The sequence below is a fragment of the Flavobacterium artemisiae genome (assembly GCF_042678225.1).
Taxonomy (GTDB): domain Bacteria; phylum Bacteroidota; class Bacteroidia; order Flavobacteriales; family Flavobacteriaceae; genus Flavobacterium; species Flavobacterium artemisiae.
Map to the genome: position 1 here is coordinate 141,081 of NZ_JBHUDZ010000012.1, position 115,343 is coordinate 256,423.

99 protein-coding genes and 3 tRNA genes (1 of these 102 only partly in view) are annotated in these 115,343 nt (G+C 33.9%); 59 read left to right on the forward strand and 43 right to left on the reverse strand.

What is annotated here, in order from left to right; genetic code table 11:
* Both ACFSC2_RS11295 and ACFSC2_RS11300 read left to right on the forward strand, forming a co-directional pair.
* Positions 1 to 596, forward strand: a 596-nt coding sequence (locus tag ACFSC2_RS11295; protein ID WP_379818648.1) for a hypothetical protein, incomplete at its 5' end; no start/stop codon positions are given.
* Positions 597 to 607: 11 nt separating this feature from the next.
* Entirely contained in the window at positions 608 to 1,078 is a 471-nt protein-coding gene (locus ACFSC2_RS11300) for an OsmC family protein (protein WP_379815330.1), read from the forward strand.
* A gap of 126 nt (positions 1,079 to 1,204) precedes the next feature.
* On the opposite strand, the gene ACFSC2_RS11305 is transcribed toward ACFSC2_RS11300, so the two are convergent.
* A tRNA-Leu gene (locus ACFSC2_RS11305) sits at positions 1,205 to 1,284 on the reverse strand.
* 220 nt (positions 1,285 to 1,504) lie between these two features.
* On the opposite strand from ACFSC2_RS11305, the gene ACFSC2_RS11310 reads away from it, so the two are divergent.
* From ACFSC2_RS11310 to ACFSC2_RS11325, 4 genes are all read left to right on the forward strand, one after another.
* Positions 1,505 to 2,446: a ribose-phosphate pyrophosphokinase gene (locus ACFSC2_RS11310; RefSeq protein ID WP_379815329.1), complete on the forward strand. Its 942-nt coding sequence runs from the start codon at positions 1,505 to 1,507 to the stop codon at positions 2,444 to 2,446.
* A gap of 66 nt (positions 2,447 to 2,512) precedes the next feature.
* Entirely contained in the window at positions 2,513 to 3,124 is a 612-nt protein-coding gene (locus tag ACFSC2_RS11315) for a 50S ribosomal protein L25/general stress protein Ctc (protein WP_276171396.1), read from the forward strand.
* Between the two features lie 722 nt (positions 3,125 to 3,846).
* Positions 3,847 to 4,473, forward strand: a complete 627-nt coding sequence (gene pth / locus ACFSC2_RS11320; protein ID WP_379815328.1) for an aminoacyl-tRNA hydrolase — start codon at positions 3,847 to 3,849, stop codon at positions 4,471 to 4,473.
* 138 nt (positions 4,474 to 4,611) lie between these two features.
* Positions 4,612 to 5,223, forward strand: a complete 612-nt coding sequence (locus ACFSC2_RS11325; RefSeq protein ID WP_379815327.1) for a superoxide dismutase — start codon at positions 4,612 to 4,614, stop codon at positions 5,221 to 5,223.
* An 883-nt stretch (positions 5,224 to 6,106) separates the two neighbouring features.
* On the opposite strand, the gene ACFSC2_RS11330 is transcribed toward ACFSC2_RS11325, so the two are convergent.
* From ACFSC2_RS11330 to ACFSC2_RS11345, 4 genes are all read right to left on the reverse strand, one after another.
* Entirely contained in the window at positions 6,107 to 8,005 is a 1,899-nt protein-coding gene (locus tag ACFSC2_RS11330; RefSeq protein ID WP_379815326.1) for an amidophosphoribosyltransferase, read from the reverse strand.
* An 82-nt stretch (positions 8,006 to 8,087) separates the two neighbouring features.
* Positions 8,088 to 9,011 (reverse strand): PfkB family carbohydrate kinase, encoded by a 924-nt coding sequence (locus tag ACFSC2_RS11335; protein ID WP_132987703.1) that lies wholly within the window; start codon positions 9,009 to 9,011, stop codon positions 8,088 to 8,090.
* Between the two features lie 206 nt (positions 9,012 to 9,217).
* Positions 9,218 to 9,619, reverse strand: a complete 402-nt coding sequence (locus tag ACFSC2_RS11340) for a hypothetical protein (RefSeq protein WP_379815325.1) — start codon at positions 9,617 to 9,619, stop codon at positions 9,218 to 9,220.
* Positions 9,606 to 10,190 carry an RNA polymerase sigma factor gene (locus ACFSC2_RS11345; protein WP_379815324.1) on the reverse strand — a complete coding sequence of 195 codons (585 nt, stop codon included), beginning with the start codon at positions 10,188 to 10,190 and terminating at the stop codon, positions 9,606 to 9,608. The genes ACFSC2_RS11340 and ACFSC2_RS11345 overlap by 14 nt, the downstream gene beginning before the upstream one ends.
* A gap of 365 nt (positions 10,191 to 10,555) precedes the next feature.
* Here ACFSC2_RS11345 and ACFSC2_RS11350 point away from each other — a divergent pair, with 365 nt between their 5' ends.
* Positions 10,556 to 10,903 (forward strand): DUF6249 domain-containing protein, encoded by a 348-nt coding sequence (locus tag ACFSC2_RS11350; RefSeq protein ID WP_379815323.1) that lies wholly within the window; start codon positions 10,556 to 10,558, stop codon positions 10,901 to 10,903.
* Positions 10,904 to 10,964: 61 nt separating this feature from the next.
* On the opposite strand, the gene rnhA is transcribed toward ACFSC2_RS11350, so the two are convergent.
* Positions 10,965 to 11,438, reverse strand: coding sequence for a ribonuclease HI (gene rnhA / locus ACFSC2_RS11355; protein WP_379815322.1), 474 nt, complete (start codon positions 11,436 to 11,438; stop codon positions 10,965 to 10,967).
* Between the two features lie 189 nt (positions 11,439 to 11,627).
* A complete protein-coding gene (purN, locus tag ACFSC2_RS11360) occupies positions 11,628 to 12,191 on the reverse strand; it encodes a phosphoribosylglycinamide formyltransferase (protein WP_379815321.1) in 564 nt (187 codons plus the stop codon).
* Between the two features lie 175 nt (positions 12,192 to 12,366).
* Between purN and ACFSC2_RS11365 the strand changes: the two genes are divergently transcribed.
* The 15 genes from ACFSC2_RS11365 to ACFSC2_RS11435 all read left to right on the forward strand — a co-directional run bounded on the left by ACFSC2_RS11365 (position 12,367) and on the right by ACFSC2_RS11435 (position 29,924).
* A complete protein-coding gene (locus ACFSC2_RS11365) occupies positions 12,367 to 12,603 on the forward strand; it encodes an acyl carrier protein (RefSeq protein ID WP_007137004.1) in 237 nt (78 codons plus the stop codon).
* A 179-nt stretch (positions 12,604 to 12,782) separates the two neighbouring features.
* Positions 12,783 to 14,036, forward strand: a complete 1,254-nt coding sequence (gene fabF, locus ACFSC2_RS11370; protein WP_379815320.1) for a beta-ketoacyl-ACP synthase II — start codon at positions 12,783 to 12,785, stop codon at positions 14,034 to 14,036.
* A gap of 9 nt (positions 14,037 to 14,045) precedes the next feature.
* Positions 14,046 to 14,786: a ribonuclease III gene (rnc, locus tag ACFSC2_RS11375; RefSeq protein ID WP_379815319.1), complete on the forward strand. Its 741-nt coding sequence runs from the start codon at positions 14,046 to 14,048 to the stop codon at positions 14,784 to 14,786.
* A gap of 125 nt (positions 14,787 to 14,911) precedes the next feature.
* Positions 14,912 to 15,400 carry an IPExxxVDY family protein gene (locus ACFSC2_RS11380; protein ID WP_379815318.1) on the forward strand — a complete coding sequence of 163 codons (489 nt, stop codon included), beginning with the start codon at positions 14,912 to 14,914 and terminating at the stop codon, positions 15,398 to 15,400.
* 5 nt (positions 15,401 to 15,405) lie between these two features.
* Positions 15,406 to 16,839, forward strand: a complete 1,434-nt coding sequence (gene pyk / locus ACFSC2_RS11385; RefSeq protein ID WP_379815317.1) for a pyruvate kinase — start codon at positions 15,406 to 15,408, stop codon at positions 16,837 to 16,839.
* A 597-nt stretch (positions 16,840 to 17,436) separates the two neighbouring features.
* Positions 17,437 to 19,119 (forward strand): arylsulfatase, encoded by a 1,683-nt coding sequence (locus ACFSC2_RS11390; RefSeq protein ID WP_379815316.1) that lies wholly within the window; start codon positions 17,437 to 17,439, stop codon positions 19,117 to 19,119.
* A 61-nt stretch (positions 19,120 to 19,180) separates the two neighbouring features.
* A complete protein-coding gene (locus ACFSC2_RS11395; RefSeq protein ID WP_379815315.1) occupies positions 19,181 to 20,194 on the forward strand; it encodes an HAD family hydrolase in 1,014 nt (337 codons plus the stop codon).
* Positions 20,195 to 20,282: 88 nt separating this feature from the next.
* A complete protein-coding gene (locus ACFSC2_RS11400) occupies positions 20,283 to 21,101 on the forward strand; it encodes a hypothetical protein (RefSeq protein WP_379815314.1) in 819 nt (272 codons plus the stop codon).
* 53 nt (positions 21,102 to 21,154) lie between these two features.
* On the forward strand, positions 21,155 to 22,603 hold the full coding sequence (locus ACFSC2_RS11405) for a DUF1254 domain-containing protein (protein ID WP_379815313.1): 1,449 nt from the start codon (positions 21,155 to 21,157) through the stop codon (positions 22,601 to 22,603).
* A 30-nt stretch (positions 22,604 to 22,633) separates the two neighbouring features.
* On the forward strand, positions 22,634 to 24,103 hold the full coding sequence (locus ACFSC2_RS11410) for a DUF1254 domain-containing protein (protein WP_379815312.1): 1,470 nt from the start codon (positions 22,634 to 22,636) through the stop codon (positions 24,101 to 24,103).
* Positions 24,104 to 24,137: 34 nt separating this feature from the next.
* Positions 24,138 to 25,538, forward strand: coding sequence for a DUF2252 domain-containing protein (locus tag ACFSC2_RS11415; protein ID WP_379815311.1), 1,401 nt, complete (start codon positions 24,138 to 24,140; stop codon positions 25,536 to 25,538).
* Positions 25,539 to 25,823: 285 nt separating this feature from the next.
* Positions 25,824 to 26,402 (forward strand): DUF4136 domain-containing protein, encoded by a 579-nt coding sequence (locus tag ACFSC2_RS11420; protein WP_379815310.1) that lies wholly within the window; start codon positions 25,824 to 25,826, stop codon positions 26,400 to 26,402.
* A gap of 113 nt (positions 26,403 to 26,515) precedes the next feature.
* Positions 26,516 to 27,691, forward strand: a complete 1,176-nt coding sequence (locus ACFSC2_RS11425) for a helix-turn-helix domain-containing protein (RefSeq protein ID WP_379815309.1) — start codon at positions 26,516 to 26,518, stop codon at positions 27,689 to 27,691.
* Between the two features lie 41 nt (positions 27,692 to 27,732).
* The gene (locus ACFSC2_RS11430) at positions 27,733 to 28,704 is read left to right on the forward strand and encodes a SphA family protein (RefSeq protein ID WP_379815308.1); all 972 of its coding nucleotides are present in this window, start codon (positions 27,733 to 27,735) and stop codon (positions 28,702 to 28,704) included.
* 59 nt (positions 28,705 to 28,763) lie between these two features.
* Positions 28,764 to 29,924 carry a BamA/TamA family outer membrane protein gene (locus ACFSC2_RS11435; protein ID WP_379815307.1) on the forward strand — a complete coding sequence of 387 codons (1,161 nt, stop codon included), beginning with the start codon at positions 28,764 to 28,766 and terminating at the stop codon, positions 29,922 to 29,924.
* A 60-nt stretch (positions 29,925 to 29,984) separates the two neighbouring features.
* Here ACFSC2_RS11435 and ACFSC2_RS11440 read toward each other — a convergent pair whose 3' ends face one another.
* Together ACFSC2_RS11440 and ACFSC2_RS11445 are read right to left on the reverse strand one after the other, a co-directional pair.
* Positions 29,985 to 30,845, reverse strand: coding sequence for a CPBP family intramembrane glutamic endopeptidase (locus tag ACFSC2_RS11440; RefSeq protein ID WP_379815306.1), 861 nt, complete (start codon positions 30,843 to 30,845; stop codon positions 29,985 to 29,987).
* A gap of 78 nt (positions 30,846 to 30,923) precedes the next feature.
* The gene (locus ACFSC2_RS11445; RefSeq protein WP_379815305.1) at positions 30,924 to 31,721 is read right to left on the reverse strand and encodes an AraC family transcriptional regulator; all 798 of its coding nucleotides are present in this window, start codon (positions 31,719 to 31,721) and stop codon (positions 30,924 to 30,926) included.
* 239 nt (positions 31,722 to 31,960) lie between these two features.
* Between ACFSC2_RS11445 and ACFSC2_RS11450 the strand changes: the two genes are divergently transcribed.
* A complete protein-coding gene (locus tag ACFSC2_RS11450; protein WP_379815304.1) occupies positions 31,961 to 33,157 on the forward strand; it encodes a C1 family peptidase in 1,197 nt (398 codons plus the stop codon).
* Between the two features lie 85 nt (positions 33,158 to 33,242).
* On the opposite strand, the gene ACFSC2_RS11455 is transcribed toward ACFSC2_RS11450, so the two are convergent.
* The 5 genes from ACFSC2_RS11455 to ACFSC2_RS11475 all read right to left on the reverse strand — a co-directional run bounded on the left by ACFSC2_RS11455 (position 33,243) and on the right by ACFSC2_RS11475 (position 36,948).
* Positions 33,243 to 33,851 (reverse strand): Nmad2 family putative nucleotide modification protein, encoded by a 609-nt coding sequence (locus ACFSC2_RS11455; protein WP_379815303.1) that lies wholly within the window; start codon positions 33,849 to 33,851, stop codon positions 33,243 to 33,245.
* A 12-nt stretch (positions 33,852 to 33,863) separates the two neighbouring features.
* Positions 33,864 to 34,340 carry a TIR domain-containing protein gene (locus ACFSC2_RS11460; protein ID WP_379815302.1) on the reverse strand — a complete coding sequence of 159 codons (477 nt, stop codon included), beginning with the start codon at positions 34,338 to 34,340 and terminating at the stop codon, positions 33,864 to 33,866.
* Positions 34,341 to 34,342: 2 nt separating this feature from the next.
* On the reverse strand, positions 34,343 to 35,332 hold the full coding sequence (locus tag ACFSC2_RS11465) for a nucleotide kinase domain-containing protein (RefSeq protein ID WP_379815301.1): 990 nt from the start codon (positions 35,330 to 35,332) through the stop codon (positions 34,343 to 34,345).
* On the reverse strand, positions 35,332 to 36,216 hold the full coding sequence (locus ACFSC2_RS11470) for a nucleoside triphosphate pyrophosphohydrolase family protein (RefSeq protein ID WP_379815300.1): 885 nt from the start codon (positions 36,214 to 36,216) through the stop codon (positions 35,332 to 35,334). The genes ACFSC2_RS11465 and ACFSC2_RS11470 overlap by 1 nt, the downstream gene beginning before the upstream one ends.
* Positions 36,217 to 36,552: 336 nt before the next feature.
* Positions 36,553 to 36,948, reverse strand: coding sequence for a helix-turn-helix domain-containing protein (locus ACFSC2_RS11475; protein ID WP_379815299.1), 396 nt, complete (start codon positions 36,946 to 36,948; stop codon positions 36,553 to 36,555).
* A gap of 331 nt (positions 36,949 to 37,279) precedes the next feature.
* Here ACFSC2_RS11475 and ACFSC2_RS11480 point away from each other — a divergent pair, with 331 nt between their 5' ends.
* Positions 37,280 to 37,963: a hypothetical protein gene (locus ACFSC2_RS11480; RefSeq protein ID WP_379815298.1), complete on the forward strand. Its 684-nt coding sequence runs from the start codon at positions 37,280 to 37,282 to the stop codon at positions 37,961 to 37,963.
* Positions 37,964 to 38,224: 261 nt separating this feature from the next.
* Here the strand turns inward: ACFSC2_RS11480 and ACFSC2_RS11485 are convergent.
* From ACFSC2_RS11485 to rseP, 3 genes are all read right to left on the reverse strand, one after another.
* Positions 38,225 to 38,298 (reverse strand) — tRNA-Asn (locus ACFSC2_RS11485).
* Between the two features lie 36 nt (positions 38,299 to 38,334).
* Positions 38,335 to 38,408 (reverse strand) — tRNA-Asn (locus ACFSC2_RS11490).
* Positions 38,409 to 38,494: 86 nt separating this feature from the next.
* Positions 38,495 to 39,835: an RIP metalloprotease RseP gene (gene rseP, locus ACFSC2_RS11495; protein WP_379815297.1), complete on the reverse strand. Its 1,341-nt coding sequence runs from the start codon at positions 39,833 to 39,835 to the stop codon at positions 38,495 to 38,497.
* Positions 39,836 to 40,032: 197 nt separating this feature from the next.
* Between rseP and namA the strand changes: the two genes are divergently transcribed.
* The 7 genes from namA (at position 40,033) to hflX (ending at position 50,510) form a co-directional block, all read left to right on the forward strand.
* A complete protein-coding gene (gene namA / locus ACFSC2_RS11500) occupies positions 40,033 to 41,103 on the forward strand; it encodes an NADPH dehydrogenase NamA (RefSeq protein WP_379815295.1) in 1,071 nt (356 codons plus the stop codon).
* Between the two features lie 101 nt (positions 41,104 to 41,204).
* Positions 41,205 to 42,245 (forward strand): Gfo/Idh/MocA family oxidoreductase, encoded by a 1,041-nt coding sequence (locus ACFSC2_RS11505; protein WP_379815294.1) that lies wholly within the window; start codon positions 41,205 to 41,207, stop codon positions 42,243 to 42,245.
* Positions 42,246 to 42,515: 270 nt separating this feature from the next.
* Complete coding sequence (locus ACFSC2_RS11510) at positions 42,516 to 43,736, forward strand: MFS transporter (RefSeq protein ID WP_379815293.1); 1,221 nt, start codon at positions 42,516 to 42,518, stop codon at positions 43,734 to 43,736.
* A 211-nt stretch (positions 43,737 to 43,947) separates the two neighbouring features.
* Positions 43,948 to 46,767 carry a carboxypeptidase-like regulatory domain-containing protein gene (locus ACFSC2_RS11515; protein WP_379815292.1) on the forward strand — a complete coding sequence of 940 codons (2,820 nt, stop codon included), beginning with the start codon at positions 43,948 to 43,950 and terminating at the stop codon, positions 46,765 to 46,767.
* An 18-nt stretch (positions 46,768 to 46,785) separates the two neighbouring features.
* Complete coding sequence (locus tag ACFSC2_RS11520; protein ID WP_379815291.1) at positions 46,786 to 48,123, forward strand: DUF5689 domain-containing protein; 1,338 nt, start codon at positions 46,786 to 46,788, stop codon at positions 48,121 to 48,123.
* A 136-nt stretch (positions 48,124 to 48,259) separates the two neighbouring features.
* Positions 48,260 to 49,120 carry a hypothetical protein gene (locus ACFSC2_RS11525; RefSeq protein ID WP_379815290.1) on the forward strand — a complete coding sequence of 287 codons (861 nt, stop codon included), beginning with the start codon at positions 48,260 to 48,262 and terminating at the stop codon, positions 49,118 to 49,120.
* 160 nt (positions 49,121 to 49,280) lie between these two features.
* Positions 49,281 to 50,510, forward strand: coding sequence for a GTPase HflX (hflX, locus tag ACFSC2_RS11530; protein WP_379815289.1), 1,230 nt, complete (start codon positions 49,281 to 49,283; stop codon positions 50,508 to 50,510).
* Positions 50,511 to 50,923: 413 nt separating this feature from the next.
* On the opposite strand, the gene ACFSC2_RS11535 is transcribed toward hflX, so the two are convergent.
* From ACFSC2_RS11535 to ACFSC2_RS11565, 7 genes are all read right to left on the reverse strand, one after another.
* Complete coding sequence (locus ACFSC2_RS11535; RefSeq protein ID WP_379815288.1) at positions 50,924 to 51,874, reverse strand: DUF3078 domain-containing protein; 951 nt, start codon at positions 51,872 to 51,874, stop codon at positions 50,924 to 50,926.
* 78 nt (positions 51,875 to 51,952) lie between these two features.
* Positions 51,953 to 52,462, reverse strand: a complete 510-nt coding sequence (locus ACFSC2_RS11540; RefSeq protein WP_345143871.1) for a DUF2480 family protein — start codon at positions 52,460 to 52,462, stop codon at positions 51,953 to 51,955.
* 78 nt (positions 52,463 to 52,540) lie between these two features.
* Positions 52,541 to 52,864: an SUF system Fe-S cluster assembly protein gene (locus tag ACFSC2_RS11545; protein WP_012023258.1), complete on the reverse strand. Its 324-nt coding sequence runs from the start codon at positions 52,862 to 52,864 to the stop codon at positions 52,541 to 52,543.
* An 86-nt stretch (positions 52,865 to 52,950) separates the two neighbouring features.
* Positions 52,951 to 53,343 (reverse strand): GxxExxY protein, encoded by a 393-nt coding sequence (locus ACFSC2_RS11550; RefSeq protein WP_379815287.1) that lies wholly within the window; start codon positions 53,341 to 53,343, stop codon positions 52,951 to 52,953.
* 142 nt (positions 53,344 to 53,485) lie between these two features.
* Entirely contained in the window at positions 53,486 to 53,911 is a 426-nt protein-coding gene (locus tag ACFSC2_RS11555) for a SufE family protein (RefSeq protein WP_379815286.1), read from the reverse strand.
* A gap of 2 nt (positions 53,912 to 53,913) precedes the next feature.
* On the reverse strand, positions 53,914 to 54,339 hold the full coding sequence (locus tag ACFSC2_RS11560) for a hypothetical protein (protein WP_379815285.1): 426 nt from the start codon (positions 54,337 to 54,339) through the stop codon (positions 53,914 to 53,916).
* A 12-nt stretch (positions 54,340 to 54,351) separates the two neighbouring features.
* Positions 54,352 to 55,566, reverse strand: a complete 1,215-nt coding sequence (locus ACFSC2_RS11565) for an aminotransferase class V-fold PLP-dependent enzyme (RefSeq protein ID WP_379815284.1) — start codon at positions 55,564 to 55,566, stop codon at positions 54,352 to 54,354.
* Between the two features lie 220 nt (positions 55,567 to 55,786).
* Here ACFSC2_RS11565 and ACFSC2_RS11570 point away from each other — a divergent pair, with 220 nt between their 5' ends.
* Positions 55,787 to 57,139, forward strand: a complete 1,353-nt coding sequence (locus ACFSC2_RS11570; RefSeq protein ID WP_379815283.1) for a serine hydrolase domain-containing protein — start codon at positions 55,787 to 55,789, stop codon at positions 57,137 to 57,139.
* A 108-nt stretch (positions 57,140 to 57,247) separates the two neighbouring features.
* Here the strand turns inward: ACFSC2_RS11570 and sufD are convergent, their stop codons facing one another.
* The 5 genes from sufD to ACFSC2_RS11595 form a co-directional block, all read right to left on the reverse strand.
* Complete coding sequence (sufD, locus tag ACFSC2_RS11575; protein WP_379815282.1) at positions 57,248 to 58,564, reverse strand: Fe-S cluster assembly protein SufD; 1,317 nt, start codon at positions 58,562 to 58,564, stop codon at positions 57,248 to 57,250.
* Between the two features lie 65 nt (positions 58,565 to 58,629).
* Complete coding sequence (sufC, locus tag ACFSC2_RS11580) at positions 58,630 to 59,376, reverse strand: Fe-S cluster assembly ATPase SufC (RefSeq protein ID WP_008466070.1); 747 nt, start codon at positions 59,374 to 59,376, stop codon at positions 58,630 to 58,632.
* A gap of 11 nt (positions 59,377 to 59,387) precedes the next feature.
* Positions 59,388 to 59,876, reverse strand: coding sequence for a flavodoxin family protein (locus ACFSC2_RS11585; protein ID WP_379815280.1), 489 nt, complete (start codon positions 59,874 to 59,876; stop codon positions 59,388 to 59,390).
* A 7-nt stretch (positions 59,877 to 59,883) separates the two neighbouring features.
* Positions 59,884 to 61,332, reverse strand: coding sequence for a Fe-S cluster assembly protein SufB (sufB, locus tag ACFSC2_RS11590; protein ID WP_213258496.1), 1,449 nt, complete (start codon positions 61,330 to 61,332; stop codon positions 59,884 to 59,886).
* A 77-nt stretch (positions 61,333 to 61,409) separates the two neighbouring features.
* Complete coding sequence (locus tag ACFSC2_RS11595) at positions 61,410 to 61,739, reverse strand: HesB/IscA family protein (protein ID WP_071635886.1); 330 nt, start codon at positions 61,737 to 61,739, stop codon at positions 61,410 to 61,412.
* A gap of 333 nt (positions 61,740 to 62,072) precedes the next feature.
* On the opposite strand from ACFSC2_RS11595, the gene ACFSC2_RS11600 reads away from it, so the two are divergent.
* The gene (locus tag ACFSC2_RS11600; RefSeq protein WP_379815279.1) at positions 62,073 to 62,999 is read left to right on the forward strand and encodes a hypothetical protein; all 927 of its coding nucleotides are present in this window, start codon (positions 62,073 to 62,075) and stop codon (positions 62,997 to 62,999) included.
* 78 nt (positions 63,000 to 63,077) lie between these two features.
* Positions 63,078 to 63,935, forward strand: a complete 858-nt coding sequence (locus ACFSC2_RS11605; RefSeq protein WP_379815278.1) for an MBL fold metallo-hydrolase — start codon at positions 63,078 to 63,080, stop codon at positions 63,933 to 63,935.
* A gap of 71 nt (positions 63,936 to 64,006) precedes the next feature.
* On the opposite strand, the gene ACFSC2_RS11610 is transcribed toward ACFSC2_RS11605, so the two are convergent.
* Complete coding sequence (locus ACFSC2_RS11610) at positions 64,007 to 66,823, reverse strand: T9SS type A sorting domain-containing protein (RefSeq protein WP_379815277.1); 2,817 nt, start codon at positions 66,821 to 66,823, stop codon at positions 64,007 to 64,009.
* Between the two features lie 291 nt (positions 66,824 to 67,114).
* Between ACFSC2_RS11610 and ACFSC2_RS11615 the strand changes: the two genes are divergently transcribed.
* The 4 genes from ACFSC2_RS11615 (at position 67,115) to ACFSC2_RS11630 (ending at position 75,005) form a co-directional block, all read left to right on the forward strand.
* On the forward strand, positions 67,115 to 68,749 hold the full coding sequence (locus ACFSC2_RS11615) for a S8 family peptidase (protein WP_379815276.1): 1,635 nt from the start codon (positions 67,115 to 67,117) through the stop codon (positions 68,747 to 68,749).
* A gap of 63 nt (positions 68,750 to 68,812) precedes the next feature.
* The gene (locus ACFSC2_RS11620; RefSeq protein ID WP_379815274.1) at positions 68,813 to 70,693 is read left to right on the forward strand and encodes a M1 family metallopeptidase; all 1,881 of its coding nucleotides are present in this window, start codon (positions 68,813 to 68,815) and stop codon (positions 70,691 to 70,693) included.
* Positions 70,694 to 70,997: 304 nt separating this feature from the next.
* Positions 70,998 to 72,149 (forward strand): S1 family peptidase, encoded by a 1,152-nt coding sequence (locus ACFSC2_RS11625; protein ID WP_379815273.1) that lies wholly within the window; start codon positions 70,998 to 71,000, stop codon positions 72,147 to 72,149.
* A gap of 66 nt (positions 72,150 to 72,215) precedes the next feature.
* Positions 72,216 to 75,005 (forward strand): VIT domain-containing protein, encoded by a 2,790-nt coding sequence (locus ACFSC2_RS11630; protein WP_379815272.1) that lies wholly within the window; start codon positions 72,216 to 72,218, stop codon positions 75,003 to 75,005.
* 58 nt (positions 75,006 to 75,063) lie between these two features.
* Here the strand turns inward: ACFSC2_RS11630 and ACFSC2_RS11635 are convergent, their stop codons facing one another.
* The gene (locus ACFSC2_RS11635) at positions 75,064 to 76,002 is read right to left on the reverse strand and encodes an L-threonine 3-dehydrogenase (protein WP_379815271.1); all 939 of its coding nucleotides are present in this window, start codon (positions 76,000 to 76,002) and stop codon (positions 75,064 to 75,066) included.
* Positions 76,003 to 76,414: 412 nt separating this feature from the next.
* On the opposite strand from ACFSC2_RS11635, the gene ACFSC2_RS11640 reads away from it, so the two are divergent.
* From ACFSC2_RS11640 to ACFSC2_RS11700, 13 genes are all read left to right on the forward strand, one after another.
* The gene (locus ACFSC2_RS11640) at positions 76,415 to 77,020 is read left to right on the forward strand and encodes a hypothetical protein (RefSeq protein ID WP_379815270.1); all 606 of its coding nucleotides are present in this window, start codon (positions 76,415 to 76,417) and stop codon (positions 77,018 to 77,020) included.
* Complete coding sequence (gene mfd, locus ACFSC2_RS11645) at positions 77,013 to 80,378, forward strand: transcription-repair coupling factor (RefSeq protein WP_379815269.1); 3,366 nt, start codon at positions 77,013 to 77,015, stop codon at positions 80,376 to 80,378. The genes ACFSC2_RS11640 and mfd overlap by 8 nt, the downstream gene beginning before the upstream one ends.
* 191 nt (positions 80,379 to 80,569) lie before the next feature.
* A complete protein-coding gene (locus ACFSC2_RS11650; protein ID WP_379815268.1) occupies positions 80,570 to 81,121 on the forward strand; it encodes a DUF5683 domain-containing protein in 552 nt (183 codons plus the stop codon).
* Between the two features lie 170 nt (positions 81,122 to 81,291).
* Entirely contained in the window at positions 81,292 to 81,684 is a 393-nt protein-coding gene (gene tssD / locus ACFSC2_RS11655; RefSeq protein ID WP_379815267.1) for a type VI secretion system tube protein TssD, read from the forward strand.
* Between the two features lie 11 nt (positions 81,685 to 81,695).
* Positions 81,696 to 82,340: a hypothetical protein gene (locus ACFSC2_RS11660; protein WP_379815266.1), complete on the forward strand. Its 645-nt coding sequence runs from the start codon at positions 81,696 to 81,698 to the stop codon at positions 82,338 to 82,340.
* 38 nt (positions 82,341 to 82,378) lie between these two features.
* Positions 82,379 to 82,714: a hypothetical protein gene (locus ACFSC2_RS11665; protein ID WP_379815265.1), complete on the forward strand. Its 336-nt coding sequence runs from the start codon at positions 82,379 to 82,381 to the stop codon at positions 82,712 to 82,714.
* 50 nt (positions 82,715 to 82,764) lie between these two features.
* Complete coding sequence (locus ACFSC2_RS11670) at positions 82,765 to 84,588, forward strand: contractile injection system protein, VgrG/Pvc8 family (protein ID WP_379815264.1); 1,824 nt, start codon at positions 82,765 to 82,767, stop codon at positions 84,586 to 84,588.
* A 16-nt stretch (positions 84,589 to 84,604) separates the two neighbouring features.
* Complete coding sequence (locus tag ACFSC2_RS11675; protein WP_379815263.1) at positions 84,605 to 85,678, forward strand: hypothetical protein; 1,074 nt, start codon at positions 84,605 to 84,607, stop codon at positions 85,676 to 85,678.
* 2 nt (positions 85,679 to 85,680) lie between these two features.
* The gene (locus ACFSC2_RS11680) at positions 85,681 to 86,796 is read left to right on the forward strand and encodes a hypothetical protein (protein WP_379815262.1); all 1,116 of its coding nucleotides are present in this window, start codon (positions 85,681 to 85,683) and stop codon (positions 86,794 to 86,796) included.
* Positions 86,793 to 87,398 (forward strand): DUF8188 family protein, encoded by a 606-nt coding sequence (locus tag ACFSC2_RS11685; protein WP_379815261.1) that lies wholly within the window; start codon positions 86,793 to 86,795, stop codon positions 87,396 to 87,398. Before ACFSC2_RS11680 ends, ACFSC2_RS11685 begins: the two co-directional genes overlap by 4 nt.
* A 73-nt stretch (positions 87,399 to 87,471) precedes the next feature.
* Positions 87,472 to 87,645: a hypothetical protein gene (locus ACFSC2_RS11690; protein ID WP_379815260.1), complete on the forward strand. Its 174-nt coding sequence runs from the start codon at positions 87,472 to 87,474 to the stop codon at positions 87,643 to 87,645.
* A complete protein-coding gene (locus ACFSC2_RS11695; protein WP_379815259.1) occupies positions 87,642 to 88,238 on the forward strand; it encodes a DUF8188 family protein in 597 nt (198 codons plus the stop codon). Before ACFSC2_RS11690 ends, ACFSC2_RS11695 begins: the two co-directional genes overlap by 4 nt.
* Before the next feature lie 36 nt (positions 88,239 to 88,274).
* Positions 88,275 to 89,015, forward strand: coding sequence for a hypothetical protein (locus ACFSC2_RS11700; protein WP_379815258.1), 741 nt, complete (start codon positions 88,275 to 88,277; stop codon positions 89,013 to 89,015).
* Positions 89,016 to 89,112: 97 nt separating this feature from the next.
* Here ACFSC2_RS11700 and ACFSC2_RS11705 read toward each other — a convergent pair whose 3' ends face one another.
* The 11 genes from ACFSC2_RS11705 to ACFSC2_RS11755 all read right to left on the reverse strand — a co-directional run bounded on the left by ACFSC2_RS11705 (position 89,113) and on the right by ACFSC2_RS11755 (position 107,059).
* Entirely contained in the window at positions 89,113 to 92,229 is a 3,117-nt protein-coding gene (locus ACFSC2_RS11705) for an Ig-like domain-containing protein (RefSeq protein WP_379815257.1), read from the reverse strand.
* Positions 92,230 to 92,457: 228 nt separating this feature from the next.
* Positions 92,458 to 94,605: a glycoside hydrolase family 97 protein gene (locus ACFSC2_RS11710; RefSeq protein ID WP_379815450.1), complete on the reverse strand. Its 2,148-nt coding sequence runs from the start codon at positions 94,603 to 94,605 to the stop codon at positions 92,458 to 92,460.
* A gap of 81 nt (positions 94,606 to 94,686) precedes the next feature.
* Positions 94,687 to 96,069 (reverse strand): alpha-amylase family glycosyl hydrolase, encoded by a 1,383-nt coding sequence (locus tag ACFSC2_RS11715; protein ID WP_379815256.1) that lies wholly within the window; start codon positions 96,067 to 96,069, stop codon positions 94,687 to 94,689.
* Positions 96,070 to 96,159: 90 nt separating this feature from the next.
* On the reverse strand, positions 96,160 to 97,242 hold the full coding sequence (locus ACFSC2_RS11720; protein WP_379815255.1) for a SusE domain-containing protein: 1,083 nt from the start codon (positions 97,240 to 97,242) through the stop codon (positions 96,160 to 96,162).
* 13 nt (positions 97,243 to 97,255) lie between these two features.
* Complete coding sequence (locus ACFSC2_RS11725) at positions 97,256 to 98,764, reverse strand: RagB/SusD family nutrient uptake outer membrane protein (protein WP_379815254.1); 1,509 nt, start codon at positions 98,762 to 98,764, stop codon at positions 97,256 to 97,258.
* Positions 98,765 to 98,772: 8 nt separating this feature from the next.
* Entirely contained in the window at positions 98,773 to 101,985 is a 3,213-nt protein-coding gene (locus ACFSC2_RS11730; RefSeq protein WP_379815253.1) for a TonB-dependent receptor, read from the reverse strand.
* Positions 101,986 to 102,176: 191 nt separating this feature from the next.
* Positions 102,177 to 103,355, reverse strand: coding sequence for a FecR family protein (locus tag ACFSC2_RS11735; protein ID WP_379815252.1), 1,179 nt, complete (start codon positions 103,353 to 103,355; stop codon positions 102,177 to 102,179).
* Positions 103,356 to 103,890: 535 nt separating this feature from the next.
* Positions 103,891 to 104,454, reverse strand: coding sequence for an RNA polymerase sigma factor (locus tag ACFSC2_RS11740; protein WP_379815251.1), 564 nt, complete (start codon positions 104,452 to 104,454; stop codon positions 103,891 to 103,893).
* 381 nt (positions 104,455 to 104,835) lie between these two features.
* A complete protein-coding gene (locus tag ACFSC2_RS11745; protein WP_008466087.1) occupies positions 104,836 to 105,492 on the reverse strand; it encodes a hypothetical protein in 657 nt (218 codons plus the stop codon).
* Between the two features lie 120 nt (positions 105,493 to 105,612).
* The gene (locus ACFSC2_RS11750; RefSeq protein WP_379815249.1) at positions 105,613 to 105,984 is read right to left on the reverse strand and encodes a YraN family protein; all 372 of its coding nucleotides are present in this window, start codon (positions 105,982 to 105,984) and stop codon (positions 105,613 to 105,615) included.
* 175 nt (positions 105,985 to 106,159) lie between these two features.
* Positions 106,160 to 107,059, reverse strand: coding sequence for a S66 peptidase family protein (locus ACFSC2_RS11755; protein ID WP_379815248.1), 900 nt, complete (start codon positions 107,057 to 107,059; stop codon positions 106,160 to 106,162).
* Positions 107,060 to 107,284: 225 nt separating this feature from the next.
* On the opposite strand from ACFSC2_RS11755, the gene ACFSC2_RS11760 reads away from it, so the two are divergent.
* Both ACFSC2_RS11760 and ACFSC2_RS11765 read left to right on the forward strand, forming a co-directional pair.
* Complete coding sequence (locus ACFSC2_RS11760; protein WP_379815247.1) at positions 107,285 to 108,379, forward strand: endonuclease/exonuclease/phosphatase family protein; 1,095 nt, start codon at positions 107,285 to 107,287, stop codon at positions 108,377 to 108,379.
* Positions 108,380 to 108,496: 117 nt separating this feature from the next.
* Complete coding sequence (locus ACFSC2_RS11765) at positions 108,497 to 109,036, forward strand: 3-hydroxyanthranilate 3,4-dioxygenase (protein ID WP_379815246.1); 540 nt, start codon at positions 108,497 to 108,499, stop codon at positions 109,034 to 109,036.
* 73 nt (positions 109,037 to 109,109) lie between these two features.
* On the opposite strand, the gene ACFSC2_RS11770 is transcribed toward ACFSC2_RS11765, so the two are convergent.
* Positions 109,110 to 110,066, reverse strand: coding sequence for an MBL fold metallo-hydrolase (locus ACFSC2_RS11770; protein WP_379815244.1), 957 nt, complete (start codon positions 110,064 to 110,066; stop codon positions 109,110 to 109,112).
* 181 nt (positions 110,067 to 110,247) lie between these two features.
* Between ACFSC2_RS11770 and amaB the strand changes: the two genes are divergently transcribed.
* The 6 genes from amaB to ACFSC2_RS11800 all read left to right on the forward strand — a co-directional run.
* Positions 110,248 to 111,801: an L-piperidine-6-carboxylate dehydrogenase gene (gene amaB, locus ACFSC2_RS11775; RefSeq protein ID WP_379815243.1), complete on the forward strand. Its 1,554-nt coding sequence runs from the start codon at positions 110,248 to 110,250 to the stop codon at positions 111,799 to 111,801.
* A gap of 110 nt (positions 111,802 to 111,911) precedes the next feature.
* Positions 111,912 to 112,661: a hypothetical protein gene (locus ACFSC2_RS11780; RefSeq protein ID WP_379815242.1), complete on the forward strand. Its 750-nt coding sequence runs from the start codon at positions 111,912 to 111,914 to the stop codon at positions 112,659 to 112,661.
* Positions 112,662 to 112,671: 10 nt separating this feature from the next.
* Complete coding sequence (locus ACFSC2_RS11785) at positions 112,672 to 113,484, forward strand: hypothetical protein (RefSeq protein ID WP_379815241.1); 813 nt, start codon at positions 112,672 to 112,674, stop codon at positions 113,482 to 113,484.
* 18 nt (positions 113,485 to 113,502) lie between these two features.
* Positions 113,503 to 114,546 (forward strand): hypothetical protein, encoded by a 1,044-nt coding sequence (locus tag ACFSC2_RS11790; protein ID WP_379815240.1) that lies wholly within the window; start codon positions 113,503 to 113,505, stop codon positions 114,544 to 114,546.
* Between the two features lie 5 nt (positions 114,547 to 114,551).
* The gene (locus tag ACFSC2_RS11795) at positions 114,552 to 115,115 is read left to right on the forward strand and encodes a LemA family protein (RefSeq protein ID WP_379815239.1); all 564 of its coding nucleotides are present in this window, start codon (positions 114,552 to 114,554) and stop codon (positions 115,113 to 115,115) included.
* Positions 115,099 to 115,343, forward strand: partial view of a hypothetical protein gene (locus ACFSC2_RS11800; RefSeq protein WP_379815238.1) — the 5' portion only. It continues 163 nt past the right edge of the window; the window shows 245 of its 408 coding nt (coding positions 1-245); it begins with the start codon at positions 115,099 to 115,101; its stop codon lies off the right edge, out of view. Before ACFSC2_RS11795 ends, ACFSC2_RS11800 begins: the two co-directional genes overlap by 17 nt.

Consider the following 115,343-nt stretch of genomic DNA (forward strand, 5'->3'; position numbering starts at 1 on the left):
TTTTATTTTCCATTTTATTCCTTCAAAGCTGTCAAAATAAAAATCAATCAAAAAGCAGTCCTGTTGCTAAAGTAGATTCAGGTAAAAAACCAGAGATATCTAATGATAGCAATGAACAAATAACATTAGTTAAAGACTTTATGAAATGGTATATTAAAAACATGGATATGCTGAGTAAATTTGATGCTATTGGTGGAGGGCCAGCGGATGCGAAAGAGAATGAAGAGGCAGAAAACTATTATGTAGATTTTAAAGAAGCTGAAAAATATATTTCGGAATTGAAAAAAAGTGGTTTTTTAACTGATAATCTTCTTAAAAATGAAGAAAAATTGTTTTTAGAAGCAGATCAATATTACAAAGAAAACCCAGAAAATGACGGGCCTCCATATGGTTTTGATTATGATCATTTCTTTCTTACTCAAGAAGCATTTGAGGAAGATCTACTGAATATCGATAAAAGCAAATATGTTGTAAATCAAAAGGATGAGTTTAATTCAGAGGTGAAGTTTGTCCTGCCTATATCTGGAGGTTATAAGTATTCTTTAAAAAAGATAGGTAGCAAATGGTTTATTGAGAAAATAGAATCAGCAAAATAATCAAATAGTTTATGGGATTTAAACATTTATTCAAAGCAAAATTAAACTGGACTTTAAAACAAAACCAAGAAGAATCATCCAAAAGATTCTACAGCAAAACCCATCAAATTCAAATTGAAGGAAAACCAGTTTTAGATATTTCAGCAGCGAAAGCGTTCAAAGGCGATCCAGAATTATACAATCCAGAAGATTTGCTTTTAAGCAGTTTAGTTTCCTGCCACATGATGTCGTACCTATATGTCTGCTCTCAAAACGGAATTGAAGTTCTAAATTATACAGACAACGCCGAAGCAACATTAGAAGTAAATACAGACGGAAGCGGACGTTTTACAGAAGTTCGATTAAATCCAAAAGTTACAATTGTAAACTCAGACAAATTAGAATTGGCTTTAGAATTGCATCAAAAAGCAAATCAATTGTGTTTTATTGCCAACTCGTGCAATTTTCCAATTTTGCATAATGCGAGTTGCGAGGTTATTTAAACCATATAAGTGATATAAGTTCATTTAAAAAAGGTACTTAAACTCAAAGTTATATTTACTTATATAACTTATATGGTTCAAAAAAAGGCATAAAAAAAACCTCTTCGTTAAGAAGAGGTTTTTAAGTACCCGGAGCCGGAGTCGAACCGGCACGGTTTCCCACAGGTGTTTGAGACCAGCGCGTCTACCAATTCCGCCATCCGGGCTTAGCAGACGAAAAAATAAAATGAGAAATCAATTATTTTAACGCAATAGAATGAAGTCATAAATGGCGTCATTCCTTTAACACGGTGCAAATGTAAAAAATAAATTTAAATCAACTACTAAAAATACTTAAATTTTTGCTTTCAGTGTCCAATAAATTTTATAAATTTGCACCTCGTTAAAACGACGCACACACAACTAACTACAAAACAACAATTTATAATGTCGCACCTAGAACCAGAAGCTAAAATTTTTGCTTGTTCACAAAGTGTTTATCTTGCAGAAAAAATTGCTGCAGATTACGGAATTCCGTTAGGGAAAGTAACGATGTCAACGTATAGTGATGGAGAATTCCAGCCATCTTACGAAGAATCAATAAGAGGATTGCGAGTTTTCATCGTATGTTCGACTTTTCCAAGCGCAGATAATCTGATGGAATTGTTGTTAATGATTGATGCCGCAAAACGCGCATCAGCAAGACACATTACAGCTGTAATGCCTTATTTTGGTTGGGCAAGACAAGATAGAAAAGACAAACCAAGAGTTCCGATTGGGGCAAAATTAGTAGCAAACCTATTAACAGCTGCCGGAGCAACAAGAATTATGACTATGGATCTGCACGCAGATCAAATTCAAGGATTCTTTGAAAAACCAGTAGATCATTTATTTGCATCTACCATCTTTTTACCATACGTAGAAAGTTTAAAATTAGAAAATCTAACAATTGCATCTCCAGATATGGGAGGTTCAAAAAGAGCATATGCTTACTCTAAGTTTTTAGAATCAGATGTAGTAATCTGTTATAAACAAAGAAAAGCAGCCAACGTTATCGACACTATGGAACTGATTGGTGAAGTAAAAGGGCGTAACGTAATCTTAGTAGACGATATGATCGATACAGGAGGAACTTTAGCGAAAGCGGCAGACCTAATGATCGAAAAAGGAGCACTAAGCGTTAGAGCAATTTGTACACACGCTATTTTATCTGGCGGTGCTTACGAAAAAATCGAAAACTCAAAATTAACTGAGTTAATCGTAACCGATTCTATTCCGTTAAAGAAAGAATCAAAGAAAATAAAAGTGGTAAGCTGTGCGCCTCTATTTGCTGAGGTAATGCAGATGGTTCACCACAACAATTCCATCAGTGGAAAATTTATAATGTAATAACTGCTTAAGGCGTTAAGACATTTTTAAAGAAGAATATTTATTTAATAACTATATTTTTTTACAATGAAATCAATTACAATTAAAGGATCAGAAAGAGAAAGCGTGGGCAAAGTGTCAACTAAAGCCTTACGTAATGCTGGAGCGGTTCCTTGCGTGTTATACGGAGGAAATCAAGCAGTACACTTCTCAGCAGACGCTGCAGCGTTCAAAAACTTGGTTTACACTCCAAATGCACACACAGTTGTGATTGAGCTTGGAAAAGGAAAATCATTCAATGCAATTTTGCAAGATATCCAAGTTCACCCAGTATCTGACAAAATTTTACACATTGACTTCTTCCAATTATTTGATGATAAAGAAATCACAATGGAAGTTCCTGTGAAAATCGTTGGTACATCTAAAGGTGTTCTTGCGGGAGGTGTTTTACGTTTGAACCAACGTAAATTAAAAGTGAAAGCTTTACCAGCAAATCTTCCTGATTTTGTTGAAGCTGACATCACTCCACTTGAAATGGGTAACAAATTATATGTTACTAAAGTTGGAAAACCAGAGTACAAAATTATGCACCCAGACAACACAGTTGTTGCTCAAGTAAGAATCTCTCGTGCTGCTATGAAAGCTGCTCAAGAAGCTGCAAAAGCTGCAAAAGCTCCTGCAAAAGGAAAGAAAAAGTAATTTTTTCAACTCTATACAAAAAGCCTCAATCTTTACGATTGGGGCTTTTTTTTTGAGGTTCTAAGGTGCTGATATGCTAAGGTTCTAAGCTCAAAATCTCTGCGAACTTTGTGGCTAGGCCATAAGTTTTTTTAACGCAAAGCACGCCAAGATATTTTGTTTGGTGTGCAGGTAATATCTAAATATTAAGTTCGCAAAGCTGTCTAAATAAAGCTTTGCGAACTTTTAATTTAAAAGACTTCTCAAGTTAAAGATAAAAACTTTGCGTTCTCTGCGTAAAAATCTAAGCGCACTTTGCGGTTAAACAACGACCAGCAGGTAATTATCTAATTGACACATGCTCACATTATCTAATTGAAGAAGTAGTCACATTTTCAAATTATCTAATTATTTTTTTTAGAAGCAGAAAATCCCGTTTTCAAAAGACGTGACATTCCTGCCATCCGCTAAATCTTTTCATCCGCTAAAAAGCGGATAAAAAGGATACCGCTTCTGTCAGGGCTAGCAAGAAAAAATCTTTTTCATAAGCTTCTAAGCTCCTAAGAAAATAAATCTGCTTAATCAGCAAAATCTGCGAGAGAACTTCTTTGCGTTTTTTGCGAAAACCTTTGTGAACTTTGCGGTTAAATTAAGACAAGCAAAAGCAATTATCAAACCATCAAATTGCTAAATTATCTAATTATCCAATTGGCACATTCTCTAATTAATCTTACTTTTGCCAAATGATAAAATGGATAACAAAACTGTTTTCATCAACACCAAAAGAAGAGAACATAGATAATATGAAAAAATATTTAATCGTAGGTTTAGGAAATATTGGAGCTGAATACGTAAACACCAGACATAATATCGGATTTAAAGTACTGGACTTTTTAGCCAAAAAAGAAGGACTTTCATTTGAAACTGTAAAATTGGGATCAATGGCAGAGTATAAATTTAAGGGAAGAACCTTTTTTCTTTTAAAACCAAATACTTACATGAATTTAAGCGGTAAGGCTGTAAAATATTGGATGGATAAAGAAAATATTCCGTTGGAGAATATTTTGGTTATTACGGACGATTTAAATCTGTCTTTCGGGACTATTAGAATCAAACCAAAAGGAAGCGATGGAGGTCATAACGGACTTAAAAACATTAATCTAGTTTTAAATACGCAAAATTATACCCGTTTTAGATTCGGAATCAGTGATCAGTTTAAAAAAGGACAACAAGTAGATTATGTTTTAGGAGAATGGAATGCAGAAGAAGATGCTAAATTACCAGAAAGACTAGAAGTGTCTTCGGAAATTATTAGAACTTTTGGAACGGCCGGTTTAGAAAATACAATGACCACTTTTAACGGAAAATAAAGATTTACAATTATTTACATAAGAAAAAATCAAATTATCATTTAATTAAATTCAATTATAACGAAATAGTATTTTCTATTCCAAAGTTAAATGTCTAAATTTGGGATAAATTATTATAAACCATAAAAATTTAATACCATGGCTTTTGAATTACCACAGTTACCATATGCATATGATGCGTTAGAACCACATATTGATGCACGTACAATGGAAATCCACCATACAAAACATCATAATGCATACACTACAAATCTAAATGCTGCTATTGCAGGAACAGATTTAGAAGGGAAAACAATCGAAAATATCTTAATCAACTTAGATAAATCAAACGCAGCAGTTCGTAATAATGGTGGAGGTTTTTACAACCACAATTTGTTCTGGACAGTAATGTCTCCAAACGGAGGAGGATTGCCAACAGGTGATTTATTAGCTGCAATTGAGTCTTCTTTTGGTTCATTTGAAGAGTTTAAAGCAAAATTTGCTAAAGCTGGAGCTGGACAATTTGGTTCAGGATGGGCTTGGTTAGTTGTTCAAAAAGGTGGAAAACTAGAAGTTGTAGGAACTCCAAATCAAGACAATCCATTAATGCCAGAAGTTGCTGGTAACGGTGGAACTCCAATCTTAGGAATGGATGTTTGGGAGCATGCTTACTACTTAAACTACCAAAACAGAAGACCAGATTATATCGAAGCTTTCTTCAGTGTAATTAACTGGACAGAAGTTGCAAGAAGATTTGCTTTAGATAAATAAGAGTATAGAGCATAGAATATAGAAAAAAGACGGATAACTTAATAGTTGTCCGTCTTTTTCGTTTTATAATATTTTTCTTTTTTACTTCTTGATTACCAAAATTCAATTTGAGCATTGTAGTCTTTGTTCTATGTTCTTTTTTCTATTCTCTAAAAAAAAAGAAAATAAAAAAGGTGAAATTGCTTCCACCTTTTTTGCCCCAAATCTACCATAAACTTAACCTACTAATGTTATGGTTTAGTAAAAGTATGGCGGTTCTGTATATATTAAAAATTTTTTAGATAAAAGGCAAGTATATCCGATTAATGGAATACAATGTGCTGTATTGAAGGAATAAGAAGATGGAATGAAGGGAAGAGAAAATAAAGTAAAGAAAAAGGAGTAAAGAAAATAGAAAATAGAGAATAGAAAATAGAGAATAGAATATAGAATATAGAGAATAGAATATAGAGAAAGGATGGTGATTTTTAAGGTGTCTTTTTATTGTTATTAAATAAAGTCAAAAATCAACAACAATCTAAAAATTAAAAAAGGCGGAAATTCTTCCGCCTTTTTTGCCCCAAATCTACCATAAACTTAACCTACTAATGTTATGGTTTAGTAAAAGTATGGCAGTTGAATGTATATCAAAAATTTTTCAGACGAAAGGTAAGTATATCCGATAAACGGAATTTTAAGAAGCTGTTTTAGAAATACTTGAGTTTATTCCAATAAAAAAGGTGGAATTGCTTCCACCCTTTTTGCCCCAAATCTACCATAAACTTAACCTACTAATGTTATGGTTTCTCAAAAGTATTACAGCATTTCAATTTTACCAAACAAACAGGATGAACGGCAAAAAAAACCGATGAAATGCACAAATTAACCTTTTGTTAATACTTTTTTAATAAGCTCTAGCGTCTTTTCCTTCGTAAAAATTCATAAATGCTCGATTTACGACACGATTTCCGCCTGGAGTAGGGTAGTCTCCAGTGAAATACCAATCGCCTAAATTTTTAGGGCATGCTACGTGCAAATCTTCTACTGTTTGGAAGATGATTTTTACTTCGGCATTGATTTCTGGTGAGCTTAACATTTCTGCAATTTTATCTGAAATCTCTTCAGGTGTAAATTGATCATAAATTGCGGTTACATAATTTACAACATCTTTGTCTGCGAAATTTTCTTGAGCTTTACATTTTGCGTAAACTTCGTCTACAATATGATATAAGTTTCTCTCTTTCAATAAAGTTAGGGCCGCTCTAAAGGCAACAAGACCTTCTAATTTAGCCATGTCAATTCCGTAACAATCTGGATAACGGATTTGTGGAGCCGATGAAACGATCACAATACGTTTTGGATTCAAACGATCCATCATTTTGATGATACTCATTTTTAAAGTAGTACCACGAACAATACTGTCGTCAATAATAACTAAGTTGTCTTCTGGTTTGATCACGCCGTATGTAACGTCATAAACGTGAGCAACTAAATCATCACGACTACTGTCTTCAGTAATAAACGTCCTAAGTTTTGCGTCTTTTATGGCAACTTTCTCAGTACGTATTTTTACAGCTAATAACTCCTGAAGCGTTTCAGCAGTTAATGTGTTTCTATTTTCTAGAATATAATTGTTTTTTCTCTGATTCAAGAAATCCTGAGCAGCTTCAACTAAACCATAAAATGAAGTTTCGGCTGTATTTGGAATATAAGAGAAAACAGTATTATCTGTATCACTGTCAATTGCTTTAAGAACCGCAGGAAGAATTAATTTTCCTAAATCTTTACGCTCTTGATAGATTTCAGCATCACTTCCTCTTGAGAAATAAATTCTTTCGAATGAACAAGCTTTTTTAACAGTTGGTTCTAGGATTTGATCCATGCTTACTGTACCATTTTTCTTGATAATCAAAGCATTTCCTGGTTCAATTTCCTGAACTTTTTCAAAAGGCACATTGAATACAGTTTGAATAACTGGTCTTTCAGAAGCAACAACGACTACTTCATCATCTTGATAGAAATAAGCTGGACGAATTCCTGCTGGATCTCTAAATACAAAAGCATCACCGTGACCTAATAAACCAGCCATAGCATAACCTCCGTCTAAGTTTTTAGCCGAACGAGCTAATATTTTTGCAATATCCAAACGTTCTGCAATTACAGGCGAAGCTTCTCTTTTAGAATATCCTTCTGCTTTACAGTCTTGGTACAATTGCATAACCTCTTTATCTAAGAAGTGACCAATTTTTTCCATTACAGTAACAGTATCAGCCATTTCTTTTGGATGCTGTCCAAGTTCAACTAGATTTTCGAAAAGTTCTTTAACATTCGTCATATTAAAGTTTCCAGCCAAAATCAAGTTACGGTGCATCCAGTTACTTTGACGTAAAAATGGGTGAACACTTTCGATGCTGTTTTTTCCAAAAGTTCCGTAACGAACGTGTCCTAAAAACAATTCTCCAACATAAGGGATATTTGCTTTTAGTTCCTTCATATTGTCTCCAAGTTCAGGATGCGCTTTTAACTCTTCGCTAACTCGCTCATTAATTTGTTTGAAAACATCTTGTATTGGTTGCGAGTGATTCGAACGAACTCTGCTGATGTAGCGCTGTCCAGGTTCAACATCCAATTTAATGCTTGCAAAACCAGCCCCGTCTTGTCCGCGGTTGTGCTGTTTTTCCATCATTAAATACATCTTCTGAATTCCGTAAAAAGCAGTTCCGTATTTTTCTTTATAATATTCAAGCGGTTTTAGTAATCTTACTAAAGCTATACCACATTCGTGTTTTAACGCGTCGCTCATTGTTTTTGTTTTTTTTGTGTGTTGTAAGTTGTGTGTATTAACGTAATAAAAAAAGCCCCGTTTTATCCGAGGCTTTTGCGCATTATATTTCTATGTCAAACTGAGTTAACGACTTAAATTGCTGTAATCGAATCGCTACTTCGGCTTTACTTAAGTTTTCCATCCTTTCAGTTCCAAATTTCTCGACGCAGAACGATGCTAAATTTGAACCGTAAATAATTGCATTTTTCATGTTTCCGAAAGAGATGTTTTCGCTTTGCGCAATAAATCCAGAGAAACCACCTGCGAAAGTGTCTCCAGCTCCTGTTGGATCGAAAACTTCTTCTAATGGTAAAGCTGGTGCAAAGAATACTTCTCTGTTGTGGAATAAAAGTGCTCCGTGTTCTCCTTTTTTGATCACCACATATTTTGGTCCCATATCTTGGATTTTCGAAGCTGCTTTTACTAGTGAATATTCACCAGAAAGTTGTCTTGCTTCTTCGTCATTGATTGTAATAACATCTACACGTTTGATAACGTCTAGCAATTCTGGAAGAGCGCAGTCCATCCAAAAGTTCATAGTATCTAAAACTACTAATTTTGGTTTTTTCTCCATTTGGTCTAAAACACTGCTTTGTACTAATGGGTGTAAGTTTCCTAACATTACCACATCAGCATCTTTATAGTTTTGAGGAACTTTTGGCTGAAAATCAGCTAAAACGTTCAATTCAGTAACAAGAGTATCTCTAGAATTTAAATCGTTGTGGTATAAACCGCTCCAGAAAAAGGTTTTTCCTCCTTTTACAATTTCGATACCAGAAATATCGATATTTTTTGAAGTCAATAAATCTAAATGTTCTTGAGGAAAATCGTCGCCAACTACAGAAACAATGGCCGATTGCAAGTTAAAAAATGATGCCGATAATCCGATGTAGGTTGCAGCACCACCTAATATTTTATCTGTTTTTCCGAAAGGAGTTTCAATCGCGTCGAAAGCAACTGTTCCAACAATCAATAGTTTATTCATTTTATGAATTTCGAATTAGGGTGCAAAGATACTCTATAAGTTACAATCTTGCAACGGTTTAGAGTCTCAAAATTTTCTTAAAAAAATGACAACGATTTCGGAGTAAAACTCTTGTAAATGAATTGGTTAAAACTGATTTTTTTGAAAGCTTAAAATAGGTTTTTTGAATTTAGGATGCAACTTTTTTGAAAATAATTGCGATTATTTTACAACTGATACTTCTTATCAAAATAATTCTTCAAAACGCCAACCTGAATCAAAATCATGATTGGCAAAATCAAAATCGCGTATAAGGTATTTTTAGAAAAATGAATTCCAGAAAATGCGGTAGAGATTTTATCAGAATATAATTTCCCAATTTCATCAACTTTAAGATCATTTTCTGAAACTGAAAAAAGAGAAACATAAATAACCAATAAAGCCACAGCGATACCGATCGAAATCCAGATTGGTTTGGAAATTAAAGGTTTGTAAGCTTTCAATTTTTTATCTTCTAAAATCTGAACATTCGCCATAATTTTTGAAGTGAAATCTATTGATGGTGACTGCAGTTTTTCTTCAGCCATCATTTTATCAATAAGTTGTTCTATATCTTTATCGCTTTTCATAACATTCTATTATTTCAGGTTCTAACTGCTGTCTCAAAATTACGGCTAATTTTTGTCTGCTTCTAAATAATTTTACTTTGACATTGTTGGCCGAGATATTCATTACTTTTCCAATTTCCTCTAAACTCTGATCTTCAAAATAAAATAAAGTCAACAGAAAACTTTCATCACCGGGTAATAAATTTAAACATTTGTGAATAGTTTGCTTTCGTTCTTTATCTTCTAAAGCGCTCAAAGCATTGTCCATTGTTTTTATTAAATGAGAAGAAAATTCATCTATCGAAATATTCAGGTCTTCTTTTTTATTTTTCTTTAAACGATCAAGACAAGTATTGTATGCAATTTTATAAATCCAAGTCGAAAATTTCGAATCTCCTTTAAATTTGGTCAGCGAACTGTAAATCTTTATAAAGGTATCTTGTGCAACTTCTTCGGCTTCTTCTCTGTTCTTGACCATCTTGAGAGCCAGTGAAAAGATCATATCCTTATAACGATCAACCAGCACGGCAAACGCATTTGTCTCGCCTTGCAATATTTTATCGATATAATGTTGATCATTTATTGTGCTCATATTATATAGGACGACAGTTTGTTTCTTTAGGTTACAAGAAATTTGAAAAATAAATTAATAATTAGAAAATTAGAAAATTAGAAAATTAGAAAATGCTAGCTTTAAAATTCTGTTATGTTTCAAATCCAATTTCTCCCTTCGATCGAAATAAGAATATTGTAGAGTAATGGAAGCGATTCAGCTTTGACAAAGTTAGCGAGTTACGTAAAAAATAGTATTATCAAAATTAGTTGATTATCAGTCGTTTTATCATTGTCTAATTGGCAAATTTTCTAATTTTCTAATTTTTTTTCACAAAATGTGTAACCTCATTTCAAAACCTGTCGTCCTATGGGTATATCAATCAATTAAAAACATAAAAAATCATGGATGACAAAATCTTAATCCCAATTAGTTTCTTTCTAATGATCTTCGGAATCGTTTATTTAATTTATTCAACAAGAAACAGAGAGCGTTTGGCACTTATAGAAAAAGGTGTGGATGCGAGTATATTTATTCAAGGGAAAAATGGCAATGTTCCAGCGTGGAAAGTCTTTGTAGTAAATTTGGCTTTCTTATTAATAGGAAGCGGTGTTGGAATTTTTATTGCTTTATTAATTACAACTTATACATCATTAGATGATGGGGCTGTTTATCCTTCAATTATTTTTATAATGGCCGGAATTGGTCTTTTAACAGGATTTAAAACCGCAAAAGATTTAGATAAAGAATAAGCTGTTAAGTAAAAAATTTAAGTTAGTACAAAAAAACGCATCATATATATGATGCGTTTTTTTATTCTTTAGAACCAATGGTTTCGTAATAAACGTCTACTGAAAGTTTGGGCTGCAACGAGGCCATTACGGCCAATTGGTCACAGCGCTCATTTTGCGGATGATTATTATGACCTTTAATCCATTTAAAATTAACTTGATGCTTTCGGTATGCAATTAAAAAACGTTTCCATAAATCTGGATTTTTTTTACCTGTGTAACCTTTTTTCTCCCAGCCGAACACCCATTTTTTTTCAACGGAATCAACTACGTATTTAGAATCCGAAATGACCAAAACCTTCATATTCGGATTTTTTAGTTTTTCTAAACCAACAATTACCGCAAGAAGTTCCATTCTATTATTAGTAGTAAGACGAAAACCTTCGTAAAATTCTTTTTTATATGGAGTACCCACTAATTCCATTACAACGCCATAACCGCCATTGCCCGGATTGCCTTTTGCTGCGCCGTCTGTATATATATGTACTTCGTGCATTTTTTAATTTTAGATTTTAGATTTTAGATTGGCTGTGCTTTGTCTAAAATTTATTTTTGTTAACCATATTAGTTATATAAGATCATTTAAAATTTGAGACTTATATTTCTTAGTGGTAGTTTGGGATGTTTTAGTTTTTTCTATTTCCATAAAGTAAAATGAACTTATATTACTTATATGATTTAATTTTTATTCTTTAAGCAATTGTTCAATAATCTCAGGAAAATGTTTTTGTTCTAATTCGTGAATCTTCTCTGCAACGGTTTCTGGCGTATCTTCATCGGTCAATGCTACGTTTGCTTGAAAGATAATAGCGCCTTCATCATAATGTTCGTTTACATAATGTATAGAAATTCCGGTTTCTTTTTCTTTATTATTAATGATTGCTCTATGAATGTGCATTCCATACATTCCTTTACCTCCATAATTTGGTAAAAGTGCAGGATGAATATTGATTATTTTGTTTGGATATCTTTCAATTATGTTTTCTGGGAATTTCAACAAGAAGCCAGCCAAAATTATCAAATCCGGGTCGATTTCCGCTACTTTCTGTAGTACGTTTCTCTCTAAAAGATCATTTTTTGAGAAGATTTCGACAGGAATTTGATGATTTTTTGCTCTTTCGATCACTTTTGCTGAAGCATTATTTGTAAAAACAGAAACGACTTTTGCAATTTCGGTTTTTGAAAAATGTTTTATAATTTTTTCTGCATTAGTTCCTGATCCTGAAGCAAAAACGATAATTTTTTTCATAAAGTTGTGTATTTTGAGAGTGCAAAAAACGGAATAAAAATCGAAAATAAATAGCTTTGAAAGACCTTTCTTGAAATTAATTTTATAAATTAGTATCACATTTATAAACTAAATCATGGTTTTAAAATAAAGTTTTTTATTTTTGCCAACAAATTAAATTCTAAAATTAAAGATTATGTCAGACATTGCATCAAGAGTAAAAGCGATTATCGTAGACAAATTAGGTGTTGACGAAAACGAAGTTGTAACAGAAGCAAGCTTCACTAATGATTTGGGAGCTGACTCATTAGACACTGTTGAGCTTATTATGGAATTCGAAAAAGAATTTGATATTCAAATTCCAGATGATCAAGCAGAAAACATTGCTACTGTTGGTCAAGCTATTTCTTATATCGAGGAAGCTAAAAAATAATAATACCACACCCGATTTTCGTAGTAACGAAATCGGGTGTTATTATTTTTTTAAAATTTAAATTTCGATTGATTTTCAATCAAAAAGATATATTTATATTGTAATGCCCATGGCTCTTAAGTAACAATAAGTTAAGAAAGCGTGGGTTTTATTTGTTTAAAGATACAAAATACAAATTTATGGCATTAAGGCGAGTTGTGGTAACAGGATTAGGTGCACTTACTCCTATCGGGAATAATATCCAGGAATATTGGAATGCACTTGTGAATGGGGTTAGCGGAGCCGCTCCGATCACATATTACGATACAGAAAAGCATAAAACGAAATTTGCCTGCGAAGTAAAAAACTTCAATATTGAAGATTACATGGATCGCAAAGAATCTCGTAGATTAGATAAATTTGCACAATATGCAATTGCTGCTAGTGATGAAGCTATCAAAGATGCCGGAATCACAAATGATAACGTAAACAAACAAAGAGTTGGGGTTATCTGGGGAGCAGGAATTGGAGGTTTAGAAACTTTCCAAGAAGAAGTATTGTATTATGCAAAAGGAGACGGAACACCAAAATTCAATCCGTTTTTTATTCCTAAAATGATTGCCGACATTGCACCAGCACACATTTCGATGCGTAATGGTTATATGGGGCCAAATTATACTACTGTTTCTGCATGTGCATCTTCTGCAAATGCATTAATTGATGCTTTCAACTACATCCGTTTAGGAATGTGTGATGTGATTGTATCTGGTGGTTCTGAAGCAGCTGTAACAATTGCTGGTATGGGAGGTTTTAGCTCGATGCACGCTTTATCTACAAGAAACGAAAGTCCAGAAACAGCTTCTAGACCTTTTGATGCAACCAGAGATGGTTTTGTATTAGGAGAAGGAGCCGGAGCTTTGGTTCTTGAAGATTACGAACACGCTAAAGCAAGAGGTGCAAAAATTTATTGTGAAGTTGGAGGAGGCGGAATGTCTTCAGATGCTTATCACTTAACTGCGCCACATCCAGAAGGAATTGGTGTAATTGCTGTAATGGAAAATACATTAAGAGATGCTGGAATGAGTCCGGAAGATGTTGATCACATCAACACTCACGGAACTTCGACTCCTCTTGGAGATGTTGCAGAATTAAAAGCAATCAGTGCTGTTTTTGGAGAGCACGCTAAAAATTTGAACATCAACTCAACAAAATCAATGACAGGACACTTACTTGGTGCTGCTGGAGCTATTGAAGCAATTGCTTCTATTTTGGCAATGAAGCACGGTATTGTTCCTCCAACGATTAATCATACTGTGGTTGACGAAAACATTGATCCATCGCTTAATTTAACTTTGAATAAAGCACAAAAAAGAGAAGTAAATGTTGCAATGAGTAACACTTTTGGTTTTGGTGGACATAATGCGTGTGTATTATTTAAAAAATTAGCTGATTAATTCGTGCGTATGAATTTTATCAAAAAAATATTCTCTAAATCCCGTTCTCTAGAAGACGGGATTTTTTTTGGCACTATTCAGAAAATTCTTGGTTTTCCGCCAGCTAATGTGGATTTTTACAGGAAGGCGTTCACGCATAGATCTTCAAATAAAATTGATGAAGCAGGACATCCAATTAATTATGAACGTTTAGAATTTTTGGGAGATGCGATGTTAAGTGCCGTTATTGCTGCACATTTGTTTAACAAAGCTCCAAATGGCGACGAAGGTTATTTGACAAAAATGCGTTCTAAAATTGTGAGTCGCGAACATCTAAATGAATTAGGTAAAGATTTAAATCTGGTTCAGTTTGTAGAGAGTAAAGTGCCGATTCAGCACTTTGGAGAAAATATTCATGGTAATATTTTTGAATCATTAGTAGGCGCAATTTACCTAGATAAAGGATATGCTTTCTGCGAGAGATTTATTCAAAAAAGAGTAATAACACCTTATGTTGACATCGCGCGATTAGAAGGTAAAGTTATTAGTTATAAAAGTCTTGTTATCGAATGGTGTCAGAAGGAAAAAAGAGTTTTCCATTATGATATTTTTGAAGATAACGGGATAGACGGACAGCGCCTATTTGGTGTTAAATTAAGTATTGATGACAAAGTGGTTGCAAGAGCGAGAGCAACTTCAAAAAAGAAGGCCGAAGAAAAAGCTTCACAAAGAGCCTATTTTGCGTTTCAAGAAAAAATTGACAAGAAATAGCCGCAAAAATGTTGTAAGTATCACAAGGCTACATCGTTTTCGTTTATAATTTAACAAAAACAACACTGTCTTCACTATTTAAGCTCCGCTAGAAATAGTATATTTACAACTTGATTTTTCATGACATGGCTATTCATAGATTGGATTTAGACGAATTTGACGAAATTGATTATTATTTAATGGCGATTCATACTTCATTAGAAGATTATAGATTGGCCTATTTTATCAATAAACACCTTCCGATCAACTTAAGTAAGAGCAAACACGAGATCCATGCTCAAACTAAGGAAGGCGAAGCAAATTTTTCGAGGTTCTATTATTATGATTCTGAAAAAGCCGTTTCATGGAATTTAATTCAGAATAAAAATGAAATCATTTCTGTGAGTACAAATGATTTCCAGAATTTGTTTTCTAATGAAACAAGTGAGGTTTCTACAACAATTCATTTACTTCCTGAATTCAAAAAAGTCGATTTTTTCCTGAAAATAGACAATAGCGAAGAGGCGCTAAATTTTTCAGAAATTCAACAAAAATTAAATACCATAGAAAGTATTGCGGCTATTTATGCCGTTGATACAGACAATATAAAATCAAAAAACAATCTAATTTTTTAAAAAAAATGTTAACAAACAAGAAAACCAAAATTGTTGCTACACTTGGTCCCGCATGTAGTACAAGAGAGATCATCAAAGATATGATCGATGCAGGGGTTAATGTGTTTAGAATCAATTTTTCGCATGCAGATTACGAAGGTGTAAAAGAGAAGATTAATATCATTAGAGGATTAAACGAAGAGTTTGGTTACACTACGGCAATTCTTGGAGATTTGCAAGGACCTAAACTAAGAGTTGGTGTAATGGAAGAAGGAACAGTTGTAAACGATGGTGACGAAATCACTTTTACAACTGCTGAAGATATTGTTGGAAATGCAAAAAAAGCATTTATGAAATATCAAAATTTCCCAAATGATGTAAATGTTGGAGAGCGTATTTTGCTTGATGATGGTAAACTTATTTTCGAAATTGTTTCTACAGATAAAAAAACAGAGGTTGTTGCTAAAGTTATTCAAGGTGGAGAGTTAAAATCTAAAAAAGGAGTTAACTTACCTAATACAAAAATTTCTTTACCAGCTTTAACAGAAAAAGATATTGCTGATGCTATTTTTGCAATTGAGCAAAAAGTAGACTGGATCGCACTTTCATTCGTGAAAACTCCACGCGATTTACAAGATTTACAAGAATTAATCGCTAAGCATTCAGAAGTTAAAATTCCAATTATTGCTAAAATCGAAATGCCGGAAGCTCTTGAGAACATGGATAAAATTGTAGCATATTGCGATGGTTTAATGGTTGCTCGTGGAGATCTTGGTGTTGAGCTTCCTGCTCACGAAGTGCCATTGGTACAAAAAGATTTGATCCGCAGAGCTAAAACTGCTAGAATTCCAGTTATCGTTGCTACACAAATGATGGAAACAATGATTACAAGTTTAACTCCAACAAGAGCTGAAGTAAATGACGTTGCAAACTCTGTAATGGACGGAGCTGATGCTGTAATGTTGTCTGGAGAAACTGCTACAGGAAATTATCCGGTACAAGTAATTCAGAGAATGGCGCAAATTTGTGAGGCTGTTGAGAATTCACCATTAATTCAAGTTCCACAAAATACACCACAAATCAAAACAAAACGTTTTGTTACTAAAACAGTTTGCCACCAAGCAGCTTTATTGGCTAACGAAATTGAAGCTAAAGCAATTTGTACTTTAACAAACAGCGGTTATACAGCTTTTCAAATTTCGGCTTGGAGACCATCTTCAGCACATATTTTAGTATTTACTTCAAACAGAAGAATCTTAACACAATTGAATTTATTATGGGGAGTTAAATCTTTCTACTATGATAATGAAGAAAGTACAGATGATACTGTTACAGATGTAAACAAAATTGCAGTAGAAAAAGGATATGCTGGAAAAGGAGATTATTTAATCAATCTTGCGGCTATGCCAATTAAAGATAAAGGAATGGTAAACACTATGAGAGTTTCTGAAATCGAGTAGTCCATTTTATCATTTATAATTTTAAAAAAGCCATTTGCACATCTGTAAATGGCTTTTTTATTTTCAATCAAAAAAACGATAAAGCCTTTTGTAAGTATAATATGCTTTAAATTTTTGATTGATTTTTGTTTTCTTAAGGTTTTTACTTCAATATTTACACTTCTTTTAAGGTCAAAAAATCACTTTTTTGTTGCATTTAGCCTTTTTTTGCTAAATAGAGAGCAACAGCTTTAATTTTATTTATTTAAATCTGATTTCAGATTTAATTGTTTAAAGTGTTTATTTTCAATGCTTTTATAATGTTTCATTTTCTAAAATGAAACACTTTGGTGCAAATTCTCCTTTTTTCTTGTTTCATTTTATAAAATGAAACAATGTCATTCCCTTTAAATACTATTGATAGTTTCTTAATTCGTTAATTTTGAGAAGCTTAATAAAAAGTTAAAATGCTTTGTTTCAAATTCGACTGATAAAAATGAATTTGAAACACTTTTTAAAAATGCAACAAGTCAGTTGATTATAGTTTTGTTTCCCCAATTTTTTTATTTGAATTCTACGCTCATATATACAAGAAATTATTAACGAATTTTTTTTATCATGAAACAAATCAAATTAAAATGCGGCTTAAAAAATGCAATTTTATTTTTTGCATTGTGTTTTACAGGAATTTCTATTTCGGCTCAAAGTAAAAAGCCAAACATATTGGTGCTTTGGGGAGATGATATCGGAATTACAAATATTAGCGCTTACAGCGATGGTTTAATGGGATATACCACACCCAATATTGATCGTTTGGCTAATGAAGGAATGCGGTTTCTGCATTATTACGGAGAACAAAGCTGTACCGCTGGACGCGCAGCTTTTCTGACAGGACAACACGGAATTCGTACCGGACTTACAAAAGTAGGTTTTCCTGGTGCGCCAATGGGAATGAGTCAGCTTGATCCTTCTATAGGAGGCATTATGAAAAGCCTTGGTTATGTAACAGGACAATTTGGAAAAAACCATGTTGGAGATCGAAATGAAAGTTTACCAACGGTAAATGGTTTTGATGAATTTTTTGGAAATCTGTATCACTTAAATGCAGAAGAAGAGCCAGAATTGCCAGATTATCCTAAAGATCCAGAATATGTGAAAAAATTTGGACCACGAGGAGTTTTAAAATGTACAGCTACAAATGTTGATGACCCTAGTATTCCGGATGCACGCTTTGGAAAAATTGGGAAACAAAAAATAGAAGATACAGGGCCTCTTACTAAAAAAAGAATGGAAACTGTTGACGATGAAACATCTGCAGCGGCTATTGATTTTATAAAAAGACAAAATGCTGCCGGAAAACCGTTTTTCTGCTGGTTTAATGCTACTCGTATGCACCTTCGTACACATGTAAGAGCAGAACACAGGGGCAGATATACACATGGAGACAGCGAATATATTGATGGTATGATCGAGCATGATGAAACTATTGGAAGCATCATAAAAACGCTTGATGAGTTAGGAATTGCAGACAATACCATTGTGGTATATTCTACAGATAATGGCCCTCACATGAACACGTGGCCAGACGGTGCAATGACATCATTCCGTTCAGAAAAAAACACAAACTGGGAAGGAGCTTTCCGCGTGCCTTGTATTGTTAGATGGCCGGGACACATCAAACCAGGAACCATAACGAATGAATTAATGAGCCATAACGACTGGATCCCAACTTTTGCTTCAATTGCAGGAGAACCAGATATCATAAATAAACTGCTAAAAGGCTACAATGCGAACGGTAAAAATTATAAAGTTCATTTAGACGGTTTTGATCAGACAAAATTACTTAATGGAGGCAAAAGTGTAAGGGATAAATTCTTTTATTCTGATGATGATGGCCTATTAGTAGGTATTCGTCAGGGAGATTACAAGTATGTTTTTGCAGAACAACGCAAAGAAGGTACGTTTGCCGTATGGGCTGAGCCATTTACAGAATTACGTTTGCAAAAAATATTCAACTTATATCAAGATCCTTATGAAAGGGCAGATATTACTTCCAACACATTTTGGGATTGGCAAATGAATCATGTTGGATCATTGTATGGTTTAATGAATGAAGTTTTTGTTTTTGCAGAATCATTCAAAGAATATCCGCCACGTTCATTCCCTCCAAGTTTTAATCCAGCATCTATACTTAAAAAGACTATAACTGGAATTAAAGCCACAAATTTTGTAGAAAAAACGATGATGGCAAAAGAAGAATCTGAGGCATCTGACACAAAAAAATCAGGCAAGAAAAAATAACAAACATCTTATAGAGCTTGAACTAGCTATAATTCAAGCTCTATGATTTAAAATCTACACCATGATATATAGAAAAATATACGTTCTAACACTATTGTCTTTTTTTCTTTTTTCCTGTAAAAACAAATCAGAAGAAACCACAATTGTTAATCCAAAAGATAACTCTGCGGTTACAGTTGACCCACTGCCAAGCTGGAATGATGGAACTTTAAAAAGCGACATTATTGCTTATGTAGAAAAAATAACCAAAAAAGGAAGTCCAGACTTTATCCCAGAAGAACACAGAATTGCAACTTTTGACAATGACGGAACGCTATGGGCAGAAAAACCGTATGTTCAGGAATTATTTGCTTTTTATAGAGTTAAAAAAATGGTTGAGGCTAAACCAGAGTTAGCCCAAAAACAACCCTTCAAAGCAGTAGTTGAAAAAGATAAAAGCTTTTTTGAAAAAGGCGGTGATAAAGCATTAATCGAATTAGTGGCAGCAACTCATACTGGAACGACAGAAGATGAGTTTGAAACTTCGGTTAATGATTTTTTTAAAGATGCTAAATATCCAGGCAAAAATATTCCTGTGAAACAAATTCGTTATCAGCCTCAATTAGAATTATTGAATTACCTGCGTTCCAACGGTTTTAAAACTTTTATCGTAACCGGAGGAACAATTGAGGTCGTACGAGCAATATCAGAAGATTTTTATGGAATTCCGAAAGAGCAGGTAGTTGGTACTTCTTTTAAATATAAATATGATGATGAAAAAAATGCGGTGCAAAGAGAAGCTGCTTTAAATCATTATAATGATAAAGAAGGAAAACCTGTCGGCATACAATTACACATTGGACAACGTCCAGTTTTTGCCTGCGGAAACGAAGGAGGAGCTGGAGATATTGCGATGCTAAAATATTCGCAGGGAAATAAATATCCATCATTTCAGCTGCTCGTAAATCATAATGATTCTATTAGAGAGTATAGCTATCAGGAAAAAGATAATGCTTCATTAAATGCAGCGGCGAAAAACAAATGGCACGTAATCGATATGAAAAAAGACTGGAAAAAAGTCTTTTCGGATAATTAGATTGAATTAGTTAGAATCGAAGTGAAACAACTTCATTAGTGGGTTGTTTTATTTTGATTTTAAAGTAAAATATATAAAAAGAAAAGTCATGAAGGTGTTTTCCAACAATACTAAGCGACTGTTATTTGCGGTTTGCTTTGTTCTAAGTTTTCAGAGTTATGGGCAGGAAGAAAAACCTGGAGCGAGTGCACAGGAACTGGCAGATAAACTGGCAAATCCAGTAGCAAGTTTAATCAGTGTGCCGCTTCAGAATAACTTTAATTACGGTATTGGTCCTTACAATGGTGTCAAATACACGGTAAATATTCAGCCTGTAATTCCTTTTAAATTAAGTGATAACCTGAATCTGATTACGAGGTATATACTTCCCGTAGTAGATCAAAGAAATATTACAGGTCTTAATACACACGAATTTGGTTTAAGCGATGCGACCGTTACCGCTTTTTTTGCTCCTAAAAGTAAAAAAATAATCTACGGAATTGGTCCGGCATTTTTAGTGCCGACTGCGACAGAAAAATTTCTAGGAACAGAAAAATTTGGATTAGGACCAAGTTTGTTGGTTATGCATCAAGGTAAAGGACTTTCGGTTGGTTTTATAGCCAATCAGATTTGGTCTGTGGCAGGTGCCGATGATCGTGCCGATTTTAATAGTTTTTATACCCAGATATTTTTATCTCATAGTTATAAAAGCGGTGCAAACTGGGGAGTCAATGCAGAAATTACTCAAAACTGGGAAGGCAATACAACGTTAATTTCTCTGAATCCTATGATGGGGGGAATTACAAAATTTGGCGATCAGGTGGTTCAGTTTTCGGTACAGCCCTTAATTCCAATTGTTGGGCATCAATCTATTAAACCGGATTGGGGACTACGCGCAGTGGTCGCTTTTGTGTTTCCTGGATCATAACATTCTTCTCAATATATTATTACAATTCCTTTTAACTATAAACTAACATAATTATGATAAAAATAATATTTTACATATTGGCGGTTGCTTTATTAATTTCATGCAATAAAACTTCCGCAGAAAAAACAGATGTGGTAGCTTCTAGTTCAGGTTCAGAGATTTTTAAACCTGCAAATTTAGACGAACAAGTTTTATACAATCGAGCATTTGAAACTGTAGTTTGGGGAATTCCAGCTGTAAATTTTGAGTTATTAAATGAAAGTTTAACAAAAGCAAAAGGCAGTTTCAATCAGATAATTTATTGGTCAGGATTAATAAATTCTAAAAATCAGACCTTAACTCCCAATCCAGATGTTATTTATGTAAATCCATTATATGATACTAGAAAAGGTCCTGTCGTTTTAGAAATTCCACCAGCAGAAGGAAGTTCTTCACTTACAGGAAGTCTAGATGATGGCTGGCAGACAGCAATTGAAGATATTGGTCCAGCAGGAGTAGATAAGGGAAAAGGAGGAAAATATATAATTCTGCCACCAGGTTATAAAGGCAAAGTTCCATCAGGATATATTCCGATGCCGTCTTCAACTTATACAGGTTTTGCTATTTTGCGTTCTAATCTTACAGACGGAAGTCCAACGGATATTAAACGTGCAATTGAATATGGAAAACGAATTAAAATTTATCCTTATTCTCAAGCAGCAAATCCTCCAGCAACTAAATTTCTGGATTTGTTAGAAATAGATTTCAGCAATACGATTCCATACAATTTTCATTTTTTCGAAATCTTAAATCAATTTGTACAGCGCGAACCTTGGTTAACCCGAGATTTGGTTATGATTGATTTTCTAAAAACAATTGGTATCGAAAAAGGAAAATCTTTTGAAGCAGATGCTAGAAAAAAAGAGATTTTGGAAGCGGCCATAAAAGATGCTGGGAAATGGATTGACAGCAGATACCAAGCTATTTTTAAACCACCTTATTATGAGGGTACTAATTGGGCTTTGCCAGCTTCGCCAGATGTTGTAAAGGCAATAATGTCTAATTATTTAGCTCCTAATATTTATCCAGTAAGTGAAAGGGCAATAAGTTATTCTATGGCTTATTTCAGCACTAAACATTTAGGAACAGGACAGTATTATTTAATGTCGATTAAAGATGATAAAGGTCAGGAATTTGATGGAGCAAAATTGTATCAGCTGCATTTACCTCCAAATGTACCAATAAAATTGTATTGGTCGATTACGGTTTATGATCGAGAAACCCACGCACTAATCAAAAATATGAAATATTCTAGCCGTTCTTCGACATCTCCAGGACTTCAAAAAAACAGCGATGGTTCTGTTGATGTTTATTTTGGAGCAAAAGCCCCAGCGGGTAAAGAAAGTAATTGGGTGCCAACAGATCCAAAAGGGAAATTTGAATTATTGGCTCGTTTTTACGGACCAGAAAAAGGTTTTTTTGAGAAAACTTGGAAAATGGGAGATGTGACAGAAGTACAATAAGTTAAAAACCGTAATTAAAAAATTTAGATTATGAAAAAAGTAATTCTATTATTGATCATTACATTCCTTTCCTGCAATTCAAATAAAAAAGAATCGGATACGGTTCATACTGAACCCACAGCATCAGATAGTGCAAAAACAATAGTTCCCGGACCTGTTCCAGATGTTGTAATGACAAAAGAATATGTCTATCAATTAGGAAAGCAGATGTATTTTTGGGGTTGGCCGTTAATGAACATGCATAACAGAGTTTTGGTTATGCGGCAAGTTCCCGAGCCAGGATTAAACGGAGGAGCCGTTCCTGTAGCGCCTGTAAACCATTTGTGTATGACATCAGATTATATTACTCCGGCAGAACGTTATGTTGCTTGTCCGAATCAAGATGTTGTGTATGGTTTTGGAATTATGCTGTTAAACGAAAGCCCCGTTGTAATCCAGGTTCCTGACTTTGGAGACCGTTTTTGGGTGGTTCAGTTAGGAAATCAAAGAACTGACGGAATTGCAAGACTTGGTGCCATGTACGGCAGTAAAAAAGGCTTTTACTTAATCGCAGGACCAGGCTGGAAAGGAGAAGTTCCAGATGGTATAACAGAAGTTTTTAGAAGCGATACCAATCTGGCATTTGTCATTCCGAGAGCCTTTTTAAATAATACGCCAGAAGATAAAGCAGCAATTCAGCATGTAATTAATCAATTAATGGCATATCCTTTAAGTGAATATGATGGAAAAGCAAAAACCAAAGAATGGGCAAAAGTTCCCTCTTTCCCTGATCCGAATAAAAGTGAAGGAGGAAAAGAAGTGGCATTTGTGGTTCCCGAAAAATTCTTTGCCGAATTTCCAGACGTATTAAAAGAAGTTCCTGCAATGAGAGGAGAAGAAGGGTTGTACGGGTTATTTAATTCTGTGATGAATGCTGTAAAAAAAGACAGTACGCTGATGCCTGTTTTAATAAAAGCGGCAGTCGATGCCGAAAAAGAATTAATTGAGCCTTTGCGACAGTTTAAAAATGTTGGTGTTCCCGTTGGAAATTATTGGAACACTACAAAAAATGGAGCGGCTTTTGGCACCGATTATCTCAGCAGAACCAGCGCGGCAAGAGCCAATATTTTTGTAAATCAGCCGCAAGAAACCATTTATTATAATCAGGATTTAGACAGCAAAGGAGTTGAGTTAAACGGAAATACCAATTACACGATTACTTTTCCAAAAGATCTGATTCCAAAAGTAAAAGGATTTTGGTCACTAACAGTTTATGACAGCAACCATTTTTTCTTTATCAACGAATCCAAAATATATTCACTTGGAACAAAAAATAAAAATCTGAAATATAATCCAGATGGTTCTTTGACAATCTATTTCCAAAATGCAAAACCTTCAGGAGATAAATCCAATAACTGGCTTCCTGTTCCAAAAGGCAAGTTTGGACTGCTCTTGAGAGCTTATTGGCCAGAAGAAAATATGATAAAAGGGTATACCCCGCCAGGTTTGGTAAAAAGCTGATTTGATTTTTATAAAAAATTAAAAGGGATTTGTCATGACTAATGAACTTAAAGATATAAGCGATACTATATTTGATCCAGTTTCTTCAAAAGCAGAGCGATTTGCGAAAGGAAATGAGATTAGAAAAAAAATACCGCGCTCTGTTCATCAGGAATGGAAACCATCTGAAAATCGCAGAGATCCTGTTGAAATTTTAATTGAAAGCAGTGTGGGAAGAATAGAAACCTTACTGCCCATTCGATACAGAAGAATGATGGAATCTCCTTTTGCTTTTTTTAGAGGATCTGCAGCCATAATGGCAGCAGATTTAGCCGAAACATCAGATTCTGGTATTCATTTACAGCTTTGCGGTGATTGTCATTTAATGAATTTTGGCGGATTTGCAACTCCCGAACGTAAACTGGTTTTTGATATAAATGATTTTGATGAAACTTTTCCAGGACCTTGGGAATGGGATTTGAAGAGACTGGCCTCAAGTTTTGCAATAGCCGGAAGATGGAGAAATTTTTCTGAGAAACATTGTAAAGAATTTGCGTGGAATGTTGCAGACAGTTATAAAAGACATATGTTGGATTATAGCCAGCTTTCTGCGCTTCAGATTTGGTATGCCGATATAGATTTGGCAGCACTTATTGAAATGGGAAAAGATGAAGAAATCAAAAAGTTTCATCAAAAACGAATCAAAAAAGCATCTGAATTTACAGCCCACGAAAAGGAGTTTGCTAAAATGACTTACCAAGAAGGACAACGAGCACGAATTAAAGATGATCCGCCTTTGATTTATCATCCGACGGTAAGAGAAGAAGAAGTTGTTTTGAAGGTTGCCGAAAAAGCCCACATTCAATACATGGAATCACTGCCTGATGAAAAAAAGGTTTTATTAAGCAGGTATAAACTCCATGATATTGCCATAAAAGTAGTCGGTGTAGGAAGTGTGGGAACTATGTGCGGTATTACACTTTTAATGTCTGCTACGGGAGAGCCTATTTTTCTTCAATTTAAAGAAGCTAGAAAAAGTGTCTTAGAATCTAATTTAAAACATAAATCAAAATACAAACATCAAGGCGAACGAATTGTAATTGGACAAAAACTAATGCAGTCTGCCTCAGATATGTTTTTAGGATGGACAAATGATGATCAGAATCGGTTTTTTTATATCAGACAACTGCGAGATGCTAAAGTAAAACCTGTTTTGGAAATCATGAAAACGGAAAACATGAACGATTACGCAAAAGCCTGCGGATGGGCTTTAGCACGAGCGCATGCCCGCTCCGGCGATCCGTCTTTAGTATCGGGTTATATCGGTAAAGGAGACGAATTTGCCGATGCAATTGCAAAATTTTCTTTGCTGTATGCAGATCAAAACGAAGCGGATTATGATAAAATGCTCACGGCTATAAAAGAAGGACGACTTCCAATTGCAGCCGAAATATAATTTTATTTGAAACAACTTATAGTTGTAAAAAGTTAATATGTATTAAAAAATGTCAAAACAACACTTTTAGATTACATTGATTTTTTGGCTTTAAGTAAGAATTTTACGCTTGTTGTTGTGGTAATTAAATAAAATAAATTATCTTTATTGTCTTCTAAGCAATTGTTACACAAGTATTTGCAAAATTTTACCTGCCATTAAGCGCCTCTTCTTTTATTCCCAGATTTTTACATTTTTGATACATTCGAGTGAAACAGATTTAATCATTAATTTAAATATAACATCATGAATATTAAAAGAACAAATCTTCGCATCTTTTCAATGTTAGTATTAACATTAGTTTACAGCTGTTCTCCAACTGTAAAAGTAACTACCGATTATGATCACAGCGCCAACTTCAGCGAATATAGAACTTTTGCTGTTTATGATTTAAGAGCGCAGGAAGGTCAGGTGAATCAGCTAAATGCCGATCGAGTGACAAAAGCAATTCGAAACGAAATGCTTGCCAAAGGTTTTACAGAATCTTCTAATCCGGATTTAAAAGTAAATGCCGTTTCTATCTTAAAAAACAAAACCTCTGTAAGCGCCAATACCGATTTTTATGGTTATGGAGGAATGTACCGTCCATACGGATATTGGGGTGGCGGCGCCATGATGGGCGGTGCCAATACGACATTTAACACATACGATTATGTAGACGGCTCTCTTGTAATTGATATTGTTTCGACCAAAACGCAAAAATTGCTTTGGCAGGGTATCGGTAATGCAGAAATAGACAGCAAACCCGATAATCCAGAAGAATTTATCAACTCTTCTATCAAAAAAATATTGGAAGGATTCCCTCCTGGAGCAGTCAAAAAATAATTTTATGATAACTAAAAACAAATGTGCTTGGTATAATCAGCCGATAAGCACATTTGTTTACCCCTTTCTCGAACCCCTTTTTTAAGTATTACAAACAAATTAACCTTAAAAAAATGATCGATATCTTACTTTCGCTTTTCTTTTTCATAGCCACAATTGCGGGACTTGCTACATCTTTTATGGTTCTTTTTTCTAAAAAAAGCTATTCTAGAAGTTTCTTTTTAGGAATGTTTTTATTGAGCCTTGCGGTAGTAAGTATCTACAATTTCTATTTGTCTGCCAATCTTTTTAAAGAGATTCCAGACCTGTTTACAATTACAAAATCGTTTATTTTTCTAGCAGCTCCGTGCTCATTTTTATATGTAAGAAACATTTTGTCACCGAGCAGAAAATTTAAGAAATACGATTGGCTGCATTTTATGCCTTTTGTAATTTATTTTGTGCTCACTTTATTTGTATATATCGGAAGCTTTACCAATCTGCCAATTGTAGATTATGTAGCTTCAAAAATCAAAAATCCATTTTCTATTTTAACGCTTACGATTTGGCTGTTTTATGTGTTTTTTCAAACCATGTTGATTTTAAACTATGATCTGAAAAAATTCAAAGGAAACCATTTTCATCGTGTCAAAGTAATCAACTGGATTAGAGTATACAATCTGATGATTTTATTCCTGTTTTCGGCACTTTTTGTACATCATTTTTTACTCAGAAAAATAGACGTTGTAGACCTTTCATGTTACTTTTTAATTTCGTCGGTTTTGTTTTTAACTGTTGGATGGTTGTATTTCAGACCGCAGATTTTTCATGACGAAGAAGAAACATTTGATTTTGTAAGCGACAATACCCTTATTGTCAAAACCAAAGAAATTAAAAGTATTCTTCCTGTTGTACACGAATTAACGGTAGAGAAAAAAGAAGATTATTTATTAAAGCTGGATTATATTTTTAATTCAAAGAAACTCTTTCTAAAAAAAGATTTTGTCATTCGAGATCTTTCAGAAGAAACCGGAATTTCGGTGCATCATCTTTCAAATTTAATCAATTCTGAGTTTGGACTTCATTTTCAGGATTATGTCAATTTGAAAAGGATCGAATATTTTAAAGACAAAATCAACGATCCAGAATGGAAAGATCTTTCGCTCGAAGGAATGGCTTGGGGCTCGGGCTTTAAATCAAGAACTACCTGTTTCAGGGCATTTATCAAACATACCGGAAAATCGCCTTCAGAATATTTTAAAACCATCAGGATAAATCCAGATCATACCAACGCTTATTATTTTAAATAAATAGGCAATTGTAAAGTCTTATAAATTTTAAACATTACAACATGAAAACAAAATTTAATAAAGCTGGACAAATAGTAAAGACAATTGCTATTACACTCTTATTTCTGATTTCTTTTTATGGTAATGCACAGCTAAAGGGTGGTCACATCTTAGGCGCCATGGGACTTCAGTCTGGTACACAGGCACCAGAAAATACTTTAAGCCTTTATATTCCTGGATATATTTATACAGCTTCATCGCTCAGAAATCCTGATGGCGACAAAGTAGGCGATCCCGATTTAACCATGTTTGTAACAGGAGTCGGAGCGTCATACGTGAGCGATTTCAAGATTCTGGGAGCCAATTACGGCGCCACGATTTTATTAGCAGGAGCGACAAATACTATTCAGGGAAGTTATATTGATTCTAAAAGTGATTTTGCATTTACAGATATGTATTTAGTGCCCATTCAATTAGGATGGCATCATAAAAGAGCCGATTTTGTTTTCAGCTATCAAATGTATCTCCCAACTGGAAAATATGAATTGGGTGGCAGTGATAACAGCGGTTTAGGAATGTTTATGAATGAATTTTCGGCAGGAACGACTTTGTTTTTCAACGATAAAAAAACATTCCATTTTGCAGTATTGGCGTCTTATGAAATCAACGGAAAGAAAAAAGATACCGATATTAAAACGGGAGATATTCTAAGTATTGAAGGCGGATTTGGCAAAACATTTTATTGCATGAATGCTGAAAAAACCGCTCCAAAAGGAATCTTGAATGCCGGATTAATTTACTATCTGCAATACAAAGTCTCAGACGATAAAATTCCGGCTGGAACCCTCATTCTTCAATCCGATAAAGATCACGTAAACGCATTAGGAGTTGAGGTGAATTATTTTCATATCGGAAGTATGACATCGGCGGGTTTTCGATGGCTTGGAGAATTTAATGCCGAAAACAGATTTCAAGGAAATACTTTCTTTATTACGCTCGCACATGTTTTCAGCCTCAAGAAAAAACAAGGTTAAAGATTTTTGAATTTTAAGGATACGATAAATTTTAGGTACAAACGATTTAGATCTTTTATATGAAAAACGTAAAACCATCACCAATAATCGTCCTGTTTTCACTTTGGCTGTTCTTGTCATTTAATGTCGCAAATGCGCAGAAATATCATATCAGCGTTAAAGATTCTCTTGACGGTGCTTTTGACTTAAGCGATTATATTATTTATGCACATGGTTTTATAGTCATTCCCACCATTATCACAGAACCCGCACTTGGAGGATTTGGAGGCGCGATTGTTCCTGTTTTCTTAAAAAAACACGCGCCTGTAATTGACGAAAATGGCAAAAAACGTTTCATAAATCCAGATATAACGGGAGCAATAGGAATGTACACCGAAAACAAAAGCTGGATGGCAGGAGGTTTTAGATCTGGAACATTGATAAAATCTAGAATATTGTACCGTATTATGGCAGGTTACGGCGATATGAATTTGTCTTTTTATGCCAACAACAGACCGAATCTGCCCGATCAGGAATTTAAACTCAATTTTAAATCGACGATTTTTTATACACAGTGGCTCAAACAATTTAACAATCCGAAATGGAGTGCAGGACCGCAATACCTGTTTTTAAATTCTAAAATAAACCTGCCCGATTTTAATTTGCCGCCACCCTTTGTAGATCCAAAAGATATTAAAAGCACGATAAGTCAGCTTGGTGCTGCAATTCAGTTTGACGGACGCGATAATATTTTTACGCCCGACAAAGGGATTCGACTCCAATCCGATTTTTTTTGGTCCGATAATATATTAGGAAGCGATTATGATGCCTGGCGCGTTAATATATCGGCAATCGGATTTTATCCTTTAAGCAAAAAATTAATCGGAGGATTGCGAATTGAAGGCGAACAAGCATTTGGAAATCCACCGTTTTATCTCCTGCCGGGAATTAATTTAAGAGGAATTCCGGCAGCAAGATATCAAGGAAAAATAAGTATTGTAACCGAAGCCGAATTGCGTTGGGATGTTTACCGACGCTGGAGTTTAATGGGCTACGGCGGTTTGGCAAGCGCTTTTAACGATTGGGATCAGGCTTTTGCAAAACCCGTTGTTTACAGTTACGGAACCGGTTTTAGATATTTGCTTGCGCGAAAATTCAAACTCAGAATGGGCGTAGACGTTGCAAAAGGCCCCGAAGATTGGGCTTATTATATCGTATTTGGCAGTAACTGGCTTAGATAATACAATTTAGTTTTTTTATAGAAAACCTCGGCAGTTTTATCCTGTCGAGGTTTTATTTTATTACTTTTTCCAGTAAGGTTTAACGATTTTATTTTGTCTCTTGCATAGCATTAATAATAGTCCGGCAGCGATAAAACACAGCAAAGTTGCCTGAATACTGCCTTCTGGGCCAAATTCTCCTCCGGTCATAATTTCAGGACCTTGGATGTTGGCATTTACAAGACTTCCTGTTTGTTCATTTCCAGAAGTAATTGCACCATAAATTCCAGATTGCGTAAAATTCCAAGCAAAATGTAAAGCAATCGGAAACCATAAATTACGGCTGTAAATAAAAGCGGCACCCATTAAAAAACCGGCAGCGGTAATACACAAACTAGAAATTAAAGTGGTGTGAGGATTTGCCAAGTGTAAAACTCCAAATAGAATAGACGAAAAACTTAGCGAAATATAAGTTCCCAGTTTCTCTTCCATAATTCTCAGGATAATGCCTCGAACCAATATTTCTTCGATAATAGCCACCGTAAACATGATTATAAACGGAATAATAATATACGAAACAGGATTAAGCGTTATAATGCTGTAATTTCCATTGAGGTACATGATCAAAATAATCAGCGACTGCAAAATAAAACCAATCGAAATACCGCTGAAAACATTTTTAAAAAGACCGTTTGTAGAAAATTCTGTTATGGCTCTTTTTTCATATTTTTTAAAGAAAAGAATATAAGTAAGAATCCCTGCAGAAGACACAAAAAGCCCTTTTAGAACGTTTCTGATATTTTTGTCTAAATCGGTTAAGGCTAATAATTTTGAAGCAACCTGCTGACCGATTATAATAACGGCCATAAAAGCAAGCAGTGCCAGAATAATTTTGGTTACAGGCGAATTGAATATTTTTTGTTTGGTAGTCAAAGTTTCCATTTAGATTTGGTTTTAAGATTAATGTGATGCAAATGTATCGTGCATCAAAACCAAAAAATAGAATGAAATTTGCCTTGCTTAAATTTTCTGAAATTGTTTGGGCAGAAATCCCGTTTGGTTTTTAAACGTTCTTATAAAATGACTCTGATCGGCAAAACCACATTGAAAACCAATTTCGGTTAAATTAATTTTGCTCGATTCTATAAGCGGGAGAGATCGTTCGATTTTGATGCGGCGCATATATTCTCCCAAAGTGCAGCCAAAATATTTCGGAAAATGTTTAGAAATCGTAATCGGATTTAAGTGTAGAACATTCGCCAGATCATGTAGATTTGGATTTTCATTCCAGCAGTCGTTTAATAATTCGTGCAGGTTTTTAACCCAAATCGGACTTTTTTCATACTTATCAGCATGCTTATTTGCCTGCGCCAATTGGGCAAACAACATATTTATAGTATCGCCGGAAAAAGGATCAGCAGTTTGAGACTCTTTAAAAATCTTAAGCATCAAGAATTTAGTAAGCGCTGTATTCTCAACCGACTTTTCGATCACCGCTTCGTTGATTTGAAACTCTTTCAGAAGATTTTCATCAATTTCGAGATTGATGTTTTTAGAAGGAAAAAGCGTGTTTTGATTCAGATGCAGTTCGTCGCTGTGATAAAATAATAAAGAACCCGGCCCTACAACCGTACTCGAATTTTTTCGTTTTTCTGATGTACCGCCTCTTAGAAAAAGCGTTATATGAGCATTTTCATGAGAATGCCAGCCTTCAAAAACCTTATTCTGATACTCTGTTTCAACAACAGCAATTCCCTGCTGATTGTTGAAGATGTTTTTGGTATTACCTAAATACTTCTCTTTTTCCAGTTCGTACATTTCGGTTTTTTGGCTTGTAATTTCAGTTACCAAAATACTATTAAACTGCTAATTACAAAAGCATTTCAAACTAATAAAAAACAGTCGCTTCAGTTTTGCAGATTTTGTACTATTATACACCTTAATAAAAAGATTGTGAAAATATTAACCGCATAATAGCAACAAATTACATAAAATTTAATTGTTTTGTAACAAATTAGAAACACCAAAGACTAATTTATTAAACTTAAACATATACTATGAATACATTTTCATTCAAATCAATGTTTGCCGCTTCAGTATTTTTGGCTGGAACAGCAGGCTGTTTTGCGCAGGACGTATTAGTAAACTCACTTAAACTAAATGCAAGCGACAAAAGTAAAGAGAACTTTAAATTTACAGAAGTAATCAACTTAGGAACAACATCGGTAAAAACTCAAGGATCTTCTGGAACTTGCTGGAGTTATTCTACCAACTCATTTTTAGAGTCAGAAATGATTCGTTTAGGAAAACAGCCGGTAGAATTATCTCAAATTTATTCTGCACGAAATGTATATGTTGACAAAGGAGAAAACTACGTACGTATGCACGGAGCGATTACACTTGGAGACGGTGGAGCATTGCACGATGTAATTAATATGTACAAAAAATACGGAACTGTGCCAAGAGAAGTATATACAGGATTAAACTACGGAACAGATAAAAATAAATTTGCCGAAATGGCCGCTTTAATCGAAGGCGTTTTAGCAGCTGTAGTGAAAAACCCGAACGGAGAATTGACTCCAAACTGGAAAAAAGCTTATGCAGCGGTTATCGATTCTTATTTAGGAAAAGCACCGGAAAACTTTACCTACAAAGGAAAAAACTACACACCGCAATCTTTTGCTAAAGAAGTAGTTGGAATTAATCCAGACGAATATGTAGAAATGTCTTCTTTTACAACTTCTCCATATTACCAAAAAACAACCATGATGGTGCCAGACAACTGGTCATTAGATCAAGTTTACAATGTAAAAGTGAATGACATGACTGATGTTATTGACAATGCATTGAAAAAAGGTTACACAGTAGCTTGGGCAACAGATGTGAGCGAAAAAAGCTTTAGCTGGAAAAATGGTGTGGCTTATGTATCTCAAAAGAAATTCGAAGACATGACAGCTGAAGAAAAAGCAGACATGTTTAACGGACCAAAAGCTGAACCAGAAATTACGCCAGAAATGCGCCAGGCTGCGTTTGATAACTACACTACAACAGACGACCACGGAATGCACATTATCGGTCTCGCAAAAGATCAAACGGGTAAAGAATACTATATCGTAAAAAATTCTTGGGGAGAAACAAACGACTACAAAGGTTTCTTATTCGTAACTAAGAACTTCGTAAAATATAAAACTACTGCATTACTAGTAAACAAAGGAGGAATTCCTGCTGAAATTGCTAAGAAATTAGGGGTTTAATTACCGAGAGTTTTATGAAATAAAAAGCGCTGTGATCTTTTGGATTGCGGCGCTTTTCTATGTTCTTGCGATATAAATTTTACTACTATTTTATATCTTTCCAACTTATTGGATTTCCCTGAATTCCTAATTGACATTCATCTTGTATCCACTTTATAAAATTATCTGCATTTTTTATATCAATACTTGGACCTTTCATATTTCTTCCATTGCTACAAATGTCACGAAGGTTTTCGGGTATTAAAATTGAATTGTCCCCTAGATAATAGAAAGTTTTAGAAATAAGTACATATTTACCATCTGTGTCAACTTTTATGTGCCCAGGATTTGGAGATCCATCTTGGAATGAGTGGGCAGAATCTTCTTGTATCCATTTTTGCGTAATGGAATCTTGATGATAAAAATTATCTCCATAAATTTGGACTAAACTTCCTTTAATTTGTGGTTTTTTATAATTAAATCTTGGATCGTTCCAATATTCATTAAATGTTAGCTTTTCTTCAACTTTCATTGCATAAATAAGGTGATGTAGATTTTTTAGTTTAGCACTACCTGTACCAATTATCCAATCTCCAATTTCAAGATTTTTGTTCCCTCTAATAGTAGGTCTGCAAACAGCTAAAGTACAATAACTGCCAAAAGGATTTGGTGCTAAACCGAAATCGTGTTCTATTTTATATGAATAATATTTCATTGTTTTTGAAGTTTAACATTTTACCCTTGGTGGATATTCGTGTAAAGGTGGACTTGGATTTCCATCTGGCGTTACGTTTGGAATATTTTCACCACTTAGAATTTCATTTAATTTGTCTAATGAATTCAAACTTAATATTGGACCACCGTATTTTTTATAAGTCGCAGGTATTTCAACACTATCAGAACTTCCTAGAGCGTATATTCCTACAATTCTTTTTCCGCATATATGAGCGTACTCAATTTCAGAATTTACCCATGCGTCTTCAAAAGTATTTTCGTCAATAAGACAAATAAATTTTTCGGCTTCATTAATTCTGATTTTTAACAAACCTACAATCTCTTCTTCCTCTTCTTTTGTTTGTTCGTCTTTTATTCCGTCAATGTTGTCGTCATCAATGTCAAATTCTTTTGATATTATTTCTTTGAGCTTTTGAAAAGACTCATCATTAATGCCTTTATGGCTTACAAATATTTTTTTTTTGCTCATAACTAAATGATTAAATGATTAATATTCCATTTTGGAGGAAAAAACAACTCAATTTTTTCCTTTTTTTCAAATTTGAATTTCTGTTTTATTCTGGTTCTGTCAGATTTACCTAAAATTTCACTGTGTGCTACTCTTGAATATTTGTCAACCTCACAAAAGATATTTTGAATATCAATTAATTGTAAAGGTCTGCCCCATAAATTGTTAAAGTAAAGACCTAGTCTTTCAAATTCCGATTCTTGTATATCTGTCATCATTTTAATAACATCTTCATAATTATACTCTCCTAATGAAGAAAAACATTTAGTAATGCCATCTTTTGCACCTGGTCCTGCTTTAGTAAATTCTTGCTCAGAATAACTTGTAAGAGTACTATAATTAATATCCGTTATATATTGATATGCCAAAAATTCTCCAATAGTTGGATATTCTTTTAAAATATTATAACCAATAGCCATATTTTTAGCCTTCATTAATTTATTTACCAGATTGCTGTTCATCATCATTTCTACTAGCTTTAAGTGATTTTGATGCTTTTTTGTCTCGTGAAATGATGATTTTCCAGATGCCATAATATATGCTGCTGAGTAAATAGCAATTTTATTATTCATAAGCTCACTTAAAATACTATTGTATTTATTAAATGAATATGTCTCCCAACTGATTTCTTTTAATTGATGTTTTAGAAACTCCCAAGTTTCAATCTTGTTAAATATTTTGAATAATATTATTCTGAAAAAAATTTCAGAAGGAGTTTGACTACCGTTATAGATTACATTTTTAATTAAATATTGACTCACTCTGTCGGTAGCCCTATATGTGTTAGTAAATTTATATTCATTTAGTATGAGATCAGTTGACCAAGGATATTGAGAGTTCTTAAATCTTTTAAAGAATACGTTTTGTCTTTCAGTTGCAAACTTCCAATAAGTATCATAAACTATAGATGCTTTTGGTTTTAATCTTTTATTTAAAACTGTAATATTTTTCATTATTTTTTACCTAGGTATATTAATTGTCGATTCTTTTTACTAACTAAAACTCTTCCTCCTTCATTCTCTCTTAGCTTGTTGAAAATTTCATATGAGTTTAAAATAGCTTTTTCCCATTGTTTTCCACTACAGTCTTTTACTTCTGTATTTTTAACCAAAGTTTGAACCTGCTTTATTATGCCAGAATCAATAGTTGTGCAATTTTTTAATAAATCTAGATCTGCTGCGTGATGATAAATGAAAAGTGAAATTAGTTCCTCAGTGATTTGTGACCTTGCCCCATCCTCATTTACATCTATTTCTGAATTGCTTTTTCTTTTTAATTTAAAAAGTTTACGTATAACGGGCGACCATCCCATAATTGCTAAGTAGCCATAATGAAAAATATCGTGATAACGATAACCATCATCTTCATAAGTATTATCTGTTAAAGGATCGCCTATCATAGTTTTATCTCTTTGGTCGATAATTTGTAATTTTTTCATGCCATTTTCTTCATATGATTTAAACATAATTTCAAATTCTTCAGGAAAGCGTTCATGTTCAGGGTAATTTAAATCAAAATCGATATATTCAGTATTTTCGTCAACCATAAATCGATCATTAATTTTATCTAAATTTTTTGATGCAATTACATCTAATGATAATGAATTTTGGGTCGCGATTGTTGATAAATACCATAATACATCTCCGAGTTCTTCGCTTAACTTTTGTTCGTAAACTTTATAAGATTTACCATCTCGTAATTTGATCTTTAATTGTGTTAAAACAGAGCCGATTTCTCCTATAATTCCTAAAAAAGGAACAATTGATGAAAGTTTTTCATCTAAAGAACTTTTTTGTATTGTTTTGCTTGCCTGCTCCTGATAATTTTGAAAGTCCATAATCTTTGTTTTTCAAGAATTAGAAATAAGTTTTGTAATAATCAAATTAGGTCTACTTATTTTACTTAAATAGATAATTTGTGTAAATAAAGTATTTTTCAATATAATGGTTATAAGTATAAATACTTGTTTTATTGGTAAATGTAAAGTATTGATTTATAGAGAAATTATGGTTTTCCGTAATTTTATAAAAATTCTTGAAATAGTGAATTTTAAATTTATGGTCTATGGTTTTTCTCTTTTTTTAAGAAAATTATGGGAATGTTTGTAAGTCTTAAAAAACAAAAAAAAGAGGCGCATCAATTGCGCCTCTTTTAATAATATTTTCAAGAAAATTTACTTCCCCTTCATCAACCTCTCCAAATACTCAACTTTGTCTTTCTCAGCCTGAACCAAACGCTCATAAAGTTCTACAATTTTATCAAGAGGATTGAAAGTTGGTTGAATGTTAATCGCATTCATTGTTGAATTATCATTACTATTGAAAGTATTATTAATAATATTTAGCAAGGTTTCATCATTATAATTTTTAATCGCATCAGCCGAAACGCCCAAAGCATCTGCAATGATGTTTAGTTTTTCTTCGTCAATCGTTTCGCTTCCTTCAATATTAGAAATTGTTTGTTGACTGAAGCCAATAGCCATGGCAAGTGCTTCTTGCTTCATTCCTCTAAGCTCACGAATGCGGCTTATGTTTCTCCCGATATGTTTTGGTTTTGTTGCTGTGCTCATACTTCAAAGATATTAAAAATCCTTAAAAATTGGAATATTGGTAAAAGACTATCTTTTTTGGTGAAATACCATCTCTTGTATTTTGTCTTATGATATTCTATTGTTTAATTCCTGAAGGCAAAAATACAATTTTTCGTACAATTAAAATTAAGTGCCATGAAAACAGAAAGCGAAATACAAAACAGCTGCAATGTAGTTTTAAGTCATTGATAAAGAATGATGTAGTTAAACGATTTTAACTGTTTTTTGCAGCGTTTCTAAAAAATGGGATAGTAGAATTAGTAACTTTATATAGGTTTTTTACTGAGGCATTAATCTAATAGCCGTTACTATGAAAAAGTATAAAGCATTTTTTGGCACTATTGCATTCGTTTTTTCTTTCAGCTGTTTTGCACAGCATGCTGAAAAAGCCACTATCGAAAAGGGATCTGGAAACACGATATTGTTAACAGACAATCTTTCTAACAACGACGATTACGTGATAAAATCATATTATGTAGAAGAAAGAATCAATAAACTTTTTGGAGGCAGGATTACGACTTATGAAGTTTCAAAACTAGATATGGTGTATACCAACGATTTGGGGCCTAACAATACCCGAACCGTGATTCCGAGATATGTAAAACGAAAAACAAAAGCAGTGCCTGTTGAGGTTATGCCTTTGCAGTCTCCGGTTGAAACTGCAGCTCAATCTGTAGAGCCTTTAAAAGTTGCGATTGTAACGCCTCCTGCAAAAGAAAAGTACATAAACGTTGATGTGGTAGGAACATACGCGAAAGTCTTGGAAAAAGGCTATAAATCGCCCGAAATGCTCAGAAAAGTAGCCGACCGATTATACTTTGAAGGAAACCTTACTTCGGCGGTTACGTATTATTCTCAATTATTCGATTTGGTAAAAGATCCCGATGTGATTTATTATTACCGTTATGCTCAATCCTTAAAAGCTATCAACGAAACCGAAAAAGCAGATCTTTTAATGAAAAGGTTTAAAAGTGAAACTTTGACGATGAAGTGACTTTTTTTAAAGGTTCAAAGGGGCAGAGGCGCAAAGGGGCAAAGTGCTTCTGTGTCGATATACTTGTGATTTTACCGCAAAGACACAAAGGAAAAGCGCAAAGTTCGCAAAGGTTTTATTTTAAAGCTTTGCGAACTTTGCGTAAAAACATTGCGAACTTTGCGGTTAAGTAATTCTGTATAGTATTGGAATTTGGAATTTTTCAGATTTGGAATTTTTCCAAAAAAAAAGACGATCAATTTGATCGTCTTTTTTTTTAAGCTCCCCCTCTTGGGCTCGAACCAAGGACCCTCTGATTAACAGTCAGATGCTCTAACCAACTGAGCTAAGGAGGAATCACCTTAAAGGTAAATATGTTTGCTAAAAAGTTGCTCCCCCTCTTGGGCTCGAACCAAGGACCCTCTGATTAACAGTCAGATGCTCTAACCAACTGAGCTAAGGAGGAAGTTGCTGTTCTTTTTAGCGAGTGCAAATATAATCGAAATTTTAGTTTCTCAAAAACTTTTTCACTCTTTTTATCAATTTTTTTTTCTACTTCATAATCGCCTTGTAAATATCGTTACCGTTGGCGAATAGTAACAGTGTAATAAGTAATACAAAACCAACCATTTGCGCGTTCTCTAGGAATTTATCGCTCGGTTTTTTGCCACTTATCATTTCGTACAATAAAAACATCACATGTCCACCGTCAAGAGCCGGAATTGGCAATAAATTCATAACTCCAAGCATAATTGACAATAAAGCCGTGATATTCCAGAAAACTTCCCAGCTCCAAGAACTAGGAAAAATGTTGTAAATCGCCGCAAAACCACCCACTTGTTTGTAAGCTTTGGTTTCTGGATTAAAAATCATTTTTAATTGTTTTCCGTAACCTACTAACTGATCTTTTCCTTTTTGAAGACCAACCGGAATAGATTCGAAGAAACCATATTCTTTTGTACTGATTTTGTAGTAACCCAGTTTTTCTAAAGATTTCATGTCTAAACTACCTGCGTTAACGCCAAGTTTACCTTCTTTAGTAACTTTTAATGTAATAGGAGTTTCTTTTAAATCACGCAAAACAACAGCAGGTATTGTTTTTTCTTTATTTGCTTCTAAAATTGCTTTAGCTTCATCAAAATATTTAATCTTTTGTCCGTTAAGAGAAAGAACCAAATCTTTTGGTTTTAAATTTTGATTCGGAGAATCCTCAGCAACTTTTCCGATTGCAAAAGGGTAACGAATACCAATAAGAAGTCCTTTTTCTGTTTTAGACAATTGATCTACAAAATCTGTAGGCATTTTGATCGTTTGCTGTTGTCCGTTTCTTTCAATCAAAACTTCTTTAGCCATGATCACATTCATGTTCATGTCGCTGTCAAAATTTTCTACCTTTTTATTGTCAATAGAAATAATTTTGTCACCCGTTTTAAAACCTGCTTTTATCATGGCAGGATTATCAATCGCTACACCATCTTTCAAATCAGAATTTGCGATATAAGTATCACCGTAAGCAAACGCCATTCCGATGTAGATAATAAATGCCAATATAAAGTTTACAGTAACTCCGCCAAGCATAATAATCAAACGCTGCCAAGCTGGTTTGGTACGAAATTCCCAAGGTTGTGGTTCTTGAGCCATTTGCTCTTTGTCCATACTTTCGTCAATCATTCCAGAAATTTTCACATAACCTCCCAACGGAAGCCATCCGATACCATATTCTGTTTCTCCTATTTTCTTTTTAAAAAGTGAATATTTAACATCAAAAAACAAGTAAAATTTTTCGACTCTGGTTTTAAACAATTTTGCAGGGATAAAATGCCCTAATTCATGAAGAATAATAAGTAAAGATAAACTCAATAAAAATTGAGAGAGTTTGATAACTATATCCATTTTAAAATTTTAGTTCGTATTTAACGCACAAAAGTAGCGTTTTCTATTTTAATTTAACGTGCAAGATAGTGTTTAAGGTTTTAAATGTTTGTTAATTAATAAAAATAAGATTACTACTTTTCTTGAGATGCTTAACTTTACTTTTTAAACACTATCCTTCTTAATTGGTAGTACAAAATCATAAAAAGTTACATTATATGACATCTCAATTATTTTCTCCTCTCACTATAAAAAAAATTACTTTAAAAAATAGAATCGTTATTTCGCCAATGTGTCAATATTCTTCTGTTGACGGATTTGCAAACGATTGGCATCTGGTTCATTTAGGAAGCCGTGCTGTAGGTGGCGTTGGTTTGATCATTCAGGAAGCAACTGCAGTTTCTCCAGAAGCAAGAATCTCTCCTTCTGACCTCGGAATTTGGAAAGACGAACACATCGAAAAACTAAAACAAATCAATCAATTTATTGTTTCTCAAAACTCCATTCCTGGAATTCAGCTTGCACATGCGGGAAGAAAAGCCAGTGTTTCGGCACCGTGGGAAGGCAATAAAAAATTAGATTTCGCTCAGGGCGGGTGGCAGACCGTTGCGCCAAGTGCGATTCCGTATCATGAGAACGAACCTTTTCTTCCTGAAGCTTTAGACAAAAACGGAATCCAAAAAGTAATTTCTGATTTTAAAGCAGCTACAAAAAGAGTAGTAGAAGCGGGTTATCAGGTTCTAGAAATTCACGCTGCACATGGGTATTTACTGCATCAGTTTTTATCCCCTTTAACGAATGTTAGAACCGATGAATATGGAGGAAGTTTTGAAAACAGAATTCGTTTTACGTTAGAAATTGTTGACGCTGTAAAGGAAGAATGGCCGTCTGATTTGCCATTATTTGTTCGTATATCGGCAACAGACTGGGCAGAAAATGGCTGGAATCCTGAAGAATCTGTACAATTGGCGAAGATTTTAAAAGAAAAAGATGTAGATTTAATCGATGTTTCATCAGGCGGATTGGTTTCGCATCAAAAAATCAATTTAGGTCCGGGTTATCAAGTTCAATTTGCTGAAAAAGTAAAACAAGAAGCCAGCATTGCAACAGGCGCAGTCGGATTAATTACCGAAGCCAAGCAAGCAGAAGAAATCTTAAATAACAATCAAGCCGATCTGATTTTATTTGCCAGAGAATCTCTTAGAAATCCGAATTTGCCATTGGATTTTGCAAAAGATTTAGGAGACGATATTCAATGGCCAAAACAATACGAAAGAGCTAAACTTTAAAAATTATTTGCCACGAATTGCACAAATTTTCACGAATTAAAAATTTTATACTTATCGATTTGTGTTAATTCGAGCAATTCGTGGCAAAAAAAACTATACAAATGCAAAAGATAAAAACAGCATTATTATCATACGGAATGTCGGGAAAAGTTTTCCATGCTCCGTTTTTAGATCTTCACGAAGGATTTGAATTATTAGGTTCTTGGGAAAGAAGCAAAAAATTAATTCAGGAAGATTATCCATACGTAAAAAGTTACGCTTCGCTGGACGAATTATTAGCAGACGATGTCGATTTGGTAATTGTAAACACGCCGGTAGGAACGCATTATGAGTATGCTAAAAAAGTACTTCTGGCAGGAAAACATGCCGTTGTAGAAAAAGCTTTTACCACAACAGTTGCAGAAGCCAAAGAACTGGCATCAATTGCCAAAGAAAAAGGTTTAAAATTAGCTGTTTTTCAGAACAGAAGATGGGACAGCGATTTTAAAACGATCAAAAAAGTAATTGACGAAGGACTTTTGGGAGATTTGGTAGAAGCCGAATTTCATTTTGACAGATACAATCCGATTTTGAGTCCAAAAGCGCATAAAGAAAGTGCCAATGATGGAGCAGGAGTTTTAAAAGATTTAGGACCTCATATAATTGACCAAGCCGTAAGTTTGTTTGGCTGTCCAAAAGCTGTTTTTGGAGACATTCGAGTAACGAGAGAAAACTCTGTAGTAGACGACTGGATCGATTTGACATTGTTTTATTCCAACTTTAGAGTACGTCTTAAAGCTGGTTTTTTTGTTAGAGAAGCCAATCCTGCGTATGTGATTCACGGAAAAAAAGGTTCGTTTTTAAAACCTCGCGGTGATGTTCAGGAAGATGAATTGAAAGTAGGTAAAAAACCAAATTTAGATTCTTGGGGAACAGAAGACGAAAGTCTACAAGGGCTATTGCATACTGAAATTGATGGAAAAATTGTTCGAGAAAAAATACCAACACTTCAAGGAAATTATTTCAGCTTTTTTGACGGAGTTTATGAATCAATTGCAGATGACAAAAAAGAACCGGTTACAGCCGAAGAAGGCGTAAAAGTAATGCAGGTAATTGAAGCCGCAATTGCAAGTAACGCACAACAGAAAACAATCAGGATCTAATATTTGAAACGAAATACATAATTAAAGATGCACAACAAGTGCGTCTTTTTTTTTGGTGAAAAGCTGTTCATTCGTTCTCGATTTTGTAAAAATGATTGCAATTATGCCGAAGAAATCTTAAAAGTTTGTAATTTTAATAGGAAGATTTCAATTGATATCTATTGAATTTATAAACAATAACGTTGTATATTGTGCATAACATCAGGTTTTATGCACTTTGACGAGCGTTTTTAGTATTTTTGAAAACATCATAAAAACACAAAATTCAGTATGCTGATAAATTTTAATCCATTAGCGCTTTTTCAAACCAAAGGGAAAATCAAAAAAGTATTTAGAGAGGCAAAAGCGTCTTATTTAAATCGAATTCGTTTAGCCGTTGGAATGTTTTATTTCGGAATGGGTTTAAGTTTTGCAACTTGGGCAAGTCGTATACCAGATATTAAAACAACTTTACATTTAACCGAAGGCGATTTAGGATCTATTCTTTTTGCGCTTCCCGTAGGACAATTGGCCATAATGCCTTTTTCTGGAAAAATGGTCACCAAATTTGGAAGCCACCGCATTCTGATTTTCTCCTTAATAATGTATGTTTTTTGTCTTGTCAATTTAGGTTTGGCAACAACAGCCATGCAATTATCTGTCGGATTATTTTTGTTCGGATTGTTCGGAAATCTAGCCAATATCGCCGTAAACACACAAGGCGTTTATACCGAAGTTTTGTTTAGAAAAACCATCATGTCGGCATTTCACGGAATGTGGAGTTTTGCTGGGTTTACAGGAGCTTTGGTTGGTTTAGGAATGCTGGCTTTAAAATTGAGTCCGCTGCATCACTTTTTAATTGTGGGCGGAATTGTTTTATTAATGATTGCTTTTAATTTTAGATTTTTAGTAAGAGCCAAAGAAAAAGTAAAAACTAAAAAAGAAGGAAAAAAGATGTTTGTCAAGCCCGACAGCGCCTTAATCTGGCTGGGAGTAATCGGATTTTGCAGTATGGCAAGCGAAGGTGTGATGTTTGACTGGAGCGGTGTTTATTTTAAAGATATTGTAAAAGCGCCTGGACCATTAGTTGTTTTAGGTTACACTTCTTTTATGATTATGATGGCCAGCGGAAGATTTTTAGGCGACGGATTAATCAACAAATTTGGTCGTGAACGCGTTATGCAGATAAGCGGCGTTATGATTTCGGCGGGACTTTTTACAGCCGTTTTTCTACCTTATATTGTTCCGTGTACAATTGCTTTTATGTTTGTAGGTTTGGGAGTTGCTACGATTGTGCCAACGGTTTACAGTATAGCAGGAAAAAATCCAACCGTGCCTGCGGGAGAAGCTCTAACGATTGTTTCTAGTGTTAGTTTCTTAGGTTTTTTAATGGGACCACCGGTAATCGGACATATTGCAGAGAATTTTGGACTTCGATTTTCTTTTGCCTTTATCGGAATTTTTGGTGTCTTGATTGCCTTTATGGTTTCTAAAATCATAACTTCATCATAACTAGGGTGTTATCATTCTTTCAAATAATAAAATTAGCAGATTTTAAAAACAATTGGCAAAATTAGTAAGAATTTATTTTCATTTAATCAATTTTAATTATATTTGAAAAATTTTATTCTTTGAATAAGAAATTTTCCAAAAAACAAATTTCCTCTTTTGAATAAGGATCAAAGCATCCTAAAAATTAGTATTCAAAAATTGAAGTTTTTTAATGGGAAAAAAATACCTAGTTCTTTTTATAATTTTGTTTTTTCAAATTGGTTTTGCGCAGGACGAAACCATTTTTAGTGGAATCATTGTAGATTCCAAAACACAGAATCCACTGGAAAATGTTGTAATAACGATCCAGAATTCTAATCTAACACAGCTCACAAAGTTTAACGGAAAATTCGAACTGCATTCTTCTATCGCAGGAGAACAATTGTTATTGGTGCACAGCCAAGGTTACAAAGACTTGCTTTTAAAAATTAAGTCGCAGTTTGGAAAAAGAATATATCTAGGGATTTTACAATTAGAAGAGGTCTTTTCTGATGAGACTCCCGCGGCATTAATTACTTTATTAGACAGTGATTTTTCTGAAGACAATAGTACTTCAGAAATGACTTCCGGACTTTTACAATCTTCTAAAGATGCTTTTATGCAGGCATCCGCATTCAATTGGGGACAAGCCAGGTTTCGTGTTCGCGGGTTAGACAGCGAAAATGGAACGATGATGCTCAATGGAATGACGATGAATAAAATCTACGACGGAAGACCGCAATGGAACAATTGGGGCGGTTTAAACAATGTTCTTCGCAATCAGGAGTTTTCTGTCGGAACTGCCGCTTCCAATTATACTTTTGGAGGGATTCTAGGAACGCAGCAAATTTTTACTCGAGCTTCTTTGTATCGAAAAGGTGCATCACTAAACTTTTCTGGAAGTAACACAACTTATTCCTGGCGAGCAATTGGAACTTATGCTTCTGGAATGAATGCTTCGGGTTGGGCGTACACAATTTCGGCAGGAAAACGCTGGGCAGAAGAAGGTTATTTTGAAGGCACAAATTTCAATGCCGATTCTTTTTTTCTTAGTGTAGAAAAGAAATTAAACGATAAACATTCTTTGAACTTTACGGGATTTTATACTCCAAATTCACGTGGAAAAAATTCGGCTAATACAAATGAAGTGGTTGATTTAATGGGCGAAAAGTACAATTCGTATTGGGGATTTCAGAATGGGAAAAAACGAAATGCAAAAGTAAAAAATGTTGAAGAACCTTTATTGATGCTCAATCATTATTTTAAAATTGATGATAAAACCAATCTCAATTCTGGTATTATGTATCAATTTGGAAAAGTTGGAAACAGCAATATCGATTATCAAAATGCCGACAGTCCGGATCCTGTTTATTATCGAAAAATGCCAAGCTATTTTAGTTCGCTTTACGCTAAAGACAAAGGCGAATTTTCAGGTGAGTTTACTCCAGATTATGAAAATGCAGAAAAAAATAGAATTTCATTTTTAGCCAATCCGCAGATTAATTGGAACGAAATGTATTTTGCCAATCAAAAGTTGGGACAAAATGGTTTTGAGCCATCCAAAAGTCATTATGTACTTTATGAAGACAGAACGGATGATAGAACTTTTGCTGTAAACTCCAATTTAAATACAGAGATAACTCCGAATATTTCTTTTGATGGAGGATTTACTTTTAAGAAATTAATATCGCATAATTTTCAATATTTACTAGATCTTTTAGGAGGCGAATATTTTGAAGATATTGATCCGTTTTACAAAGGCAATCTTTCACAGTCCGATTTGCAAAACCCAAATAGGCAGGTCAAAAAAGGAGATATTTATGGTTATAATTATGATCTTTTGGCCAATACTTTAGATGTCTTTACACAGTTTAAATTCACTTATAACAAAACAGAATTCTTTTTAGCGCAATCTTATTCGCAATCAAATTATCAAAGAGAAGGTTTGTACCAAAACGGACTTTATGCCACAACTTCTTTAGGAAAAAGTGATAAAGTAAATTTTGAAAATTTTGGTTTCAAAGGCGGATTTACCTATAAAATTTCAGGAAAACAATTGTTGTTTTTTAATCTTGCACATCTTACCCGAGCGCCTTCGCTTAGAAACACTTTTTCAAATTCACGTTTAAATAATGCTGTTGTTGACGGAATAGAAAGCGAAAATATAAGCAGTGCCGAAGCGAATTATGTTTATCGTTCTCCGAAACTAAAATTACGCTTTACAGCCTATTATACTTTAATTAAAAATACTTCAAAAACATCTTATTTCTATGCCGAAGGGATTTTTGATAAAGGAGGAGGTTACGATCCGACAGATGCTTTTGTAAGCCAGACTTTGACAAAGTTGGACAAGAAAAATACTGGCCTAGAATTAGGTTTTGAGTATCAGGTTTCATCAACAGTAAAAACGACATTTTCTGCCGCTTTTGGAAATTACATTTACAGCAGTAATCCAAATGTAACAATTACAAACGACGCTAATAGAGCAAAAGATGGTGCTAAAACAACTTTTGATTTTGGACCGGCATATCTTAAAAATTACAAACAGCCGGGAACGCCGCAACAAGCCTATTCATTTGGATTAGAATATCGTGATCCTAAATTCTGGTGGCTTGGAGCCAATATCAACTATTTAGCAGAAAGTTATATTGATGTGTCGCCAATTTCGAGAACATCTCAGTTTTATATTAATCCAGCAAATGGTTTTCCGTTTCCAGAAGCCACTTTCGAACGTGGAAATGAATTATTAAAACAAGAAAAATTTGATCCAATTATGCTGCTTAATATTAGCGGCGGTAAATCATGGCGTATTCATAGAAAGTATGTTGGTCTTTTTGCGAGTGTAAATAACTTGACGAATCTGCTATATAAAACAGGCGGTTTTGAGCAGGCAAGAAATGCGAATTTTAGAGCATTGAATCAAGATGTCTCCAGCGGAACTCCTTCTTTTGGTTCTAAATATTATTACGGATACGGACGAACTTATTTTTTAAATCTTACAATCGGTTTATAAACTGAAAATTTATTTCTCATGAAAAAACTAATTTTATTTTTTGTCTCAATAATGATATGTAACTGCACTACTGAAGTTGAATCTCCAAAATTAGCTTGTACGCAGCCCGATTTTACAGTAAATAAATCTGTAGAAAATATTTACAAACTCTCGGGAACTACAGCGAAACAATATTTATATGATGATATAATAGAAGCATACGTTGTTTCAAGTGATGAAGGAGGAAATTTTTTCAAAACCCTATCACTTCAGACGTTGGCTTCTGATGGAATTCCAGCAATTGGTTTTAGTGTTCCTGTTGATGTTTCTAATACCTATATAGATTACAGAGTTGGGAACAAAGTATATGTAAAACTTAAAAATCAATTTACAGATTTGTATTATGGCGGATTACGTATCGGAAGTCTTTATGTAAGCAATTCTGGTGATCCAACGATCGGGAGAATTTCACAAAATGATTTTAGAAATGTTTTAAATGCTTCTTGTACTACCATTGATGAAAATAAATTGGTTGCAAAACTTTCTATAGAAGAAGCGCTTTCTGATACGAAGTTAAATACGCTAATAGAATTACAAGATGTTGAGTTTACAGAAGCTGCTTTAGGCCGTCATTATTTTGAAGAATCGAATAATGTCGGAGGTTCTACAAACTGGAATTTAAGAGACAAAACTGGAAATCAAATTATTTTTAGAACCAGCAGTTATGCAAAATTTGCCGATCATTTTGTGCCGGATGGAAGCGGAAAAGTGCGTGGGATTCTAACCAAATTTGCTTCTGATTATCAATTTATGGTACGATCTGAAAATGATATTGTGATGAATGGTAAAAGAAACACTCCGTTCTTTTCGGAAGATTTTCAAACGGTTAAAAACAATGTCAATTTTGCCCTTCCCGGCTGGAGTAATATTGTAGAAAAAGCATCAAAATTATGGAAAAGCATGGTGTATTCTGGCAATGGTTATGCCGAGTTTAATACAACAAGTACAACTGCAGCAGAGAATGTCGCTTGGTTGGTTTCTCCAAAAATAAATTTAAACGGTTACAAAAATGCGGTATTATCTTTTAGAACTGCACAGCATGATTTAAAAATAGATTCATCACTCAATACTTTAGAAATTTATGTTTCGACCAATTTTGACGGTTCCAGTATTACAAAAGCAAAATGGACAAAATTAGAAGCTAAAATTCCAACGATTTTAACTCCGTCGCGTGAATTTATAAGTTCTGGCGGGATAGATTTATCTGCTTATTCGGGAAACATAAATATCGGATTTAGATATGTCGGTTCAGGAAAAGACAAAACATTAAACGGTGCTTTTATGGTAGATGATGTGAAGATTTTTGGAGAAAAGTAAGAGACTGTTAATAAATTGAAAAATAATTGTTTGATTTTTAGTGTTTTATTGAAAAGTTTGTAGTTTTTCTATTTCAATTCCTTGAAATTTAATTGATTTTTGTACTTTGGTCATCCCAAATCAATACAAATATCACATGAAAACCTACTTTATCGCCATCCTGATGATGGTATTGCCATGTCTATCGCACAGTCAGGACGCTCCAGTAAAACTTAAGCAGATTAATATTGTAAAAACAAATTACCTGAATTCTAAAGATGGTGAGATTGTTAATAAAACAATGGTTTTTAAAGATGGTAAACTGCAGACAATTACAACTTCTGATGTTATACAGCATTTCTATTACAACAAAAACGGTTTGTTGGATATGACCGTAAAAGATAAGGTAGGAAGCGATTGGAAAGAAGTTGTAAACTATACTTATGATGCGGATAATAACATCACAAAATTTGTAAAAAAATATCAAGAAGGGCCTAATTACATTACAAAAGTAGTTTCTTTTGGATATGAAGGAGCAAGAGTTAAAGTGACTACAAAGAAAAGTACCAATCACCAAAACCTGGTTGATGATATTGAATATATTGTAGAGAACGGAATCATTGTAAGACGTACTTCTCGTGACAGAAACAAACAGATTATAGGTAAAATAGAATATGTATACGTAAACGATAATGTGTCTAAACACAAAGGTTTAGTGGGAGATAAAATCTCGAAATCGTATACTTACGATGATAAAAAGTCAGTTGATCAATTAATTGTTCAAAGTCTTTTTGGAGATAATTACAAAGTAATCGTACCAATGATTTCGTATCATGAAGATGAATTTGAGTTTGAATCTATCTCTTATAATAATGAAATGAATTTTAGTCCGTCTTCTGCCGTTTTGGTTGCCATCAGCAGAAAATACAAATACAATAAATTAAACTATCCAATTTCTTGTTCTCAAATTGAGGAAAATGGAATTGTAAAAACAGAAAAAACGTTTATTTACGAATAAAGGTTTAAAACTTAGACCATTTGTAAATGGAATTTTGTCGAGTTTATCTTGATGGAGTTCCATTTTTTTGTGAAGAAACAAAAGGAATATAAATTTAAAAACGAAATTGTATAAGTAATTGTAGCGTACAAATGATTAAATTTGCAACTTATTCAAGACTATGTTAGAAAAAGAAGTTATAAATTTTGAGAGAACGGTAATTGTTGGAATCGTTACTCAAAATCAGAGTGAGGAAAAACTTAACGAATATTTGGACGAATTGGAGTTTTTGACTTTTACCGCTGGAGGTGAAGTGATAAAACGCTTTTCGCAGAAAATGGAACGTCCGAACCCGAAGACTTTTGTGGGAACGGGAAAAATAGACGAAATCAATCTTTTTGTAGTAGAAAACAAGATATCAACCGTAATTTTTGATGACGAGTTAACTCCGTCGCAGCAAAAAAATATTTCTAGAATTATTGATTGTAAAATCTTAGATAGAACAAACTTAATTCTGGATATTTTTGCACAAAGAGCTGAAACTTCATATGCAAGAACACAGGTAGAACTGGCACAATGTATTTATTTGTTGCCAAGACTTTCTGGTTTATGGACGCACCTTGAACGTCAAAAAGGGGGTATCGGTATGCGTGGGCCTGGAGAGACAGAGATTGAAACGGATAGACGTATCGTTCGTGATCGAATTTCGTTATTGAAAGACAAAATCAAAACGATTGATAAGCAAATGAGTATTCAGCGCAGTAATCGCGGTGCAATGGTTCGTGTGGCTTTGGTTGGATATACCAATGTTGGGAAATCGACTTTGATGAATGCAATCGGAAAAAGTGATGTTTTTGTTGAGAATAAATTATTCGCAACATTAGATACGACAGTTCGAAAAGTGGTGATTAAAAACCTTCCGTTTTTACTTTCGGATACAGTTGGATTTATTCGAAAATTACCAACACAATTAGTAGATTCGTTTAAAAGTACGCTTGATGAGGTTCGTGAAGCCGATTTATTATTGCATGTTGTAGATATTTCGCATCCTGATTTTGAAGATCATATTGATTCTGTAAATAAGACTTTACAAGAGATTAAAAGCAACGATAAACCAACGATTATGGTTTTTAATAAAATCGATGCTTATAAACATTTGACGATAGACGAAGATGATTTGATTACTGAAAGGACGCGTAAACATTATACTCTTAACGAATGGAAACAAACGTGGATGAGCAATGTTGGAGAAGATAATGCGTTGTTTATTTCAGCTCGAAATAAAGAGAACTTTGAGGAGTTTAGAGAAGTGGTTTACGAAGCGGTTCGCCAGATTCATATAACACGTTTTCCATATAATAAATTCTTGTATCCGGATTATAAGGATGCTATTGAAAAGGAAGAAGAATAAAATTTGAAAATTTAAATTCCAAAGCTGAAATTCCAAATTCCAATTTTTAGGATTGTGAGTTTTTATAAAGGTTGAAAATAAAAAATCAGTTGCCTCCAGATTTGTCTGGAGGTTTTTTGTTGAATATAAAAAGGCTTTAGCCAAACTATTGCAGTTTGGCTAAAGCCTTTTCTTTTATTATTATTCTGGAGGTAATTAAGTTGTATTTTTATTTTCTTTGTGGAGTTTCTTGCGAAGATCCTTCGTTCCTCAGGAGGACAAAAATGGGAGAAAAATTTTTTAAAAAGAAGCGAATTGATTGTGTCTAGCCCCGATGGAGGCGGTATCCTTGCTGGCCCGACGTCGGGCTACAGCGAGATATAGCCGAGAGCGGGAAACCATGTTTATAGAAATGCCTTTTGCTGGGCTCCTGATTAAAATCCGAAATTGATTCCCAAACCAAATACTTGTCTGGTTTGAAGTCCTTTGAAAGCATTATCATCGTAAATGGCTTGAAATGCGAAATTAGCCGACAAGAATTTGTTTACTTTCATGATAATATTCAGTGAGTAATTAATGTCTACATTTTGCGGATCTTCGAGATAATTGGAATAAAGATTCAAGGTGTTTTCTGCGGTTACGTTGGTCATAATGGCCAATTTATAATAAACGGAAGCATAAAAACCCAGCTCGTAACGCATTGTTTTTCCCTCGTCAACTCCAAAATAATCGCCATCTACATAAGGTAAACCAGTAAACCTGTCAATTCCACTTGTATAAGCATTGTCTACAAAAGTGAATTTTGAAGTCAGGGGAGCAAAGTTTATTTTAAGATTATCATCTTTTGACCAATAAATACCAGGTCCAGTGGTAAGATAACCTGGAGACATGAATTTGGTTTGTTCAGTTCTAATTTCTTTTCCGTTTTCATCTTGACCATAGATGTAGCCCGTGGTAAATTGGGTTCTAAAATTTACGAAGTAAGAGTAATACCATTCACCAAAAGCTCTTTTTCCGAGAATGGAATTGAACTCCAATCGATCATCCGTTTTCTTTCCGAAATCGGTATTTTTAGTTTGTAAAAGTCCGTATGAAGCAAGAATTTTGTTGTCCCAGGTTAAATCTTCTTTTTTATAATTAAAGTCGTAATTTATTCCTAAAGTTCCTGAGAAGCTATCTTCACCACCCGCGATCCAGTTGTTAAAGCTGGATTGGTTTAATAAAAGAGAAACTGTTCCTTTTGCTTTCCAGCCTTGTTCTTCAATTGTATCGTTGATTTTTTTTACAGCTTTTTCTGTGTTTTGTACTAATTCTTTTTCTGAATTTTGTGCGTGAACAAAAGTAAAGTTCGCCACGATGCATAGTAAAAGTGCCAGCTTTCTCATGGTTATTTAATTTAAGTGTATTACCAAATATACTAAAAACCAATTTAAAACTGGGAGATATTGCCGTGTAAATGCAGGTTATTTCTTAGATTCTTTGTATAAAGGTACTGCAGAACAAGCTTCGCCATACATTATGCTTCGTGCAAATGGCTGTAAGTATGTTGTTGCTAAAATGTAAGCTCTCATTGGAACTGGTTTTCGTGAACAACCTTTTACAATAACTGGTTTACTTTTGTAAACAGAATAATCGATTTTGCTTAATATTTCTTCGTAAAGACTTGCATCAAGGTCTTCGATTGTTCCGTTGACAACTTTTTTGGCGAAGGGCGCTAAATGAACGCTCACCAAAATCAAAGCCCAAGCGGGAATTATGGCGTCTGTACTGCAGTGTACAGCCACATATTGATCTTGATATTGCGACCAGTCGTGATTTTTAAGATGCTCTCTAAAGTCTTTTTCTTTTAATAAAAATCCTTCTAAAAGCCATTGCGAAATGTCAATCTGCACACGAAATCCTTTTGGATAATAATCTTCCAAATCGAATACTTCTAGTGCGCTGTTGGCAACCTTATTGATGATTTCTTCCATAATGAAAAGTTTTGTTTCAGGTTTAAAGTTTCACGTTTCAAGTTGAGTAACCTGAAACTTTAAACCTGAAACAAAATATTAAAGCATTCCTAATTCTAATTTCGCTTCTTCGCTCATTAAATCTTTGCTCCAAGGCGGATCGAAAGTAATTTCAACGTCTACATCTTTAATGTTTTCGATTGTTTTTACTTTTTCTTCAACTTCTCTTGGTAAGCTTTCTGCAACCGGGCAGTTTGGTGAAGTCAATGTCATAAGGATTTTTACTTCGTAATCGGTGTTTACCATTACGTCGTAAATTAATCCTAATTCGTAAATATCTACAGGAATCTCAGGATCGTAAATGCCTTTTAAAACTCTTACGATTGATTCTCCTAATTCGTTTGTGTCTATTTCTTGTTCCATTTTTTTGTTTTTTCCACCATATAAGTAATATAAGAAAACTTAAGTTTTGACTTGTACGACCTAAAATTTGTTTAATAATTATTTTTTTAATCTTCTAGCCAACGATATAATTCGTTCACATATGTTTTTTGTCCTTCGTGATAAATATTAGTAACATTAAAATTTATCATCAATCCTATTGGAGATTTTAGAAGCTTCATATAAGACATTAGTTTGGCAACATGTACTGGAATGATTTGATCAACCGCTTTTAATTCAAGAACTAAACAATTCTCAATAAATAAATCACATCTTAAATCAGATTCTAACTCCAAACCTTTATACTCAACTGGAATTTTTAATTCTGATTGAAAATTGATTCCTCTTAACGAAAGTTCCTTAATCATGCACTGATGATAAATGCTTTCTAAAAGTCCTGCTCCAATTCTTTTATGAACTTCAATTGCCGCTCCATTAACCTGATAAATTAAATCAGTCAAATATTTTTTTGTAATCATTACTTTTTTTAAGCAATAATACAAATAAAAAGAAGGATAAAACTTACTTTTCTATCATATGAGTAATATAAGAAAATTTAAGCTGTGCTTTAAATGAACTTATATTACTTATATGGTTTAAAATTTAATTTTTATTTTTTGCATCAAAAGCCAAAGCGTACATTTTGATGTTTTTGATCATCGAAACTAAACCGTTGGCACGAGTTGCAGATAAATGTTCTTTTAAACCAATTTCGTCAATAAAATCAGTATCAGCTTCCAGAATATCCTTTGCTTTTTGATTGGAGAAAGCGCGGATTAAAATCGCAATAATTCCTTTAGTTAAAATAGCATCGCTATCAGCTGTAAAAACAATTTTACCGTCGTTTTCTTCACCTTGTAACCAAACTTTTGACTGACAGCCTTTGATTAGATTTTCGTCGGTTTTATATTCTTCTTTGATTAACGGGAGACTTTTTCCTAGTTCAATGATGTATTCATAACGCTGCATCCAGTCATCAAACATTGAAAATTCGTCTATTATTTCGTCTTGTATCTCTTTTATTGTCATAATTATTCTTTAGAAAAATCAACTAATAAATTCACTAGTTTTTCGATTTCTTTTGGCGGAAAACCATTGTCGAAACCTGGAGTTTCATACGTTTTTCCGTCTTTTGTTATTTTTAAATTTCCAATTGCAGCGCTGTCGTAAGTACGTTTGTCTGTCGGCGCTTTTAAAGTAGAAAGACTTTCTAGATTAACTTTTGAAAATGCAGAAACAATTTGGTTCCATTTGGCGTCATCAATATTGCTTTTTACAGCTTCAGCATTACGTTCTTTAATAACCGATACCGTTTTGTCTTCAACAACAATACTTTTGTAATATCCTCTAGACATTGCAGAATATTCAATTTGAGTTGATTTCATGTCTATTTTTTTTTGGCTGCAGCATCCGCCTGCGATAAAAACAGTTAAAAGTAATATTGATACTATTCTCATAATTTTCGTTTTTTAGCTTAACATTGTTTGTGCTTTCTTAATGGCTTCAACCATTAAGTCAATTTCTTCTTTTGTATTGTAGAAAGAAAAAGAAGCACGAATCGTACCCGGAATACAGAAGAAATTCATGATTGGCTGTGCACAATGATGTCCTGTTCTAACTGCAATACCTAATTTATCTATAATAGAACCAATATCATACGGGTGAATTCCATCAATATTAAACGAAACTACTGAAGCTTTATTTTTGGTGTTTCCGTAAATTCTTATGCCTTCAATTTCGTTAAGACGTTTTGTAGCGTGTTCTAATAATTCATTTTCATATTCATGAATTTTATCAAAACCAATTTCGTTTAAATAATCAATAGCAGTTCCTAAAACAATTCCGCCAGCAATATTTGGTGTTCCAGCTTCAAATTTATGCGGAAGATCTGCATAAGTGGTTTTCTCGAAAGTCACTTCTTTGATCATTTCACCACCGCCTTGATATGGAGGAAGTTTGTTCAGCCATTCTTCTTTTCCGTAAAGAATTCCAGTTCCTGTCGGACCGCACATTTTATGGCCTGAGAAAGCATAAAAATCACAATCTAATTCCTGAACATTTGGTTTTAAATGCGGAACAGCCTGCGCGCCGTCAATTAAAACTGCTGCACCAACTGCGTGTGCTTTGTCAATAATATATTTGATTGGATTTATTACACCCAAAGCATTAGAAATATGATTTACGGTAACGATTTTCGTTTTGTCAGAAAGTAAAGCGTCAAATTCTGAAATAATTAATTCGCCGTTCTGATCAATTGGAATTACTCTTAAAGTTGCTCCAGTTCTTTCGCATAACATCTGCCAAGGTACAATGTTGCTGTGATGTTCTAATGAAGAAACAATCACTTCGTCACCTGGTTTTAAAATAGAAGTAAAACCATTTGCCACTAAGTTAATTCCGTGTGTTGTTCCTGAAGTAAAAAGAACTTCATGAGCATGTTTTGCATTAATATGCTCTTTTACTTTTCCGCGAGAAATCTCGTAAGCATCAGTAGCTAACTGGCTTAAAGTATGAACGCCGCGGTGAATATTGGCGTTGATTTCTTGATAATATTTTACTTCGGCATCTATCACGATTTGTGGTTTTTGCGAAGTAGCTCCGTTGTCGAAATATACTAATGGCTTTCCGTTTACAGTTTGTAAAAGTATCGGGAAATCAGCTCTTATTTTTTGAATATCTAGCATGTCTTATTTAGAAAAAATCTATTTACAAAAGTACTAAAACTAAATTTGTTTATACAGGAATTCTATAATTTCCTTTTATGGCGCTATTGATTGCAGGCTTAAATGATGAATCCGTAAAAATCATTTCTATTTTCTGAATTATCCGAATCAGAATTATATTTTGTCTTCTAAAAACGTGAACATAAATTATTTATATTGCATTAAAAATATCTAGCGCATCATGAAAAAATTTCTCAAAGTACTTTTGCTTGTTTTGGTTCTTGCTTTTTTGTATTTCGGATTTACAACTTATCCGAAGCTTGATTTAATTTCGGGTTTCTCGGCTAAAAGTGTCGCATCTGGACATTTTATGGATCATAGATCTTTAGATTTAATTCAGAAAACGGATAATGATATTAATCTGATTGATCGTGCAAAAAATTCGATTGATGAAAAAGGGAAATTTGCAACTGCTTCTGTTTATGGTTTTAAAGAGAGAAAAGCGATTTACCGTGAAGGTTTGGGAGCGATTTTGATTAATGATGATTTTGATGTTTCAAAGCCTTATTTAGTACCAAATAGAAGAATATATAAATCTAAAATACTGCCATTTCCTTATGGGAATGTTGATCCAGCAGATACTGTTTTTGCCAATATTGATTATTTGAAATTAAAAAATGCAGTAGAAAATGCTTTTGATAAAAATGGAGGAAAAAAGAAAAGAACACGCGCCATTGTAGTTTTGTATAAAGACAAATTGATTGCCGAAAAGTACGATACAGGTTTTAATAAAGACAGTAAAATTCTGGGTTGGTCAATGACAAAAAGTATCACGAGTTCGGCTTTTGGAGTTTTGGCTAAACAAGGAAAAATTGATATTTACAAACCAGCTCCAGTTGCAGAATGGAAAAATGATGAGCGTAAAATTATTACTCTGAATGATTTGCTTCACATGAATTCGGGATTAGAATGGGAAGAGAATTACAGCACAATCTGCGATGCGACAAAAATGCTCTTTCAAGCCGAAGATATGGGAAAAGTACAATTGGATAAACCTGCACAATTCAAACCAAACACGCATTGGAATTATTCATCTGGAACAACCAATTTATTGTCTTTAATTTTAAGAAGACAATTTAAAACACAACAAGAATATCTTGATTTCTGGTACAGCGCCGTAATCGACAAAATCGGAATGAACTCAATGATCGTAGAACAAGATATGTCTGGAACTTTTGTAGGCTCTTCTTACGGTTGGGCAACACCGCGTGACTGGTCAAAATTCGGATTGTTGTATTTAAGAAAAGGAAATTGGAACGGCGAACAAATCCTTGACGAAAGCTGGGTAAAATATACTGCAACTCCAACCAATACTTCTGAAGGAAAATATGGAGCGCAATTTTGGTTAAATGCAGGAGGAAAATTCCCAGATGTTCCTCGTGATATGTATTATTGCAGTGGTTACCAAGGTCAGATGGTGGCTATTATTCCGTCTAAAGATATGGTGATTGTGAGAATGGGAGTGAGAGAAGAAGAACCAGGATTTGATTTTAATGGGTTTTTGAAGGAGGTTATTGCTTCTGTTGGGAAATAAAATTTAACCGCAAAGAGCGCAAGGTATAAAAGCGCAAAGTTCGCAAAGTTTAAAACTAAACCTTGCGAACTTTGCGTAACCTTTGTGTCTTTGCGGTAAAAACCTCGACTACAAATCAAATCCTAAATTCACGCCCAATTTCATGGCAATGATTTTAGTAATTCTTTGTTTCAATTCTGGTATTTTGATGCTTTCGATAACGGCATTTGAGAATGCGTACATCAATAAAGCTTTAGCTTCTTTTTTCGGGATTCCGCGAGACTGCATGTAGAACATTGCTGTTTCATCAAGCTGTCCAACTGTACATCCGTGAGAACATTTTACGTCATCAGCAAAAATTTCCAATTGTGGTTTTGCGTTGATAGTTGCTTTATCACTCAATAAAATGTTATTGCTTTTTTGGAAAGCATTTGTTTTCTGAGCTTCTTTTTCAACTAAAACTTTTCCGTTGAAAACTCCAGTCGAACGATCAGAGAAAATTCCTTTATAATCTTGGAAACTTTCGCAGTTTGGTTGTGCGTGGTTTACCAAAGTATAATGGTCAACGTGTTGTTTATCATTCAAAATAGAAATTCCGTTAAGTGTACTTGTTAATCTTTCTCCGAAATGGTAAAAGTTTAAGTTGTTACGCGTAAGGTTTCCTCCAAATGAGAAAGTATGAACATAAGCGTGGCTTTCCTGTTGCTGCGAAACATAAGTGTTGTCCACTAAGTTTGCTTCGCTATTGTCATTTTGAATTTTGTAGTAATCCACAATCGCACGTTTTTGAGCAAAAATTTCCGTAACAGAATTCGTCAAAACTGGATTTTCGTTCAAACTTTGGTGACGCTCAATAATTTGAACATGTGAATTTTCGCCCACAATAACCAAATTTCTTGGCTGAACCATCAAAGCAGCTTCATTTCCAGTTGAGAAATACATAATTTCAATTGGTTTATCCGCTACTTTTTTCTTCGGGATATTAATAAAAGCACCTTCAATAGCAAATGCAGTATTCAATGAAGTTAAGCTATCATCTTTGCTAGCAATTTGGTTGAAGTACGTATCAATAACCATTTTATATTTTGGTTTGGTCAATGCCGATGACATTAAGCAAACATCGATTCCGTCGTGTGTTGTAGAAGACAAATGCGAACTGAAAACACCATCAATAAAAACTAATTTATAAGTGTCAATTTCGTGTAAAAAGTATTTTTTTACCTGATTGAATTCGATTGCATTTTCCTGCTTTGGAAAAACCGTAAAGTCATTTTTTAAGATGGCATTTAGCGATGTATATTTCCAAGCTTCTTCTTTTTTGGTTGGGAAACCTTTATTTTCGAAGTTTTTTATAGCATTCGTGCGAATGTCGTGCAAATCTGAATGCACATCAACACGCTCTTCAAAAGCCATAAAAGACGATACTAATTTTTCTTTTAAATCCATTTCTTTAGTTATAAGTTATGAGTTATAAGTTATGAGTTTGGTAAACTGTAAACTGTAACTGTAAACTAGTTTTCTGCTTTGATCCAATCGTATCCTTTTTCCTCAAGCTCGTACGCCAATTCTTTTCCGCCTGATTTTACAATTCTTCCGTTGTAAAGAACGTGAACGAAATCTGGAACGATGTAATCTAACAAACGTTGGTAGTGCGTAATTACGATAATAGCGTTTTTGTCGCTTTTAAGTTTGTTTACACCGTTTGCAACAATTCTTAAAGCATCGATATCAAGACCAGAATCGGTTTCGTCAAGAATTGCCAATTTTGGCTCTAACATAGCCATTTGGAAAATCTCGTTTCTTTTTTTCTCTCCTCCAGAAAAACCTTCGTTTAAAGAACGAGAAAGGAATTTACGGTCAATTTCTAACAATTCAGATTTCTCACGAATCACTTTTAGCATTTCGTTTGCAGGCATTTCTTCCTGACCGTTTGCTTTACGAGTTTCGTTGATAGCCGTTTTCATAAAGTTAGTTACGCTAACTCCAGGAATCTCTACCGGATATTGAAAAGAAAGGAAAACACCTTTATGTGCTCTTTCTTCAGGAGCAAGATCAGCAAGATCTTCTCCGTCAAGAATTACCTCTCCATCTGTAACTTCATAATTTTCATTTCCTGCAATAACAGCAGAAAGTGTACTTTTTCCAGAACCGTTTGGTCCCATTATCGCGTGAACTTCTCCAGCTTTAACTTCTATATTAATTCCCTTAAGGATTTCTTTATCACCAATCGCGGCGTGAAGGTTTTTTATTGATAACATTGTTCTTTATTTTATATAAATGTCAATTCTATTTTTGTTTGTTGGTTTAGGATGTTGGCATTAAAATGTGCGTGTCCTAAATATTCCATGCCTAAATAATCGGCGGTTTTTTGAAACGGAATGTAAAAAGTATCTTCAATTACATTGTCATGTGAATTTGTAATGACTCCGATTTTCTTTCCTCTTAATTTTCTTCCGGTTTCTTTTTCAATTCGGATTAAATCTGAAATTCGGTCGAAAAAAACCTTCATGATTCCGCTCATATTATACCAATAAATGGGCGTTGCAAAAATTAAGGTGTCGTATTTTTCGATAATTCCTTTTATTAAAGGCAAAAAATCATCGTCTATATTTTTGCTTTCGTAATCATAATAAGAAATAGTATAATCACTTAAATTCACTACATCAATATGGTGTTCTTTAGAAGTTTCATCCACAATTTTTGTTGTGTTTCCGTTTTTTCGGGAAGAACCTAAAATGATGACTTTTTTGTTTTCCATCTTCAAATTATCCTACAGAACCTTCTAAAGAAATCTCTAATAATTTCTGAGCTTCAACAGCAAATTCCATTGGAAGTTTGTTCAATACATCTTTACTGAAACCGTTTACAATTAAGGCAATCGCTTTTTCAGTCGGAATACCTCTTTGGTTGCAATAGAAAACCTGATCTTCTCCAATTTTACTTGTAGTTGCTTCGTGCTCAATTTTTGCTGATGGATTTTTACTTTCGATATAAGGGAAAGTATGTGCACCACAATTGTTACCCATTAATAATGAGTCACATTGAGAAAAGTTTCTTGCATTCTCTGCTCTTGGCGAGATTTGCACTAAACCACGGTAGCTATTTTGTGATTTTCCAGCCGAAATACCTTTAGAAATAATAGTCGATTTAGTGTTTTTTCCTAAATGGATCATTTTTGTTCCCGTATCAGCCTGTTGGAAATTATTGGTAACAGCGATAGAATAAAATTCTCCTACTGAATTATCTCCTTTTAATACACAAGAAGGATATTTCCAAGTTACAGCAGAACCTGTTTCAACTTGAGTCCAAGAAATTTTAGCGTTTGTTTCGCATAAACCTCTTTTGGTTACAAAGTTGTAAACTCCACCTTTTCCTTCTTTATTTCCAGGGAACCAGTTTTGAACTGTTGAGTATTTAATTTCAGCATCATCCAAAGCGATTAATTCAACCACAGCAGCGTGCAATTGATTTTCGTCACGACTTGGCGCTGTACATCCTTCAAGGTAAGAAACATAACTTCCTGCATCGGCAATAACTAGAGTTCTTTCGAATTGTCCTGTTCCTGCCTGATTGATTCTGAAATAAGTTGAAAGTTCCATTGGGCAACGAACGCCTTTTGGAATATAACAGAAACTTCCGTCAGAGAAAACCGCTGAATTTAACGCAGCATAAAAGTTATCTTTCTGAGGAACAACTGTACCTAAATATTTTTTTACTAATTCTGGATGTTCTTTGATCGCTTCAGAAATTGGACAGAAAATAATTCCTTTTTCTGCCAAAGTTTTCTTGAAAGTCGTTGCAACCGAAACAGAATCTACTACAATATCCATAGCGACATTGTTCATCATTTTTTGTTCGTCAACAGAAATTCCTAACTTTTTGTACATTTCTAAAAGTTCTGGATCTACATCGTCCAAAGTTTTGTTTGGATCAACTTGTTTTGGAGCAGAATAATAAGAAATTGCCTGAAAGTCTGGTTTTTCATAGTGAACATTTGCCCATTCTGGCTCGATCATTTCTTTCCACGCACGAAAAGCCTCGATGCGCCATTCGGTCATCCATTCTGGTTCTTCTTTTTTAAGAGAAATAGCTCTTACGATGTCTTCGTTTAAGCCAATAGGAAACGTCTCCGATTCTATATTTGTATAAAAACCGTATTCGTATTCTTTAGTTTCGAGTTCGATTTTTAAATCGTCTTCTGTGTATTTTGACATTTTTTAGTTTTTTAAAACTCTTCAGAAAGTTTAATTTCTAAAAAGTTTAAATTTTGCTTATATAAATTCTTTTTAATTTATAGTGAAAAAGATTCGCCGCAACCACAAGTTCTGCTTGCATTTGGATTGTTAAAAACAAAACCTTTTCCGTTTAATCCGCCTGAAAATTCAAGAATTGTTCCGGCTAAATACAAAAAAGATTTTTTTTCAACTGCAATTTGAATGTCGTTGTCTACGAATATTTTATCGTCGTCGCCTTTCGTTTTGTCAAATTTTAAATCATAAGACAAACCAGAGCATCCACCGCTTTTCACACCTACACGTACGTAGTCATTAGCGGCATCAAAACCATCATCTGTCATTAGGTCGATGATTTTCTTTTTGGCTGTATCAGAAACTTTTATCATTGTTTTTATGGTATTTATCTTTTCAACATTCCTTTTATTATTTATTAAAAAGTAATTAAATTATTACATTTTAAAGTGCTGTATGTCAATGCAGAAATGAAATTATCTGCAAAGATACGACTTAAAAACCTTTTTCCATAACGGTTCACATTATTATAACAAATGTTAAAATAGATAATAGTTATTTTGACATTTGTTTTTAAAAAATACACCTTTATTTTCAATCAAAAATGTCTCTTCATTGTGATTTTGCCTTTTTATTGTTAAAAACCAGTATTTATACTCTTTGAGATGAATTATTTATGAATAATTTTGCGAAAAATTGGGGTAATTATGAAAAATCGATACGGAAATAATTGGTTTAAACTTTTTTTTGCACTTTTACTTGGTTTCGGATTAGGCGCTACAGTCTTTATTTTTAGCAGTGAGTTAAACGGTGGGCAGAGGAAAATGAAAAAAGACCATGCTATTCAAAATATTTCAGATGTTGAGAACGGTGTTTTGGCACAGAAAAATATTTTAGACTCTTTAAATATTTTGAAAACAGCATATGATACTGTAATATTAGAAAATGCGGCCCTGTTTGAAGAATTAGAATTGGAAAAAAGAAATGTCGAAAATTTGATGGAAATTATCCAAGCTTCTCATAATCCGTCTATAAATCAGATTAAAATATTTCGAAATCAACTCGTAACCTTAAAAGCTTCGCTTGACGCTAAAATGGAAGAGATAAAAAAATTGAAATCGCAGAATAAAAATTTATTGACAGAAATTGAAAGTCAAAATGTAGTGATGTACAAGCAGAAAGTAGAAAACGATACTTTGATTTCTAAGCAAAAAAAGTTAGAAACAACTTTAAAAGATGCTTCAAAATTAGCGTTGAGCAATTTTAATGTTGTGGCACTTAAGGAAAAAAGTTCTGGAAAAGAATCGGAAACCGAAAAAGCAAGGAACACTAAAAAGCTAAAAGTAAGTTTTACGGTAAATGCAAATTCGATTGCTAAAACAGGAAAACGAGTCTTTTATATTCAGGTTTTGGATCAGAAAAACTCGGTTTTGGGAGAAAATAAATTAATTGAATTTGGAAATGATAAGGCGCTGGTTTACAGTTTTATTGTAAGCACCGACTTTCAAGGTAAATCAGCAAATGTTTACGGCATTTTAAATACAGATGATAGTTTGTTTAAAAAAGGAACTTACTTTGTTAATTTCTTTGATAAACAGGAAATTATGGGGAGTACATCGGTTACTTTACAATAAAAATTAAAAGTTTTTAAGTTTTAAGCAGCACAAAAGGATTTTGGATTTCCTAGCTTTGTTCTTTTAGAAATTAAGCTTATGAAACTTTACCCAATAGAATCTGGAAATTTTAAATTAGACGGTGGTGCCATGTTTGGAGTAGTTCCAAAAACGATTTGGAACAAAACAAATCCTGCTGATTCTAATAATCTAATTGATATTGCCGCGCGCTGTCTGCTTATTGAAGATGCAAATCGGCTTATTCTTATCGATACTGGAATGGGCGATAAGCAATCCGAAAAATTCTTTGGCTATTACTCACTTTGGGGTTCTCATTCGATAGATAAATCTTTGGCAAAATATGGTTTTCATCGAGATGATATTACAGATGTTTTCATGACACATCTTCATTTTGATCATTGCGGCGGAAGTGTGCAGTGGAACTCAGATAAAACGGGTTACGAGCCTGCTTTTAAAAATGCTAGATTTTGGACAAACGAGAATCATTGGCAATGGGCAACAAAGCCTAATGCAAGAGAGAAAGCTTCTTTTTTGTCTGAAAACCTGCTTCCAATGCAGGAAAGTGGACAGCTTCACTTTATAAAACGTCCCGAAAGCGATTTTGGGTTTTCTGACGAATTAAATTTCGGAATTTATTATGTTGATGGTCATACCGAAAAGCAGATGATTCCGCATATTCAATACCAAGATAAAACGATCGTTTTTTGTGCTGATCTTTTGGCTACAGCTGGACATGTTCCGCTTCCTTATATAATGGGTTATGATACAAGACCTCTTTTATCGTTAGATGAAAAAGCTAAATTCTTAAACGAGGCAGCAGATAAAAATTATTATTTGTTTTTAGAACACGATGCTCACAATCAGATTATAACAGTCGAACACACCGAAAAAGGCGTTAGATTAAAAGATGTTTTTACTTGCGACGAGATATTATAAATAAAATTGAAACATAAAAAATCCCATTTTCAAATTAATGAAAATGGGATTTTTAATTTAACTAAATGCGATTATTCTACAATTACTTTCTTAGCCGAAGCTGTATCTCCATTAATCAAGTATATATAGTACACTCCTTTAGGCAAACCAGATAAATTAATTGTATTGTCTGTATTATTACTGTTTAGGTTAAATGATTTCACTAACTGTCCTAAAACATTGTAAACATTGGCTTTTTCTAAACTTACGTTTTGAATGTTTAATTCGTCTTTGGTTGGGTTTGGATGTATAACTACTTTATTAAAAATAGATTCTTCAATAGTTAATGATTTGCAAGTGCTGGAATAAGTCGCAGTAGCATCCTTTATTTGTGACCAATTTAAATTTGAAAATTCTACGTTATCAACTTGAATACAAGAAAGATTTTTATTGCTTAGAAAGCTGCAGGCATCAAAAGCTGCAGTAGTTTTGCTTGTTTTATTTGTCGTAGGCAATATAAAATTTTCGTTATTTCCGTTTTTAATATTTAATGTTGTTATCGGATTAAATTCTATGAAAATAAGTTCTAGAAAATGATTATGAGATAAATCTAATGATGTTAATAGGTTATTACTAACATTTATTCTTTTTAGTAGTGGATTGTTGCTAAGATCTAATTCAGTTAATAAACAGTTATTAAAATAGAGATTTACCAATTTTGGATTAGAAGAGACATCTAATTTTGAAATAGAGGTAAAAGTACAATTTATGTCTAGTAAGTTAGGAAGATTTGATACATTTAATGTTGTAAGATTATTGCTGCCACAATAAATAGATTCTAATTCAGAATTTGCTGAAAAATCAATACTGGTAAGGTTATTTCTGTCAGCAGTTAGATAATGAAGTTTTTTGTTTTGTGATAAATCAATGGTAGAAATTTGGTTTTGACTAAACATCAGATTAAACAATTCTTTATTTGCTGAAATATCCAAGCTGGTTAATTTATTATCATGTAGTGCCAGTTTAGTAAGAAGTGTGTTTTTACTCACATCTATGGATTGTAAATTGTTGTAGTTGCAATCTAAATATGTCAATGCGGTAAAGGCTTCTATTCCTGCGAGATTATTAATATTGGAATTTGACAGATCTAGGGAGGTTACTTTTTTGATGCTTGAATTGGCTATCTTTCCATTTTTACCATCTTTGTCAATTTCTAAAGCAATTAATTTGTCTTCAAAATTAGAATCAGGAATTAAAGTATATAGGTCACAATCTTCATTATAGCTTGCAGTTTCATCTTTTAGAGAATTCCAATTAGAATTAGAATAACTTGCATTATCAACCTCAATACACTTTAGATTTGGGTTGGAAGTAAAATTAGAAGTTAAACTTAGATTTTCGTTGTATCCATTCTTTATGCTTAAGTTTTCAATTAAAATGTTATTACTGCAATCAATAAATGTTAAGGCAATATTCTTTTTAAGATTTAAAGATGTTAATAAATTTCCTGAGCAATTTAACGAATTTAAGTTGGTAAAGCCTTCAATTCCTGTTAAGTCTTTGATAGAAGCTGATGACACGTTTAACGATGTTATATTTTCAATACTGCTGTTTAATACGGACCCATTTTTACCATCTTTATCAATTTGTAAAGCAATTAATTTGTCTTCAAAAGTAGGGTCTGGTATTGCAGTTAATAGAGAACAATCAGCTGTAGAATAAGATGCGGTTAAGTCTTTAAATAAAGACCATTTTTCGTTAGCATATAAAGCATTGTCAACTATAATACACTTCAGAAGGGGATTTTCAGTAAAATTTACTGAATTTGGACTCGCATATATATGACCATTATTGCCATTTTTTAAGTTTACTGTCGTTAGAAATTTATTGTTTGAACAAAGAAATGATTCTAAAGCACTATTTTTTGAAAGATCTAGATTTGTCAATAGATTAAATTGACACCAAAGCATATTCAACAATTTATTATTTTTAACATCAATTGAAGTAAGTTGGTTTGTTGCACAACTAAAATATCTTAAATTGATATTTTGAGAGACATCTATAAATGTCAAATTATTATTCGATACTGATAGATTTTCAAGACTTAAATTGCTTGAAAGATCTAATGTTGATAAATTATTATAAGCTATATTTAAATAAGTTAATGCAGTATTTTTTGAAAGATCAATAGCAGATATTTTATTCGACATACAGCTTAAAGATTCAAGAGCTTTGAAGTCTTCAATACCTGTTAAATCAATGATATTGCTAAAATATAAATCGATGGTTTTAATAGATTCAATATTTGATGTCAAGACTTTTCCATCAACAGCACCAGAATCAATTCCTAGAGCAATAAGTTTTTTTTCAAAATTAATGTCTGGTATTGAAGTATACTGAAGAGGTACTTCACTTATAACTTTAACATCGTCAATTAAAACATCAAATGATTCATCATCAAAGCTAAATGTAGAAAAAGATAAATCATATGAAATATTAGTATCTGGAATAAAAATAGTTTCTTTTTCAGTCCATAAATTGTTTGTTGCAAAGGTATTACTTGATAATGTTGTAGAGCTTCCCGTCTGGGATATTTTTAATGAAATAGGGTGAAGACCACTATAATTGTTGTTTAAGTATTTATATTTAAATTTAATAGTATAAATAACACCTGCCTTTAATGAAACTTTGGTCGCGATTTGTGGACGTAAAGATGAATTCGTTAAAGACAATTTTGCGCTGTAATTCCCTGTTGAGGCATCAGTACTGGAAGAAACTGAATTTAAAGTAGTCCAGTTGACAAGATCATTATTGTTCCAGTTCTCAAAATCTTCATTTAGAGCATAATTGATTTGAGAATAAATAGAAAAATTTGCCAGTAAAAGCAATAATAGTAGTTTTGTTTTCATAGAAATAAGTTAGAATTAGGCCGAAGCAATTATAGTAATATTAATCCGTACTTCTTTACGGGAAAACGTAAAGAATCAATCAGCTTTTTATTGATGATTTTAATAGATTGATTGTCAGATGTATGGGTGCTTGCTTTAGAGTTATTTACTGAATAAAAAAGGAATAAAAAGACTATAGAAAATTAAAATTAGACTCATAATTTCATAACACAGTGTTAACAGTTAGTTTTTTGTAACAAAAAAGCATAATTTAGACCCAACTTTTAACTTTTCACATTAAATTAAACATAGATGAATCATATAAAACCTCTTAAATTATCTGCTTTTGCTTTATTAGTTTTAGCAGGCTACAGTGCTTCTGTACAAGCTCAGGTTTCTACTTCAAAAGAATTTATAAAAGCACCTTTAGAAATTGTAAAAAAAGCTCCTGTTTCAGAAGATCAATTAAAAAGATGGAGTCATCTTGATTTAATAAAAGATTCTATTCCGGGAATGAGTGTTGACAAAGCTTATGCCGAATTACTTCAAGGTAAAACTGGAGTTAAGGTAATTGTTGGAATCGTAGATTCTGGTGTAGATATCGAACATGAAGACCTGAAAGGAATGATTTGGACCAATCCAAAAGAAATTCCAGGAAACGGAATCGATGATGATAAAAATGGTTTTATTGATGACGTAAACGGATGGAATTTCCTTGGTAATTCGGTACACGAAAATCTAGAAATGACTCGTATCGTTAAGAAAGGCGATGACGGTTCTGCACAATATAAAGAAGCTCTGGCTCAATATACTGAGAAGTATGAAAAAGCTTTAAAAGATAAAGAGCAAGTAGATTTCTTGTTGGATGTTCACGGTACTATCAAAAAAGCTTTAAATAAAACAACTTACAAAGTAGAAGATTTAAGCTCGATCACTTCTACAGATCCAAAAGTATCAAGAAGTAAGATGATCATGACGCAGATTTTTACTAATGCAGGCCCGACGTTTGATCCAGAAGCTGATCTAGAAGAATACAGAGAGCAGGTTTATGATCAGTTAAATTATAACCTGAACAAAGAATACGATGGCAGAAAAGTTGTAGGCGATAATCCTGATGATATCAAAAACAATCACTACGGAAATAACGTTGTCTTTGGTCCAGATAAAGAAAAAGCGCTTCACGGAACTCACGTTGCCGGAATTATTGCTCAAGTTAGAGGTAATAATTTAGGTGGAGATGGAGTTGCAGCGAATGTTGAAATATTAACTGTTAGAGCCGTTCCAGACGGAGACGAATACGATAAAGATATTGCTTTAGCAATTCGTTATGCAGTTGATAATGGAGCAAAAGTAATCAACGGAAGTTTCGGAAAAAGCTTTTCTCCGCATAAAGACTGGGTTTACGATGCTATAAAATATGCAGCTAAAAAAGATGTATTGATTGTTCATGCAGCTGGAAATGACGGTTATAATATTGATGAAACTAAAAACATCAATTATCCAAACGATTCAAAAGACAACATCAAAGAATTTTCAGATAATGTGATTACAATTGGTGCGATCAATAAAGAATACGGAAAAAATGTTGTGGCAGGTTTCTCTAACTTCGGAAAAATAAACGTAGACGTTTTTGCTCCGGGTGAAGAAATTTATGCAACAGTTCCAAATAACAAGTACAAATATCTGCAGGGAACTTCAATGGCTTCTCCAAATGCGGCAGGAGTTGCGGCGTTAATTCGTTCGTATTATCCTAAATTGAAAGCAGCTCAGGTAAAACAAATTTTAATGGAATCTGGAGTGGCACTTCCGGCGCAGGTAGTTTTAGGAGAAAATCCAAATCCAGATCAGGAGCCAGTTGCAGTTTCGTCGGCAGAATCGTCAAAAACAGCAAAAATGGTAAATGCGTATAACGCTTTACTGCTGGCAGAAAAGATGTCAAAGAAATAAAAAGAATACACTATTAATCCAATGGAAGGGCTTTTGCTCTTCCATTTTCATTATTTATAAATCATGCGAAAAATTATTTTACTTTCATTCTTAAGCTTGGGTTTAAGCCCTGCATTTGCGCAAAATGCACCGTATTGGCAACAGCATGCTGATTACAAAATGGAGGTTTCTATGGATGTTAAAAACTATCAGTACAAAGGAAAACAAGAATTAGTTTATACCAATAATTCTCCAGACACACTGCGAAAAGTATTTTATCATTTATATCCAAATGCTTTTCAGCCGGGAAGCGAAATGGATGCTCGTCTGCACTCTATAAAAGATCCAGATGCAAGAATGGTTAATAAAGTAAAAGACGCAGAAGGAAAAGAAATTAAGCAAAGCCGAATTGAAACACTGAAACCAAACGAAATGGGTTTCTTAAAAATCACCAATTTTAAACAAGACGGTGTTGCGGCTCAAACAAGACTTTCATCAACAATTTTAGAGGTAACTTTGGCTAAGCCGATTTTACCAAACTCTAAATCGACTTTTACATTAGATTTTGATGGTCAGGTTCCTGTTCAAATTCGTCGTTCTGGGCGAAATAATAAAGAAGGAATTGAACTTTCGATGTCACAATGGTATCCAAAATTAGCCGAATTTGATTTTGAAGGATGGCACGCAGATCCGTATATCGCGAGAGAATTTCACGGAGTGTGGGGTAATTTTGACGTAAAAATTACAATCGATAAAGAATATACAGTTGGAGGTTCTGGATATCTTCAGGATAAAAATTCTATCGGACACGGTTACGAAGATGCGGGTGTAACAGTTACATATCCTAAAAAAGCAAAAACATTAACATGGCATTTTATTGCACCAAATGTTCACGATTTTACTTGGGCTGCCGATAAAGAATATACTCACGATATCGTAAAAGGACCAAACGATGTTGATTTACATTTCTTTTATAAAAACGATCCTAAAACTACAGGAAACTGGAAACAATTGGAGCCTTTAATGGTAAAAGTTATGGATTATTACAATCACAGAGTTGGAGCTTATCCGTACAAACAATATTCATTTATTCAAGGTGGAGACGGAGGAATGGAGTATGCAATGTGTACTTTGATGCTTGGAAGTGGCACTCTTGAAGGAATTACCGGAACTGCAACACACGAACTAGGACACTCTTGGTTCCAGCATATTTTGGCTTCAAACGAATCTAAACATCCTTGGATGGACGAAGGTTTTACAACTTATATTGAAGACAGTGCTTTGAATGAATTAAAAGGAGATAAGAAAGAAGCAAATCCTTTTAAAGGAAATTATGCTGCTTATTACAGTCTGGTAAATTCAGGAAAAGAGCAGTCACAGACTACACACGGAGATCGTTATGACGAAAATCGTCCGTACAGTATTTCATCTTACATTAAAGGAAGTCTTTTTCTTTCTCAATTAGAGTATGTAATCGGAAAAGAGAATGTTGATGCAACTTTGAAAAGATATTATAATGATTTCAAATTCAAACATCCAAATCCGAACGATATTAAAAGAACAGCAGAAAGAGTTTCTGGTGCAGAATTAGATTGGTACTTAATTGATTGGACACAAACAACAAATACGATCGATTACGGAATCAAAGATGTGGCAGATAATGCAGGAAAAACAACCGTTACTTTAGAAAGAATTGGAAGAATGCCAATGCCGATCGACTTAAAAGTAGATTACACAGACGGAACTTCTGAAACATTCTATATTCCGTTAAGAATGATGAACTTCATCAAACCAAATCCAAACGTAAACGAAAAGAGAACAGTTCTTGAAGATTGGGCTTGGGCACAGCAAAACTATAGTTTTACAATTGACAAAAACAAAACGGCAATCAAAAAAATCACAATCGATCCAAGCGGATTAATGGCTGATGTAAAACAAGCAAATAATGTTTTTGAAATGAAGTAAAAAGATATTTTTTACCTTAATATAAAATCCAAAGATAGTTTCTGTCTTTGGATTTTTTTTGTTTAATAAATGTTTTTTGTAAGTTAAATATTATTTTTTATTCCCAAAGATTAATATATTTACCCCATTAATAATTAACCAAATTGATAGTCGTAAGTGGAAATAAAATTCAAATAACAGGTTGTTTTACTGTTAAAATTTAACAATTAAATTACTACCTTGGCCCGGTCAAAAAAAGCAAATAATAATAATTTTGCGAATTGACAACCTAAAAGCAAATTAATAAAACCTACCTGTTTAAAAAATGAAAATTAGAAAAATTGGACCAAATAATGATTTGGAAGATATCAGCGGAAAAAAAAGAAAACCTTATAAAATTATCATCTTTACTGCGGTAATTCTCTCAACAGCAGCTTTTTTTGGCTTTAAATACTTTACAACGCCGCCTCCTTCTGTTTGTTTAGATTCAGATACAAAAGTTTATGACGAATACAAAGACGCAGTTGTACTGATAAAACACAGCTATGGTTATTTTGCAAAAATTAAGGGAAAAGAAATTCAGCTTAATAATCAAAACGCAAAAGAAGAAACGATTTTTGGAACAGGCTTTTTCATAGATAGAGATGGAAAAATATTGACCAACAGCCATGTTTTACAACCATGGAACTCATCAAATGAAGATCAGGAAAAAGTAAATACAACTATAAGAAATCTAAGATTGAAAATTGCTTCAATTCTTACTACAGATATCTCAGAAGATGAGTATCAAAGTTTTATTGAAAGAAACTGGCATGCTGCATCTGCTTATGATGAAGGCGAAGGCGAAGGTGATTATGAAGGTGAAGGCGAAGGAGAAGAAAGAACTGAAGAGTCAACAGGTGAAGAATTCGTAAGCTCAAATGATGTAGAAGAAGATACAGCCAATGTATCGACAGATATTGCTGCAGCAATTCCGGTTAAAGAATATGTATCTAAAGATGATATTGAGGTATATGTAAAAACTGTAGATATTGCGGTAGCACTTCATGATTCAAACGATGAATGGCTTAATTGTGAGATTGAAAAAATTTCAGAAGATACCAATATTGATTTAGGTACTGTGCGACTTACTAATCATACAACTCCGCAAAGTGTTACAAACATTATCAATCTTGACAATACAGTTGACGATGATACTTCTTTGAATCCTGGGCAAAAAGCTATAATGGTTGGTTATCCTTTGGGAATGGATTTGGCAAAGACAAATTCAGGGCTGAAAGTGCAGCTTTATGATGGTAAAATTAGTAAAGAATCAGACGGGAATAAAATTCAATACAGTATTACTTCTACACATGGTGCTAGTGGTGCACCGGTATTTAATGAATGTGGTCAGTTAATCGCAGTCAATTTCAGTGGAGTAGATGAAGTACAGGGTATTAATTTTGGAATTGTTGCTAAGCACATTCGAAATTTCTAATTAAAGTCACTTAAAAATTTATTGTATTTTCTCTTTTGTAATTAAATAAGAAACCATTTTTTTAATATGAATAAAATTTTTACTATTTGTGCATTAGTGTTTTATAGTGCAGTTTTTTCTCAGATTCCAAATCTGGATGTAGAAAATCTAAAAAAACATCCAGTCGTTCTGCAAGAAGCAAAAATCGAAACCAAGATTTTGGGGAATCTTGCCACAACAACAGCTACTTATACATTTTATAATCCGAGCAGTAGAATTTTAGAAGGAAAACTTACCATTCCGTTACCTGAAGGAGTAAGTGTAAGCGGTTATGCTTTAGATATTAACGGAAAATTAAGACATGCAGTCCCTGTTCCTAAAGAACGTGCTAAAGAAGTATTTGAAAGTATTGAAAAAAGAAATATAGATCCAGGGATTATTGAAAAAGTGGAGGGAAATAATTTCAGAACAAGAATTTATCCGATCCCGGCTCAAGGCAGTAGAACCATTAAAATTACGTATCATCAGGAACTAAAAGTTTTTGCTTCTGACTATCAGTATCTTTTGACTTTTGCAAATGAAACGGTTCGTATTCCGAAATTTAATCTGAAAGTACTAATTAATGAAAGTCTTGTAACTCCAAAAATTACTGAAAATCCAGATGGAAGTTTTGCTTTTGAGAAAAAAGGAAATCAATGGGTTGCTGAGATTAGCAAAGAAAATTTCACACCAAATGAAAATCTTAAAATAGCAATACCTAAAGCCAGTCAGTCTTCAAATATTTTGCTGCAGAAAACTTCTGAGGATAAATTTTATTTTGCAGCAAGTGTTTCGACAGACTTTCCTGCGAAGGAAAAATCAAAATCTCGTAAGATTGCAATTATTTGGGATAACTCATTTAGCGGATCGAAGAGAAACCATCAAAAAGAACTTGACTTTCTTAATGCCTATTTTTTGAGCAACAAAGATGTTTCAGTATCTTTTGTTCTTTTAAATAATACTCTGGAAAAGGCAGAAGAATTTACTGTTTCTGGTGGAAACTGGAGCGCACTAAAAAATAGAATTGTTGACTTAAAATATGATGGTGGAACCGACTTTGGGGCATTAAAAGAGATTTCAGAAATAGAAGAATATCTTTTGTTTTCTGACGGAATTTCAAATTTTGGTGATTTGACATTAAAATTCAAAAAACCTGTAAATAGTATTGTAAGCACACCTACTTCTGATTTTAACCTTTTAAAACTTTTGGCATCACAATCAGGAGGGAATTTTATCAATCTTAATGAATTAGATACGCCGTCTGCTCTAAAAGCATACAGTAAACAGCCTATTAAATTTTTAGGATTTAAAGAAAATGCGGCTATTCAAGAGCTATTTCCAAATGTTGGAACTGTAGTAAATGAACCGGTTAATATCTTTGGAATTGCATCTCCAAATTTGGGTAAACTAACCGCCCTTTTTTCAGTGGGAAATAAAACCTATGAAGTTCCTGTAGATTTCAGTACCGCTGTGCAAGTAGATAATTGGCCGATTGCACAATTTTGGGCGCAAAGAAAAATCAATGACCTTGAACTTAATTCAACTCAAAACCGTGATGAAATCATGAACCTGAGTGAGCAATTCGGAGTGGTAAGTAAGAATACCAGTCTTATTGTATTGGATGACGTGAATGATTATGTGCGTTATAGAATTACACCGCCTCAGGAATTATTATCGGAGTACAATAAAATCGTTTCAAGAAACAAAAAAGAAATTTTAGAAAAAAGAAAAAACCTTTTATCTAAGTCTTTTGATGTAACCCGTGAGCTAGTAACCTGGTGGAATAGTGAGTTTAAACCTGCAGAAAAAAAGCAATACCCTAAGATTTCTAATCAGTCGTTAGGACAAAATAAAGATCAAGTACAAGACAATGCTGTTTACAGTACCTCTGGATCAACAAAATCTAAAGGTAAAATAACTTTGATCGAGGTAGAAAGCAAAGAAGAGTATATGAAAGATTTTCAGAACTTAACTTCTTCTGAATTAATCTATCAAAAGTATCTTGAAAACCGTTCTAAATATGAAAAGCAAGTAACGTATTATTTTGATGTTTCTAAATTGCTATTTAGAAAAGGAGATAAAGTACTTTCTTTAAAAGTCTTAAGTACATTAGCAGAGCTTGATTTGGAAAATGAAGAGTTATACAAAACGATATCTTATCTGCTAAAACAAAGAGGCAATTATGAAAAAGAATTATGGATTACTCAAAAAATTCTGGAATGGAGACCTTTCGATGCTCAAAGCCACAGAGATTATGCATTAGCTTTGGTTGATAATAAAAAACCTCAAGAGGCTCTTAATATCTATAAATCGATGCTGTATCAGGAATATACCGATGAAATTTCAATAAGAGATAACGGTATTGAGGAGATTTTGATTATGGAAATTAATAATATTCTAAACCAAAATAAAAATGTAGATGCGAGCAAAATAGATGATCGTCTAAAAGCAGATTTACCAGTAGACATTCGAGTTGTAATTAACTGGAATAAAGACAATACAGATATAGATCTATGGGTTACAGATCCGAGAGGAGAAGATTGTTCTTATTCTCATAAATCTACAGAAATTGGAGGAAGATTAAGTAATGATTTTACTCAGGGATTTGGTCCTGAGCAGTTTTTACTAAAAAAAGCCATAAAAGGTAAATATAAAATTAAAACCAATTTTTTTGGAGAGAGGCAAAATCTGCTTTCTGGACCAACAACAATAATGGCGGAAGTTTATCTTCACTATTCTGATGGAAGACAAGAACGTAAAATTGCTGTTTTCCAAAGTCAGAAAGAAAATAAACGTGAAAACGACAGCAAAATTCTGATTGGAGAATTTGAGTTTTAGAAAAAGCAAAAAAAATACCGAAGATTAACGCTTCGGTATTTTTTTTATTTTAATGAATTTAACTCAAATGTTCAATCATGTCTTTAGTCATAGATTCCAAATCAAATTTATGATTCCATCCCCAGTCTTCTCTTGCAGGACTGTCGTCGATACTTGCCGGCCAGCTGTCCGCAATTTTCTGACGGAAATCCGGATTATAAGTAATTTCAAAATCTGGAATATGTTTTTTGATTTCCGCAGCGATTTCTGTTGGCGTAAAACTCATCGCAGCCAAATTGTAGGAAGAATGTATTTTAATTTTTTCAGCTGGAGCCTGCATAATATTGATTGTTGCATCAATCGCATCGTCCATATACATCATCGGCATTTTGGTTTCAGACGATAAGAAGCATTCGTATTTTTTGTCAGCAATAGCCTTATAAAAAATATCAACAGCATAATCTGTAGTACCACCGCCTGGAGGAGTCGACCAGCTGATTAACCCTGGATAACGAATACTGCGCACATCAACACCATAAATGTTATGATAGTATTCACACCATCTTTCGCCCGCTTGCTTGCTTATTCCGTAAACCGTAGAAGGCTCCATCACAGTGTATTGTGGTGTATTTTCTTTTGGTGTTGTTGGACCAAAAACAGCAATACTAGACGGCCAGAAAATCTTCTGAATTTTTTTTGCTTTCGCTAAATTTAAAACGTGAAAAAGCGAATTCATATTTAAATCCCATGCAAAAGCAGGATTTTTTTCGGCTGTAGCAGACAAAAGCGCCGCCATTAAATAAACATCGGTAATTTTATGTACTTCAACCAAATGTTCGATCTGGTTAAAATCTAAGGCATTGACCACTTCAAACGGACCTGAATTAACAACATCAGTATTTAATTTTCGGATATCAGAAGCAATTACATTTTCTGTTCCGTACAATTTACGAAGCTTTTGAGTCAGTTCGGTTCCAATCTGACCGCAAGCGCCAATGATCAATATTTTTGGATTCATTTTTTAATGATTTTAGAAAGACAAATATAACGTTTTCGCAATTACGTATGCTTTTCAGAATCATAAATTATAAATTCTTTAATAAAAAAGTTCGTTCGTTGGATTATTCCTCATTGGTTAATTTTTTTTACCGCAAAGTGCGCAAAGGTTTTTTATATACAATAAGTTTAAAATGTAAAGTTCGCAAAGCTCGATGTTGAAAAGCTTTGCGAACTTAGTGCTTTAAAAAGTATCTTGATATAAAAATCTTAGCATACTTTGCGTAAACCTTTGCGCTCTTTTAGGTTAATTTTAAAGAAAGGATTAAGAATTAAATCTCTTTAATCTATTACAAAAACAACTTTTTATTAGCAAAAAACAGAATTCGTAATTGTAAAATTACTTCGTAACTTTGTAGCCTAATGTTTTACAAATGAAATATAAAATATCTCTTTTACTGCTTTTAACGATTGTATTGTTTTCCTGCCAAAGCAATGACGAAAGACGACTTGCTGAAAACGCTAAAGAAGCCAAAAAGAAAGAAGCTATTTTTAATAATATCAATAAAGGATGGACGTTTATTGACGAACCAATTAACGAAATTTCGGAAAGCAAATTAAATTCTTGGACAGAATGGCGTGATTTTATGAAAGAAATAGGAGATAAACCAAGAAAAACAATTGGGGCGTTTCAGAAAAAATCGACGGCTATTTCTAAGAAAGCAATGGCTTTAAATAATAATATTCCATCAGAGTTTAATCTGCCTCAGATCAAAAGCCGTATTTCTATTTTAGTTACCAAAATCAAAATGCTCGATTTGTTTATTCATTTGAGTAAAATTCCAGACGATAAAGTAGTTTTTTTGGTTCAGGAAATCAATAAAGAACTGATTTCATTAGAAAGACAAATGGATAAAATTGTTGAGAAAGCCAAAATTCCGAAAGAGCAAGGAGAAGAAGATTTTTTAAGAATGTTAGATACTACGCGTGCCATTAAAAGTTCGGCACCGCCTATAGATAAAAATTTGCAAGTTGAGTAAAAACGCCTTATATACAACATACGATAATCTGCCAAAAGCACAGCAGATAGCTTCGAGTTTACTGGAAGGAAATCAGGTAAAAATGAACATCAGCGGATTGTTAGGATCTGCTGTTTCGTTTATTATACGTTCTGTTTTTAAGAAAACAGAGTTGCCTTTTTTGATTATTTTAGACAACAAAGAAGAAGCGGCATATTATTTAAACGATCTCGAACAAATGATTGGTGAGCAGGATGTCTTATTCTATCCCGCTTCATTTCGTCGTCCATATCAAATTGATGAAACTGATAATGCCAACGTTTTGCTTCGAGCTGAGGTTTTAAACAGAATAAATTCCAGAAAAAAACCAGCCGTAATTGTTACCTATCCAGAAGCGCTTTTTGAAAAAGTAGTTACGAGAAGAGAACTAGACAAAAACACTTTAAAAGTCGCTTTAAATGATAAAATTTCAATTGATTTTATAAATGAAGTTTTATTTGAATATGAATTCAAAAGAGTCGATTTTATTACTGAACCTGGGGAATTTTCAGTCCGCGGGGGAATTGTCGATGTGTTTTCTTTTTCAAACGATCATCCTTATAGAATTGAGTTTTTTGGTAATGAAGTAGACAGCATTCGAACTTTTGATGTTGAAACACAATTGTCAGTTGAAACGCATAAAAAAATCACGATTATCCCGAATGTTGAAAATAAACTTTTTCAGGAAAACCGTGAGAGTTTCTTAGATTATATTGCCGAAAAGACCGTTCTTTTCATTCAAAATACAGAAGGACTTTTTTCTCAGTTAGACAAACAATTTGCAAGAGCAGAAGAAGCTTTTGAGAAATTGTCTAAAGAAATAAAACACGCTGCGCCAGAACAATTGTTTTTGAATCAGGCGTCATTTATAAAAAGATCTTTGGATTTTTCAGTTGTAGAATTGGCGTCAAGACCAGTTTATAAAACAACTAAAAAGTTCGAATTTCATATCCAGCCTCAGCCATCCTTCAATAAACAATTTGATTTATTGATGAATAATCTGAGCGACAACCATTTTAACGGATATGTCAATTATCTTTTTTGTTCGAATGAAACTCAGGCGAAACGTTTTCACGACATTTTTGAAAGTTTAGATGAAGCCAATTCGGAGAATATCAGAAAACAATATCATACTATTGTATTGCCTTTATACCAAGGTTTTATTGACGAAGAAAATCAAATAACAGCTTATACGGATCATCAGATTTTTGAGCGTTATCATAAATTCAATATCAAAAACGGATATTCTAAAAAGCAAAATATCACTTTAAAAGAATTAACCGCACTTTCTGTAGGCGATTATGTAACGCATATTGATCACGGAATCGGGAAGTTTGGCGGACTGCAGAAAATTCAGGTTGAAGGAAAAACGCAGGAAGCCATCAAATTGGTTTATGCTGATAATGATATTGTATATGTAAGCATTCACTCGCTTCATAAAATTTCAAAATACAACGGAAAAGACGGAACGCCTCCAAAAATTTATAAATTAGGATCGAACGCTTGGAAAGTTTTAAAACAGAAAACCAAAGCGCGTGTCAAACATATTGCGTTCAATTTGATTCAGTTGTATGCAAAACGACGTTTAGAAAAAGGGTTTCAGTTTGCACCAGACAGTTATCTTCAAAACGAATTGGAAAGTTCGTTTATTTATGAAGATACGCCAGATCAAACCAAATCAACGGCAGAAGTAAAAGCCGATATGGAAAGCGATCGCCCAATGGATCGTTTGGTTTGTGGTGACGTAGGTTTTGGTAAAACTGAGGTTGCGATTCGCGCTGCTTTTAAAGCGGTTGACAACAGCAAACAAGTAGCGGTTTTAGTTCCGACAACCATTTTGGCGTACCAGCATTACAGAACTTTTTCGGAACGTTTAAAAGACATGCCAGTCTCAATTGGTTACTTAAACCGATTCAGAACAGCAAAACAAAAAACACAGACTTTAAAAGATTTAGCCGAAGGAAAATTAGATATCGTTATTGGAACACATCAATTAGTAAACAAAAATGTGGTTTTTAAAGACCTTGGTTTATTGATTGTTGATGAGGAACAGAAGTTCGGAGTAAACGTAAAAGATAAACTAAAAACGATTGCTGCCAATGTCGATACGCTGACGTTAACAGCAACGCCGATTCCTAGAACTTTGCAATTCTCCTTAATGGCTGCGCGAGATTTATCGGTAATTACAACACCACCGCCAAATCGTTATCCGATTGAAACGAATGTGGTTGGTTTTAATGAAGAAATTATCCGCGACGCGATTTCGTATGAAATTCAAAGAAACGGACAGGTTTTCTTTATCAATAATCGAATTGAAAATATAAAAGAAGTCGCAGGAATGATTCAGCGTTTGGTTCCAAATGCAAGAGTGGGAATCGGTCACGGACAAATGGACGGCGCGAAACTCGAAGAATTGATGTTAGGTTTCATGAACGGAGATTTTGATGTTTTGGTCGCAACCACAATCATCGAAAGCGGATTGGACGTTCCGAATGCGAACACGATTTTTATCAACAACGCCAATAATTTCGGATTATCAGATTTGCATCAAATGCGTGGTCGAGTGGGACGAAGTAATAAAAAAGCATTCTGTTATTTCATTTGTCCGCCGTATTCGTCGATGACCGAAGATGCGAGAAAACGTATCCAGGCGTTGGAGCAATTCAGCGAATTGGGAAGCGGTTTCAATATCGCTATGAAAGATTTGGAGATTCGTGGTGCAGGAGATTTATTGGGCGGCGAGCAAAGCGGTTTCATTAATGAAATTGGTTTTGATACCTACCAAAAAATCATGAACGAGGCAATTGAGGAATTGAAAGAAAACGAATTCAAAGATTTATATCCAGAAGAAAATGATATTGATACGAAAGAATACGTAAAAGATATTCAGATCGACGCCGATTTCGAATTATTATTCCCAGATGAGTTTATCAACAACGTTTCAGAACGTTTGGTTTTATACAACGAATTAGGCGCAATAAAAGACGAAACTGGTTTACAGGAATTTGAGAAAAAACTAATCGACCGTTTTGGACCATTGCCAAAACCTGCTGTTGCGTTATTAAACAGCATTCGAATTAAATGGATTGCAACAAGAGTGGGAATCGAGAAATTAGTCTTAAAACAAGGTAAAATGATTGGTTATTTCGTTTCAGATCAGCAATCAGATTATTACCAATCGGTGAAGTTTCGAAATGTCTTAAACTTTGTTCAAAAACATAGTAATCTCTGCAAAATGAAAGAAAAACAAACCGTAAACGGATTACGTTTGTTATTGACTTTTGAAAATGTGAAGTCGATTAAGAGAGCTTTAGAGTTGATGGAATTGTTTGAGGAGTAAAATAAGTTTGCCACGAATTTCACTAATTAACACCAATTAAAAATTTCAATATTGTGAATAAAATTTGTGCCAATTGATGAAATTCGTGGCGAAAAAATACTTTAAAATTTAAGTTTTATTTACCTTTTATTTAAGAAAAATCTTGAAACAAAAAAGTTTTCTTTGAGCAAAAATTTTCAAAGCCAACTTTTATGCCTTATAGACTTCTTTTTGCATTTTTATTATTTGGAATAACCACACTATCAGCTCAGAAAACGAAAGAAATAATTGCCACTGATTCTTTAAAGCCTGTAGGAATTGACCCGCTTCGTCCTGCAAAAGCAGCGTTTTATTCTGCTATTTTTCCAGGTATGGGACAAATTTACAATAAGAAATATTGGAAAGTGCCTCTGGTTTATGGAGCAATAGGTACGAGTACGTATTTATATAACGATAATCAGAAAAAGTACAATTTATACAGAGATGAGTATAAAAGCAGGCTTGAGGGTAAAAGCAGTAATCCGAGTTTGGCGAGATTAACAGAAAGTCAATTGATTACTGTTCAAAAGGGATTTCAAAGAAATAGAGATCTTTCTGCATTATTCATGGTTGGATTTTATGTTTTAAATATAATCGATGCCAATGTTGATGCCGCTTTATCTCAATTTAATGTTGATGAAAGACTGGCTTTTAAACCAGCAATAATAAGAAACGAAATATCATCATCGAATGATTTTGGTTTTGCTTTGAATTATTCTTTTTAGAAAAAAACAGCCACGAATTATTTTAATTAATAAAAGACATAAAAAAAGCGCATGAAATTCATGCGCTTTTTTTATGTCTTTTTTTTCTTCGAAAAATCCCTAAATCTAGGGATTGTACATTCAAAAACCTCTTCATAAATTGTAGGAATTTTATATTTAAAAAATATTATATGAGTTTCTTAGCAAAATTAGAATTAGAAAATGAGATTTTCAATGTTTTAGAATTTGATGTCACTTTTAACCAAGCTACAGATAGCAACGGAAAACCGGCAAATAAAACGAAAGGCGGTCAGGTTAGATTAGTGGTCGAAAGTACGCAAACCGATTTGTTTTCAGACTGGATGGTTTCTCAAACAAGCACAAAAGATGGTAAAATTATTTTTTATCGCAGGGATGCTATGAGCACAATGAAGAATGTCACTTTTAAAAAAGCTTATTGTATTGCTTTTCATAAAAGTTTTAGAAGTGAAGGAACGGTTCCAATGAGAACTGAAATCTTAATAACATCCAATGAAATCAAAATTGGAAATACAGTATTTGAGAATAATTGGAAGAATTCTTAAATCTATTGTTAATGGGACATATTGTAAAAAAAACTCCTCGATTAGACATTGATATAAATACGGAAAGTAAAAATATTGTTGTCATACAGCGGTGGAAATATAATTGGATAGTAAATGGTTTTGCCGATTGGAATTATAAAGAGAAACAAAAAATACATGAGTCTTTTGAAAAAGAAATGAATAAAGTCTGGAATAGAAGAACTCAATTAAAAGTTACAGGAAATTCATTATTTGCAAAAAAATATAAAAATGACACTTTCAGATTATTTTTTGATATTAAATGGGTACTTACCAACGAGCATTGGTCTGTAGATGTAGTGAAAGTTGCTTCTAATAATTACAACAATAGGCCATTTGTTAATTGGAATATTCGGCATATAAAGTTATATACGGTAGACATACAAAGTATGTTTAAAGTTGGAGCGCCAATAAATGTTTCCCAAAAAAATATTGCTCACGAATTTGGTCATGCAATTGGAAACAGCAGTTCAATTGCAGGAATGCATGCAGATGAATATAATACTGCAAGTCCTTTTAATTCTGATAAAGTCAGCATTATGAATGTAGGCATGGAGTTAAGAATACGGCATTTTGATTATATCCTTGGTGAGATAGATGCAATGTTAACTAACACAAAATTCTCTTTGTCACTATGAGAAAAATATATTTGATATTTCTTTTTTACTTGACATGTATGCTTTTAAGTTGTCAAACCAAGCAAGAAAACCCAAGCGGTAAAAAAGCATCAATACCATTAGGAACTGTCTCAAAGATTTCTTTTGAAAAAGCATTAAGTCATTACGGAAATCCATATAAAACCGAAGTTTTTAATAACGCTAAAAAAGGTGAAGTTTTTCCAGGGATAAGAGCAGAAATTGGAAAGTATTATAAAAGTGGGATTAAAATTCAAATACGAGAAGCTATTTGGAATAAAAATGATTCGATACAAATTGCAGTTTGGTACACCAAAAAACAAAACCTATGGATGCCTTTTGACAGCTTTGAATACAATAAATTCACAGATTTTTAAAACAGTTTTACTGGAGTTTTTTTCAATTTAATTAACAAACAAAAAATAAAATGGCCTTACAAACAACCACAACAATAAAAATTGGTGAAACCATTATCAAGAACTTCAGTCATTTAGAAATAAATCAGCAAATTCATGATCATCATACTTTTTCGATTGAGATTAGAAATGATTTATTAGTAGGTGAATATGAAAGTGCTATGCCGGTTTCACAAAAACTTTCTGGTGAAAAGATAAGCATAGAAATAAAAGCAATTCCAGATCTTGACGACGTACTGCTTATTACAAATCCAAAGGATTATATTATGCAGTTTTATGGTATTGTTACCAAAGTTACAATGCGTAAATCCCGTTTTATGGACATGGAAGAAACAATTGTGATTCAAGGTTACAGCGAATCTATAGTTCTAGATAGTGGTCCAGAATCACATTCATTTACTAAAATGAGCATGGCCGATATCGTCAATAAAGTAAAATCTGATTATGATATCGATATGGAAGTAAATCCTTTTAATCAAGAGATTTTGGCATATACGGTTCAGTATAACGAAAGTGATTTTGACTTCTTAAATAGATTGGCAATGCGATATGGACAATGGTTCTTTTATAATGGACGTATTATGATATTTGGTGGTCCTGGTGGAGGAAACCAACCTCAATTATCGTATGGGATCAATATGTTTGATTTTAGTTATGATATAAAATTAGCACCTGCATTATTTAAAGTAATAGAAAATGATAACAGAGCGGGAGAATCTTCTATAAAAGAAACCATAAATTTTAGAAAAGAAGTCGATGGATATCATCAAAATTTAATTAATAAATCCAATCAGGTTTTTAGCAAGCAGACCGTTGTGCAGCTCAATCAAAATTCAGTTGGTGGATATGGAGACCAGTCTTCGGAGGAATATGCCAAAAATAAAATGCGTGCCGCGATGAGTGATATGATGCAGGTGGAAGCTTCTAGCGAAGTTCCTGGAATCACTTTAGGAAGCAATGTTCGGATTTCGGGTATAGATACACAACTTGCAGGAACTTACAGAATAATAGGAATAACACATACCTGCAACGACGGTGGTGGTTACGAAAACCATTTTACAGCAATAAACTATAATGGTGCTGTGTTCTCACCAAGAACAAATCCAGATTTGATTCCGCATTGCGAGAGCCAGTCGGCGATAATAATCTCCAATAATGATCCAGATGGTTTGGGAGGACTCCAGGTACAAATGTCTTGGCAACAGGAAAAAGGAGAGGTAACGCCTTTTATACCTATGGTGCAGCCACATGGAGGAGGAGGAAAAGGATTCTATTTTATTCCAGAAGTAGGAGAAAAAGTCTTTGTCGATTTTCAGGCTGGTAATGCCGAAATGCCAGTAATTGTGGGTACTATCTCAAGTAAAAAAACTAAAAGTGGTTATCATTCTCCAAATAATGATATAAAAGCAATAAGAACCAGAAGCGGCATTGAAACCGTTAGCAATGATAAAAAAGGAAGCTGGAAGCAAAGTACACCAGACGGCAATTATCTAGAACTCGACGGAAGCTGCAATATCATTAATAATGCAGTTTCCACACTGACTGTAAATGTAGGAGCAAAAGAAGATGCTCCACCTCAAGCTATGCTAAAAATGCAAAGCGATGGTAAAATTATTGTTGACGCTAAAGATACATTTGAGCTTACAGCTGTAACAAGCATAACACTAAAAGTCGGTAATAGCAGTATCACGCTAACCTCAGAAAAAATAGATGTTAAAAGTGAAAGCATTGTAATAAACGGAACAAAACAAACTGCAATTAATGGCTCTGGAAGCGCTAAAGCAGTATTTAACGGAACCACTGTTATTACAGGATCTCAAGTAGATATTAATTAGTAAAAATCTAACAAAAATGGCATTTGATATATATAAAGTAGTTGCTGAAGAAAAAATAGACGAAGTAGCAGCAAAGTTTAAAATTTCTGTTGAAGAGTTGAAACGATTAAATCCTGATGTAAGATATTTTTCTTCTTTTTTTGGTGCAGAATATATTGCTTGTTTACAAGAGGTGAGAGTTCCTTACACTGAGAAAATAATTAAAAAGGAAGACAAAGAAAAAGATGTACAGGTAGTAAATGATTTAAAATTTGATCAGCAGGCAAGATACAGGTGTGAACAAACAGTTGTAACAAAAGTAAATGGAATTATTCAAAATCATGCCGACACCAAGAGAGAGTTTATTGTTAAAAAACAGCAGACACAGCAAGGTTTGTTTGTTTATGTCAACATGGTTGACAATATAATTGAAGCATATCAGCAACCATTGGAAGCAGCGATTAAACTTGTCAGCGAAATCGACAAAATAAAATGTGATGTAACGGTTGCTGTAGATGGTAAGACTGGAAAAATTCTACGAATCGTAAATCACGGACAAATTATTCAGAAATGGGGAGACCTTAAGCAGGATTTAAGAGCAAGATATGATTTTTTGAGAGCAGACGATTCGAGACATCAGTTTGATGAATTTATTCACTTATCCGAAATTCAAATACTTAAAGAAGAAAACTTAATAAATGATTTAAGATCTAAACTTTTTTTTGATGTGTTTTTTGATGATTACTTAGTATCTAAAGATATTTTCGAGCCTTACACACGCAAATACTATTCCCAGTTATTTGATGGCTATGAAACTTTATTAGATTTTAAACAAGATATTCTTTCTGAATCTCCTTCAACTGTAGAAATTAGAAAAGTAAGCCAAATAGATAAACAGAAATTAAATAATGATTTTTTAGAAAGAAAGTACAATGAGAAGTTTAGACCAATGATAAAATATAAATTCTCAGAATTTAACTTCAGTGTAAGAGAGAGAGTGACAATTGATACGGAAGAAAATTGGATTAATCAATCTGAAATTACCATTATTGAAGAAGTAAAAAATAATATCCAGGTACTGATTACCTACAAATTAACCAAAATAGAATAACCATGGCAGAATCTTATGTACCAGAAGGGACAACGGTAATTTGTACCCTCATGCAGTCAGGACCGCAAAAAGTAGGTCGTGCAGGGCGAGTATCTTACGTAATAAATACCGCAAGAAATACGCCCTTGCTAAATGAATCTGATAAAAGAATCAGCGAAAGTTTTAATTGTAAAAATGCTTCAAAATTTTGGGGTGGGCTAGCGACATTATGTGCCGGAATTGCTATTGGTGCAATTCTATTTGTTGCAGTAATTGCTACAGGACCAGTAGCGATAGTATTTGCTGTAGCCGCTTTTGCAACATTAGGTGTAAGTGCTGGTGCTGGACTAGCAGCAGTTTATAAAACAGCAACAGATTGTAAAACGACAGAGGATTCTAAATGGGAATTACTTCATGATTCCGTAATGATTGAGGGCGTAAAAGCAGTACTTAACCGTTCTTTTATAAGCTGCATGAAAGGCGGAAAAGTCAGTGTCATTATGGACCAAGCTATTGCTCAAATTGCAGCAGAACAAATTGCGAATAATAATCAAAATGAAGTAAATGCCCATGTAACAAGCCAATTTGTTATGGGACTCATCACTGGTGTAACATCTGCAACGCCGGTATCTCTGGCAATTGCCTCGCCTTTATCTATATATTTTTATTCCAAAGGACAAATTGATGAAGAAACGCAGAGAGCTAAAAATCAAGAAAGAGATAATCTTCTTCAACAAGCAAAAGATGCTTTTGTAATACAAACAGAAGTTTCTGGAGCAGGTACAGTTGGAGGCTTTATTGACGGTGTTAATGAAGTAACCAAAATAAATCAAGCTCTTAATACCGAGGTTGCAGAATATGGTGCTCAAGCTGCAGCGAGAGAAACTGCAGGAGATCTTGCTGGTGCAGCAAATGCAGCATTGGCGCAAGATATCGCTTCTCGTTCTTACCAAACACCGTGGAAAGGCATGCTTAAAGGTTTTAGATATGAATTAGCTGCAGGAGTTGCCAATTTTGTAATTGATACTGGGTCAAATTCTTATGAGGATGAAATGCATAAAGGAGCATTAAGAGAAGCTCAAGATTCTGATGAAAAAGATAGAAATAATAACATAGGAATAATAGCTACATTAAAATGAAAAATTTAGGAATACCGTATGCAATAGGATATCTAATTGCAGGATTGATTGTCTTTCCTTTATTGCTCTTTTTTACAAATAAATTATTTTTTCAAGGAAATGACACAGAAAAAGTACTAGATAATTATTTAAATAAGATGGAGGAAATAAAAATTCATTTAGAGGATGATTATACTATTTTAAGAACTTATGAGCGATACACAGCTTTCTTAAGTAAAAAAAGAGATGGCATCATTCATATTGATGTTAATACCTTTTATTCAGAAAAAGAAAAGAAATATTTTCAATTTCGAATGGTTAATATTGGCGAAAATTTTTATTATGCTTTTAATAATCATATAAAAAGGATGGGGTTTATTATGACAGTTAATAAAGACGATATGAAAAATCCAAAGATGGGCACAAAAGAGCATCCTATTCCTGTTTTTAGAGTTGTTGGCGACGAAAAGCCAATTCGCCTCTGGCATAGCGGAGATCATGGTGAGACTATTTATGAAAATTATGATATTACGCCAGACCAATACGAAAACAGTGTGTATTGTCATTTAAAATACGTGATGTCAAAAGAAGAGTTTAAAGAAAGGTTTGAGAAAAATAGATAAAAAAGATTTGGTAGCCTCTTTACTTTTGGTCTAGGATATCGCTTCTCGTTCTTACCAAACACCATGGAAAGGCATGCTTAAAGGTTTCGGATGGGGATTAGCCGCAGGAGTTGTCAATTTTAGAATTGATACTTGGTCCAATTCTTATGATGATGAGATGTATAAAGATTCTTTAGATGTATTTAAGGAATCTGATAGAAAAGATGAAAATAATCACATAGGTGTAATAGCTACATTAAAAAAATGAAAAACTTAGGAATTCCACATGCAATAGGATACCTGATTGCAGGATTAGTAGTATTTCCCTTATTGCTCTTTTTTGCAAATAAATTATTTTTTCAAGGAAATGATGCCGAAAAAGAATTAAGTAAATATTTGGGTAATATGGAGGAAATAAAAATTCATTTAGATCCAAATGAAAAAATTTATTTTGGACATGAAAGATATACTGCCTTTCTATCCAGAATAGGAGGTAAAATTTACATAAGTACTGAGACATTTTATTCTAAAAAACAGAATAAGTATTTTCAGTTTCGAATGGCAAATATTGGTGAAAATTTCTATTTGGCATTTCTCAACCACATTAAGAGTATGGGGTTTAGTATAACTGTTAACAAAGATGAAATGCAAAACCCAAAAATGGGTACAAAAGAGCATCCTATTCCTGTATTTAGGGTTGTTGGCGACGAAAAGCCAATTCGCCTTTGGCATAGCGGCGACCATGGCGAAACCATTTATGAAAATTATGATATTACGCCAGACCAATACGAAAACAGTGTATATTGTCATTTAAAATATGTGATGTCTAAAGAAGAGTTTAAAGAAAGGTTTGAGAAATAAATAAAAATAGAAATTATGTATATGAGGGTTTTGTTAATGGTGGCAGTACTATTACCTTTTATTCTTTTCTTATTGAACAAGAAAAATTATAAAAAATATAATGAGAAGGAAAAATTGTCTTTTGAGAAAAAGTCAATAGATTTAGAGCAACAAAAATATTTAGAGGAATATAATAAACAAATTAAACTTAGGATCAAGTTATTCATTTGTTTTTGTCTTGTTGTAACTTTAATTGTGCCTTTATGGTTTTTTATCTATACTGTTTTAGAAACAAATTCTCTAGGCAAAGAGCTAATAGGCCAAGAAAGTTATAATTCAAGAATGAATGATAGTTATTTGTTTTCATTTACAATGTTCGGATTATTATTTTTATTAATGAGCCCAATGATATTATTATTTCGAAACCATTATCAACAATATTTTTCTCTGATAAATTCCTTGTCAAAAGCCGATTTGCTAAAAGTTAAAGTTGTAAACGATAATCTATCATTTATTTATAAATATACCCCGCCATATGTTATTAAAGAGAAATCTATTTTACTTTTTCATGTATTTCGTAGTCCGATAATTATAAAAGTTGAAGAAATTAAGACCATAGATGTAAATAGAATTAAAGTTAAAATGGGATATGTATATTTAATTACAATTACTACCTCTGAAAAGAAAAGAATTTCTCTTCCCGATAGCGAATTTTTAAAAGAAAATTTGATTAATGAAGTTATGAAGATAAATCCAAATATAAGGCTTACCGCTAATAAACATGGATTTTTTGGGTAAACTTAAAAATGAAATTACCTTAACGTATTGGTACGGCACTATACAAAAAAGCGCATGAATTTCATGCGCTTTTCAATTTCATAGACTTTACAAATCCTTATTCAACAATCAGTTTTTTAGTTACTTTAAAATCTTTAGATAAGATATTTACAACGTAAACTCCTCTTGCCAAATTATGATTGATCTGTCCTGATGAAGGAAGATTTTGAGTTAAAACGGTTCTTCCGCTAATATCTGAAACAGTTATTGAAACGACAGAACCATTCTCAATTTCTGGTAATAAAAAATGAAGTTCATTGTTTGTTGAAGGATTTGGATATATACCAATTACAGGTTCAATTTTCGAAACCTCTTCAACATTTGAAGCCGTTTTTGAAGTTCCAACAGTTGTTGGTTGCAACTGCCATTGTGCGCTGTACCAGCCATCTTGCGAATTTCCGTATTGTGCAGAACCCGTTTGGTTTTCTACATGAATAATATTTCCTGTCTGCCATCTGTTTCTAAGTCTTGTCCACGTACCGTCAATATAATCACTTGACCATTGTGCGCTCCAGAAAGTAGTGTCGGTTATATTGCATTGTATATTTCCGGTTTGACCTTCGATATTCATTAATTCGCCTGTTGCAACATTTTTCAATACAAAATAAGTGGCATCAATAGCGATTTTCTGCCATTTATAATTGTTTCCTGAAACAGTTGTTCCGTAACCAGTATTTGTTCCTGCATCAGATAAATAGGCGCCTGTCCATCTGTTTTTGATGGTGTAATAATTTCCTCCGCTTGGCGCAGTTGTAACTGTAACTAGACAAGTGCTTGTTTTGTTTCCGTCAACAGTTGCAACCGTAATTGTTGCAGTTCCATTTGCGACAGCGGTAATCAAACCAGAACTATTTACAGTAGCTACAGCGGTATTGTTTGAACTATATGCTACTGATTTATTTGTAGCATTTGCAGGAAGAACTGTAGGAGTAAGTTGTTGAGTTGCGCCAACATTTAAAGAAGCCGTTGATGGACTTAAGCTTACACTTGTAACTGCAACGCCAGTTCCCGGATTTGAATCGTACCAAGCGTTGTTCATGTACCAGCCTGTTTTATTTCGGCTTAAATCGGCAGTTTGGTTGGTTCCGTCATTAAAAATTAAATTGGTTGAAGTTACATTCGTAAAGGTATAACTGTACCATCCGTTTCCTGCATTGGTCATGTTTCCGCCCGGCCACGCAGCATCTGCTAAAACTCCTGCTGGAAGCGCACTCCAATAATAGATTTTAATTCCAGTTCCCCAATTTGATGGTTTATAGAAATAAACAGTGAAATTCGTATTCGGATTAACTGTTATGGTTGCCGAAGCTGTTTTATTTCCGTCTTGTGTTGTCGCTGTAATCGTTGCCGTTCCTGCTGCAACCGCTGTTACAAGTCCGCTAGAATTTACAGTTGCAATTGCAGTATTATTGGAACTCCAAGTTACATTTTTGTTTGTTGCATTTGTTGGCGATACTGTGGCTGTAAGCTGTTGTGTATTTCCTGCATATAAACTTGTAGAAGTTGGAGAAACTGCTACAGAAGCGACTGGAATTGTTGAAACTGTGATCGCCGAAGTTGCTGTTTTATTTCCGTCAACTGTTTTTACGGTTATTGTTGCCGTCCCTGCAGCGACAGCATTAACCAATCCCGATGCGTCTACGGTTGCCACAGCGGTATTGCTCGATGTCCAAGTTACGTTTTGATTGGTTGCATTGGCCGGAGCAATTGTCGCATTTAATTGCTGTGTTGATCCTAAACCAACCGTTGCTGTTGTTGGACTAACTGAAACCCCTGTAACGGCTACAACCGGAGCGTTGGTATTGGTTAAAACCAAATATTCGTAAGCAGCGAAATTGCGTGTAGAACCTGCTGTTAAAGTTACCGAAGCATTATTGTTATATGGATTTACATAAGTTCCTGCTAAAGCCGCTGGAATTACATATGATTTTGAAGCATTTCTCAAATTCGACATTACAATTACTTTTTCAGTGCCTAATGTTTTGGTGAAAATGCTGATATCGTCATTCGCATACGTTGTTAAGTCCCCGCGACGGATTGCTGCACTTGTAGTTCTAAAATTTAAGATTTTAGCAAAATCGGCTGCAGCGGTTGGATTTTGAGACCAATTGAATTTAAAATTTGTCCACGGCCAGTCGGTTTTGGGTTCGTAGTCGATTTCCTGTCCGCTCATTAAAAACGGAACGCCTCTCATGTAAGCAGAAACTAAGAAATTAGCAACAACTCCGTTATGATTTTTAAATACGATACTTGGTCTTCTTACGCCATCATCGTTGGTATATGTATCATGATTACCCGTATATCTAACGATTTGCTGATTTCCTGTTGCTTTAGCATATTCATAAGTAGTTTGGTCTTGAAGTCTTTGAGAAACAGGTCCGCCACCAGCAACATCATATAAACCGGCATGAAACCATCTGTCGCCATAATTCATGTCAAAACCCACCTGAAAGTTTTCTTGTCGGTCACCTTCAGCCAACATTAATAAGTTGTGAGAAGTTATGCTTCGAAGGTTTGAATTCACTTCTGACCAAAAATCCAAAGGAGGATTGTTTGCATAGTCACAACGGTAACCGTCAATATTGGCTGCGAAAATCCAGTAACGCATGGCATCTTTTATGGCATTTCTAGTTGCCGAATTATTAAGATCAAGCGCGGCAATGTCAGAGAAGTTTCCTAATTGCTGGATTGTTGTGCCCGTTCGTTTATAATATTCAGGATGTGAAACTGTCCAGCCATGATCCCAAGAAGTTCCGTTGATGGCAATGTCTAAAATAACCGCCATTCCACGGCTGTGAGCGCCATCGACTAAGGTTCTTAAATCGGCCAATGAGCCATATTCGGAACCAACGGCTTTAAAATCTTTAATACAATAGGGGGAAGCCGAACTTCGAGAATCGGTTCCGTGAGGGAAAATCGGCATTAAATAAATAACATTGGTGCCGAGTGCTTTTATATTGTCTAATCGGGCGGTTACTCCGGCTAAATTTCCGTTGGCACTAAACGGTCGAATATGCACCTGATACATGTTGATGTCTCGCGTATCGGGTACGCTCGCAAATGGAGTCCCATACTGCGCGGGATCTTGCGCATAAAGGGAATTTGCAAATAATAACAGAAAGCAGATTAATGCTTTGGTAATATGAAATAATCTAGTGGTAATGTTGATTTTCATAATAATAGTTTTTTGCATGCTTGTCGGCATTTCTAACTAAAATTCATTCTCACTCGCATTGTATTTAAATTCGACAAACATTTTGTGGTTAATAGTTTTCAATAGTAAGTTTAATTTTTGCTCAAAAATGAGCATAGGTTTTCTGCCGCGAATTTCACGAATCAGCACTAATTTGATGCTTTTTGATTCGTGGAATTCGTGAAATTCTTGGTAAAAAAACTTTGTAATCTATAATTTTTTCAATCCCTTCAACTCTGAAGCAGCTCTTTCTTTAATGCTGATGGCAACACCACCGCCTGGAGCTAAATACTGCTTCAATTTGCTTTTTGAGTTTACAATAACTTTAGTAACAGTATATTTCTGTGGATTTTGTTTCCAATCAGCTTCTTTAGCATCGGCATAAATGGTAGCGACGAAATTTTTTCCTGCAGGTAAATAATCAAATGAAATGTTTGCTGTTCTAGCATTTTCATCTGTAATACCGCCGATAAACCATTCGTTTTTGCCTTTTGCTTTACGAGCAATTGTAATATAATCTCCAGGTTCAGCTTCTAAAATATAACTGTTATCCCAATCTACAGCCACATCTTTGATAAACTGAAAAGCATCTGGAAAACGCTCATAATTCCCTGGGATATCAGCCGCCATTTGCAACGGACTGTACATGGTTACATAATAAGCCAATTGTTTTACTAAAGTGGTGTTTACTCGTTGTGAACTTCCTGTTCCGTAATACGAAAGATCGGTCTGGAAAATTCCAGGCGTATAATCCATTGGACCTCCCATTAAACGGGTAAAAGGTAAAATTGTAGTGTGATCCGGAGCTAATCCTCCCATAGATTCAAACTCAGTACCGCGCGCTGATTCCTGAGCAATCCAGTTTGGAAAAGTTCGGTTTAATCCCGTTGGACGAACGGCTTCGTGGCTGTTGACCATAATTTTATAATCGGCAGCACGTTTAGCAACGTTAATGTAATGATTCACCATCCATTGTCCGTCGTGATGTTCCCCACGCGGAATAATCTGTCCTACATAACCTGTTTTTACGGCATTATAACCGTTATCATTCATAAATTGAAAAGCACGATCCAGACGTCTTTCATAGTTCGTAGCCGATCCTGAAGTTTCGTGGTGCATGATAATTTTTACACCTTTTGAAGCTGCATAAGCATGAACTGCTTTTACATCAAAATCAGGATAGGCTGTTACGTAATCAAAAACGTCTTCTTTCCAGTTGCCAATCCAGTCTTCCCAGCCAATGTTCCATCCTTCGATAAGAATCGCATCAAAGCCATTTTTAGAGGCAAAATCAATGTATTCTTTGGCACGTTCTGTTGTAGCTCCGTGTTTTCCGTTTGGAGTCAATTTGGTGAAATCATCCGTCATTTTAACGTTGTTTTCTTTTCCGAAAGCCCACGTACTTCTTCCAGCAACGAAATATTCCCACCAAATTCCGATGTATTTTACGGGTTTAATCCATGAAACATCTTTATAACTGGTTGGTTCGTTTAGGTTTAAAATTAATTTCGAAGCTAAAATATCGGTTGCTTTATCGCTTACCACAATCGTTCTCCACGGAGTCTGTGCATCGGTCTGCATATAACCTTTGTTGCCAACAGCATCTGGCGCTAAGTGACTTGTCATTTTGTTGGTTTTAGCATCAACTTCAAGGTACATTGCCGGATAATTGATTAATCCTGCTTCGTGAATGTTGATGTATAAACCATCATCAGATTTCATCATAGACGGTGTTTGTACAGAAAGTGCTTTGATTGGCTGTTGTGCATTAATTTCAATAGTTGCTTTTTTCATCAAAGAAGGAATTTCTGAAATCTTTGAAGTCGTGTAAGCATATTCGTTGGTGTCATAATCTCCCGGAATCCAGAAAATTTTATGATTTCCAGCCAAATGAAATTCGGTGCGCTCTTCTTTAATTACAAAATAATTCAGGTCATTTTGTTTTGGAAATTCATATCTAAATCCCAATCCGTCGTTGAATAAACGAAAACGAATACGGATAAATCTATTGTTGTTTTTCGCTTGCGCTAAAGTGACAACCAATTCGTTGTAATGATTGCGAATTGTTTTTTCTTCCCCTAAAACAGGATTCCAATTTTCATCAACAGAAGTTTGTGCTGTGTTTGTGATCGAAAAACCATCCATAAACGAAGCATTGTTCTGAAGTTCTAGACCTAGAGAACTTGGTTTAATAACCGGCTTTTGTTTGTATGATAATTGGTAAGACGGAATACCGCCCTCTTTTAATTCAAATTTTAGAGAAAGATTTTTGTCTGGCGAAGTTATTTCTTGTGCCTGAAGCCAAAATGTACTTACAAGAATAAAAAATAAAAACGCAGTCTTTTTGCTCAAATGCATTTGAAGCAATGATTTTTGGGATTGAAAATTCATGGTATTTTTTGTTTTGTGCAAATTTAGGTTTTAAAGTTGCTTTAGGCGTTAATTTTTCAACACTAAATATTGAAAAGGCTGAAGCGTTACATCTGAACCAACTGTTACTGAAGCTCCGGTGAAAGCATCTTTCCATGTTCCTTTTAGTGTAGTTGGGATAAGTTGTTTTACAGCAGAGCCAGTTAGATTAGAAAGTAACAGTACTTTATCAGAATCTTTTACCATAGTAAACATACTTACGGCATCACTGCTGTAGCCTGTAAATTCTCCTTTTTTAAGAGCGTTGCTGGAATTTCTAAACGCAATGATTTTTTTGTATTCAGCTAACATCTCATTATCTGCGGTTGACCAATCGATAGGAGTTTTAGCAAAATAGTTTAATCTTTTGTCGTAACCAATTTCCTGACCGTTATAAATCATCGGAATCGATTTTAAATACGCGGCTACAACAAAAGTTGCTATAGAACCTTTTTTACCTCCAAAAAGTTCTAAAGGCGTTCCATCAGAAAGGTTGACGTCGTGGTTGCTGGTATATCGAACAACTCTACTTGTCGGATCGTAAACATTGGTATATTCTGTTGCATTAGAATTCTGAATTGTTGTTGCCGACTTATTTTCTTTAAATAATTGTTCGATAGTATAAAAGAAATTGAAACCAAAAATATAGTCAAAACCTGATGCAAAATGATTGTATTTTGAACCTTCTGCCAGCATTAAAATTTCCTGATTTTTTTTGATTTTTCTCAATTTTGAAATAGCGTCTGCCCAGAAATTATTTGGTACAAAATCAGCATAATCACATCTAAAACCGTCAATGTTGGCATTGTAAACCCAATAGGACATAGCATCAATCATTGCATCTTTCATTTCAGTATTATTGAAATTTAACTGCGCCACATCGTTATAATTGGTTCCCGGAGGAATAATAATATTCCCGTTTGCATCTTGCTGATACCAATTTTTGTGCTGTGTAATCCAAGCATTATCCCAAGCGGTGTGATTGGCAACCCAGTCTAAAACCACAGCCATATTTTTTTTGTGTGCTTCTTCAACCAAAGTCTGAAGATCCTGTAAAGTCCCGAAATCAGGATTTACTGCTTTATAATCTTTTACAGCGTATGGGGAACCCAATTCGCCAGTTGCTCTTTCTTTCCCGACAGGATAAATCGGCATTAAATAAATCACGTTAGCACCCAATTCCTGAATTTGAGTCAATCTGTCTTGAACACCTTTTAAAGTTCCTGCCTGACTAAAAGCGCGAATATTTACTTGATAAATAATGGCATCTTCTTTCTTTGGCATTTTATCAAAAGAAGTTCCATATTGGGTGTATGGGGAATCTGGAGTTTTGTTATCGTCGTCTGATGAACTGCACGAAATGAACGCCAACGCAAGCAAGAATCCGTAAACGATTTTTATATTAAATTTCATAGTATTTATATTTTAAATGGTTGAGAAGTAACCTGCCTTTCCGAAGTAAAAAGACAGGTAAACTCAAACCAAACTAAACTTAATTTTTATCTATTTTTTTGTGATGGTATATGTCAGCGTTGGAGGATATCCAAGATTTGCAGGATCTACATCATTGATTTTCATTGTGATCTCGTAAGTACCACCTTCACCAATATAGTGCGCTCCTGAGTCATCTAGATAAGCAATTCCGTCTGTTGTATTTTTAGATCCGTAATTGATGGTCCAATTGTTATTCAATCTAAATTTCACATTTCCAGGAACTAAAACGGTGGTAATTTTCCAAGTTTTAGTTTGGTAATCGTAGTTCATAGGCGTGCTGTTATCCCAGCTGCCGGCAGTTCCGTCGCCAACAATTCCCCAAGAATAAGGCGTTGCAGACCATTTTAAAGTATTTAAATTCACTTTAACTTGGAAAGATCCTTCACCTGGAAGCGCAAAATCTTTCGTACTCATATTTACCATATCTGCATTTACTGCACCAGCTCCGTAAAATTGCGCCCAGTTTCTTTCAGTATTCAATTTAAATACTGGTCCGTAACCCGGCAGAACTGTAACGTAACCTTGATAAACACCTTTTGCGATGGCAGGTAAAGAATTGGCGATGTCAACATTCCACTCTCCTTGATACGCGCCCGGCATATAGATTTCGCCAAAAACAACACTTTTCTCATAAGGAGTTACTGTCAAAGTAATCGGATCCGAATAGATTTTTCGATCCATAGCCGATTCTACGCGTACTACTAATTTACCTTCAACATCTATTGGAAGTCCTAAATCGACAGCAATTTTATTTAATTCCTGACCGATTAATGTTTTGCTTAATACTTCGCTTCCCACTTCAATTCGTTTTGCTTTAAGCCAAGCGTTGGCGCCGCTTGTGTCTCCAACCAAATCAAACTGCAAAGCATAAGTCACAGGAGCTTCGACAGGAAAAGTAACTTCAGGCCAAGAAACCAGTAAAACCTGATCGTCTGCAGTATCTTCTGTTAAAACTATTTTGGTAGAAGAAACACTTATTTCTGATGGAAAACTAACAGACTTTAATGTCGTTAATTCGGCGTCGTTTTCGCAGGATGAACCCAAGAAAACCAAACTGCCTAATAGGAATAATTTATTGATATATTTTTTCATGATAGTTTTGTTTTTAGTAACCAGGGTTTTGTTTTAATCCGCGATTAGCATCTAAAGCTGAAGTAGGAATTGGAAACAACTTTCTATAAGCAGGAGAAGCAGGTCTGAATTCATTAGCCAATAAAAATTTATCAAAACGAATCATATCTTGTCTTCTGTGCCCTTCCCAGTTTAATTCAAATCCTCTTTCGTTGTAAATTTCATCAAGAGTAGGATTGTGATCTAATGCATTTAATCCTGCACGTACTCTGATTTGATCAATGAAAGGTTTTGCAGCTCCAGGGTTTCCTAAACGAGCGTTACATTCGGCCATCATTAAAATAACATCAGCATATCTAAAAATTGGAAAATCGTTTGAAGCACCGCCGCCAGTTCTTGGTGCAACAGGATAAAACTTAACATTACGAACTCCTGCCTGCGGATCTGCTCCCGGATTGTCTAATGAAGCTACATCAAGCGTATAATTGGTGCCGCCTGGCTGTTCTCCAACTAAAAACTGCTTTCTGCGAATATCGTTTGCATCATATTTCAAGAAAAATTCTTTAGGAACAATAGTACCATTCCAACCGCTGAAGCCAAATAAAGTTTGGGCGTGTGCTCCGTACAAACTGCGAACAGCATAAATGTTTCGAGAAACAACATCCAGCGTCGCATAAATTGGCAGGATCGTTTCGTCATCTGGAAGTACATCGCCGAATAATTCATAATATTTGCTTCCTAACGGATTTGCAGCATCTACTGCTCCTGAGTGAAGTGTAAATCCTCCATCAGCAACTTTATTACAAGCGGCCAAAGCTTCATTCCATTTTGAAGTTCCTGTATAAACTTCTGCGTTCAAATATACTTTTGCTAACAAAGTATAACCTGCCCATTTGTTGAATCTTCCGTAATAATTGCCGCCTCTTGTGCCAGATAGTAATTCAACATTTTCATTCAGTTCTTTTACAATAAAGTCAAAAACCTCTTTACGGCTCGACTGCGGGATTTTATCAACAGTGATGTTATTATCGGTAAAGAAAGGAACGTCGCCGTAATCATCAATCAATAAATAATAAAAGAAAGCTCTTAGTGTTTTGGCTTCAGCAATTTTTGAAGGATTGGCATTTGATTTTTCTAGTAGACTAACAGCTAAGTTGGCATTGAAAATAGATTTGTAAAGCCAGTTCCAAGTATTATTAATAATGAAATCTGTTGGCAGCCATTCGTGTTTGTGAAGACGAGCAAAATCCATCTGCCAGTCACCCGTATTTCTATGCGGAATAACCTGTTCATCAGATGACATACAATTCATATCGTACCAGCCATTATCTGCGCCGGCATATCCAACACCAGAAGCATTGTCTCTTACAAATTCACCAGGAACCTGAGCGTACACACTTGCCAAAGCGATATCGGCACCTTGCGGCGTTCCGTAAAATTCATCAGCAGGATATTTATCGTACACATTTTCGTCAATATCTGTACAACTAAAAAGTGTCAGGAAACATACGCTTCCTGTTATCAATATATTTTTAATTTTCATGTCTTTTACTATTTAAATTTTACAGTCAAACCAAACGCCACGCTTCTGGTGCGAGGGTAAATGCCACGGTCGCCTCCAAAGTTATCTTCAGTTCTGCCACTTCCGCTCACATTCAATTCTGGATCAATACCTGAATAATCCGTAATTAGGAATAAGTTGGTTCCTGTAAGTGAAAGTCTAATAGTATCAATGTATTTATCTGTAAAACGGAAACTATATCCCGCAGTAAGATTTTCTAAACGAATGAAAGAACCATCTTCTAACCATAAATCTGAACCATATGGAGAAGTATAAATTCCTTGATCTACAGCACTTGCCAAGACATTCGATTTACCAATATTTTCCATTCGGCTTAAGTTAGAGCGTAATCCGTTGTAGATTTTATTTCCTCCGGAACCTCTTACTAACATAGAAGCATCAAAGTTTTTATATCGGTATGAAGGATTAAATGCAAAAGTATAAGTCGGTAAAGCAGAACCTGCATAGTAACGATCTGGACTTTTTACTCCTTGATCAATTACTCCATTTCCGTCACGATCTAAAACAGTTTCTACATTATTCTCGTTTTTTCCAGTATGTTCAAGAATATAAAAAGCTCCAATTGGTTTTCCTTTTACTAAATAAGAATTGGCAGCGCCCCATCCAACATAATCAGTATTTAACGGAACTCCGTTGATGCTTCCGTTTAAGTTAAGTACTTCATTCTTCATAAAAGAAACATTTCCTGCCAGAGTAAGTGTGCTTTTTTCTGATTTTATTACATCATAAGCGAGTGAAGCTTCAATACCTTTATTCGAGATACTTCCAACATTGGCTTTAATAGTTGGATAAGGATATGGAGGTTGAGGTACTGTATAATCAAATAATAAATTTTCTGTTTTTGAAGTATAAACATCCACAGTTCCTCTCAAACGACTATTAAAAAGAGAAAAATCAAGACCTAAATTGGTTTGTTTTTTGGTTTCCCATTTTAAATCGGCATTTGCATTTTGTGTAATTATGTAGTTGGTAATCGGTGCTCCTCCAAAATAAGTTGTACCGCTGCTGCCCACTAATGAAATTGAATTTTGAGGATAAAGTCCCTGCTGATTTCCTGTTTCTCCGTAACCTGCACGCAGTTTTAATTCGCTAAATAACTCTTGTTTGCGCATAAAAGGCTCTTTGTCAATCTGCCAAGCAACAGATGCCGAAGGGAAATTCCCCCATTTGTTGTTAACTCCAAACACAGACGAACCATCGCGGCGAATACTAGCAGTAAGTAAATAACGATCTAATAGAGAATAATTTAATCTTCCTAAGAAAGAAACCAAAGTTCTATCGTTTTTGTAAGATTCGATATCACCAGGACGAATTTTAGTTAAATCACCTAATTGAAGTGCATTGTAAGTAGCATCATCATTTATAAAACCTCTTACTTGTGCAAAATTCCCCTGATACATTTGATTTTGCCATTCGTATAATCCTAAAACGTTTATATTATGAATGCCAAAAGTTCTTTTATAATTCAAACTGAAATTGGTTAGTTTCTCATTTTGTCTGCGATTTCTAACATTTCCATAACCATTCTGATCAATTGCATAGGCACTTGTAGATACCACAGGAAGATAATAACCCTCAGTAGTATTTGTTTTTCTCCAGCTTCCGAACCAGTTTGCCGTTAAACCACGTGCTAAATCCAAATCGGCTTTAAGACTTGCAAATAAGTTGTCATTTTCAGCATTGTTGGAAACAGTTTGTGCCGTTGCATATGGATTTAAATATTGAAATACGTTTGAATCTGTAAAGTAACTTCCGTCAGTATTAAAAACAGGATCTGTCGGTCTAACCAAATACGCATTTGTAATTAAGTTTGAAGTATAAGCTGCCGTGCCAATACTCTGGATAATACTTGTTGTATTATTGATTCCGGTATTTAAGTTAAAAGTCAATTTTAATTTATCATTAAGCGCCATTTGACTTGCCTGAATACGGCCGATATATTTTTTGTTGCTGGAGTTAATTACAACTCCATCCTGCATAATGGCTGTCAAAGAAGCTCTGTAATTAAATTTGTCAGTTCCACCTCCAAAAGATAAAGTGTGTGTATTGGTAAATCCAGTTTGTGTTAAAAGTCCGTACCAATCGGTATTTGAACCATGATTTGCAGAAGCAGGAACACCAACACTTTGTGCTGCAGACCACCACTCGTCTGCATTTAACATATGTAATTTTTTCGGAATAAAATCTAAAGAACTAGAACCGATATATTCCATAGTAGTTTTGCCCGCTTTATTCTTTTTAGTTGTTATGATAAGTACACCCGGCGCGCCACGAGAACCGTAAATTGCTGTTGCTGAAGCATCTTTTAAAATGTCATAACTTTCAATTTCGCTTGGAGGGACTTGATTTAATAAATCCATATTTCCCTGAATTCCGTCTACAACTACCAAAGGATCACTTCCTCCGATTAAAGAAGATATACCGCGAATACGAACACTTGGTCCTTGACCAGGCTCGCTTCCTAATTGCGAAATATTTACACCGGCAGCTTTTCCAGCAATTAATTGCAGCGGATTTGTAATAGCACCCTGATTCATATCTTTCGCAGCAATCGAAGAAACAGCTCCAGTAACATCTCTTTTTGATGCTGTTCCGTAACCCACAACTACAATTTCTTGTAAATCTGTCGCGTCTGGGATTAGCTGAATATTAATAACGCTTTGGTTTGCAGTTACTTTTTTCTCTTTATACCCCACAAAAGAAACCACAATAACCGATTGGCTGCTTTCTACAGTAAGTTTATATTTTCCATCAAAATCAGTAACCATTCCGTTTTTTGTTCCTTCTTCAATAACAGAAGCTCCAGGTAATGGCAGGCCGTTTTCATCGGTAATAATACCAGAAACGGTTTGTTTTTGAAATTGGATTACTTGGGTTTTTAATTCTGGTTTTTTGAGGATAATCTGTGTATCGCGAATTTTGAATTCGGTTGGAGTTCCTTTAAAAATCTTGTCTAAAACCACATATATAGACTGGTCTTTTACAGAAATTGAAACCGTTCGATCTAAGTCGATATCGCTCAATTTGTAAATAAATCTGAAGTCTGTTTTTTGTTCAATGGTCTCAATAACCTTCTCGATTGTTGAATTGTTTAAATCTAAAGTTACTTTTGTCTTTTGGGCATAAGTATTCGCTTTAATATTAAACATGGCGACCAAAATAAGGAGAGTTGTTAGTTTCAATTTTAGGTCACTTTGGAACAATGAGTATAGAAACCCATTATTCTTAGATTTTTTTTTCATAATTTTGTTAATTGATTGTAGTTAATTCGTTATATTCAATCACTTAGTTAATCGGAAATTGTTCGCAGCTCTTTCCGATTTTTTTATTCTAGTACTTTTATTTCATCATAAATTTTCATTGGTTTTAGTGGTTATTTAATTAGTATTTGATTGTTTTTTATGGTGTAATTAATGCCGTGAATCTCATTAAAATAACTCATCACATTTTCTATAGATTCTTCTTTAAAACTTGCATTGAATTTCTCGTTGGCCAGTTTTTCGTTTTTGTTTACAATTGTAACATTATAGCGTCTTTCAAGCTTGGTAATAATGTTTTTGAAAGTCATATTTCTAAAAGTCAATCCGCCGTTTATCCACGAAGTATAGATATCTGTGATAACCGCTTTGGTCGAAATTTTAGCATTTTCTTTATTGAAACTTCCTTTAAAACCAGGTTTCAAAATCGTGTTTTTGGCAGCGTCAAATTCTTCTTTAGATTCATACATTCCGACAGAACCTTCAACCAAAACAACATCGGTTGCAGTATCTTCAGGATAATTTGAAACGTTAAAATGTGTTCCTAAAACACGCACATTCAATTCGTCGGCGTTTACTATAAAAGGATGTTTTTTGTCTTTTGCAACATCAAAAAAAGCTTCTCCGTCCAGAAATACTTGTCTGTTTTCGCCCGCAATAAATTTTACAGGATATTTTAAAGTTGTTCCAGAATTTAAGTGAACAAAAGTTCCGTCAGAAAGTTGAAGACGGAATTTTTTTCCGTATGGAATTTTGATGGTATTGTAAACCAATTTTTCTGGGTCAGAACTATTTTCATAAACTAATTTATCTCCGTTCTGATTTCCAACCACATTCCCTTTTGCATCTTTTACCTGAGATGAATTTTGCTCAGAGATAATTTGAGTTTCTCCATTTTCTAATTGTAAAACGATATCAGAACTTTTAAAATCAAATTTTTGTTCAACAGGTTTATCCGCTAAATTTTGTTTGTAGAAAAAGCCAATTCCTAACAACACAATTACAGAAGCAGCAATTGAAATATATTTTCTGTAATTTGATTTTCTAGCCGGCATTTCAATTACCGTTTCTTGTTCTTTTGATGAGGTCAAAATAGTATTGAAAATAGAATCAGCAGTTTGCTTTTCCATTTTTGGCATTTCATCCAACAGATTTTGAACATCTTCTACTGTTGGAAATTCTTCGGTCATATTGTTTTCACGACAATATGCAACAACTTGTTCAGTCTCTTCTGGAGTACATTGGTTTAAAACAAATTTTTGTAAAAGCTTTTTTATTTCAGAATTTGAATTCATTAAGAATGTTTTTGGGTTCTGTGTTTCTATAATACAGTTGAAGTGAAAGCGAGTACTACTCAAACGTTGTAAATTTTTAAATTTTAACATTTTAAGCAGAAGAATAGTTCTTAAGTTGCTGATTATTAGTGTTTTTAAAAATGGTTGTTTTTGAAAAAAAAATTTTCACGCAGATTTAGACAGATTAAAACAGATTTTAAATGATTTTTTGTTCGAGGTTGATTGAACATAACCTATGGTTTCAACTTTGGGATGCTTTAGATTTAGGCAAATTTTCTTTTCAATTGCCTCCAGCTTTAGCTGGAGTGATAAAATTTGTCATTAAATGGGCTTTAGCCAAATAATTAGTTTGACTAAAGCCCTTGGAGCACTATATTCTAGACCTCCAGCTAAAGCTGAAGGCAATTCAATTTGTTTTTCCCAAGATTAAATAGATTTTTAATCTGTGAAAATCCTTTAATCTGTGGCAAAAAAAATAAAAAGATCAAAAAAAATCACTCCGAAGAGTGATTTTAGGGCATTATTGTGGTTTTGGTTAGATAATTTCATCGTGAAGTTGAAAAAAGCCGCGCATCGATTCGAGCGCTTTACTCATTTGGTTCCGGACTGTATTTATTGAGATTCCGAGTTCCATACTTATTTCTTCGTAGCTCATTCCTTTTTTCCTGGACATCTTAAAAATCTGCCGTCGTTTCGGAGGAAGCTGTTTTATCGCTTGTTTTCGGAGTTTTTTGCAATCGGCTTCGCGAACAGCGTAATCTCCGTATTCATGTGTTTTTTGACTTTCGTAAAAGACAGCTTCTTTCAAAATCACTTCATTCGCTGCTTTATTCAAAACATTAAAAGCCTGATTTCTTGCAATAGTAAAAATATAGGCTTTAAAAGATTGGTCTATATTTAAACTTTCACGGTTAATCCAAACCTTCATAAAAACATCCTGAACATTTTCCTCTGCCGCCTCTTTTGATTTTAGAAGGCTGATACTGTAACCATAAATATCTTGGTGGTATAAATCAAAAAGTTGGCGAAAAGCTTTTTCGTTTCCATTTTTGAGTTCACTTACCAATAATTTTTCACTATGGTCGTTCGCTTCTAACAATTTAATTCGCTTTAATTTATTCTACTGGTATTAAACTATCAAAATGTGAGGTCTGCATCGGACGTCTTGGCAAATATATAAAAATATTATTCGTAACAAATTATATCTAAAAAAACTTAATTCGTATTTTTTGTTAGTTTTTTATAGAAATGAGTCAAAAAACGTTCGGAAGTCCCTTTTGTACAAGTAAGTGTCAAATTGACGCTTTCGTGAAATAAATTTAAATTTGAGGTTTTTACTTTTGAGAATATTCTTATTTGCTAAATATTGAATCGGTCAATTGTGGTTATTTATAAAAAATCCTTTTAACTCTTTTCAATAAAAAGAGATAAAAGGATTATATAAAATGGCATCTAAAATGATGCTTAAAGTTCTTTTTATTCAGTTTTTCAAGTCTTTAATTACTTTAAAAGCAACATCAACTTGATCTTCTCCAACTAAAATAGTAAACTCGTTTGAAGTCGAAATTACCTCGTTAATGATAATTCCTTCCCAAGCCAAACGTTGGAAAATGAAGTAATAAATACCTGGAACAACAATGTTTTCTTTTGGTAATTTAACTGTAATCGAAGCTAAATTGTCTAATTTCTGAATTAATTTTTCTCTCATAAAGTGTTTTTCAACTAAATGATTTACACTGCTGCTTACTACGATATTAGTTTCGTTTACCCCGCGAGAAGAAGTATAGAAAATATCAGATAAAGCATTGATGTCAGAAATAAGATCTGCTTGTTTGTTAAGAACAGTTTCTGAAGCCGCAAAGGTGTAATCTGTAAGCTCAGAGCGCACCGTAATTTCTCCAATGTTTTTAATTACTTTATTGATTTTGTGGTTCAATTTAAAATCCAATTCTTCTGTAAGTCTTTTTAGAGACATGACAACAGCACCTTGTTTTACCTCTTTTCCAAATTCACTTTCCAGTTCAGTCATAATGTTTCGAGAAAGCGACGTGAGGTTGATAATTCCAAGCGACAATGCATTCAAGAGAAATGGTTTTGTTTTGATGTAATTTTCTACAATTGAAGAAACAGTTTTCATAATTCGTTTTTTTTTTTTTGTAATGTAGTTGGTTGGTTAATTTAACATTAGGATGTTATAATTCTCTGCAAATATAAATAAAAAAACAAATTGTTACAATTATAACATTGAAAAATTATGTTAAAAGTGATAAAAAGCGTCAGTAAGATGTTCAATTGCAAATGATTCCCCGTTTTTATGGATGGCAACTATGTCAAAACGAATTTCTAAATCTTCTTCAAAATCCTTTTCCCTATCGTTTATGTAGGCATTTACTGCTTTAATTAATAATTGAATCTTTTTTGGCTTCACAAAATCTTGCGGTGCACCAAAATCGAGACTCGATCTTGTCTTTACTTCGACAATAGCTAAAATGGATTTTTTTTGTGCAATAATATCAATTTCGGCTTTTTGAAATACCCAATTTCGTTGTAGAATTTTATATCCATTTTCTTTTAAATGAGATACAGCAAGTTCTTCTCCTTTTTTACCGAGTTCATTATGTTCTGCCACGGGTTTTTTGTTTTAAAGTTATAGGTTTTAGGTTTTAGCTTGAACCTTTAGTACCCAGAATGTTTTGCACGCAAAGACGCGAAGACACAAAGTTTTAATATACTTGCGACTTCGCGTCTTTGCGAAATTTTTTATGTGGTATTATAGATTTCCTTAAATTAAGGAATAGAGGAGTTTATCTTTTAAAAGTGACCGTGCTTCCAGTTGCAGTAACCTCTATAGAAACGGTATTTCCCATAATTAAAGCTCTGTTATCACGAATATGACCGGCTGGGAAATTAAAAATTACAGGAATATTGTATTTTTTAGTCACATCGTCAATAATTTCTAAAGCATTTTTACCCCACGGCACTTCATTATCTTTCATACTGGTCATGCCGCCGATGATAATTCCTTTAAGATTTTCGATACATCCGTTTCGTCTCAAATTCATCATCATTCTGTCAATATGATAAAGATATTCATCTAAATCTTCAATAAATAAAATTTTATCACGACAATCAATTGCAGATGGCGAACCTAATAAACTATATAAAATGGATAAATTGCCGCCCACTAATTCGCCAGTTGCGATACCAAATCTATTCATCGGATTCGGACTGATAGAGTATGAAATAGGCTCATTAAATAAAGCTGCTTTTAAAGAACTTACAGCATCTGGCGTTGCTCTAGGAACAGTAACAGGCATAATAGAATGAAGCGATTTATAACCCATTGTATTCAAATGATTATGCAAAACAGTTACATCACTAAAACCTATAACCCATTTTGGATGTTGTCTGAATTTTGTAAAATCTAATAAATCTAACATTCTTACTGTTCCGTAACCGCCTCGAACGCACCAAATAGCTTTAATATTCGGATTGTCCATTTGTTTCTGAAAATCGGCAGCTCTCTGCTCATCAGTTCCAGCCAATTGATGATAATCTAATCCGATGGTAGAGCCTACAACTGCTTCTAATCCCCAGCTGTGTAATAAATCAATAGTAGGTTTTAAATTGTCGTCTATATTTTTTCTAGCTGTTGCCAAAAGCGCAACAGTATCTCCTTTTTGTAAATAAGGTGGTGTTATCATGGGTTGTTGAGAATAACAGGTGAATGATTGTAAGGCAAAAATAAGAAATACGAATTTATATAGAACAAAGTGTTTCTTAATGTTGAATAGGTTTTTCGTGCTCATAATTTATTGCTGATTCATTGTATTAAAAACAAATATAGAAATTTTAGAATTTAATTTCATTTGAATTTTCTTACAATTAAATAAAATGTTTAAATTCATCTTTTTTAAAACATAAAATAGATGCCGTTTATTAGATTTTATTTCTTAGTTCTTCTTTTTTCGATTCAACTTCAATCACAGGCCAAAAAATATACAATTCATACTGTTGCTTTTTACAACTTTGAGAATTTCTACGACAGTGTCGATGATCCAATTACAAATGATGACGAATGGACACCCAATGGCGCACAACAATGGACGGAAGAAAAATATCAACAGAAAGTAAAAAATCTGGCAAGAGTAATCTCTGAAATCGGAACACCAGAAAATACGAATGCTCCGACTATAATCGGAGGAAGCGAAATAGAAAACAGAGGCGTTTTAGAAGATTTAATTAAAGATCCAAAATTACTGCCGTACGATTTCGGTATTGTTCATTTTGACTCTCCAGACCGTCGCGGAATTGATGTCGCATTATTGTATCAAAAGAAATATTTTCGTCCCACTTCATTTTCAAGCATTCCTTTAATTATTTATAAAAAAGCTATTGATAAGAAAGAAGAACAAAATGACGTATTGAATGACAGTATTGAAATAATGAAGATTAATAAAAATCGCGTTTTTACTCGAGATCAGCTTTTGGTTTCTGGTTTTCTGGAAGGAGAAGAAATTCACATTATTGTTAATCACTGGCCATCGAGATCGGGAGGCGAAAAAGCCAGTAGTCAGTTTCGTGAAGCGGCTGCGCAATTAAATCGAAAAATTATAGATTCATTACAGCAGATAAATCCAAAAGCAAAAATTTTGACAATGGGTGATTTAAACGACGGACCATTAAACAAAAGCATAAAAACAGTTTTAGAGGCCAAAACTAAAAAAGCAGAAGTCTCAGACTTGGGACTTTTTAATCCGTTTGAAGAAATGGCAAACAAAGGAATGGGAACTATTGCATATCGCGATTCGTGGAGTATTTTTGATCAAATTATAATGACGAAGCCTTTTCTAGATTCGGATTTTTCGAATTATAAATTTTGGAAAGCAGGGATTTTTAATCCTCCGTATCTCATTCAGACCACTGGGCAGTACAAAGGTTACCCGCTGAGACACAGTCAGAATGAAGTAGGTTTCAGCGATCATTTTCCTGTTTATATTTATTTGGTAAAAGAGGTTAGGTGAGTGGTCAGTGTTCTATCTCGGCGTAGGCTGTGAAACAGCGTTAAACCTGAATACTAAAAATACTGAACACTGAATACTTTTTAGTAACTTAGCTTTTATAATTAGTATTAAAAAAAAATGGGAATTGCAAAACCTTTCAATCTTACCAAATGGATTGACGAAAATAGACATTTACTAAAACCACCAGTTGGAAATAAAAATCTTTACGTAGATTCTGGAGATTATATCGTTATGATCGTAGCGGGTCCGAATGCGCGAAAAGATTATCATTATAACGAAACCGAAGAACTTTTTTATCAGCTAGAAGGAAGTATAAAAGTTGTGATTCAAGAAGACGGCGAGCGCAAAGAAATGGAACTAAATGCCGGCGATATGTATCTGCATCCTGCGAAAGTGCCACATTCTCCAGTTCGTTCCGAAGGTTCAATTGGTCTTGTAATTGAAAGAAAACGCGCCGGACAAGGTTTTACGGATGGTTTGCTTTGGCATTGTGATAACTGCAATCATAAATTGTATGAAGTCTATTTTGAACTTCATAATATAGAGAAAGATTTTCTTCCTCATTTCGAGCATTTCTACAATTCAGAAGAATTAAGAACTTGCGATAAATGCGGGACTGTTATGGAAACTGATCCTAGATTTGTGGCGAAGAAATAATTATACTTTTGATGAAATTTAGTAAACCCGACAGGTTTTTAAAACCTGTCGGGTTTTGTTTTTTATAATTGATTTACAATTCCAATTTCTTCCCTTGCTCCGGATAAATAATCTGAACTCCCAGATCGTTTTGATTTTTAATTTGGTCCTTAATTTTAGCAATATTTTTTGCTGGAGGTTTTAAATGTGTGATGATAATTTTCAAACCTTTTAAAGAACCTTTTCCTGCCAAATCTTCCAAAACATGAAGTTCTTTCATTAGATAATTTGGCGTTAAGTGACCGAACAAAAACTTATCTGGCTGTTCGTTTGGAAATGAAACTTCAATCAGAATTCCTTTTAATTTTTTCTCTTGAATTAAAGGCGCAATTGCTGTCCATAGATTCTTTAAATCGGTGCTTTTCTCAACTTCATCCGGACCTGTATCACCAAGATATAAGGCATACGAATCATTATTTTTTACTAAAAAAGCGGTACTTTCAAACGGATTCACGTGACTTAATGGAAAAGCTTTCACAGTCATTGAAGTATTTGTAAGCGGCGTTTCTTCGCTGGTATTTAAAGTTTGAAAATGATATTTTTTTAATAGAAAACCGGGACCGGCATCTCCAAAATTTGCCCAAGTTTGATCATTGAAATAATGATTTTCCATCAGTTCCATGCATTTTTGAGTGGCATAAACTGTTTTTGATGAATCGGCTGGGGAATTTATAATTAACCCAGAAACGTGATCTAAATGAGCGTGAGAAATCAAATAACCTTTTATGTATTTGCGTAAAACTTCGCTTGTCGAAACTTTAAATGTTTTCTTTTCAATTGCTTTTTCAATTCCAGCGTTTACTGTTCCTGCATCCAAACAGATAAAATCTTTGGAATCGGTTGGCGCTATTAAATAAGCCGAAAGATTTTTTTCGTCAATACCACCTTTTACACCAAGTGGAATAACTTGAAAAGATGATTTTTCTTTTTGAGAAAATGTATTAATTGAAACTAAGAGAAAACAAAGGAGAAGCCTGTAAAAAAAGGTCATATTTTTAATTTTAAGTACTGCAAATTTCATTAAATAAATTCAATAATGAGGTTTGGTTTCTGTTAATACTATTAAATAATCTTAAATTTACGTTCATTTATGAATTAACTTCAATCGAAAATTAATTCGAAAACAATATCTTTACAATAAAAATATAACAATTTTAACCAAAAAAGTTACAATGACAACAATAGCATCACAATTTGGAATGGATGAAGCTCTAGAAAAATTGGGCATCAAAAAGATAAATGAAGGAACATCAACAGGATCTAATAATTTTTCGTCTGGAGAAATCTTAGACAGTTATTCGCCAGTTGACGGAAAATTAATTGCGTCTGTGAAAATGTCAACCGCAGCAGATTACGAAAAAGTAATGCAGTCGGCAACAGAAGCATTTAAGACTTTTAGATTGATGCCAGCGCCTCAGAGAGGAGAAATTGTTCGTCAGTTTGGAGAAAAATTGAGACAAAATAAAGAAGCTTTAGGTAAACTGGTTTCTTATGAAATGGGAAAATCGTTGCAGGAAGGTTACGGAGAAGTTCAGGAAATGATCGATATCTGCGATTTTGCAGTTGGACTTTCGCGTCAGCTTCACGGACTTACAATGCATTCAGAGCGACCTGGGCATAGAATGTACGAGCAATATCATTCTTTGGGAGTTGTCGGAATTATTTCGGCATTTAATTTCCCAGTTGCGGTTTGGTCTTGGAACACCGCTTTGGCTTGGATTTCTGGAGATGTATGCGTTTGGAAACCTTCTGAAAAAACACCTTTGTGCGGCATTGCCTGCCAGAATATTATCGCTCAAGTTTTAAAAGAAAATAATCTTCCAGAAGGAATTTCTTGTTTGGTAAACGGAGATTATAAAATAGGAGAGTTGTTGACAAAAGATACTCGTATTCCGTTAATCTCTGCAACAGGTTCAACCAGAATGGGAAAAATTGTTGCCAAAGAAGTAGCAGGACGTTTAGGAAAATCGTTGTTAGAATTAGGAGGAAACAATGCAATTATTGTAACGCCGGATGCTGATATTAAAATGACGGTAATCGGAGCTGTTTTTGGTGCGGTTGGAACTGCTGGACAGCGCTGTACTTCAACTCGAAGATTAATTATTCACGAAAGTATTTATGATAAAGTAAAAGAAGCATTAGTTGCAGCGTATAAACAATTAAGAATTGGAAATCCGCTTGACGAAAATAATCATGTTGGACCGCTTATTGATGTTCATGCAGTTGAAATGTATGCCAATGCTTTAAATAAAGTTGTCGCTGAAGGAGGAAATATTTTAGTAGAAGGAGGAGTGCTTTCTGGAGAAGGTTACGAAAGCGGCTGTTACGTTAAACCAGCAATTGCAGAAGCCAAAAATTCATTTGAAATTGTACAACACGAAACATTTGCCCCAGTTTTATATTTAATTAAATATTCTGGAGAAGTTGACAATGCTATAGAACTTCAAAATGGCGTTGCTCAAGGTTTGTCATCAGCCATTATGACGAATAATCTTCGTGAAGCAGAAAGATTTTTATCTGTTGTAGGTTCAGACTGCGGTATCGCGAACGTAAATATCGGAACTTCGGGTGCTGAAATCGGCGGTGCTTTTGGAGGGGAAAAAGAAACCGGCGGTGGTCGTGAATCAGGTTCTGATGCTTGGAAAATTTACATGCGTCGTCAGACCAATACCATTAATTATACTGCAAATCTTCCTTTAGCTCAGGGAATTAAATTTGATTTGTAAATATTATAACAAACTTTTAAAGCCGTTTTTTCTAAAAATAATAGAAAAAACGGCTTTTTTTATGTTAAATGTTGTAGTATTTTACATAAGTTTGGTAAAATTTCGAATGAATGAGATATAAAATATTTTTGTTGTTAATAATTGTCGGTTTTCTAAGTTGCAATAAAAAAGAAGAGGCAAAAGCAAAAACAGTTGTAGAAACTAAAGACACCTTAAATCCAGAAATTTATGATTATGAAGAAACTGAAAGTGAAGAAATACTTTTAAAACAACTCGAATTTCCAAAAACAGGAAAAAGTGTAGAGGATTTTGTTCTGCAGTCTTGCGAAATAAAAATGAAGGCCGAAGGTTTTTTGAATGATGATTCCCTAACAGATATTGTAATTGTACTGCAGAATGAAAATGATAGGACAGACGATCGTGCTGTTTTGGTTCTCTTGCAGGAAGAAACAGGAGGTTATAAATTACAGGATCTTTCGTGGGAAGCAGTAGGTCCTGAATATCTTGAAAATGGATATCGAATCTATGACAATGAAGAAATTTCTATAGATAAAGAAAGACAGTTGCATATTACGCTTCAGGCAATTGGACCGCCTGGTTCTAGAGAAACGATTTATAAATATATAAATAATGAGTTGACCCTTGTAAAAATGGGTACATTTAATGCTGGAGCTGGTTCTCATTTATCGAGTGAGTACGATTTTATTGCTGGAAAAGTCGATCATGAAGTGACCAATACAATGCATGACAGTATGCCGAGCAGACATGAAACTAAAAAGTTTAATTTAAAAAGACCACCGCTTTTTGGTAGTGACAATCCAGACGAAGTTCGAGAAAAGCTTCCAGCTGGTGATTGGTAAATAGAAAAAAATGGGATTACTTTTTTTAGCAGGATTTACTCCTTTCGGTTATGTTTTTATAGCATTGGTTTTTCTATCTTTTTTGATCGCTTATTTTTGGCTTAAATCTTCAAAAAAAGAGAATAAATTAGGTTGCCTCTCAGTAGGTTTTACAGCTCTTCTGATTTGGTTTGTCTTAATGTTTCCAACGTTTTTTTCATTTATGATTATTGAAAATGGAAATACATTAGCACGGGTTGGAGTAGGTGCTTTTTGGGTTGTAATTTTGTTATTCGGACTTTATTTTGTCTTTGCAAAAAATACCACAAAAGGTAAGAATATTATTTTTTCTATTTTTAAATATGTTTTAATTACCATATTTACGGGGCTGTTTTTGGTCTTGTTTTTTGGAATGGCATATTACAGCTATTTGAGGCTGTTTACAACAGAAAAAAATGGAGATCCGATTTGGGCGGCTTTTTTATGTATCTTTTTTGTGGCAGTATTAATCATTGCAGGTTTTGGAGTTTTTACTCGAAATAATGAAACTGTAAAGAAAGAAAAAACAACTTTTTATGATCTTGAAAAAGCAAAGTTAAAACCAGATTTAGTAATTGAATTGGATTTATCAAAAGCAAAATTGAAAACTTTTCCAGAGGAGATTTTAAAATTTAGAAATTTGAAATTCTTGGTTTTATCGGATAATGAACTTACAGAACTTCCGAACGAAATAAATAAATTGCAAAAACTTATTGGTATCGATTTAAGTAATAATCCGATATCCGATTCAGAAAGAGGAAGAATAAGAAAACAGCTTTCAAAAGAAGTAGAAATTGTATTTTAAACGCCTAAGATATATTGTATGAATGATCTTTTTGATTTTTTGACTCAAAATAAAGCCGATGAAGCGCAGGTAGTTTTTCTGATGCTTTTTAGCTGCGGAATTGCATTGTTTCACACAATAATCTTTTCGGGACTTTTTAATTTTAAATTTCCTGGTTGGCTTTTCTTTGTTTTTTGCCCGCTTTTTGTTGGTGTAAGTTATTTAATTGACGATCATTATCCACTTGCTGTTGTACTTCTTTTATTTGTTTCAGTTTTTGTATTCGCGATAATCGGTATGATTTATTCGGGTATTAAAAGCAGTAAAGAAGAAAAAATAGAAACAGAAAAATTCAACAGGAAACATAATATTCCGAAGACAACATTTGGTCAAAAAATACTGGGTTTACTTATCTTGGTTTCACTTGGAGGAACTTTTTATTATTTGGCGGTAAGCGAAAATTTAAAACTTTTGTTTTTGATAATTCCTGGTTTTATCATCATAAAAAACATATTTTTTCCGAATAGTAAAAGTAGATTTTTCAGAACACAGGCAATCCTTCCTACTTCAAAAATAGGCGCAGCAGCAATGGGATTAGTTGAGGTTGAAGGCGATTTAGAAGAAATTGAACCGATCATTTCACCTTATTTTAATAAACCATGTATCGGATATTCTTATAAAATTGAAAAAGAAAGTAAGCCAGACGATGATGGAAGAACTACTTACAGCACCATTTTTAGTGAAGTTAAAACAGGTAAATTTAAAATTAAAGACGAAACAGGTTCTGTTGTAGTTGATGGAGAAGGACTGGAGTATTTTTTTGATAGAATTGATAATCAAGCTGGAGGAAAAACAAGATATAGCGAAACGTATCTAAAACATAATGATTACATGTTTTTAATTGGATATGCCGGTTCTGATAACGGCAGCACGATTATTCAAAAAGGAAATTCTGACACAGTTTTCGGTATCGCTGAACCGCGAAGTATTTCCTTTAGAAATAAATTCAAGCCTTTATTAGATTCATTTTTGATTACCTTATTCTTTATTTCACTTCTACTTATTTATATCATTTTAAACTAAAAAACATGAGCATTCAAAATATTGTATTAATTGCTGGAGTATTATTACTGATTATATTTTTAAATTTTTTCATTAGAATTTATAACAAGCTGGTAATGCTTAAAAATAATTATGAAAAAGCGTTTCGAAACATTGATGTGATTTTGATGCAGCGAGCTGATGAAGTTCCTGAATTAGTAAAAATTGCATCTAAATTTATGGAACATGAAACATCAATTTTGACAAGCTTAACCAAACTAAGAACCGATTTTTTGAATTCTCAAAGTGTTGCCGATAAAATTGAAAACGCGAATGAATTTTCAAAAGCAATGAAGAATTTGTTTGCTGTTTCAGAGAATTATCCAGCACTTTCGTCTAATTCCAATTTTTTAGAACTTCAAAAAAGAGTTTCTCAAATGGAAGATAAAATTGCCGACAGAAGAGAGTTTTTTAATGACAGTGTAAACTTGTATAATGTGGGAATAGAGGAATTTCCGAATTTCATTTTAGCAAAATTGGCAGGTTACAAACCACAAGCTTTATTTGATGTTACACCAGAACAAAAAAAATACGATGGGGTTCAATTTTAATACTTTTTTTGGATACGAAGAAGCCATTAACGGGATGCGCGACCAAATTTTAATGTACGGTTTTGCAGTTATTATTTTTAGCATTGTTGGGTTGTTAATTTTGGCAATACTACTTAGAAAAGCAGGTTTAGCTTCGATCATTAGTTTTATAATCAATCCATTATTGCTTTGTTTAGGATTAACTCTAATCATTGCCATATTACCTACGATTGTTTTTTATACTTCAGA

Coding starts and splice junctions, on each gene's coding strand:
- ACFSC2_RS11440 (WP_379815306.1), bottom strand. CDS start 30,845: ATGGAAACTTTGACTACCAAACAAAAAATATTCAATTCGCCTGTAACC.
- ACFSC2_RS11525 (WP_379815290.1), top strand. CDS start 48,260: ATGAAAACCTACTTTATCGCCATCCTGATGATGGTATTGCCATGTCTA.
- ACFSC2_RS11365 (WP_007137004.1), top strand. CDS start 12,367: ATGTCAGACATTGCATCAAGAGTAAAAGCGATTATCGTAGACAAATTA.
- ACFSC2_RS11600 (WP_379815279.1), top strand. CDS start 62,073: ATGAAAAATCGATACGGAAATAATTGGTTTAAACTTTTTTTTGCACTT.
- ACFSC2_RS11715 (WP_379815256.1), bottom strand. CDS start 96,069: ATGAAATTTAATATAAAAATCGTTTACGGATTCTTGCTTGCGTTGGCG.
- ACFSC2_RS11540 (WP_345143871.1), bottom strand. CDS start 52,462: ATGGAAGAAATCATCAATAAGGTTGCCAACAGCGCACTAGAAGTATTC.
- hflX (WP_379815289.1), top strand. CDS start 49,281: ATGTTAGAAAAAGAAGTTATAAATTTTGAGAGAACGGTAATTGTTGGA.
- ACFSC2_RS11595 (WP_071635886.1), bottom strand. CDS start 61,739: ATGATAAAAGTTTCTGATACAGCCAAAAAGAAAATCATCGACCTAATG.
- ACFSC2_RS11620 (WP_379815274.1), top strand. CDS start 68,813: ATGCGAAAAATTATTTTACTTTCATTCTTAAGCTTGGGTTTAAGCCCT.
- purN (WP_379815321.1), bottom strand. CDS start 12,191: ATGAAAAAAATTATCGTTTTTGCTTCAGGATCAGGAACTAATGCAGAA.
- ACFSC2_RS11345 (WP_379815324.1), bottom strand. CDS start 10,190: ATGAGCACAATAAATGATCAACATTATATCGATAAAATATTGCAAGGC.
- ACFSC2_RS11470 (WP_379815300.1), bottom strand. CDS start 36,216: ATGGACTTTCAAAATTATCAGGAGCAGGCAAGCAAAACAATACAAAAA.
- ACFSC2_RS11780 (WP_379815242.1), top strand. CDS start 111,912: ATGAGATATAAAATATTTTTGTTGTTAATAATTGTCGGTTTTCTAAGT.
- ACFSC2_RS11390 (WP_379815316.1), top strand. CDS start 17,437: ATGAAACAAATCAAATTAAAATGCGGCTTAAAAAATGCAATTTTATTT.
- ACFSC2_RS11700 (WP_379815258.1), top strand. CDS start 88,275: ATGGTGGCAGTACTATTACCTTTTATTCTTTTCTTATTGAACAAGAAA.
- fabF (WP_379815320.1), top strand. CDS start 12,783: ATGGCATTAAGGCGAGTTGTGGTAACAGGATTAGGTGCACTTACTCCT.
- ACFSC2_RS11400 (WP_379815314.1), top strand. CDS start 20,283: ATGAAGGTGTTTTCCAACAATACTAAGCGACTGTTATTTGCGGTTTGC.
- ACFSC2_RS11665 (WP_379815265.1), top strand. CDS start 82,379: ATGCTTTTAAGTTGTCAAACCAAGCAAGAAAACCCAAGCGGTAAAAAA.
- ACFSC2_RS11685 (WP_379815261.1), top strand. CDS start 86,793: ATGAAAAATTTAGGAATACCGTATGCAATAGGATATCTAATTGCAGGA.
- ACFSC2_RS11610 (WP_379815277.1), bottom strand. CDS start 66,823: ATGAAAACAAAACTACTATTATTGCTTTTACTGGCAAATTTTTCTATT.
- ACFSC2_RS11560 (WP_379815285.1), bottom strand. CDS start 54,339: ATGAGAATAGTATCAATATTACTTTTAACTGTTTTTATCGCAGGCGGA.
- ACFSC2_RS11465 (WP_379815301.1), bottom strand. CDS start 35,332: ATGAAAAATATTACAGTTTTAAATAAAAGATTAAAACCAAAAGCATCT.
- ACFSC2_RS11515 (WP_379815292.1), top strand. CDS start 43,948: ATGGGAAAAAAATACCTAGTTCTTTTTATAATTTTGTTTTTTCAAATT.
- rnhA (WP_379815322.1), bottom strand. CDS start 11,438: ATGCACGAAGTACATATATATACAGACGGCGCAGCAAAAGGCAATCCG.
- ACFSC2_RS11395 (WP_379815315.1), top strand. CDS start 19,181: ATGATATATAGAAAAATATACGTTCTAACACTATTGTCTTTTTTTCTT.
- ACFSC2_RS11410 (WP_379815312.1), top strand. CDS start 22,634: ATGAAAAAAGTAATTCTATTATTGATCATTACATTCCTTTCCTGCAAT.
- ACFSC2_RS11760 (WP_379815247.1), top strand. CDS start 107,285: ATGCCGTTTATTAGATTTTATTTCTTAGTTCTTCTTTTTTCGATTCAA.
- ACFSC2_RS11350 (WP_379815323.1), top strand. CDS start 10,556: ATGGATGACAAAATCTTAATCCCAATTAGTTTCTTTCTAATGATCTTC.
- ACFSC2_RS11745 (WP_008466087.1), bottom strand. CDS start 105,492: ATGAAAACTGTTTCTTCAATTGTAGAAAATTACATCAAAACAAAACCA.
- ACFSC2_RS11710 (WP_379815450.1), bottom strand. CDS start 94,605: ATGCATTTGAGCAAAAAGACTGCGTTTTTATTTTTTATTCTTGTAAGT.
- ACFSC2_RS11310 (WP_379815329.1), top strand. CDS start 1,505: ATGTCGCACCTAGAACCAGAAGCTAAAATTTTTGCTTGTTCACAAAGT.
- ACFSC2_RS11480 (WP_379815298.1), top strand. CDS start 37,280: ATGAAAAAGTATAAAGCATTTTTTGGCACTATTGCATTCGTTTTTTCT.
- rseP (WP_379815297.1), bottom strand. CDS start 39,835: ATGGATATAGTTATCAAACTCTCTCAATTTTTATTGAGTTTATCTTTA.
- ACFSC2_RS11430 (WP_379815308.1), top strand. CDS start 27,733: ATGAAAACAAAATTTAATAAAGCTGGACAAATAGTAAAGACAATTGCT.
- ACFSC2_RS11635 (WP_379815271.1), bottom strand. CDS start 76,002: ATGAATCCAAAAATATTGATCATTGGCGCTTGCGGTCAGATTGGAACC.
- ACFSC2_RS11725 (WP_379815254.1), bottom strand. CDS start 98,764: ATGAAAATTAAAAATATATTGATAACAGGAAGCGTATGTTTCCTGACA.
- ACFSC2_RS11735 (WP_379815252.1), bottom strand. CDS start 103,355: ATGAATTCAAATTCTGAAATAAAAAAGCTTTTACAAAAATTTGTTTTA.
- ACFSC2_RS11565 (WP_379815284.1), bottom strand. CDS start 55,566: ATGCTAGATATTCAAAAAATAAGAGCTGATTTCCCGATACTTTTACAA.
- sufC (WP_008466070.1), bottom strand. CDS start 59,376: ATGTTATCAATAAAAAACCTTCACGCCGCGATTGGTGATAAAGAAATC.
- ACFSC2_RS11415 (WP_379815311.1), top strand. CDS start 24,138: ATGACTAATGAACTTAAAGATATAAGCGATACTATATTTGATCCAGTT.
- amaB (WP_379815243.1), top strand. CDS start 110,248: ATGACAACAATAGCATCACAATTTGGAATGGATGAAGCTCTAGAAAAA.
- ACFSC2_RS11630 (WP_379815272.1), top strand. CDS start 72,216: ATGAATAAAATTTTTACTATTTGTGCATTAGTGTTTTATAGTGCAGTT.
- ACFSC2_RS11795 (WP_379815239.1), top strand. CDS start 114,552: ATGAGCATTCAAAATATTGTATTAATTGCTGGAGTATTATTACTGATT.
- ACFSC2_RS11770 (WP_379815244.1), bottom strand. CDS start 110,066: ATGACCTTTTTTTACAGGCTTCTCCTTTGTTTTCTCTTAGTTTCAATT.
- ACFSC2_RS11705 (WP_379815257.1), bottom strand. CDS start 92,229: ATGAAAATCAACATTACCACTAGATTATTTCATATTACCAAAGCATTA.
- ACFSC2_RS11475 (WP_379815299.1), bottom strand. CDS start 36,948: ATGAGCACAGCAACAAAACCAAAACATATCGGGAGAAACATAAGCCGC.
- ACFSC2_RS11755 (WP_379815248.1), bottom strand. CDS start 107,059: ATGATAACACCACCTTATTTACAAAAAGGAGATACTGTTGCGCTTTTG.
- ACFSC2_RS11660 (WP_379815266.1), top strand. CDS start 81,696: ATGGGACATATTGTAAAAAAAACTCCTCGATTAGACATTGATATAAAT.
- ACFSC2_RS11555 (WP_379815286.1), bottom strand. CDS start 53,911: ATGACAATAAAAGAGATACAAGACGAAATAATAGACGAATTTTCAATG.
- ACFSC2_RS11545 (WP_012023258.1), bottom strand. CDS start 52,864: ATGGAACAAGAAATAGACACAAACGAATTAGGAGAATCAATCGTAAGA.
- ACFSC2_RS11455 (WP_379815303.1), bottom strand. CDS start 33,851: ATGAAATATTATTCATATAAAATAGAACACGATTTCGGTTTAGCACCA.
- ACFSC2_RS11695 (WP_379815259.1), top strand. CDS start 87,642: ATGAAAAACTTAGGAATTCCACATGCAATAGGATACCTGATTGCAGGA.
- sufD (WP_379815282.1), bottom strand. CDS start 58,564: ATGGATTTAAAAGAAAAATTAGTATCGTCTTTTATGGCTTTTGAAGAG.
- ACFSC2_RS11300 (WP_379815330.1), top strand. CDS start 608: ATGGGATTTAAACATTTATTCAAAGCAAAATTAAACTGGACTTTAAAA.
- ACFSC2_RS11520 (WP_379815291.1), top strand. CDS start 46,786: ATGAAAAAACTAATTTTATTTTTTGTCTCAATAATGATATGTAACTGC.
- ACFSC2_RS11615 (WP_379815276.1), top strand. CDS start 67,115: ATGAATCATATAAAACCTCTTAAATTATCTGCTTTTGCTTTATTAGTT.
- namA (WP_379815295.1), top strand. CDS start 40,033: ATGACATCTCAATTATTTTCTCCTCTCACTATAAAAAAAATTACTTTA.
- ACFSC2_RS11790 (WP_379815240.1), top strand. CDS start 113,503: ATGAATGATCTTTTTGATTTTTTGACTCAAAATAAAGCCGATGAAGCG.
- pyk (WP_379815317.1), top strand. CDS start 15,406: ATGTTAACAAACAAGAAAACCAAAATTGTTGCTACACTTGGTCCCGCA.
- ACFSC2_RS11535 (WP_379815288.1), bottom strand. CDS start 51,874: ATGAGAAAGCTGGCACTTTTACTATGCATCGTGGCGAACTTTACTTTT.
- ACFSC2_RS11435 (WP_379815307.1), top strand. CDS start 28,764: ATGAAAAACGTAAAACCATCACCAATAATCGTCCTGTTTTCACTTTGG.
- ACFSC2_RS11765 (WP_379815246.1), top strand. CDS start 108,497: ATGGGAATTGCAAAACCTTTCAATCTTACCAAATGGATTGACGAAAAT.
- ACFSC2_RS11675 (WP_379815263.1), top strand. CDS start 84,605: ATGGCATTTGATATATATAAAGTAGTTGCTGAAGAAAAAATAGACGAA.
- rnc (WP_379815319.1), top strand. CDS start 14,046: ATGAATTTTATCAAAAAAATATTCTCTAAATCCCGTTCTCTAGAAGAC.
- ACFSC2_RS11680 (WP_379815262.1), top strand. CDS start 85,681: ATGGCAGAATCTTATGTACCAGAAGGGACAACGGTAATTTGTACCCTC.
- ACFSC2_RS11325 (WP_379815327.1), top strand. CDS start 4,612: ATGGCTTTTGAATTACCACAGTTACCATATGCATATGATGCGTTAGAA.
- ACFSC2_RS11380 (WP_379815318.1), top strand. CDS start 14,912: ATGGCTATTCATAGATTGGATTTAGACGAATTTGACGAAATTGATTAT.
- tssD (WP_379815267.1), top strand. CDS start 81,292: ATGAGTTTCTTAGCAAAATTAGAATTAGAAAATGAGATTTTCAATGTT.
- ACFSC2_RS11585 (WP_379815280.1), bottom strand. CDS start 59,876: ATGGAAAACAAAAAAGTCATCATTTTAGGTTCTTCCCGAAAAAACGGA.
- ACFSC2_RS11690 (WP_379815260.1), top strand. CDS start 87,472: ATGCTTAAAGGTTTCGGATGGGGATTAGCCGCAGGAGTTGTCAATTTT.
- ACFSC2_RS11785 (WP_379815241.1), top strand. CDS start 112,672: ATGGGATTACTTTTTTTAGCAGGATTTACTCCTTTCGGTTATGTTTTT.
- ACFSC2_RS11505 (WP_379815294.1), top strand. CDS start 41,205: ATGCAAAAGATAAAAACAGCATTATTATCATACGGAATGTCGGGAAAA.
- ACFSC2_RS11625 (WP_379815273.1), top strand. CDS start 70,998: ATGAAAATTAGAAAAATTGGACCAAATAATGATTTGGAAGATATCAGC.
- ACFSC2_RS11510 (WP_379815293.1), top strand. CDS start 42,516: ATGCTGATAAATTTTAATCCATTAGCGCTTTTTCAAACCAAAGGGAAA.
- ACFSC2_RS11405 (WP_379815313.1), top strand. CDS start 21,155: ATGATAAAAATAATATTTTACATATTGGCGGTTGCTTTATTAATTTCA.
- ACFSC2_RS11605 (WP_379815278.1), top strand. CDS start 63,078: ATGAAACTTTACCCAATAGAATCTGGAAATTTTAAATTAGACGGTGGT.
- sufB (WP_213258496.1), bottom strand. CDS start 61,332: ATGTCAAAATACACAGAAGACGATTTAAAAATCGAACTCGAAACTAAA.
- ACFSC2_RS11445 (WP_379815305.1), bottom strand. CDS start 31,721: ATGTACGAACTGGAAAAAGAGAAGTATTTAGGTAATACCAAAAACATC.
- ACFSC2_RS11420 (WP_379815310.1), top strand. CDS start 25,824: ATGAATATTAAAAGAACAAATCTTCGCATCTTTTCAATGTTAGTATTA.
- ACFSC2_RS11330 (WP_379815326.1), bottom strand. CDS start 8,005: ATGAGCGACGCGTTAAAACACGAATGTGGTATAGCTTTAGTAAGATTA.
- ACFSC2_RS11640 (WP_379815270.1), top strand. CDS start 76,415: ATGAAATATAAAATATCTCTTTTACTGCTTTTAACGATTGTATTGTTT.
- ACFSC2_RS11335 (WP_132987703.1), bottom strand. CDS start 9,011: ATGAATAAACTATTGATTGTTGGAACAGTTGCTTTCGACGCGATTGAA.
- ACFSC2_RS11425 (WP_379815309.1), top strand. CDS start 26,516: ATGATCGATATCTTACTTTCGCTTTTCTTTTTCATAGCCACAATTGCG.
- ACFSC2_RS11720 (WP_379815255.1), bottom strand. CDS start 97,242: ATGAAAAAATATATCAATAAATTATTCCTATTAGGCAGTTTGGTTTTC.
- pth (WP_379815328.1), top strand. CDS start 3,847: ATGATAAAATGGATAACAAAACTGTTTTCATCAACACCAAAAGAAGAG.
- ACFSC2_RS11670 (WP_379815264.1), top strand. CDS start 82,765: ATGGCCTTACAAACAACCACAACAATAAAAATTGGTGAAACCATTATC.
- ACFSC2_RS11460 (WP_379815302.1), bottom strand. CDS start 34,340: ATGAGCAAAAAAAAAATATTTGTAAGCCATAAAGGCATTAATGATGAG.
- ACFSC2_RS11315 (WP_276171396.1), top strand. CDS start 2,513: ATGAAATCAATTACAATTAAAGGATCAGAAAGAGAAAGCGTGGGCAAA.
- ACFSC2_RS11340 (WP_379815325.1), bottom strand. CDS start 9,619: ATGAAAAGCGATAAAGATATAGAACAACTTATTGATAAAATGATGGCT.
- ACFSC2_RS11570 (WP_379815283.1), top strand. CDS start 55,787: ATGAAAAAATTTCTCAAAGTACTTTTGCTTGTTTTGGTTCTTGCTTTT.
- ACFSC2_RS11450 (WP_379815304.1), top strand. CDS start 31,961: ATGAATACATTTTCATTCAAATCAATGTTTGCCGCTTCAGTATTTTTG.
- ACFSC2_RS11650 (WP_379815268.1), top strand. CDS start 80,570: ATGCCTTATAGACTTCTTTTTGCATTTTTATTATTTGGAATAACCACA.